Source organism: Nocardia sp. NPDC057440, from assembly GCF_042802915.1.
In the GTDB taxonomy this organism is placed as follows: Bacteria; Actinomycetota; Actinomycetes; order Mycobacteriales; family Mycobacteriaceae; genus Nocardia.
This window is the reverse complement of the sequence record NZ_JBHVDF010000017.1, coordinates 55998-162211: the sequence shown is the minus strand read 5'-3', so window position 1 is coordinate 162211 and position 106214 is coordinate 55998. Positions and strand designations below refer to the sequence as shown.

General features: G+C 67.2%; 101 protein-coding genes, 1 tRNA gene and 2 riboswitches. Of the genes, 65 read left to right on the top strand and 37 right to left on the bottom strand.

Annotation, left to right across the window (positions count from 1 at the left end; translation table 11 throughout):
• Positions 1 to 115 precede the first annotated feature (115 nt).
• The 3 genes from ACFU4Z_RS29565 to ACFU4Z_RS29555 are packed head-to-tail and all read left to right on the top strand — an operon-like array spanning position 116 to position 3688.
• The gene (locus ACFU4Z_RS29565; protein WP_379069340.1) at positions 116 to 1042 is read left to right on the top strand and encodes an ABC transporter permease; all 927 of its coding nucleotides are present in this window, start codon (positions 116 to 118) and stop codon (positions 1040 to 1042) included.
• Positions 1035 to 1988 carry an ABC transporter permease gene (locus tag ACFU4Z_RS29560; protein WP_379069275.1) on the top strand — a complete coding sequence of 318 codons (954 nt, stop codon included), beginning with the start codon at positions 1035 to 1037 and terminating at the stop codon, positions 1986 to 1988. Before ACFU4Z_RS29565 ends, ACFU4Z_RS29560 begins: the two co-directional genes overlap by 8 nt.
• Before the next feature lie 8 nt (positions 1989 to 1996).
• Positions 1997 to 3688, top strand: a complete 1692-nt coding sequence (locus ACFU4Z_RS29555) for a dipeptide ABC transporter ATP-binding protein (protein ID WP_379069272.1) — start codon at positions 1997 to 1999, stop codon at positions 3686 to 3688.
• A gap of 66 nt (positions 3689 to 3754) precedes the next feature.
• Here ACFU4Z_RS29555 and ACFU4Z_RS29550 read toward each other — a convergent pair whose 3' ends face one another.
• Entirely contained in the window at positions 3755 to 4621 is an 867-nt protein-coding gene (locus ACFU4Z_RS29550; RefSeq protein WP_379069269.1) for an alpha/beta fold hydrolase, read from the bottom strand.
• An 87-nt stretch (positions 4622 to 4708) separates the two neighbouring features.
• Between ACFU4Z_RS29550 and ACFU4Z_RS29545 the strand changes: the two genes are divergently transcribed.
• Together ACFU4Z_RS29545 and ACFU4Z_RS29540 are read left to right on the top strand one after the other, a co-directional pair.
• Positions 4709 to 5185: a MarR family winged helix-turn-helix transcriptional regulator gene (locus ACFU4Z_RS29545; RefSeq protein ID WP_379069266.1), complete on the top strand. Its 477-nt coding sequence runs from the start codon at positions 4709 to 4711 to the stop codon at positions 5183 to 5185.
• A gap of 15 nt (positions 5186 to 5200) precedes the next feature.
• Positions 5201 to 5947, top strand: a complete 747-nt coding sequence (locus ACFU4Z_RS29540) for an oxidoreductase (protein ID WP_379069263.1) — start codon at positions 5201 to 5203, stop codon at positions 5945 to 5947.
• Between the two features lie 677 nt (positions 5948 to 6624).
• On the opposite strand, the gene ACFU4Z_RS29535 is transcribed toward ACFU4Z_RS29540, so the two are convergent.
• Entirely contained in the window at positions 6625 to 7464 is an 840-nt protein-coding gene (locus ACFU4Z_RS29535) for an HAD-IB family hydrolase (RefSeq protein ID WP_379069259.1), read from the bottom strand.
• Between the two features lie 601 nt (positions 7465 to 8065).
• Between ACFU4Z_RS29535 and ssd the strand changes: the two genes are divergently transcribed.
• The 7 genes from ssd to ACFU4Z_RS29500 all read left to right on the top strand — a co-directional run bounded on the left by ssd (position 8066) and on the right by ACFU4Z_RS29500 (position 13114).
• Entirely contained in the window at positions 8066 to 9175 is a 1110-nt protein-coding gene (gene ssd / locus ACFU4Z_RS29530; protein WP_379069256.1) for a septum site-determining protein Ssd, read from the top strand.
• Positions 9172 to 10359, top strand: coding sequence for a TadA family conjugal transfer-associated ATPase (locus ACFU4Z_RS29525; protein ID WP_379069254.1), 1188 nt, complete (start codon positions 9172 to 9174; stop codon positions 10357 to 10359). The genes ssd and ACFU4Z_RS29525 overlap by 4 nt, the downstream gene beginning before the upstream one ends.
• Complete coding sequence (locus ACFU4Z_RS29520; RefSeq protein ID WP_379069250.1) at positions 10356 to 11147, top strand: type II secretion system F family protein; 792 nt, start codon at positions 10356 to 10358, stop codon at positions 11145 to 11147. The genes ACFU4Z_RS29525 and ACFU4Z_RS29520 overlap by 4 nt, the downstream gene beginning before the upstream one ends.
• A gap of 142 nt (positions 11148 to 11289) precedes the next feature.
• A complete protein-coding gene (locus tag ACFU4Z_RS29515; RefSeq protein ID WP_379069247.1) occupies positions 11290 to 11901 on the top strand; it encodes a type II secretion system F family protein in 612 nt (203 codons plus the stop codon).
• 195 nt (positions 11902 to 12096) lie between these two features.
• On the top strand, positions 12097 to 12282 hold the full coding sequence (locus tag ACFU4Z_RS29510; protein ID WP_379069337.1) for a DUF4244 domain-containing protein: 186 nt from the start codon (positions 12097 to 12099) through the stop codon (positions 12280 to 12282).
• A 53-nt stretch (positions 12283 to 12335) separates the two neighbouring features.
• On the top strand, positions 12336 to 12650 hold the full coding sequence (locus ACFU4Z_RS29505; RefSeq protein ID WP_379069244.1) for a TadE family type IV pilus minor pilin: 315 nt from the start codon (positions 12336 to 12338) through the stop codon (positions 12648 to 12650).
• On the top strand, positions 12647 to 13114 hold the full coding sequence (locus ACFU4Z_RS29500) for an Rv3654c family TadE-like protein (RefSeq protein WP_379069241.1): 468 nt from the start codon (positions 12647 to 12649) through the stop codon (positions 13112 to 13114). Before ACFU4Z_RS29505 ends, ACFU4Z_RS29500 begins: the two co-directional genes overlap by 4 nt.
• Positions 13115 to 13404: 290 nt before the next feature.
• On the opposite strand, the gene ACFU4Z_RS29495 is transcribed toward ACFU4Z_RS29500, so the two are convergent.
• Positions 13405 to 15819, bottom strand: a complete 2415-nt coding sequence (locus tag ACFU4Z_RS29495) for a DEAD/DEAH box helicase (RefSeq protein WP_379069238.1) — start codon at positions 15817 to 15819, stop codon at positions 13405 to 13407.
• Between the two features lie 436 nt (positions 15820 to 16255).
• On the opposite strand from ACFU4Z_RS29495, the gene ACFU4Z_RS29490 reads away from it, so the two are divergent.
• The 7 genes from ACFU4Z_RS29490 (at position 16256) to ACFU4Z_RS29460 (ending at position 22975) form a co-directional block, all read left to right on the top strand.
• Entirely contained in the window at positions 16256 to 16462 is a 207-nt protein-coding gene (locus ACFU4Z_RS29490; protein WP_011206895.1) for a cold-shock protein, read from the top strand.
• Positions 16463 to 16908: 446 nt separating this feature from the next.
• Positions 16909 to 19725, top strand: coding sequence for a type I DNA topoisomerase (gene topA, locus ACFU4Z_RS29485; protein ID WP_379069334.1), 2817 nt, complete (start codon positions 16909 to 16911; stop codon positions 19723 to 19725).
• A gap of 82 nt (positions 19726 to 19807) precedes the next feature.
• Complete coding sequence (locus tag ACFU4Z_RS29480) at positions 19808 to 20311, top strand: DUF664 domain-containing protein (protein WP_379069234.1); 504 nt, start codon at positions 19808 to 19810, stop codon at positions 20309 to 20311.
• Between the two features lie 405 nt (positions 20312 to 20716).
• Positions 20717 to 21922 carry a DNA polymerase III subunit delta' gene (locus tag ACFU4Z_RS29475; RefSeq protein WP_379069330.1) on the top strand — a complete coding sequence of 402 codons (1206 nt, stop codon included), beginning with the start codon at positions 20717 to 20719 and terminating at the stop codon, positions 21920 to 21922.
• 82 nt (positions 21923 to 22004) lie between these two features.
• A tRNA-Thr gene (locus tag ACFU4Z_RS29470) sits at positions 22005 to 22080 on the top strand.
• Between the two features lie 54 nt (positions 22081 to 22134).
• On the top strand, positions 22135 to 22383 hold the full coding sequence (locus ACFU4Z_RS29465; RefSeq protein ID WP_379069231.1) for a hypothetical protein: 249 nt from the start codon (positions 22135 to 22137) through the stop codon (positions 22381 to 22383).
• A 100-nt stretch (positions 22384 to 22483) separates the two neighbouring features.
• Positions 22484 to 22975, top strand: coding sequence for a hypothetical protein (locus ACFU4Z_RS29460; protein ID WP_379069228.1), 492 nt, complete (start codon positions 22484 to 22486; stop codon positions 22973 to 22975).
• Positions 22976 to 23080: 105 nt separating this feature from the next.
• Here the strand turns inward: ACFU4Z_RS29460 and ACFU4Z_RS29455 are convergent, their stop codons facing one another.
• The 4 genes from ACFU4Z_RS29455 to ACFU4Z_RS29440 all read right to left on the bottom strand — a co-directional run bounded on the left by ACFU4Z_RS29455 (position 23081) and on the right by ACFU4Z_RS29440 (position 26183).
• On the bottom strand, positions 23081 to 24130 hold the full coding sequence (locus ACFU4Z_RS29455; protein ID WP_379069226.1) for an alpha/beta fold hydrolase: 1050 nt from the start codon (positions 24128 to 24130) through the stop codon (positions 23081 to 23083).
• A 511-nt stretch (positions 24131 to 24641) separates the two neighbouring features.
• Positions 24642 to 24872, bottom strand: a complete 231-nt coding sequence (locus tag ACFU4Z_RS29450) for a hypothetical protein (protein WP_379069223.1) — start codon at positions 24870 to 24872, stop codon at positions 24642 to 24644.
• A gap of 41 nt (positions 24873 to 24913) precedes the next feature.
• A complete protein-coding gene (locus ACFU4Z_RS29445; RefSeq protein ID WP_379069220.1) occupies positions 24914 to 25690 on the bottom strand; it encodes a hypothetical protein in 777 nt (258 codons plus the stop codon).
• 226 nt (positions 25691 to 25916) lie between these two features.
• Positions 25917 to 26183, bottom strand: coding sequence for a hypothetical protein (locus ACFU4Z_RS29440; protein WP_379069218.1), 267 nt, complete (start codon positions 26181 to 26183; stop codon positions 25917 to 25919).
• A 100-nt stretch (positions 26184 to 26283) separates the two neighbouring features.
• On the opposite strand from ACFU4Z_RS29440, the gene ACFU4Z_RS29435 reads away from it, so the two are divergent.
• The 3 genes from ACFU4Z_RS29435 to ACFU4Z_RS29425 all read left to right on the top strand — a co-directional run bounded on the left by ACFU4Z_RS29435 (position 26284) and on the right by ACFU4Z_RS29425 (position 27437).
• Positions 26284 to 26661: a glyoxalase superfamily protein gene (locus tag ACFU4Z_RS29435; protein ID WP_379069215.1), complete on the top strand. Its 378-nt coding sequence runs from the start codon at positions 26284 to 26286 to the stop codon at positions 26659 to 26661.
• Between the two features lie 65 nt (positions 26662 to 26726).
• A complete protein-coding gene (locus ACFU4Z_RS29430) occupies positions 26727 to 27191 on the top strand; it encodes a DUF2752 domain-containing protein (RefSeq protein ID WP_379069212.1) in 465 nt (154 codons plus the stop codon).
• A 57-nt stretch (positions 27192 to 27248) separates the two neighbouring features.
• Positions 27249 to 27437, top strand: coding sequence for a hypothetical protein (locus ACFU4Z_RS29425; RefSeq protein WP_379069209.1), 189 nt, complete (start codon positions 27249 to 27251; stop codon positions 27435 to 27437).
• Between the two features lie 19 nt (positions 27438 to 27456).
• On the opposite strand, the gene ACFU4Z_RS29420 is transcribed toward ACFU4Z_RS29425, so the two are convergent.
• The 3 genes from ACFU4Z_RS29420 to ACFU4Z_RS29410 all read right to left on the bottom strand — a co-directional run bounded on the left by ACFU4Z_RS29420 (position 27457) and on the right by ACFU4Z_RS29410 (position 33351).
• Positions 27457 to 28806 (bottom strand): M1 family metallopeptidase, encoded by a 1350-nt coding sequence (locus ACFU4Z_RS29420; RefSeq protein WP_379069328.1) that lies wholly within the window; start codon positions 28804 to 28806, stop codon positions 27457 to 27459.
• Complete coding sequence (locus tag ACFU4Z_RS29415; RefSeq protein ID WP_379069325.1) at positions 28806 to 32774, bottom strand: Pls/PosA family non-ribosomal peptide synthetase; 3969 nt, start codon at positions 32772 to 32774, stop codon at positions 28806 to 28808. The genes ACFU4Z_RS29420 and ACFU4Z_RS29415 overlap by 1 nt, the downstream gene beginning before the upstream one ends.
• 154 nt (positions 32775 to 32928) lie before the next feature.
• A complete protein-coding gene (locus tag ACFU4Z_RS29410) occupies positions 32929 to 33351 on the bottom strand; it encodes a MarR family winged helix-turn-helix transcriptional regulator (protein WP_379069206.1) in 423 nt (140 codons plus the stop codon).
• Between the two features lie 81 nt (positions 33352 to 33432).
• Here ACFU4Z_RS29410 and ACFU4Z_RS29405 point away from each other — a divergent pair, with 81 nt between their 5' ends.
• Positions 33433 to 34851, top strand: a complete 1419-nt coding sequence (locus ACFU4Z_RS29405; RefSeq protein WP_379069203.1) for a DHA2 family efflux MFS transporter permease subunit — start codon at positions 33433 to 33435, stop codon at positions 34849 to 34851.
• A gap of 1 nt (position 34852) precedes the next feature.
• On the opposite strand, the gene ACFU4Z_RS29400 is transcribed toward ACFU4Z_RS29405, so the two are convergent.
• Positions 34853 to 35497, bottom strand: coding sequence for a LysE family translocator (locus tag ACFU4Z_RS29400; RefSeq protein ID WP_379069199.1), 645 nt, complete (start codon positions 35495 to 35497; stop codon positions 34853 to 34855).
• A 139-nt stretch (positions 35498 to 35636) separates the two neighbouring features.
• Positions 35637 to 35750: riboswitch (SAM riboswitch) on the top strand.
• 45 nt (positions 35751 to 35795) lie between these two features.
• On the opposite strand from ACFU4Z_RS29400, the gene ACFU4Z_RS29395 reads away from it, so the two are divergent.
• Positions 35796 to 37118: an aminotransferase class V-fold PLP-dependent enzyme gene (locus ACFU4Z_RS29395; protein ID WP_379069197.1), complete on the top strand. Its 1323-nt coding sequence runs from the start codon at positions 35796 to 35798 to the stop codon at positions 37116 to 37118.
• A gap of 57 nt (positions 37119 to 37175) precedes the next feature.
• Here the strand turns inward: ACFU4Z_RS29395 and ACFU4Z_RS29390 are convergent, their stop codons facing one another.
• The 3 genes from ACFU4Z_RS29390 to ACFU4Z_RS29380 all read right to left on the bottom strand — a co-directional run bounded on the left by ACFU4Z_RS29390 (position 37176) and on the right by ACFU4Z_RS29380 (position 38916).
• Positions 37176 to 37727 carry a flavin reductase family protein gene (locus ACFU4Z_RS29390; RefSeq protein WP_379069194.1) on the bottom strand — a complete coding sequence of 184 codons (552 nt, stop codon included), beginning with the start codon at positions 37725 to 37727 and terminating at the stop codon, positions 37176 to 37178.
• A 111-nt stretch (positions 37728 to 37838) separates the two neighbouring features.
• Positions 37839 to 38312: a YbaK/EbsC family protein gene (locus ACFU4Z_RS29385; protein WP_379069192.1), complete on the bottom strand. Its 474-nt coding sequence runs from the start codon at positions 38310 to 38312 to the stop codon at positions 37839 to 37841.
• A 49-nt stretch (positions 38313 to 38361) separates the two neighbouring features.
• The gene (locus ACFU4Z_RS29380; protein ID WP_379069189.1) at positions 38362 to 38916 is read right to left on the bottom strand and encodes a 2-oxo-4-hydroxy-4-carboxy-5-ureidoimidazoline decarboxylase; all 555 of its coding nucleotides are present in this window, start codon (positions 38914 to 38916) and stop codon (positions 38362 to 38364) included.
• Between ACFU4Z_RS29380 and ACFU4Z_RS29375 the strand changes: the two genes are divergently transcribed.
• The 5 genes from ACFU4Z_RS29375 to ACFU4Z_RS29355 all read left to right on the top strand — a co-directional run bounded on the left by ACFU4Z_RS29375 (position 38875) and on the right by ACFU4Z_RS29355 (position 44184).
• The gene (locus ACFU4Z_RS29375) at positions 38875 to 39696 is read left to right on the top strand and encodes a crotonase/enoyl-CoA hydratase family protein (RefSeq protein WP_379069186.1); all 822 of its coding nucleotides are present in this window, start codon (positions 38875 to 38877) and stop codon (positions 39694 to 39696) included. The genes ACFU4Z_RS29380 and ACFU4Z_RS29375 overlap by 42 nt on opposite strands.
• A 90-nt stretch (positions 39697 to 39786) precedes the next feature.
• Positions 39787 to 40293 (top strand): MarR family winged helix-turn-helix transcriptional regulator, encoded by a 507-nt coding sequence (locus tag ACFU4Z_RS29370; RefSeq protein ID WP_379069182.1) that lies wholly within the window; start codon positions 39787 to 39789, stop codon positions 40291 to 40293.
• Positions 40290 to 42122, top strand: coding sequence for an MDR family MFS transporter (locus ACFU4Z_RS29365; protein WP_379069179.1), 1833 nt, complete (start codon positions 40290 to 40292; stop codon positions 42120 to 42122). Before ACFU4Z_RS29370 ends, ACFU4Z_RS29365 begins: the two co-directional genes overlap by 4 nt.
• Before the next feature lie 107 nt (positions 42123 to 42229).
• Positions 42230 to 43552, top strand: a complete 1323-nt coding sequence (locus ACFU4Z_RS29360; protein WP_379069176.1) for a sensor histidine kinase — start codon at positions 42230 to 42232, stop codon at positions 43550 to 43552.
• Positions 43540 to 44184: a response regulator gene (locus tag ACFU4Z_RS29355; RefSeq protein ID WP_379069173.1), complete on the top strand. Its 645-nt coding sequence runs from the start codon at positions 43540 to 43542 to the stop codon at positions 44182 to 44184. Before ACFU4Z_RS29360 ends, ACFU4Z_RS29355 begins: the two co-directional genes overlap by 13 nt.
• A 138-nt stretch (positions 44185 to 44322) precedes the next feature.
• Here the strand turns inward: ACFU4Z_RS29355 and ACFU4Z_RS29350 are convergent, their stop codons facing one another.
• Both ACFU4Z_RS29350 and ACFU4Z_RS29345 read right to left on the bottom strand, forming a co-directional pair.
• The gene (locus ACFU4Z_RS29350; protein ID WP_379069170.1) at positions 44323 to 45831 is read right to left on the bottom strand and encodes an alpha/beta fold hydrolase; all 1509 of its coding nucleotides are present in this window, start codon (positions 45829 to 45831) and stop codon (positions 44323 to 44325) included.
• Positions 45832 to 45887: 56 nt separating this feature from the next.
• Positions 45888 to 47069 (bottom strand): serine hydrolase domain-containing protein, encoded by a 1182-nt coding sequence (locus ACFU4Z_RS29345; protein WP_379069167.1) that lies wholly within the window; start codon positions 47067 to 47069, stop codon positions 45888 to 45890.
• 294 nt (positions 47070 to 47363) lie between these two features.
• Here ACFU4Z_RS29345 and ACFU4Z_RS29340 point away from each other — a divergent pair, with 294 nt between their 5' ends.
• Both ACFU4Z_RS29340 and ACFU4Z_RS29335 read left to right on the top strand, forming a co-directional pair.
• Positions 47364 to 47603: a hypothetical protein gene (locus ACFU4Z_RS29340; RefSeq protein ID WP_379069164.1), complete on the top strand. Its 240-nt coding sequence runs from the start codon at positions 47364 to 47366 to the stop codon at positions 47601 to 47603.
• A gap of 157 nt (positions 47604 to 47760) precedes the next feature.
• On the top strand, positions 47761 to 50799 hold the full coding sequence (locus tag ACFU4Z_RS29335; protein WP_379069161.1) for a BTAD domain-containing putative transcriptional regulator: 3039 nt from the start codon (positions 47761 to 47763) through the stop codon (positions 50797 to 50799).
• A 76-nt stretch (positions 50800 to 50875) separates the two neighbouring features.
• Here the strand turns inward: ACFU4Z_RS29335 and ACFU4Z_RS29330 are convergent, their stop codons facing one another.
• A complete protein-coding gene (locus ACFU4Z_RS29330; protein ID WP_328408466.1) occupies positions 50876 to 51367 on the bottom strand; it encodes an inorganic diphosphatase in 492 nt (163 codons plus the stop codon).
• Between the two features lie 209 nt (positions 51368 to 51576).
• Here ACFU4Z_RS29330 and dacB point away from each other — a divergent pair, with 209 nt between their 5' ends.
• From dacB to hpt, 4 genes are all read left to right on the top strand, one after another.
• Entirely contained in the window at positions 51577 to 52983 is a 1407-nt protein-coding gene (gene dacB, locus ACFU4Z_RS29325; protein ID WP_379069322.1) for a D-alanyl-D-alanine carboxypeptidase/D-alanyl-D-alanine-endopeptidase, read from the top strand.
• Positions 52984 to 52996: 13 nt separating this feature from the next.
• Positions 52997 to 54112 carry a zinc-dependent metalloprotease gene (locus ACFU4Z_RS29320; protein ID WP_379069320.1) on the top strand — a complete coding sequence of 372 codons (1116 nt, stop codon included), beginning with the start codon at positions 52997 to 52999 and terminating at the stop codon, positions 54110 to 54112.
• Between the two features lie 57 nt (positions 54113 to 54169).
• The gene (tilS, locus tag ACFU4Z_RS29315; protein ID WP_379069157.1) at positions 54170 to 55243 is read left to right on the top strand and encodes a tRNA lysidine(34) synthetase TilS; all 1074 of its coding nucleotides are present in this window, start codon (positions 54170 to 54172) and stop codon (positions 55241 to 55243) included.
• A gap of 75 nt (positions 55244 to 55318) precedes the next feature.
• Positions 55319 to 55876, top strand: coding sequence for a hypoxanthine phosphoribosyltransferase (hpt, locus tag ACFU4Z_RS29310; RefSeq protein ID WP_379069154.1), 558 nt, complete (start codon positions 55319 to 55321; stop codon positions 55874 to 55876).
• Between the two features lie 12 nt (positions 55877 to 55888).
• Here hpt and ACFU4Z_RS29305 read toward each other — a convergent pair whose 3' ends face one another.
• Genes ACFU4Z_RS29305 through ACFU4Z_RS29295 form a run of 3 tightly spaced genes read right to left on the bottom strand, consistent with a single transcriptional unit; the run spans position 55889 to position 61397 of the window.
• A complete protein-coding gene (locus ACFU4Z_RS29305) occupies positions 55889 to 56647 on the bottom strand; it encodes a cyclase family protein (protein WP_379069151.1) in 759 nt (252 codons plus the stop codon).
• Positions 56648 to 56667: 20 nt separating this feature from the next.
• Positions 56668 to 58893 (bottom strand): serine/threonine-protein kinase, encoded by a 2226-nt coding sequence (locus ACFU4Z_RS29300; protein ID WP_379069148.1) that lies wholly within the window; start codon positions 58891 to 58893, stop codon positions 56668 to 56670.
• On the bottom strand, positions 58890 to 61397 hold the full coding sequence (locus tag ACFU4Z_RS29295; RefSeq protein WP_379069145.1) for a serine/threonine-protein kinase: 2508 nt from the start codon (positions 61395 to 61397) through the stop codon (positions 58890 to 58892). Before ACFU4Z_RS29295 ends, ACFU4Z_RS29300 begins: the two co-directional genes overlap by 4 nt.
• Before the next feature lie 180 nt (positions 61398 to 61577).
• Between ACFU4Z_RS29295 and ACFU4Z_RS29290 the strand changes: the two genes are divergently transcribed.
• Positions 61578 to 63047, top strand: coding sequence for an amidase (locus ACFU4Z_RS29290; protein WP_379069143.1), 1470 nt, complete (start codon positions 61578 to 61580; stop codon positions 63045 to 63047).
• Between the two features lie 69 nt (positions 63048 to 63116).
• On the opposite strand, the gene ACFU4Z_RS29285 is transcribed toward ACFU4Z_RS29290, so the two are convergent.
• The 3 genes from ACFU4Z_RS29285 to ACFU4Z_RS29275 form a co-directional block, all read right to left on the bottom strand.
• Positions 63117 to 64019, bottom strand: a complete 903-nt coding sequence (locus ACFU4Z_RS29285; RefSeq protein ID WP_379069140.1) for a LysR family transcriptional regulator — start codon at positions 64017 to 64019, stop codon at positions 63117 to 63119.
• A 447-nt stretch (positions 64020 to 64466) separates the two neighbouring features.
• Complete coding sequence (locus tag ACFU4Z_RS29280) at positions 64467 to 65282, bottom strand: SDR family oxidoreductase (RefSeq protein ID WP_379069318.1); 816 nt, start codon at positions 65280 to 65282, stop codon at positions 64467 to 64469.
• 86 nt (positions 65283 to 65368) lie between these two features.
• Positions 65369 to 66985, bottom strand: a complete 1617-nt coding sequence (locus tag ACFU4Z_RS29275) for an aldehyde dehydrogenase family protein (protein ID WP_379069137.1) — start codon at positions 66983 to 66985, stop codon at positions 65369 to 65371.
• A 161-nt stretch (positions 66986 to 67146) separates the two neighbouring features.
• Between ACFU4Z_RS29275 and ACFU4Z_RS29270 the strand changes: the two genes are divergently transcribed.
• Entirely contained in the window at positions 67147 to 68445 is a 1299-nt protein-coding gene (locus ACFU4Z_RS29270; RefSeq protein WP_379069133.1) for a PucR family transcriptional regulator, read from the top strand.
• A 23-nt stretch (positions 68446 to 68468) separates the two neighbouring features.
• On the opposite strand, the gene ACFU4Z_RS29265 is transcribed toward ACFU4Z_RS29270, so the two are convergent.
• Positions 68469 to 68693, bottom strand: a complete 225-nt coding sequence (locus ACFU4Z_RS29265) for a DUF2277 domain-containing protein (RefSeq protein ID WP_379069130.1) — start codon at positions 68691 to 68693, stop codon at positions 68469 to 68471.
• A gap of 233 nt (positions 68694 to 68926) precedes the next feature.
• Here ACFU4Z_RS29265 and ACFU4Z_RS29260 point away from each other — a divergent pair, with 233 nt between their 5' ends.
• Entirely contained in the window at positions 68927 to 69760 is an 834-nt protein-coding gene (locus ACFU4Z_RS29260; RefSeq protein ID WP_379069127.1) for a DUF1266 domain-containing protein, read from the top strand.
• Here ACFU4Z_RS29260 and ACFU4Z_RS29255 read toward each other — a convergent pair.
• Positions 69740 to 70687, bottom strand: coding sequence for a hypothetical protein (locus ACFU4Z_RS29255; protein WP_379069124.1), 948 nt, complete (start codon positions 70685 to 70687; stop codon positions 69740 to 69742). The two genes, ACFU4Z_RS29260 and ACFU4Z_RS29255, sit on opposite strands and share 21 nt — an antisense overlap.
• Positions 70688 to 70995: 308 nt before the next feature.
• On the opposite strand from ACFU4Z_RS29255, the gene ftsH reads away from it, so the two are divergent.
• The 19 genes from ftsH (at position 70996) to ACFU4Z_RS29160 (ending at position 90041) form a co-directional block, all read left to right on the top strand.
• Positions 70996 to 73395: an ATP-dependent zinc metalloprotease FtsH gene (ftsH, locus tag ACFU4Z_RS29250; RefSeq protein WP_379069121.1), complete on the top strand. Its 2400-nt coding sequence runs from the start codon at positions 70996 to 70998 to the stop codon at positions 73393 to 73395.
• A gap of 266 nt (positions 73396 to 73661) precedes the next feature.
• On the top strand, positions 73662 to 74249 hold the full coding sequence (gene folE / locus ACFU4Z_RS29245; protein ID WP_379069315.1) for a GTP cyclohydrolase I FolE: 588 nt from the start codon (positions 73662 to 73664) through the stop codon (positions 74247 to 74249).
• Positions 74250 to 74311: 62 nt separating this feature from the next.
• Complete coding sequence (gene folP, locus ACFU4Z_RS29240; RefSeq protein ID WP_379069312.1) at positions 74312 to 75139, top strand: dihydropteroate synthase; 828 nt, start codon at positions 74312 to 74314, stop codon at positions 75137 to 75139.
• Positions 75136 to 75507: a dihydroneopterin aldolase gene (gene folB, locus ACFU4Z_RS29235; protein WP_379069118.1), complete on the top strand. Its 372-nt coding sequence runs from the start codon at positions 75136 to 75138 to the stop codon at positions 75505 to 75507. Before folP ends, folB begins: the two co-directional genes overlap by 4 nt.
• 99 nt (positions 75508 to 75606) lie before the next feature.
• Positions 75607 to 76152: a 2-amino-4-hydroxy-6-hydroxymethyldihydropteridine diphosphokinase gene (gene folK, locus ACFU4Z_RS29230; RefSeq protein ID WP_379069115.1), complete on the top strand. Its 546-nt coding sequence runs from the start codon at positions 75607 to 75609 to the stop codon at positions 76150 to 76152.
• Positions 76149 to 76625: a DUF3180 domain-containing protein gene (locus ACFU4Z_RS29225; protein WP_379069112.1), complete on the top strand. Its 477-nt coding sequence runs from the start codon at positions 76149 to 76151 to the stop codon at positions 76623 to 76625. Before folK ends, ACFU4Z_RS29225 begins: the two co-directional genes overlap by 4 nt.
• Positions 76626 to 76694: 69 nt before the next feature.
• On the top strand, positions 76695 to 77663 hold the full coding sequence (locus ACFU4Z_RS29220; RefSeq protein WP_379069109.1) for a DUF6779 domain-containing protein: 969 nt from the start codon (positions 76695 to 76697) through the stop codon (positions 77661 to 77663).
• A 185-nt stretch (positions 77664 to 77848) separates the two neighbouring features.
• Positions 77849 to 78781 carry a Rossmann-like and DUF2520 domain-containing protein gene (locus ACFU4Z_RS29215; RefSeq protein ID WP_379069309.1) on the top strand — a complete coding sequence of 311 codons (933 nt, stop codon included), beginning with the start codon at positions 77849 to 77851 and terminating at the stop codon, positions 78779 to 78781.
• Entirely contained in the window at positions 78782 to 79735 is a 954-nt protein-coding gene (gene panC / locus ACFU4Z_RS29210) for a pantoate--beta-alanine ligase (protein WP_379069105.1), read from the top strand.
• A gap of 15 nt (positions 79736 to 79750) precedes the next feature.
• Positions 79751 to 80242, top strand: coding sequence for an aspartate 1-decarboxylase (gene panD, locus ACFU4Z_RS29205; RefSeq protein ID WP_379069102.1), 492 nt, complete (start codon positions 79751 to 79753; stop codon positions 80240 to 80242).
• Between the two features lie 5 nt (positions 80243 to 80247).
• A complete protein-coding gene (locus ACFU4Z_RS29200; protein WP_379069099.1) occupies positions 80248 to 81045 on the top strand; it encodes a type III pantothenate kinase in 798 nt (265 codons plus the stop codon).
• Between the two features lie 183 nt (positions 81046 to 81228).
• Entirely contained in the window at positions 81229 to 81849 is a 621-nt protein-coding gene (locus tag ACFU4Z_RS29195) for a cysteine dioxygenase (RefSeq protein ID WP_379069097.1), read from the top strand.
• Between the two features lie 8 nt (positions 81850 to 81857).
• A complete protein-coding gene (locus ACFU4Z_RS29190; protein WP_379069305.1) occupies positions 81858 to 82280 on the top strand; it encodes a rhodanese-like domain-containing protein in 423 nt (140 codons plus the stop codon).
• 297 nt (positions 82281 to 82577) lie between these two features.
• The gene (gene lysS, locus ACFU4Z_RS29185) at positions 82578 to 84044 is read left to right on the top strand and encodes a lysine--tRNA ligase (RefSeq protein WP_379069302.1); all 1467 of its coding nucleotides are present in this window, start codon (positions 82578 to 82580) and stop codon (positions 84042 to 84044) included.
• 116 nt (positions 84045 to 84160) lie between these two features.
• Complete coding sequence (locus ACFU4Z_RS29180) at positions 84161 to 84520, top strand: Lsr2 family protein (RefSeq protein ID WP_328408507.1); 360 nt, start codon at positions 84161 to 84163, stop codon at positions 84518 to 84520.
• Between the two features lie 215 nt (positions 84521 to 84735).
• The gene (locus ACFU4Z_RS29175) at positions 84736 to 85359 is read left to right on the top strand and encodes an FHA domain-containing protein (RefSeq protein WP_379069093.1); all 624 of its coding nucleotides are present in this window, start codon (positions 84736 to 84738) and stop codon (positions 85357 to 85359) included.
• 160 nt (positions 85360 to 85519) lie between these two features.
• Positions 85520 to 86191, top strand: coding sequence for a DUF1772 domain-containing protein (locus ACFU4Z_RS29170; RefSeq protein ID WP_379069090.1), 672 nt, complete (start codon positions 85520 to 85522; stop codon positions 86189 to 86191).
• A 75-nt stretch (positions 86192 to 86266) separates the two neighbouring features.
• A complete protein-coding gene (locus ACFU4Z_RS29165; protein ID WP_379069086.1) occupies positions 86267 to 87208 on the top strand; it encodes an esterase/lipase family protein in 942 nt (313 codons plus the stop codon).
• 268 nt (positions 87209 to 87476) lie between these two features.
• Positions 87477 to 90041, top strand: a complete 2565-nt coding sequence (locus ACFU4Z_RS29160; protein WP_379069083.1) for an ATP-dependent Clp protease ATP-binding subunit — start codon at positions 87477 to 87479, stop codon at positions 90039 to 90041.
• A gap of 65 nt (positions 90042 to 90106) precedes the next feature.
• Here the strand turns inward: ACFU4Z_RS29160 and ACFU4Z_RS29155 are convergent, their stop codons facing one another.
• The 4 genes from ACFU4Z_RS29155 to ACFU4Z_RS29140 form a co-directional block, all read right to left on the bottom strand.
• The gene (locus ACFU4Z_RS29155) at positions 90107 to 90904 is read right to left on the bottom strand and encodes an LLM class flavin-dependent oxidoreductase (RefSeq protein ID WP_379069080.1); all 798 of its coding nucleotides are present in this window, start codon (positions 90902 to 90904) and stop codon (positions 90107 to 90109) included.
• A gap of 28 nt (positions 90905 to 90932) precedes the next feature.
• Entirely contained in the window at positions 90933 to 91202 is a 270-nt protein-coding gene (locus ACFU4Z_RS29150) for a hypothetical protein (protein WP_379069077.1), read from the bottom strand.
• Between the two features lie 170 nt (positions 91203 to 91372).
• Complete coding sequence (locus tag ACFU4Z_RS29145; protein WP_379069074.1) at positions 91373 to 92059, bottom strand: response regulator; 687 nt, start codon at positions 92057 to 92059, stop codon at positions 91373 to 91375.
• Positions 92059 to 93420 (bottom strand): sensor histidine kinase, encoded by a 1362-nt coding sequence (locus ACFU4Z_RS29140; RefSeq protein WP_379069071.1) that lies wholly within the window; start codon positions 93418 to 93420, stop codon positions 92059 to 92061. The genes ACFU4Z_RS29145 and ACFU4Z_RS29140 overlap by 1 nt, the downstream gene beginning before the upstream one ends.
• A 146-nt stretch (positions 93421 to 93566) precedes the next feature.
• Here ACFU4Z_RS29140 and ACFU4Z_RS29135 point away from each other — a divergent pair, with 146 nt between their 5' ends.
• A complete protein-coding gene (locus ACFU4Z_RS29135) occupies positions 93567 to 94469 on the top strand; it encodes an ABC transporter ATP-binding protein (protein ID WP_379069068.1) in 903 nt (300 codons plus the stop codon).
• Complete coding sequence (locus tag ACFU4Z_RS29130; protein WP_379069065.1) at positions 94466 to 95329, top strand: ABC transporter permease; 864 nt, start codon at positions 94466 to 94468, stop codon at positions 95327 to 95329. The genes ACFU4Z_RS29135 and ACFU4Z_RS29130 overlap by 4 nt, the downstream gene beginning before the upstream one ends.
• Positions 95330 to 95431: 102 nt before the next feature.
• On the opposite strand, the gene ACFU4Z_RS29125 is transcribed toward ACFU4Z_RS29130, so the two are convergent.
• On the bottom strand, positions 95432 to 96067 hold the full coding sequence (locus ACFU4Z_RS29125; RefSeq protein ID WP_379069062.1) for a TetR/AcrR family transcriptional regulator: 636 nt from the start codon (positions 96065 to 96067) through the stop codon (positions 95432 to 95434).
• 109 nt (positions 96068 to 96176) lie between these two features.
• On the opposite strand from ACFU4Z_RS29125, the gene ACFU4Z_RS29120 reads away from it, so the two are divergent.
• The 3 genes from ACFU4Z_RS29120 (at position 96177) to ACFU4Z_RS29110 (ending at position 97803) form a co-directional block, all read left to right on the top strand.
• Positions 96177 to 96824 carry an FMN-dependent NADH-azoreductase gene (locus ACFU4Z_RS29120; RefSeq protein ID WP_379069059.1) on the top strand — a complete coding sequence of 216 codons (648 nt, stop codon included), beginning with the start codon at positions 96177 to 96179 and terminating at the stop codon, positions 96822 to 96824.
• Entirely contained in the window at positions 96824 to 97144 is a 321-nt protein-coding gene (locus ACFU4Z_RS29115) for a DMT family transporter (RefSeq protein WP_379069056.1), read from the top strand. Before ACFU4Z_RS29120 ends, ACFU4Z_RS29115 begins: the two co-directional genes overlap by 1 nt.
• Positions 97145 to 97362: 218 nt before the next feature.
• Positions 97363 to 97803 carry an OsmC family peroxiredoxin gene (locus ACFU4Z_RS29110; protein WP_379069053.1) on the top strand — a complete coding sequence of 147 codons (441 nt, stop codon included), beginning with the start codon at positions 97363 to 97365 and terminating at the stop codon, positions 97801 to 97803.
• A gap of 65 nt (positions 97804 to 97868) precedes the next feature.
• Here the strand turns inward: ACFU4Z_RS29110 and ACFU4Z_RS29105 are convergent, their stop codons facing one another.
• The 4 genes from ACFU4Z_RS29105 to mhuD form a co-directional block, all read right to left on the bottom strand.
• Positions 97869 to 98372 (bottom strand): hypothetical protein, encoded by a 504-nt coding sequence (locus ACFU4Z_RS29105; RefSeq protein WP_379069050.1) that lies wholly within the window; start codon positions 98370 to 98372, stop codon positions 97869 to 97871.
• A 36-nt stretch (positions 98373 to 98408) separates the two neighbouring features.
• The gene (locus ACFU4Z_RS29100) at positions 98409 to 99233 is read right to left on the bottom strand and encodes a CbtA family protein (protein WP_379069047.1); all 825 of its coding nucleotides are present in this window, start codon (positions 99231 to 99233) and stop codon (positions 98409 to 98411) included.
• Positions 99224 to 99418, bottom strand: coding sequence for a CbtB-domain containing protein (locus tag ACFU4Z_RS29095; RefSeq protein WP_328408545.1), 195 nt, complete (start codon positions 99416 to 99418; stop codon positions 99224 to 99226). The genes ACFU4Z_RS29100 and ACFU4Z_RS29095 overlap by 10 nt, the downstream gene beginning before the upstream one ends.
• Before the next feature lie 30 nt (positions 99419 to 99448).
• Positions 99449 to 99617, bottom strand: a riboswitch (cobalamin riboswitch).
• 67 nt (positions 99618 to 99684) lie between these two features.
• On the bottom strand, positions 99685 to 99999 hold the full coding sequence (gene mhuD / locus ACFU4Z_RS29090; protein ID WP_379069044.1) for a mycobilin-forming heme oxygenase MhuD: 315 nt from the start codon (positions 99997 to 99999) through the stop codon (positions 99685 to 99687).
• 97 nt (positions 100000 to 100096) lie between these two features.
• Here mhuD and ACFU4Z_RS29085 point away from each other — a divergent pair, with 97 nt between their 5' ends.
• A complete protein-coding gene (locus ACFU4Z_RS29085; RefSeq protein WP_379069041.1) occupies positions 100097 to 100840 on the top strand; it encodes an alpha/beta fold hydrolase in 744 nt (247 codons plus the stop codon).
• Positions 100841 to 100843: 3 nt separating this feature from the next.
• On the opposite strand, the gene ACFU4Z_RS29080 is transcribed toward ACFU4Z_RS29085, so the two are convergent.
• Positions 100844 to 101734 (bottom strand): A/G-specific adenine glycosylase, encoded by an 891-nt coding sequence (locus ACFU4Z_RS29080; protein WP_379069299.1) that lies wholly within the window; start codon positions 101732 to 101734, stop codon positions 100844 to 100846.
• 156 nt (positions 101735 to 101890) lie between these two features.
• Between ACFU4Z_RS29080 and ACFU4Z_RS29075 the strand changes: the two genes are divergently transcribed.
• Positions 101891 to 102514: a carbonic anhydrase gene (locus ACFU4Z_RS29075; protein WP_379069038.1), complete on the top strand. Its 624-nt coding sequence runs from the start codon at positions 101891 to 101893 to the stop codon at positions 102512 to 102514.
• 122 nt (positions 102515 to 102636) lie between these two features.
• Positions 102637 to 103314, top strand: a complete 678-nt coding sequence (locus ACFU4Z_RS29070; protein WP_379069035.1) for a hypothetical protein — start codon at positions 102637 to 102639, stop codon at positions 103312 to 103314.
• A gap of 456 nt (positions 103315 to 103770) precedes the next feature.
• Here ACFU4Z_RS29070 and radA read toward each other — a convergent pair whose 3' ends face one another.
• Both radA and ACFU4Z_RS29060 read right to left on the bottom strand, forming a co-directional pair.
• Positions 103771 to 105177, bottom strand: coding sequence for a DNA repair protein RadA (gene radA, locus ACFU4Z_RS29065; protein WP_379069032.1), 1407 nt, complete (start codon positions 105175 to 105177; stop codon positions 103771 to 103773).
• Positions 105178 to 105289: 112 nt separating this feature from the next.
• Positions 105290 to 105958, bottom strand: a complete 669-nt coding sequence (locus ACFU4Z_RS29060; RefSeq protein WP_379069029.1) for a hypothetical protein — start codon at positions 105956 to 105958, stop codon at positions 105290 to 105292.
• Positions 105959 to 106214 lie beyond the last annotated feature (256 nt).

Below are 106214 nucleotides of genomic sequence, written 5' to 3'. Positions count from 1 at the left end.
CGCCGAACGGCGGCGCCCCGGTCTGTTCGACGTCGTCAACAACGCCACGGCCCGGCGGGCCGCGCGCGCCCCCCCACCCCCCCCCCCCCCCCCCGCCGCTCACCCAGGAGACGAAATGGCCTGGTATGTCGTGCGGCGTCTGCTTCAAATGATCCCCGTGTTCCTCGGGGCGACGCTGCTCATCTACGCACTGGTCTTCCTAGTTCCGGGCGATCCGATCCACGCGCTGGCAGGCGATAAGCCGATGACGCCTGCGGTGGAAGCCCAACTTCGCGCCCGCTATCATCTCGACCGCCCGTTTTTCGTGCAGTACCTGCTGTATCTGAAGGGCATCTTCACGCTCGACTTCGGCACAGCCTTCTCCGGCAGGCCGGTACGCGACGAGCTCGCGCGGGCCTTCCCGATCACGATCAAGCTGTCGCTCATGGCGGTCCTCATCGAGGGCGTCTTCGGCGTCATCTTCGGACTGATCGCGGGTCTGCGCAAAGGCAGGCTCTTCGACTCGACCCTGCTGGTGGTCAGCCTGGTCATCATCGCGGTGCCGATCTTCGTGATCGGCTTCCTCGCCCAGTTCCTGCTCGGTGTGAAATGGGGCATCGCGCCGGTGACCGTCACCGGCAAGGCGAGCATCGGCGAACTGCTCGTCCCGGCGATCGTGCTCGGCTCGCTGTCGTTCGCCTATGTGCTCCGGCTGACCCGGAACTCGGTGGCGGAGAACATGTCCGCCGACTATGTGCGGACCGCGACCGCCAAGGGGCTGAGCAGACCCCGTGTCGTCACCGTGCATATTCTGCGCAACTCGATGATCCCGGTCATCACCTTCCTCGGCGCCGACCTCGGCGCCCTGATCGGCGGCGCTGTCGTCACCGAGGGCATCTTCAATATTCCGGGCGTGGGAGGCACGCTCTACCAGGCGATTACGCGTGGAGAACCACCGACGGTGGTCTCCTTCGTGACGGTCCTCATCGTGATCTTCCTGATCTCGAATCTGCTCATCGACCTGCTCTACGCCACGCTCGACCCGAGGATTCGATATGCCTGACCTCGATAAACACGTTCCGGACAGGCAGCAGCACTTCGTCGCGCCGCCCGACGAGGTGGAGGTTCTCGCCACCGACCAGGTCGACGAATCCGGTTCGCCGACCAGCATCTGGCAAGACGCATGGCGGCAGCTGCGCCGAAATCCGATCTTCATCGTCGCCGCGCTGCTGATCGTCTTCATCGCGGTTGTCGTGCTGTGGCCGGGACTGTTCAGCGATCAGGACCCGCGCTACTGCAACGGCGATTTCAGCATGGACCCGGGTGGGCCGGGCCATCCGTTCGGCTTCGACAAACAGGGCTGTGACGTCTACACCCGAACCGTCTACGGCGCACGGGCTTCGGTGATGGCCGGTCTGGGTGCGACAACGCTGTTCCTGTTCCTCGGCGGCACGCTCGGGGCGCTCTCCGGCTTCTACGGCGGGTTGCTCGATTCGGTGGTGTCACGGATCGCGGAGATCTTCTACGCGATTCCGCTGATGCTCGCAGCGATCGTCGTCATGCAGCTGCTGGATTCACGGACGATCTGGACCGTCATCCTGATTCTGTCCGCGTTCACCTGGCCGCAGGCGGCGCGCATCGCGCGTAGTGCGGTGATCGAGGCCAAGAACAGCGAGTACGTCACGGCGGCAAAAGCATTGGGCGTCTCCCGAATACGGACCCTGCTGCGTCATGTGCTGCCGAATGCGGCGGGACCGCTGATCGTGGTCACCACCATCTGGCTCGGCGCGTTCATCGTCACCGAGGCGACCCTGTCCTACCTCGGTGTCGGTCTGCCGCGCACGATCGTGTCCTGGGGTTCCGATATCAACACCAATCAGCACGAGCTGCGCGGTGGTTCGCCGATCCTGTTCTATCCCGCAGCAGCGTTGGCGCTCACCGTGCTGAGTTTCATCCTGCTCGGCGACGCGGTGCGGGACGCGCTCGATCCGAAGGCCAGGAAGAGGTGACCGCGGCGATGTCCGATAAACCACTGCTCGAGATCGAAGATCTCAACGTCTGCTTCAGTTCCGAGGGCAAGCGGATTCCGGCGGTCCGCGACGTCAGTCTGTCGGTGTATCCGGGTCAGACCGTGGCGATCGTCGGTGAATCCGGATCCGGGAAAACCACCACCGCGCACAGCATCATCGATCTGCTGCCCGGCACCGGACAGGTCACCTCCGGCTCGATCCTCTTCGACGGAAGAGACCTCGCCAAGGCGTCGAAGAAGGATGTCGTCGCTGTGCGCGGCAGCGGCATCGGTCTGGTCCCGCAGGACCCGATGTCGAACCTCAACCCGGTGTGGAAGGTCGGGTTCCAGATCCGGGAAACATTGGTGGCCAACGGGATAGCCAAGGGCAAGGCCGCCAAGAAGCGGGCGATCGAACTGCTGGAGGAAGCGGGGATGTCGGACGCGCAACGCCGGGTCAACCAGTATCCGCACGAATTCTCCGGCGGCATGCGCCAGCGTGCGCTCATCGCGATCGGGCTGGCGTGCCGGCCAAAACTGCTGATCGCCGACGAGCCGACGTCGGCGCTCGACGTCACTGTGCAGCGGCAGATCCTCGACCATCTCGACGGGCTCACCAGCGAACTCGGCACGGCGGTTCTGCTGATCACCCACGATCTCGGTCTGGCCGCCGAGCGTGCCGAGCACCTGGTGGTGATGTATCGCGGTCGGGTGGTGGAATCCGGCCCCGCGCTACAGATTCTGCGTGAACCACAGCATTTGTACACCAAGCGGCTGGTGAACTCGGCGCCCTCGCTGGCCTCGCAGCGGCTGTCCTCGGTGCGTGAGCGCATCGAGATACGCAAACAGGCCGTTCAGGTCGCGGAGGAGGCGGCCGCGGCCGACACGGAGTCGGCGGCGGTCTCCGATGATGTGGTGGTCGCGGAGAATCTGACCAAGGCGTTCAAGATTCGCGGTAGCGCGCCGTGGAAGTCGTCGGACTTCATCGCGGTCGACGAGGTGTCGTTCCGGCTGAAGCGCGGTACCACCACGGCCATCGTCGGTGAGTCCGGATCCGGCAAATCCACTGTCGCGCAGATGGTTCTCGGCTTGCTGGAGCCGACGTCCGGGAAAGTGACGTTCGACGGCAAGGAGGTCGCGAAGCTGGACCGTAAGGGCGCCTTTGCGTTCCGCCGCCGGGTGCAGCCGATCTTCCAGGATCCCTACGGCTCGCTGGATCCGATGTACTCGATCTACCGCACCATCGAGGAGCCGTTGCGCACGCACCGGATCGGCACGTCCAAGCAACGCGAAGCGACGGTACGGGAACTGCTGGACAAGGTTTCGCTACCGTCGACGGTGATGCGCCGCTATCCGAACGAGCTGTCCGGTGGTCAGCGTCAGCGCGTGGCCGTGGCCCGTGCGCTGGCACTCTCCCCGGAGGTGGTGGTCTGCGATGAAGCGGTCTCCGCGCTGGATGTGCTGGTGCAGGCCCAGATTCTGAAGCTGCTCAACGATCTGCAAGCGGAGCTCGGGCTGTCCTACCTGTTCATCACCCACGACCTGGCCGTGGTCCGGCAGATCGCCGACGATGTGCTCGTGATGCAGAACGGCAAGGTCGTCGAGGCCGCCACCACCAACGAGGTCTTCGACAATCCACGAGAGGAGTACACCCGGCGGCTGCTGGACGCGATTCCGGGTCGCGACCTGCTGGCGGGGTGAGCGCCGCCGTCACCCGCGGAGTCGGCCACCGCGCCGATCAGCGCGGCCAACTCCGCGGGTGACGGATCAGGACGTGTGCGCGAGGATGGCGGCGACAACCGAATCCCATTGTGCCCGTGGCGCGATTTCGTGGCCGGTGTGCTCCAGCGCGAGGAAACGGGCGCCGGGAATCTCCGTGGCGAGGGCTCTACCGTGCCCGATCGGGAAGAGCGGATCCTCGGTGCCGTGCAGCACCAGGGTCGGCGCGGCGATCTTTCCGAGCCGATCGCGCCACGGCGCACCGGGGTCGATCATGAACGGGTTGGTCAGTTGGGCCGCAATGTCGTTCGCGCGGTCGATGATTCGCTCAGCCTTGGGCCGCCGGGCCGCGGTGTCGAACGGCAGGCTTGCCGCGGTGAAGGGTCGGTCTGCCTCGACGAGGTACTCGACGACGGCGGCCCGGTTCGACCAGTCCGGTTCGGCGGCCTCGCCCGCGAAGAAGGCTTGGAGTTCGGGGGACATCTCCGGGAGGTCGGGGTAGTGGTGGCCGGGATCGCCGGGTGTCGACGAGGCGAGCGTCAGCGTGGCGACCCGATCGGGGTGATCGAGCGCGACGAGTTGCGCGACCGCCGCACCCTGCGACATACCGATCAGGTGCGCCTGCTCGAGGCCGAGGGCGTCGAGCAGGCCGACGGCGTCGGCGACCAGATCCCGCAGGCCATAGGGCGGCGCGCCCACCGGGTAGGTGGCGGAACGGCCCGCGTCCCTGCTGTCGTAGCGGATCACGCTGCGGCCGCCTGCCACCAGGCGCTCGATGAATTCTTCCTCCCATGCCAGGAGCGATTCGCCTGCGCCGTGGATGAGCAGGATGGCGGGCTGCCGCTGCGGGTCACCGAAACTCTCTGTGCACAACTGGGTTTCGTTGACATCGCGGAGCTGCTGATTGCCGGTCACTCGCACTGCCCTTCAATTGTGTTACATGTAACAAAAACCATATCGGCAACTTCGTTACATGTAAACAAGAGCCGGTAGACTGGCTCTATGCCCAAGACATCGAACCGTCGCGCGGCCGGTGATGCGCGGACCGCCTGGGCGGCCTACCGGCGGCTGCCGCTGCTCGTGGACACCGAGATCGCCCGCGATCTGGAATCCGGCACCGGGCTGTCGATGCCGGACTATGACGTGCTCACCGCTGTGACGGAGATGGCGGCCGAGGAGGAATGCGTGCGGGTGAGCGGCCTTGCGGCGCGGATGCACTGGCCGCACAGCCGCCTGTCCCGCCAGCTCGGGCGGATGGAGCGGCGCGGCCTGATCGCGCGCGAGCCGTGTGAACGTGATGGCCGCGGCGACGACGTCGTGCTCGCGGAGCCGGGACGGCAGGCGCTGGCAGCGGCGGGACCGGTCCATCTCGCCTCCGTGCATCGGCGCTTCCTCGACCTGCTGACTCCTGAGCAGCTCGCGGCGCTGACCGGGATCGAGGAGACCATCGCCCGGCACCGAGCCGCGCTGAGCGGCTGAACTAGCCTCGTATCCGTGACCGATCCGCTACAGCCTCTCGTCGATCTGCCCGGTGTGCGCGAAAGCGCCGATCGGGCCCGCGACGCGCTCGCAGGTGTGCATCGGCACAAGGCGAACCGGCGCGGCTGGCCGACCACCGCCGCCGAGGCCGCGGTGCGCGCGGCCCGGTCGTCCGCCGCGATCGATGGCGGTTCGACCGAACTGCCCGCCGACGGCCGGGTCGGCGATCCGATCCTGGCCGGGTCGCTGCGGGTGGGGCAGGCGTTGGACGGCGATGCCCTACGCACTCTCGCCGGCACCTGGCGGCGGGCCCCCTTGCAGGCGCTGGCTCGGCTGCACCTGCTGGCAGCCGCCGACCTGGTGACCGACGAGGCGTTGCTCGGTCGGCCCCGTTCCGACACGGGCGTCGCCGAACGGCTCGACCTACTGGTGCAGACGGTGCTCGGGTCGACCGCGCCCGCCCCGGTTGTCGCCGCGGTGGTGCACGGCGAGCTATTGGCGTTGCGGCCCTTCGGCACGGCCGACGGCATCGTCGCGCGGGCGGCATCCCGGCTTGTCGCGGTGTCCAGTGGGCTCGACCCGCACAGCCTCGGCGTGCCGGAGGTGTTCTGGCTGCGTCGGCGGCAGGCGTATCTGGATGCCGCGGCCGGGTTCGGCACGGGAGAGGCGAATGCCGTCGGCAGCTGGGTGATCCTGTGCTGCGGTGCTTTCGAGGACGGCGCGCGCGAGGCCACGTCGATCGCCGACTCGGCGTCGGGATAGGCGGATGCCTCGCCTGCGCTCGGCCCAGCGCGCGGATGCCTCGCCTGCGCTCGGCCCAGCGCGCGGATGCCTCGCCTGCGCTCGGCCCAGCGCGCGGATGCCTCGCCTGTGTTCGGCCAGCGCGCGATTGCCTCGCCTGTTCGGCCCGGCGGGCGGATGCCTCAGGGACAGCATGCCCCTACACGTCAAAGCGGGCGGCGTTGTCGTTGAACGACCTCACCGCCCGCGAGCACGGAAACCCGGTTACCAAGCGTGCTAGGTGGGTTGTGGTCTTTCGGCCTCGGCGATAATTCGAACTCCGCCGGTTCATCCCCGCAACCTGTGCGAGGCCCTCGCCGTCGACAATTCGAATTTCGCAGGCCCACAACGCTTCTGCCCTTGTCGCGGCGCGCTCCGCGTGGGTACCTGGCATCCGTGCTAGGAAGAGTGGACGGGAGACTGAACCTTCTCTTCCGGCTCCGCCTTGGCCTTCCGACCTTCCGTAGTTACCTTTTTACACTGTGACAGCCCTCACATCAAGGCTTGGGAAAACATTCAATAATCGGTGTGTTCATCGGCGTTTCGTGGTTAAATCCCTGGTCGCGGCATCGTGAACGCCGTGCCGGCAAACGCTCCGGCAAGTACCCCGCTGGCTCTCTAGCAGCCAATGCGGCAGGCAAGCGTGTATCAGTTAAACCTCAGCGGCGGCGGCGCAGTAACCGGTAGCTGAGTGCGCCCGCCACCACCGCGCTCAATCCGACGACCGCGGTCGCGGCAAGGGTGGTCGACGACGGGGTCTGGAAGCGCGACCACAGCGAAACCGGGTTGGAGAACGTCAGAGTCGGCCAGCCCCTGGCCAGCGCATCGCGCCGTAGGTTGCGATCGGGGTTCACCGCCGTCGGATGGCCGACCGCGCCGAGCATCGGCAGATCGGTCACCGAATCGGAGTAGGCATAGCACCGCGAAAGGTCGTAACCCTCACTGGCGGCCAGCTTTTCGATCGCGGCGACCTTGCCTTCGCCGTAGCAGTAGAACTCGACCTCGCCGGTGTATCGACCATCCGCGACGACCATTCGCGTTGCGGCGGTGTGCGATGCGCCGAGCGCCTCGGCGATCGGGCCGACGATCTCCTCGCCGGACGCGGACACGATCACCACGTCATGGCCGCGGATCTTGTGATCGGCGATGAGATCGGCCGCTTCGGCGTAGATCAGCGGGTCGACCAGCTCGTGCAACGTCTCGGCCACAATGGATTTCACCTGTTCGACGTCCCAGCCCGCGCACATGCTCGTCAGGTGGGCGCGCATCCGCTCCATCTGATCGTGGTCCGCGCCCGACAGCAGGAACAGAAAATGCGCGTAGCTGCTCTCGAGTACCGCGCGGCGGTTCAACAGACCCTGCGCATAGAACGGCTTGCTGAACACGAACGTGCTCGATTTCGCGATCACTGTCTTGTCGAGATCGAAGAAGGCAGCGACACGTCCGCCGCCGGTGGTTTGTTGGTCCGGAAGCCCGGTTCGGTCACCCTCGGCAGTCACCCGTTCAGAATAGGCGGTTACTCCGCATACGCTCCGTCAAGCGCGGGTGACGGACGGACTTCGTCCGGTAGCGCCTGTTCGGCGGTTACTCCGCATACGCTCCGTCGAGCGCGGGTGACGGACGGACTTCGTCCGGTATCGGGCGCTTCGGGCGGTGGTTGCGTACTCGCTTCGTCGAGCACCGGAAAGGGGTGGACTTCGTCGGCCGGTGCTCGTCGGCGGTGGGGCGCACAACTGGTCTGTCGAGCACGTGTCGGAGGCGAATTCTGAGCGGGTAGCGGGACGTGTTCCGGGGCCTCGCGGCGGGTTTGCCCCGGAGACGCCGGGCCGGTGACAGCCACAAAGTTCTCCGACGTCAGACTTGCGTTGTGGCCGGGGCTTGGGTGTAGTATTGCTGGCACCTGGACATGGTCCAGGCGCGTTCAGCCCGACCCCCCGGGGCTGAACCCGACGGCCCCAGCCTCCTCCCCCCCCGGCTGGGGCCGTCCTCTATTCAGGGGACGTTTCTCTCCCACTCCGGATCTATCCACATCTCCGGAGTTATCCACATTCGGCATATTGCCACTGTTGCACTGCTTCGGCTTCGACCACGCTGACCTGCATGGATTTCGAAGCTGCACCGCCGGTCACGACGCCGCCGGCACTCGTGCTCATCAGCGATACCCGCCTTCGGGATGAAGTGCGCCGCGTCGCGGCGGCAGCGGAGCGCGGCCTCGACGAAAACGAGCTGCCGATGGGCAGACACTCCTGGACCGGCGCCCCGCTGGTGATCCTCGACACAGCGATGGCGGAGGAGTGCGCGGCGGCCGGATACCTGCGGCGTGTCGGGGTCGTTCTGGTGACCGACGGCGAGCCGGATCTGTGCGATTGGCAGGCCGCCGCAGCGGTCGGAGCCGAGCGCGTGATCGCGCTCCCCGGCGCCGCGGTCGGGCTTATCGAGAAGTTTGCTGAGTACGGTGAAAACCGAGTGGGGGACGGTGTGGTCGTCGCGTTTGCCGGGGCGGGCGGCGGTGCGGGCGCATCCGTTCTCGCCGCGGCCACCGCTCTGCGCGCCGCTGCCGAACGCTTCCGGCGAGACACCGTGCTCGTCGACGGCGCACCGCTCGGCGGCGGCCTCGACCTGCTGCTCGGCATCGAGATGACCGCAGGCCTGCGCTGGCCCGATCTGGTGATCGAGGATGGCCGCGTGTCAGCGGCGGCACTGCACAGCGCGCTGCCCGCGGCGGCCCCCGGTCTCGCCGTGTTGTCCTGCGGACGCGGTGGTGCCGGACGCTTGCCGAGCGAGATCGGCCCCACCGCGGTGCACGCTGTCGTCGAAGCAGGCCGTGCCGCAGGCAATTTGGTGGTCTGCGACGTATCCGGCGAGCGCGGTCCGCACGCCGACCGAATGCTCGACTCGGCGGACCTCGTGGTGCTGGTAGTTCCGGCTCGGCTGCGCGCGATGGCCGCGGCGGAATCGGTTGCCGCCTACATCGGTAGGCGAAACCCCAACCAGGGCTTGGTAGTACGCGGCCCAGCACCCGGCGGGCTACGCGGAAACGAGGTTGCCGAGGTGCTCGACCTGCCGCTGCTCGCCGCTGTCCGAGCCCAAGCCGGCCTCGCCGCCCGCCTCGAACGCGGCGGCCTGACCGTCCGCCGCGGCCCGCTCCGCGACGCGGCAGACGCCGTGCTCGCGGTGCTGAGCGCCCCCGCTGGGCGGGGCCTGCGATGAGCGCCTTGGTGAGTTCCGAGCTGCTGGATCGGGTGCGGGAGCGTCTTGCGGGTGGCGCGGGGGATCCTGATCCGGCGCAGGTGGCAGCGGCTATTCGGGCCGAGGCAGGCGGGGTCCTCGGTGACACGGATCTGCTGCGCGCACTCCGGTTGTTGCAGACGGAGATGACCGGCGCCGGGGTGCTGGAGCCGCTGTTGCAAGATCCGCAGGTCGCCGATGTTCTGGTCACCGCGCCGGATGCAGTCTGGATCGATCGGGGCAACGGGTTGCGAAAGACATCGGTCACCTTTCCGGATGAGGCCGCGGTGCGCAGGCTGGCGCAGCGGCTTGCCCTTTCGGCAGGGCGACGGCTCGACGATGCGCAGCCGTGGGTCGACGGCAGACTCTCAGGAAGGGAAGGAGCGCTGGGGGATTCCTTCGGTGTCCGGCTCCATGCGGTCTTGGCGCCGGTGGCGCACGGCGGTACCTGTGTTTCGCTGCGCGTGCTGCGTCCCGCGACGCAGGGGCTGGAAGCGCTCGCGGCCTCCGGTGCGGTGGCGCCGGAGGCGAAACTGCTGCTGAAGAGGATCATTCGAGCCCGGCTCGCCTTCCTCATCGTCGGCGGCACCGGCGCGGGGAAGACCACCTTGCTGTCCGGCCTGCTGGCCGAGGTCGGACCCGACGAGCGAATCATCTGCGTGGAGGACGCGGCGGAGCTCGCGCCCCCGCATCCCCATGTCGTACGGCTGGTCGCGCGCACGGCGAATGTCGAAGGCGTCGGTGAGGTGACGGTGCGCGATCTGGTGCGCCAGGCACTGCGGATGCGACCGGACCGGATCGTGGTCGGCGAGGTGCGCGGCGCGGAGGTGGTCGACCTGCTCACCGCGCTCAACACGGGACACGACGGGGGAGCGGGCACCGTGCATGCGAACTCGCCCCAGGAAGTGCCCGCGCGCCTGGAAGCCCTTGCGGCGCTGGGAGGTATGGACCGGGCCGCATTGCACAGCCAGCTCGCCGCCGCGGTGCAGGTGGTGATGCATGTGCATCGAAGGGCGGATGGTTCTCGCGGACTGCGTGAAATCGGCGTCGTCCGACGCGACGACTCTGGACGTGTCCGCATCGCGGCGGCCTGGCGAGCCGACCACGGCCCCGCCGCGGCCGCTACCGAACTGGCCGACCTCCTCGACGAACGGCTCGACCGATGATCGTGGCACTGACCTGTCTGGCGCTCGCGCTGTTGAGCGCTCCGGCGCCCAGGGCGCGCCGCCGTATCGTCAACCTGTTCGTTCCTTCCTGCGGCATTCGGAAACCACAGCGCAGCAGCCTGTTTCGCGTCGGCATCGGGATCGGCGTCGCCGCGACAGCGGTCGCCGGGATCGGTCCGCTGATCGCTGCGGCGCTGGTGACGGGCACGGTCGGGATCCGGCTTCGTCGTGCTCGGCACGACCGCTTACGCAATGCCGAATGCGCGTACTTGCTCGACGCGGTCGAAGCCGTCATCGGGGAGTTGCGGGTAGGTGCGCACCCGAGCGCCGCCACCGCGGTCGCGGCACACGAATCTCGCGGCGAGGCGGCGCGCGCATTCGCCGTCAGCGCGGCCCGCAGCCGGCTGGGCGGTTCCGGCGCTGAGGGTCTGCGTCACCCGGACTCCGTGGTGGCCCCCGAGCTGGCCGGAATAGCAGACGCCTGGCGGGTCGCCGAACACCACGGCCTCGCCCTCGCCGAACTCCTGTCCGCGGCCCGTGCAGATCTCCAGGGTCGCATCCGTTTTCGTGGCAGAACCGCCGCCGCACTGGCAGGCGCCCGCGCTACCGCCGCTGTCCTGGCCGGCCTTCCCCTGCTCGGCCTCGCCCTCGGCCAACTGATGGGCGCCGCGCCGCTGCGTGTTCTGCTCACCTCCGCCGCAGGTGCCGTCCTGCTCCCGCTCGGCACCGGCCTCGCGTGCGCGGGCTTGCTGTGGACGGATGCGATCACCCGAAAGGTGCTGGCATGAAACGACTTGTGGGTGAGCTGGCGGTGGCGCGTCAGCCGAGCCATCTCCACGCGGGCCGCCGCCGGGGCCGCGCGATCGTGCGAAGGATGGGGCACAGCTCGATTGCCGGGCGCGGCGGCAGTCGTATGAAGGGAGGGCAGTGATGGTGGTTACCGGTGGGGTGGTGTTGCTGCTGGCGCTGGCGCTCGTGCTGTTGCCCGGGCGGGTGGCGGTGACCCGGCGACTACGGGGGCTGCGCGGTGGCGGTTCGGAACCGGTCATGACGCCGGGGCGCCGGGGTGACGATGATCCGCTTGCGGTTGCTTCGGTGTTCGATCTGCTCGCCGCATGCCTACGGGCGGGGCTGCCGATGGCGGGCGCGGCGCGAGCGGTGGCGCCGGGCGCGCCGGTGGTGCTCGGCGCCGCGCTGTTCCGAGCCGCCGATCTGCTGGCGCTCGGTGCGGACGGGGCGACAGCATGGGAGCGAGCGGCCGCAGACGCTGTCGGCAGGCCGGGGGCGGCAGAGGTCGAGTCGCTCGCACGGATGGCGCGGCGGTCGGCACGGTCGGGAGCATCGCTGGCGGTGGCCATCGGCGAGCTGGCCGAACAGCATCGTGGCGCGGTCGAGGACATGGCGGCGGCACGTGCCGAGCGCGCCGGAGTGATGATCAGCGGCCCGCTCGGACTGTGTTTTCTGCCCGCGTTCATCTGCCTTGGCATCGTGCCGGTGGTGATCGGTCTCGCGGGCCGAGTCCTCGATGGAGGGCTGGTGTGAACGAGCGAACCACGAAACCCGGACACCGGACCGATGTCGCGACACGTCGGCGAGGCGCGATCGTGGCCGAGTGTATTGCGACGGCGGGGAGGGATTGCCCGCGCGGATCGGCCGCGCGGGCTGGAGGGAGAGGGGAAGACGGTGCGAATCGAGCAGAGGACGGACCGGGCGCTGCATCGACTGGACGTCATATATATGGAGCTGAGAGCACGACTGGTGCACGTGATCGTCGCGGACGAGGGCATGAGTACCGCGGAGTATGCGATCGGGACGATCGCGGCGGCCGCCTTCGGTGCCGTCCTGTACGGGGTGGTGACCGGCGACAGCATCGTGAACGCGTTGACGAAGATCATCGATCGGGCGCTCAGCACCGCGGTGTAGCGGGTCCGGTAACGGACTGCGGTGCAACGGTTCTCGGTGACGAGCGGGGCTCGGTGACGGTCGAGGCCGCCATTGCGTTGGCCGCGGTCGTCGTCGCCGTGGTGCTGTGCCTCGGTGCGCTTCTCGCGGCATCGGCACAGGTGCGCTGTGTCGATGCCGCTCGCGAGGCAGCGCGGCTGGCGGCCAGGGGTGACCAGTCGAACGCGGTGTCGGCGGCCGCCCGGGTTGCTCCGCCCACCGCCGACATCACGGTGCGCAGCGAGGGCGACCGCGTCATCGCGGTCGTGTCCGCCCGTTCCCCGCTGTTGCCGCTGTTGGTGCTGCGTGCGGACGCCGTCGCGGTGCGTGAGCCGGGAGTCGTGCGGTGATCGAACAGCCTGCCCTCGGCGCAGCAGTGTGTCCGGCCGCACACCGTCTGCGTGCCGCGCGGTACAGGACGGCGAACGGTGTGCTCTCGGATGGTCGAGTGCTGAGCAGGCGGCGGGCGGAGCAAGGCGGCGCGACAGTGTTGGCCTGCCTCGCGCTGGTAGGGCTGATCGGGGCGACGCTGCTGGTCGGTCAGGTCGGTGTCGTGGTTGTGAGTCGGCATCGCGCGCAGGCCGCCGCGGATCTCGCGGCATTGGCCGCGGCCGGTGCCTTGGCGCAAGGGGCGGAGGCGGGATGTGCACAGGCATTGGAGATCGCGCGGCGCATGCGAGTGGGGATTCAGGAGTGTGAAGTCACGCAGTGGGATGTGACTGTCACTGTCGTGCGGAATGTACCAATAGGTCTGTATGGAAAGTGGACTGTTCGGGCAGTCGCTCGTGCGGGTCCTGTTGAAGATGGAGCGTGACCCGTGTGTACCGACACTCGTCAGTGGTACTCCGAGGCCGTTGTAATTCGGTAATTGAAATGATCGGATAATTGCGTTTTCACATCAATTCCCGCGAGTAGCCGGACAAAAGCAATGAATGAATGCGCATGTCGAGACGGAAAGCCTGTGGCAATACCCCAGTTAACATGAATCTATTCCTTTTTATTCAACCGCATGCCGTGCCCGACGCGATCGTGCCAGCCTGCCGGGTTGCTGCTGGTGATCCTTCGGCCATATCGACGTCAGGTCACGCAGCGGGGTCGGCACCGTCACGGATCGAGTTCGGCGGCTCGACCTGGGGCGGGACGGTCAGGGGCAGCGTTCAGTTCGGTAAGGACGGCTGCCAGCAGGCGCCCTGCGCCGGCCTTGTCCAGCGGGTGGTTGCCGTTGCCGCACTTGGGCGACTGCACGCAGGACGGGCAGCCCGCCGCGCACACACAGGATTCGATCACCGCGAGAGTCGCCGACAACCAGCGCCGCAACTGTGCGAAGCCGCGCTCGGCGAAGCCCGCACCACCGGGCTGTCCGTCGTAGACGAACACGGTCGGCAGACCCGTATCCGGGTGTTCGGCGGTGGAAACGCCGCCGATATCCCAGCGGTCACAGGTCGCCACCAGCGGTAATAGGCCGATTGCCGCGTGCTCGGCGGCATGCAGCGCGCCGGGCGCCCGCTGCGGATCGATGCCGGCAAGGGCAAGCAGCTCGGGCGTCACGGTGTAGAGCACCGCGCGAGTGGACAGTGTCTGGGCGGGCAGATCCAGCTCGACCAGGTCGAGTACTTCACCGCTGAGCAGCGTGCGCAGATAGCCGATGACCTGGCTGGTCACCCGCACCTGCGCCAATGCTGTGGTCACCCGGCCGTGGCGATGCTGCGCCGTCGTCGCGTCGACCACGATGGAGGTGACCGACCTGGCGCTGGTGGTCCAGCCGGGATCGGCGGCGTGCACGAAGGCGACACCCTCGTCCAAGTCCAGCTCGTCGACGACGTAGGTATCGCCCTGATGCAGGTGAACCGCGCCTTCGTGCAGCGTGGCACTGGCGCGTCCGGCATCGGCCGTACCGAGCAGCCTGCCGGTCTCGCCGTCGACGATGGCGACCGGCGTGCCGATGCCACCGCGCACGTCGACGGCATCGTGCGGCTGGGTTTCCGCGGTGACATACCAGCGTGCGCCCCCCTTCGCCCCGGCGATCACCCGGCGACGAATCAGACTCTGACCTGCGAGATCGGTGAGCAATTCGCGGGCGTCGAGTGCGTCGACCTCGGCATCGGTGAGCGGAAGCTCCAGTGCCGCGCACAGCAGTTGCGGGCCGAGCACGTAGGGATTGTGCGGGTCGGTGATGGTGGCCTCGACCGGCTTGTCCAGCAGGGCCTCCGGGTGGTGCACGAGGAAGGTATCGAGCGGATCGTCCCTGGCCACGAGCAGGACCAGGGAGCCCTGGGTGCGGCGTCCCGCACGTCCGGCCTGCTGCCAGAACGAGGCGACGGTGCCGGGGAACCCGGAGATCACCACCGCGTCGAGCCCTGCGATGTCGACGCCGAGCTCGAGCGCGTTAGTGGTGGCCGCGCCGAGTAACGCCCCGGTGGACAGCGCGTTCTCGAGGTCGCGCCGGTCCTCCGCCAAATAGCCCGCGCGATAGGCGGCCACCCGCTCGGCGAGGCTCGGATCAGTCTCGGCCAGCAGTCTGCGTGTCTCCATGGCGGTCAGTTCGGCCGCCCGGCGGGACCGGACGAAGGTCAGCGTTCGAGCGCCTTCGACCACCAGATCCGCCATGATCCTGGCCGCCTCCGAGGTGGCCGAACGGCGAACGGGAGCGCCATTTTCACCGGTCACCGCGGTGAGCAGGGGTGGCTCCCACAGTGCGACGGTGCGCGGTCCCTGCGGCGAGCCGTCTTCGGTGACCGCGACGCAGGGCGCACCGATCAATCGGGATGCGGCGGCCGCGGGTTCTGCCGTCGTGGCCGAGCACAGTACGAATATCGGATCCGCGCCGTAGTGCGCGGCGATCCGCCGCAACCTGCGCAGCACCAGCGCGATGTGCGAGCCGAAGACGCCTCGATAGGCGTGGCATTCGTCCACCACTACATAGCGCAGCCTGCGCAGCACTCTGGCCCAGCGCTGGTGCGAGCGCAGGATGCCGATGTGCAGCATGTCGGGGTTGGTGAAAATCCAGCGGCCGTTCGCCCGCACCCACTGCCGGATCTCGGCCGGGGTATCGCCGTCGTAGCCGGCCGGATGAATATCCCGGAGCGCGCCCCGGTGCGTCAGGTCGTTCACCGCACGCAGTTGATCGGCGCCCAATGCCTTGGTCGGAGCGAGATAAAGGGCGGTGGCCCGCGGGTCCTCGCGCAGCGCCGTCAGCACGGGCAGCTGGTATCCCAGCGACTTACCGGATGCCGTACCGGTGCTGACCACGACGTGCTCGCCGCCCGCCGCCAGGTCGGCGGTCCTGGTCTGGTGCGTCCACGGCGTCGCGATGCCGGTGGCGCGGAACGCCTCGACCACCTCGGGCGCCGCCCAATCGGGCCAGGTCGTGGTGGCCGCCGCCCGGGCGGGCAGCTCGACGACGTGGGTCAGCCGTGGGTCTCCGTCGGGGAGTCCACTCAGGACACGATTCAGCAACGATCCCCCATAGCCGAGCTGGTTGCTGGCGCGCGGCCGGGTGGTCGGTTCGGTCGGATTCATGACTCGGGCATCGCGACACGCACAGAAAGTGTGAAACGTGTGCGCTTTGGAAGCTTCACCTGCCATTTCGATACCCAATAGCGACCTGGGTCACAGCCGGATTGCCAGACGCTCACTCGGTTATCAGGAAGCAAACGAACCTCAAGTCTGGATTCCGGCATTGTGTCCCTCACCTGCGCATTCGCAAGATCAACTTTTTTGCAAATTGTCGGTAACTCGACTGTTGAATTGCTCGGAGACATGGTTCACTGGTTCCTGGTCGCAAGCTTCTGTGTTCGAGGGACGGATCCAAAGTCCAAACCGTCAGCAGGATCGATGTTGCGAACGCTGTGCTTGGTGCTTTCCTGCAGGGGGAACCAACAGTACAACGATCGGAACGGACCCGGTGGGCGAACCTACTTGTCCACCGTTCCGGTAAGAAAAGAGAAGGAACAGAATGGCACAGGGAACTGTGAAGTGGTTCAACGCGGAGAAGGGGTTCGGCTTCATCGCGCCCGAGGACGGCTCCGCTGACGTCTTCGTCCACTACTCGGAGATCCAGGGGTCCGGCTTCCGTACCCTCGAGGAAAACCAGAAGGTCGAGTTCGAGGTTGGCCAGGGTACCAAGGGCCCGCAGGCCACCGGAGTTCGCGCGCTCAGCTGAGCACGCAACAATCCACAGCGCGTCCCTCACCACCGGCAACGGAGGTGGGGGACGAGCTATATCTGGGGCAGATACAACGGCCACGCGCACAACCCAAGCGCGCCAATATCATTCGGTCTGTCGACCCGATCGACGCACGTCGGAGCCCTGGCGGCGACAGCCGAAACGCCAGGCCGCGAACACGCCGTGCGGTAGGTGCCGCTGGAAAACAGGGCATACTGGTCGGCAATGACGCGCGTACGCTCTGTGGTTCGGGTCGCAAGCACCCGGCCACACACAGCGTCAAGGTATAAACGTGTCTGGTGGCGCTAGAAGGCTGTCGCCGCCGCTTGCCCCAGCCGCGCAGTGCATGAACAGCGTCGCGCGGGTCGACAGGAAAGGTGTATTCGCCGGTGGCAACACGAGACCGCGGTGCAGCCGACCAGGGCCGTCCCCTGCGTCGTCTCGTGATCGTCGAGTCCCCGACCAAGGCCCGCAAGATTGCGCCCTATCTGGGCCGCAATTACACGGTCGAGGCCTCGGTCGGTCATATCCGAGATCTTCCACGCGGTGCGGCAGACGTCCCTGCCAAGTACAAGGGACAGTCCTGGGCCCGTCTCGGCGTCGACGTCGACAACGACTTCGAGCCGATCTACGTGGTGAGCCCGGATAAGAAGGCCAAGGTATCCGAGCTCAAGAGCCTGCTGCAGGATGCCGACGAGCTCTACCTGGCCACCGACCCCGACCGCGAGGGCGAGGCCATCGCCTGGCATCTGCTGGAGACCCTCAAGCCGAAGGTCCCGGTTCGGCGCATGGTGTTCCATGAGATCACCGAGCCCGCCATTCTCGCCGCCGCGGCCGACACCAGAGACCTCGACATCGACCTCGTCGACGCGCAGGAGACCCGGCGCATCCTCGACCGTTTGTACGGCTATGAGGTCAGCCCGGTGCTGTGGAAGAAGGTCATGCCGCGATTGTCGGCAGGCCGGGTGCAGTCGGTCGCGACCAGAGTGATCGTGCAGCGCGAGCGCGAACGGATGGCATTCCGCTCCGCCGAGTACTGGGACATCGCGGCGAAGCTCGACGCAGGCGGGGAAAACGGCGATGCCACCAACCCGAGGACCTTCGGGGCGCGGCTGGTCAATGTCGCGGGAGCCCGAGTGGCCAGCGGCCGGGATTTCGGTCCGGACGGTCAGCTCAAGGGCAGCGGCGTCGTCGTACTGGACGAGGCGCACGCGCGGCGGCTCGCCGCGGCCCTCGACGGCGCCGACATGGTGGTGTCTTCCGCGGAGGCCAAGCCTTACACCCGTAAGCCGTATCCGCCGTTCATGACCTCGACATTGCAGCAGGAGGCGGGCCGCAAGCTGCGGTTCACCTCCGATCGGACCATGCGGGTCGCACAGCGGTTGTACGAAAACGGCTACATCACCTACATGCGTACCGACTCGACCACCCTGTCGGAGTCGGCGATCGCCGCGGCCAGGTCGCAGGCGACCCAGCTCTACGGCGCGGAGTACGTGCACCCGACACCGCGTCAGTACACCCGCAAGGTGAAGAACGCGCAGGAAGCGCACGAGGCGATCCGCCCGTCCGGCGACACCTTCGCCACCCCCGGCCAGCTGCACGCCCGGCTGGACAACGACGAGTTCCGGCTCTACGAGCTGATCTGGCAGCGCACCGTCGCCTCGCAGATGGCCGACGCCAGGGGTACCACGCTCACGCTGCGGATCACCGGCGTCGCGAGCACCGGCGAGGAATGCGTGTTCTCGGCCTCGGGCCGCACGATCACCTTCCCCGGCTTCCTGAAGGCCTACGTCGAGAGCGTCGACGAAGAGGCGGGCGGTCAGTCCGATGACGCCGAGTCCAGGCTGCCCGCGCTCGACGAGGGCCAGAGCGTCACCGCGGTGGAGCTGAATCCTGATGGGCACAGCACCAATCCGCCCGCGAGATACACCGAAGCATCGCTGATCAAGACGCTCGAAGAGCTCGGCATCGGACGTCCGTCGACGTATTCGTCGATCATCAAGACGATTCTGGACCGCGGCTATGTCTACAAGCGCGGTAGCGCGCTGGTGCCGTCGTGGGTGGCGTTCGCGGTGATCGGCCTGCTGGAGTCGTATTTCGGCAGACTGGTCGACTTCGACTTCACCGCAGGCATGGAGGACGACCTCGATGCCATCGCCGGTGGGCGCGAGCAGCGCGGAAACTGGTTGTCCGGCTTCTACTTCGGCGGAGATCATGGCGTCGAGGGTTCGGTCGCGCGTTCCGGTGGACTGAAGAAGATGGTCGGTGAGCGGCTCGACGAGATCGACGCCCGCGAGGTCAACTCGATCAAGCTCTTCGTCGACGAGGACGGTCGTGATGTCGTCGTCCGGGTCGGCCGGTTCGGGCCGTATCTGGAGCGGATGGTCACCAATCCCGATGACCCCGAGGGTGATTCGATTTCGCAGCGGGCCAACCTGCCCGACGATCTGCCGCCGGACGAGCTGAGCCCCGAGGTCGCCGAGAAGCTGTTCTCCACCCCGCAGGAGGGGCGTTCGCTCGGCACCGATCCGGTGAGCGGACACGAAATCGTTGCCAAGGAAGGCCGTTTCGGTCCGTACGTCACGGAGGTGCTGCCGGAGCCGCCCGCCGAAGAGACGCCCGCGCCCGCGAAGAAAACCGCGAAGAAGGCGGCGGCGCCGAAGCCTCGAACCGGATCGTTGTTCAAGACAATGGATCTGGCCACGATCACCCTCGACGACGCGCTGAAGCTGTTGTCGCTGCCGCGCGTTGTCGGTGTCGACCCCGCCAACAATGAGGAAATCACCGCGCAGAATGGGCGCTACGGCCCATATCTGAAGAAGGGCACCGATTCTCGTTCGCTCGAGAACGAGGATCAGCTGTTCACGGTGTCGCTCGAGGATGCGTTGCGGATCTACGCCGAGCCCAAGCGACGCGGCAGGCAGGCCGCGAGTGCGGCGTCGCTGCGCGAGCTCGGCAATGACGCGGCCACCGGTAAGCCGATGGTGATCAAGGATGGGCGGTTCGGCCCGTATGTCACCGACGGCGAGACCAACGCCAGCCTGCGCAAGGGCGACGAGGTCGAGTCGATCACCGACGAGCGGGCCTCGGAACTGCTCGCGGATCGGCGGGCCCGCGGACCGGTGAAAAAGAAGGCCGTGGCGAAGAAGGCGCCTGCCAAGAAGACCGCGGCCAAGAAGACCACCGCGGCCAAGAAGGCCACCGCCACCAAGACCGTCGCGAAGAAGGCCGCTGCGAAAACCACCGCCAAGAAGTCCTGAGCACACGTCGGCGCCCGATCATTCGGGCGCCGACGGCTCGGAGGTGTCGTGGCGTGCGTATCGCTGAGGTGAAAGGACCCCGATGGCAGCCGAACAGGAACGTGAGGATCTCATCGCCGCGCTGGCCGCTCAGCGCGAGCTGTTCCGGATCACGCTGCGGGGCATCGACGACGACCAGGCCAGGCAGTGCACCACGGCCAGCGAGCTGACCCTCGGTGGGTTGCTGCACCATCTGGTCAGCTGCGAGCGGCACTGGGCGACGGTCATCGAGGAACGCGACGAGACCGCGGAACTCGACGTCTCGAAGTTCGACGGCGAATATGCGATGGGTCCAGAGGAAACGGTGGCGGGTTTGCTCGCCGAATGGGATGCGGTGGCAGCGGGAACCGCGAACCTGATCCGCGCCGAAGCGAGCCTGGACACCTCCATCCCCACCCCGACCACCCCGTGGACGCCCGACCGGGTGTGGTGGACGGTGCGTTTCACTGTGCTGCACATCCTGCGCGAGATCACCCACCACAGCGGGCATGCCGACATCATCCGCGAGGCGCTCGACGGCGCGAACACCACCTATCAGCGGGTCTGAATCCGCACGGGTGGTGCATCGTGAATGTCGTGAACACCGGAATCCCTCAATGGATCATCATCGAGGGGCTACGAGAATCTTCTTGGCCGCCCGCATCCGAGGGCGGCCATCCACGCTTGACAGCGTGAGCGAGGCATCGACCGGATGTCCTTCTCCGACAACGAAATCTGCTTCGACCCGGACGGTGGAACGGGCGGGGAAGGCCGTTGGCGCGGTTCGGTCGTGATCCACGTCTCCGGGGCGGCGTTGTGGCGGCTCGGACTACATCCCGACCGGTCGACGGCGCGGGCGACCGGACCAGGCGTACTGCCTGGCGGCATGCCGCGGGCGCAACGCTGGGTGGTGAATAGGTCGCCGTGGGCGGCCCGGATCACGGTGTCGGTGCGGGCGGCTAGGGTGTACGGCGTGGCGGGTGTCTTCGATCGGCTGGTCGGCCAGGATGTGGTCGAGTCCGAGCTGACGGCTGCCGCCATCGATGCGCGCGGGGGCAGTATTTCCGGCGCGATGACGCATTCCTGGCTGTTCACCGGGCCGCCTGGATCAGGCAGATCCGTTGCGGCGCTGTGCTTTGCGGCCTCGTTGCAGTGCACCGACGAGGGCACGCCAGGGTGCGGTCGCTGCCACGCCTGTACGACGACGATGGCGGGGACGCACGGTGATGTCCGTCGGGTGATTCCTGAGGGGCTGAGTATCAGCACCAAGGAAATGCGCGAGATCGTGCAGATCGCGTCGCGGCGGCCGAGTACCGGCCGCTGGCAGGTGGTGCTCATCGAAGATGCGGACCGGCTGACCGAGGCGGCGGGCAATGTGCTGCTGAAGGTTGTCGAAGAGCCGCCGGACCGCACGGTCTTCCTGCTCTGCGCACCGTCGGTGGATCCGGAGGACATCTCGGTGACGCTGCGCTCCCGGTGCAGGCATGTGCATCTGGTGACGCCGTCGGTGCCCGCCATCGCGCAGGTCTTGCAGGACCGCGACAAGCTCGATGCGAAAACGGCCACCTGGGCGGCCTCGATCAGCGGCGGACACGTCGGTCGGGCGCGGCGTCTTGCCACCGACGAGGAGGCGCGCGGGCGTCGTCAGCGCGCGTTGGCCTTGGTGTCCGCGGTGGCCCGGCCCGGCGCGGCGTACGCGGCGGCCGATGAGTTGGTCAAGTCTGCCGACGACGAGGCCAAGCAGATGAGCGCGGCCCGCGACGAACGCGAACGGGATGAACTCGCGACCGCGCTCGGTGCGGGTGGCACCGGCAAGGGAGCGGCAGGCGCGACCCGCGGCTCGGCCGGAGTGTTGAAGGATCTCGAGCGCAGGCAGAAATCCCGCGCCACCCGAACCGGCCGCGACGCACTCGACCGCGCACTGATCGACGTCGCGGGCGTCTATCGCGACGCGCTCGCGGTCGGCTTCGGCGCCGCGCGCAACGGTTCCGGTGTCGCACTCACCCACCCGGACATCTCCGACCAGATCCACGACCTCGCCGACCGCGTTCGCCCCGAGGGCCTGCTCCGCTCGATCGAGGCTGTCCTCGCCTGCCGCGAAGCCCTCGACCTCAACGTCAAGCCCCGCTTCGCCCTGGCCGCGATGGTTGCCACCCTCATATCCGCCCAGTCCGGCTGAGCGCCGCCCGCCCACATCGCCATGACCACCCGTTTTCGCGATCCGGCCACCAAGGCGATAGACTCGCGACGCCGAAAGGCACGCCGCCTTAGCTCAGTCGGTAGAGCGCTTCACTCGTAATGAAAAGGTCGCGAGTTCGATTCTCGCAGGCGGCTCCAGCTACGTAGCCCCCTGACCAGTGTGAACAGGTCAGGGGGCTTCTTTATGAGCGAATGAACCGTGCGATCGGATCGAAGGGGCTCGCACGGCGCATCAAACGTTCGTTCTATGGCCTCGATCTTTCGTCGGGCCTGAGGCTCGACGTGATCGGGTCGGATCGGGTTTGCGACCGGTGCATAACCGACGAGAACTACTACGGGCAAAACGCAAACCCTGCCTACTTGCCCCATCAGCAGCTGTACGAGCGCGACGGTGAGTTGAAGTGGCGTGAAGGCTATAGCGTCGACCCGACGCGGACCTGAGCTACGCGCCCTTGCCGCCGCGTGAAGACAAGTAGCAGCTCGTCATGCCTTGTCTTCCGACTGCCCACCATTCGACCGAGCAGCGGGCGATACTCATTCCATGACCGCCGAACGTGAGATGGCCGAGGACCCTTCGGCTGTTCCTGTGCAAGGTGATTCAGCCTCGATCATCTATGACGAGATGCTCGACTCTCGAGTCGAGATCCAAGACATCGTCAGTTCTTCACGACTGATGGGCCTCGAATCCATGTCATTCGATCAGTTGATGACCTACATTACGGCGAAGCGTGAGTACCAAGCATCGGCGTATTCCGATACAGAGGCTGTCGACCGCGCTCGGCGCGACCATGAGTTACAGGCGGAGTCGAGGCGTACCGAGCTCGTGAAGGAAGAGGCAGAAGCAAGGAACAAGATCCTGGAAGCCCGCTTCCGTGCAGGACTCGCCGCCACGCTCGTGGCCGGCACGGTCGCCGGGGTTATTTTCGGCATTTTCAAGGGTCTTCCAGCACCGGAGTTGACGCAATACCTCGCGCCGGTGTCGGGCCTGGCCGGAATTGTCGTGGGTTATTTCTTCGGGCGTGAAGCGAGATGAGATGAGAGATCACCGCCTCGCACGCACGAGCGAGTATTGAGACGCGGGAGCGTGGGTGTTGCTCCTGGGCCGGGCGACGTTGGCCGGCCCAGGAGAACGGCGGGGTCAGCCTGCGACAGCGGTAGGGTTCGCGCGCTGGATGACGTGTTCGAGTTCGGTGTTGAAAAGATCGGTGGCTTCGATGTTCCCGAGGTGGCCGGTCGGCCACACCTGGTAGTCGGCGAGATAGCCAGTGCGGGAGAGTGTTTCGACGATCGGGCGGGACATGCTCTCGGGGAGCAGATGGTCGTCGCTGCCCGCGATGACGGTGGTCGGGACGGTCAGATACTGTGCGGCGTCACCGAGTTGGACATCGGCCAGTGCCGCCGCGTGGCGGCCGCGGGTCAGTGGGCGGCAGGAGCGAACGACGCCGAAGGCGAAGTCCACTTGGTCGTCGGTGGCGTCCTTCGTCATCACGCGCGCCTTGAAGATCGCGCTCGCCGGCCAGCCGCCGGGTAGCGGAACCGGCGTGGTCAGCACTGTTTCGGCAACGAAGTCGGGCAGGCGCACGGTGGAGCCGAACAGGGTGACGGGTTTGTTCGCGATCGTCAGCGGCCTGTTGAGTAGCGGAAGCACCTGGCTGTCGGCTCGGACATTGCCCGAGGTGGTATTCAGCAGTACGACGGCGGACGCGCGGCGCTGCACCTGCTCCGGGTAGCGAGCTGCCCACGCCTGCAACGTCATTCCGCCCATGCTGTGCCCGACGAGCACGGCGCGCTGACCGCGGCGCAGGGTGGCGTCGAGGACAGTGGACAAGTCGTCGGCCAGTGATTCCGCGCCGATGTCGACGGTGCCGAGCTGGCTCTCGCCGTGGCCGCGCTGGTCGTAGCAGACCACGCGGTACCGGTCGGCGAAGGCGTTGATCTGGGGATTCCAGTACTCGATGCTGCAGCTCCAGCCGTGGATCAGCACGATCACCTCGCCGTCGGCGGGGCCGTAGGCCTGCACCCGAAGGCGGGCGCCATCCACGGTGGTGACGGGGATGACCTCGTGCGCAACGGTGGGCGCGTTCAACGATCCGGTCCGGTAGGTACGCGATCGCAGTCCGGCACGGTAGGCGGCAGTGAGGGCGCCATTGCGCGCCTCCGCCAGCGTCCTCATCGACTTCACCAGCATTAGAGCACTCCTTTGTGTCTGCCGACACAGTACCGTGCAAGCAAGGTGCTTGCTAGTGCAAGCGCTCGCTTCCGGAAAACCTGGGCCATTCCCATGGATACCCGATAGTCGGACGGGCGAACGGTTCTTCCGGAAGAAACATCGGGCACGAGTGAGTTCTTTCGGGTACGCGCGAACGAACCAGGTCCTCACTTAGGAGTAATCGGGAGCGTGGGAAGCTCCGTTATCTGACAGGGCTGTGTGGTGACCGCTGTCCTTCTTCGGGCCTCCGGGTGTGGCCCTTCGCCGTCACTGTGTCGAAGCTCCGGGGCCGCCGAGCGTGGCGGTTGAGTCCGCGACGGAGTCTGCTGCGGACCGCAGGCGCGGACACGGCTGATCCACCGCGGCGGCGACCGACTCGCGCCCGGCTGGTGGAGAAGGGGATGGCCATGTCCGCCCTCACGACCGGGCGGACCTGATCATCGGGATGGAAATCGACGGTGATGTCGGTCGGCTGTCCGGACTGGCGATACTACAAATTCTGCTCATTCATCAGCGATACGACTCTGGTCAAGAATTTTCGTACCGCTTCATTGCTGTGCGGCTGCGGAATGCTGCCTTCGGTCAATGATAGATCGGATTCGAGCGCCGCAGTGAGGTCGGCGATGTCATCGTCTATCGTTGATCCGGCGACCGGGCGTTCGGCGAGATCCTTGGCAAGCCAATCGGCCACCTCATCGTCGAGGGTTCGCTCGAACTGCACCTTGTATAAGACGCTGTTCACAGTTCCTCGCCAACTCTCCATTATGGTGCGGTTCCCTTCGAATAGTTGAATATCGGCTCGAGATCCTTTGCCTCTAGCTCGAGCCTCGAGAAGTCTGCGCGTGAGTCATCAAGTCTTTCAATGACTTTCACCATCATGTCGAAAGTTGGCTTGTAGTGACCGCTCTTGTCCGACAGGTGCGTGATAACGCCGTTCTCCACTCGGATCTCACCTGCGCCGGCGACCGACTCTCCGGCGACAAGGCTGGAGTGATGGAATCGTCCCAGTTCATGGTAGTTCGACGCGTATATAGATCCGTTTTCGTCCATCACGAATATGGCGCATCGCTTCCTGTTTCCTGATGGCTTCGAACCTTTTCTTGTGTCGAACAAATTTCCTTCAGCGTCGTACAGCTTGCCATCTTCTCGTACGGTGATCAGATATGCCGCACGTTGCTCATTGTTAAGATATGTTATTGGACTGACCTTGTGTTTGGTCCACCATATATTGGACCCGGGCAGGCCGGCCGGTATTTCTTCGCCTTCGTAATAGCTTTCCAGATCTTTGGTTGGGTAACGTGTTCGAGTGGATGGACTCGTTGTGGTTGAAGTCTCCACACCCGGGGCTTGGCTCGGCTCGACGCTCCCGGTGATCGACGTGGCGCCGCGGTGGTCGGCCGCCACTTTTTCGCGCGCAGACGCCCCAAGGGCGTTCCTGGTCTCCGAGTAGTGCCCAGCAAGCGCTTCGGCTTGCATGCGCAGGCCGGCGGCCAGCCTCTCGAGCGCATTGATAATCGGCTTGCCAGCGTTGTTGTACAACCCACTCCTACTTGCACGGACGGTCTGCTGGCAGTCCGCTACCTTTTGCGGCTCCTTCTGAACGTCGAATCGACCGCTTCGGCATCGTCGACGGCCTTCCTGCGGTGTTGCCGCGACGTAGCGGCACCACAATATAGCGGTACATCGCCCGCGATGGAGTACAGGCGGAACTCGAAGTGGTGTACTCGAAGTGGTGTAACGGAACGCGGCCGCCCGAAGACCCGCGTCAATGGGCGAGTAGGCCGTCGATGTCCTCTGGGATGACCAAACAGACCTGGTCGTCGGGGTGGAAGTCGCCTGGAATATCGCGGCGGTTGGGGGCACGAACGAAGACCACGAGGGACGAGCCGTCGCCGGGATCTATTTCCACGGCGACCGAGCCTGGGTGATCACTGTCCGGAGCTACCTGCCAGTGACCCACATGCCCGAATTCGAGCTTGCGAGCCGCACTGACCCCGAATCCGTCGAGCCGGGTAACACCAGCGGCATCCACGTCGAGAAATTGTACTCTACCTGCGGAAACGTCGGAGTTTTTTGATCATGATCGGACCGGCACTTCGAATATGGCGGATCGCGGTGCCATGATCGCGGGCATGGCTTCCGATGCGATCGGCCTTGCGGCGCCGATTCCGGTACTTCGCATGTTCGATACCGCCAAGGCGTACGAGTTCTATTGCGATTACCTGGGATTCGCGGTCGACTGGGAACACCGGTTCGGCGCTGACTTCCCGCTCTACGCGCAACTCTCGCGATCCACGGCCAAGATCCACCTCAGCGAGCATCACGGCGACGGCACCCCGGGATCGGTCGTGTGGATAGCGGTGGACGACATCAACGCGCTGTATACGGAGTTGGCCGCGAAGAACTACCGCTATGCCCAGCCGGGCTGCCCGCAGGACGGGCCAGGTGGGCCCGGCTTCGAACTGGTCGACCCGTCGGGCAACACCGTGCGCTTCGCCCAACCCGACTAGCGCCTGGCCGAGCGGGATTTCAGCGGGTGGCGGCGGCGGGTCCGGCACGGTTACCGTTGATGCTTGTGGAGACCACGCACGTAGCATCCGACCCGGCAGCGCACCCGGAGCCGGAGGGTGCGAATCGCTCGGGGTGGCGCGCACTCGGGGTGCCGCTGCTGGTCGCGGGCGTCGGTATCGGAGCCGCGGTGCTCCTGCACTTCCGAGATCCGCACAGCGAAGGCTCCTACGGGATCTGCCCGGTCTACGGGCTGACGGGGTATTACTGCCCGGGCTGCGGCGGGCTGCGCGCCATGCACAACCTCACCGACGGCCACCTCATCGATTCCCTGCACAGCAATGTGCTCGCCGTGCCGCTGGTCCTCGCTTTCGTCCTGTTGGTGAGTGATTGGTCGGTGCGCGCCTGGCGCGGTCAGCGCATGCGCTTGCCGCGGATCGGCCGCAGCACGATGTGGGTGATATTCGGCCTGTTCGCGGTGTACTCGGTACTGCGCAACACTCCATGGGGAAGTTGGCTGACGCCGGTATGAGCGGCGCGCGACGTGGCATCCGCGAATCTTTCCGCGCGAACCGGGCGGGCTTCGGGCATGCGTGACTCGTTGAAGGACCGCGTCCGCGCGAAGCTACTGCGCCAGCTGGCCGAAGACGGCACTCCGGACGCGGAGCAGGACGATCCGCGCCAGATCGCGGTGGTGGCGGATCTCGGTGCGTTGAACGGCGTCGCCGAGGACGACCCGTTGATCGAAGAGCTGGCCACCCGCTATCTCGTCTTCTGAGACCGTTGCCGAGCCGGAGTCAGGCTCCGGTCGATACACCGCCGTAGGGCGGCAGTTGCGGTAGCGGCTTGCTGAGCAGCCAGGCATCCCAGAGCGGGCGCAGTGGGACGAGGCTGTAATGGCCTGCCAGGTCGGTGAATTCCTCGGTGGTGACCGAGGCGTGCCGGTAGCGGACGGTCCATTCCCGGAGCAGATCGAAGAACGACAGGTCGCCGAGTTCCAGCCGCAATGCGTGCAGGGCGAGCGCACCTCGCTTGTAGACCCGATCGTCGAACATGCGCTGTGGGCTGGGGTCGCCGACGGTGATGTCCTGCGGCAGCCGCGCCAGGTTGTGCCTGGCGGTCCGGGCCAGCTGGTCGGCGGTGGGTCCGCCCGCGGCCTCTGACCAGATCCATTCGGCGTAACAGGCGAAGCCCTCGTGCAGCCAGATGTCGCGCCACTGCCGGATGGTGAGGCTGTTGCCGAACCACTGGTGCGCCAGTTCGTGCGCGACGAGCCGTTCGGCGCCGCGACGGCCGTCGCAGTGGTTGGCGCCGAAGATCGAAATGCCCTGGGCCTCGATGGGGATTTCCAGCTCGTCATCGGTGACGACCACCGTGTATCCCTCGAAGGGGTACGGGCCGAAGCGCTCGGTGAACAGGTCCATCATCTGTGACTGGCGGCCGAAATCGTGGTCGAAGTCGGCGCGCAGCCGGGCGGGCACGATGGCCTGCATCGGCACCGAGCTGTGCGTGGAATCGATCCGATGTTTCTGGTACGGGCCGATCTGGATGGTGGCCAGGTAGCTCGACATCGGTTCCGGCTGTTCGTACACCCAGGTGGTCTGACTCGCCTTGGTCTGTTTGCGCATCAGGGTGCCGTTGGCCAGCGCGTAGTAGGGGGTGTCGGTGGTGATCGAAATCCGGTAGCTGGCTTTGGAACTCGGGTGGTCGTCGCAGGGGAACCAGGACGCGGCGCCGTTGGGCTGGCTGGCCACCAGCGCACCCTCGGTCAGTTCTTCCCAGCCCACCTCGCCCCATGGCCCGCGCACCGGTCGCGGAATCCCGCCGTATTGGACGACCAGCGACAGCACCCCGCCCGCCGGGATGCCGTGCTGCGGTGTGACGACCAGCTTGCCGTGCTGGTGCACATATTTCGCGGGCTTCGCGCCGTTCACGAACACCTTGGAGACGGTGAGTGATTGGGAAAGATCCAGCGCGAATCGAGGCCGGATGGCGGTGGTCACCGCGGTGATCTCGGCGCGGCCTGCCAGCCGGTTGCTGGCCACCCGGTAGACGAGGTCGAGCTCGTACCGTGATACCCGATAGCCGCGATTTCCGTTCTGCGGCAGGTAGTCGTCGATGGGCTCTTCGTAGAACTTGCCCGGCATCAGCGCGCTGCCCTGGCCTCGCTCGGCCTCGGCGCCGGACTCGACCACGGTGCGATCGGATTGCCCCACCATCGCGTGGACGGCGGCACCGTGTCACCACGCATGACCAGCGAGGCAGGGCCGATGGTCGCGCCGTCGCCGATGGTCGCGGCGGGCAATGCGACGCAATGCGGGCCGAGGGTGGCGCCCGCGCCGAGGGTGACGGTGTCCATGGCCATGATTCGATCGTGGAAGAGGTGGGTCTGCACCACGCAGCCGCGCTCCACGGTTGCGCCATCGCCGAGAGTCACCAGGTCCGCCTCCGGTAGCCAGTAGGACTCGCACCATACCCCGCGGCCGATGCGCGCGCCGAGTCCTCGCAGCCAGAGATTGAGCACCGGCGTGCCGGTTGCGGCGCGCGCGAACCACGGTGCGGCAACGGTTTCGACGAAGGTGTCGGCAACCTCGTTGCGCCACACGAACGAACTCCACAGCGGGTGTTCCTCGGCCCGAATGCGGCCGACCAGCAACCACTTTGCGGTGATCGCACTCGCGCAGGCCACCGCGCCCGCGGCCATCAGCACCAGGCCGCTCAGTACTGCGGCGGCCAGATAACCGACCGATTGCGCGGTCCATGCCAGGGTGAACAGCACGCCGAGTCCGATGGCGAAGGTCACCAGCACCGGGAATAGCCTGCACGTTTCGACGAGCGCGCGGGCCAGTTTGAGGCGCAGCGGCGGATGGAAGGTGCGCTCGGCATCGCCGGTCTCGGAGGCGCGGCGCAGTCGGACGGGTGGGCTGCCGAGCCAGGAGGAGCCTGCCTTGGACTTGGATGGTGCTGCGGAAAGCACCGCGACCAGGCCATTTTTCGGCACTCGCCGTCCGGGCGCCGTCATCCCGGAGTTGCCGAGGAACGCGCGTTTGCCGATCTTCGCGTCGCCGATGCGCAGCCAGCCGCCGCCGAGTTCGTAGCTGGCGATCATGGTGTCGTCAGCGAGGAAAGCACCGTCGGCGACGGTGGTGAATTTCGGCAGTAGCAGTACCGTCGACGCCTCGACGCTCTTGCCGACCTTCGCGCCGAGCAGGCGCAGCCACACCGGGGTGAGCAGGCTGGCGTACAGCGGGAACAGGAAGTTGCGCGCCGAATCCAGCAATCGCTCGGTGGCCCAGGCCTGCCAGCCGACGCGGCTGCGCACGGGGTGATGGCCTTCGACGAGCCCGATGCTGAGCAGCCGCACCGCGACCAGCGTTGTCACCGCGTACACGCTGAGACTCAGCAGCGTGCCGACGGGCAGGATGGCGAAGCCGCGGCCGAGCGCGCCTGCCAGGGTGCGGGCATCGCGGATGAACCAGGCGATGAACGCGCCGCCCGCGGCAAGTCCGAGAATCGGCATGGCGGCCAGCGCCATCGAGGTCACGCCGAAGATCGCGATCCAGTGCGCGGCCCGTGCGGGGGTGTGGTCGGGCCAGCGGTGCTGGGCCTTGCCGACCTTCGTCGCGGGCGAGCCCGCCCACTCTTGTTCCGCCTTGACCTTGCCCGATACCGCGGAGCCCGGTGCGATCTCCGCGTTCTTGCCGATTTTGCTGCCGGGCAGCAGGATCGACCGCGCACCGATCACCGCGCCCGGACCGATGACGATGGGTCCGATGCGCACCACATCGCCGTCGATCCAGTATCCGGACAGGTCGACCTCGGGTTCCACGCTGCAGCCGTCGCCGAGTGCGAGCATTCCGGTCACAGGGGGCAGGGTGTGCAGGTCGACGCCTTTGCCGATCTTCGCGCCGAGTGCGCGCGCGAAGGGCACCATCCACGGTGCGCCGGACAGGCTTTCGGCCCCGCTGGCCTCCGACAGCCGGACCGCTGCCCACAGGCGCAGGTGCACCGATCCGCCGCGCGGGTAGTTGCCGGGCGATACTCCGCGCAGCAGCATGCGGGCCCCGGTCGCGCACATGACCATGCGGCCGGGCGGGGAGATGAAGAGCAGGAACGCGGCAAGGGTCCACCACCAGGACAGGTGGGGCAGCCACGGCAGTGAGCCGGACCAGCCCGCGATGTTCCCGACGATCGCCAGCCAGGTGAGCCACTGCATGCCCGTCAGGGTCGACAGCGGAACGGTCGCGAGCACCTGGATCCCTTGGGCGCGCAGCGGAGTCGGACGCACGACACGCTTTTCGGTGGCGGCCGTCGGCGCGGTCTCGTCCAGCAATTCGGCGAGCGCGCCGAGGCGGGGATGGTCGTAGAGATCGGCGACCGCGATGCGCGGGTAGCGTTCGCGCAGCGCGGTGACCAGTTGCGCGGCAGCGAGTGAGCCGCCGCCGACGTCGAAGAAATCGGTATCGGGGCTGGTGACCGCGGCGCCGAGGATCGCATCCCACAAGCCGGCGACCCATTGCTCGGTGGCGGTGAGATCGTGGCTCGGGGTGTCGGTGTCGTTCGGCAGCGGCCATGGCAGTGCGTCGCGGTCGACCTTGCCCGAGGTGCGGGTGGGCAGTTCGGAGACCACGGCGAGGCGTGGCACCAGTGGCGCCGGGAGTTGTTCTGCGAGTACAGCTCTGGCGGCGGAGAGGTCGAAGTCGGCCACGGTGCCGGTTAGATAGCCGACCAGGATCTTGTTGCCCGCCTTGGTGGTTCGGATCGCCGCGGCGGCTCCGGTCACGCCGGGCAGGTGCTGCAGCGCGTTGTCGATCTCACCGAGCTCGATGCGGCGGCCGCCCAGTTTGATCTGGTCGTCGGCGCGGCCGAGGAAGACCAAGCCCGCGCGGTCGTTGCGGACCAGGTCACCGCTGCGGTAGGCGCGGCCCCAGCCCACCGACGGCAGCGGGGCGTATTTCTCGGCGTCCTTCACCGGATCGAGGTAGCGGGCCAAACCGACCCCGCCGATCACCAGTTCGCCGGATTCGCCCTCGTCCACCGGATTTCCGTCTCCGTCGACGACGGTGAGATCCCAGCCGTCCAGCGGGAGCCCGATCCGCACCGGGAAACTTCCGTCCAGCAGTGCCGCGCAGGCGACGACCGTTGCTTCGGTGGGGCCGTAGGTATTCCACACCTCGCGGTCGGAATCTTCGCTTCCGGCAAGGCGTTCAGCGAGTTCCGGCGGCACCGCTTCGCCGCCGAAGATCAGCAGCCGGACCGGGTCGAGCGCCTCGGCGGGCCAGGTCGCCGCCAGGGTGGGCACCGTGGAGACGATGCTGATTTCCCGGCGCACCAGCCAGGGGCCGAGGTCGGCGCCGGTGCGAACCAGGGCGCGTGGCGCAGGTACGAGGCAGGCGCCGTTGCGCCAGGCCAGCCACATTTCCTCGCAGGAGGCGTCGAACGCGACCGAGAGCCCGGCGAGCACCCGGTCACCCGGTCCGATCGGGGTGTCCTGCAGGAACAGTCGCGCCTCGGCGTCGACGAATGCGGCGGCGTTGCGGTGGGTTACCGCGACACCTTTCGGGGTGCCGGTGGAACCGGAGGTGAAGATGATCCAGGCGTCGTCGGCGGGGGTGGGGCGCAGGAGCGAGTCATCGGCAGTGTCGGCGGCGGTCGAGTCGGCTCCCGCCGCGATCCGTTCGGCTCCTTCCTTGGTTGTCTTGATGCCCGCCCCGGTCACGATCGCGGTGACCTTCGCTTCGCCGAAGACCAACCTGGCGCGTTCGTCGGGGTCGTCGGCATCGACCGGAACGTAGGCGGCGCCCGCGTGCAGGATGGCCAGGATAGTGACGTAAAGCTCATGTGTGCCCGATGACATCCGCACGCCGACTCGGTCGCCCGGCCGCACGCCGGCCGCGATCAGCCGGGCGACTCCGGTCTCGATCTCGGCGCGTAGCTCGGTGTAGCTGAGGACCACGGCGCCGTCGTCGATGGCGGCGGCGTTGGGGTGGGCGGCGGTGGTGCTGGTCAAGATGTCGACAAGGGTCCTGACCTGCGGAGCGAGTCCGGCGCGCAGGAGCGGATCCGATGCGATCGGGTCCTCGCCCGCAACGGCGTCGACCTGCGGCTGCAGCATCACGTCCTGCCCCACCTCTCATAGACCTGCCTAGCGCTTCACGAGTGTTGTTTCACAAGAGGGTTACCAATCGGCAAACGCCATGGTGACCAACAGTCCACGGTACCTGCGGTACTGGATTTACGTCGTTCAACGAACCGGGTGGTTGGTCTGCTCAGTCGTCGTATCCGAGGGCTTTCAACGCCAGGCGATGCAGGGTGTTGCGCTCCTCGTCGTCGAGGCGGCGCAGGACCGTGGCGGTGGCCTGCTCGATCAGCTCGTCGGTGCGGCGGCGCTCGGCTCGTCCGGCCTGGGTGATGGATAGGCGGTATTTGCGGCGGTCGTCCGGATCGCGCGTGCGGATCACGAACCCCGCCTGCTCCAATCCGTCGATCATCCGGACGACCTCGCTGCGATCGATGTGCAGCGCGTCCGATACCTGCTGCTGGCTGAGTTCGTCGTTGTCTTCCAGATGGACAAGTACCCACTGATCGCGCAGTGACGAGCCGATCTCGGTCTTGAGCGCCCGATTCAGCTTGCCGAACACATACGTCGGGAAACGCAGCAGGCCGGGCGGGCGCGCGGAGTCGGCGGACATCCCGGAATTCTACCCATTGTTGACTGACTAGATTGTTGATAATCTCCGCAATCTACAAACTCAACAGATTTGGGGAGGGCTATGACGGACACTCGGAACGCGGTCACCGCGGGTCGAACCGCACTGGAACCGATCACCGCACAGGTGTGGCGGGTGGCCGGTGTCGTCGTCTTCGGCGCGGTGATGAGCATGCTGGACACCTCGCTGGTGAATATCGGGCTCAACGTGATCGCGCGCGATCTCGGCGCTTCGCTGGACAGCGCGCAGTGGATCGCCAGCGCCTACCTGCTCGCGCTCGCGGTCACGTTGCCGCTGTGCGGGTGGCTCGGTCGGCGAGTGGGGACCGACCGGGTGTGGCTCGGCGCTTTGGTCGCCTTCACGGTCGTCTCCGGTCTCTGCGCGCTTGCTCCGAGTATCGGCTGGCTTATCGCGCTGCGCGTCACGCAGGGTTTGGCCGCCGGGCTGCTGGTGCCCGCCGGGCAGACGTTGATCGGCCGCGCCGCGGGCCCACAGCGGCTGGGGCGGGTGATGAGCGTGGTCGGGATCGCCGTGGTCGCCGCACCCGCGATCGGGCCGACCATCGGTGGCGTGCTGCTTGCTCAGCTGTCGTGGGAATGGCTGTTCCTGATCAATATTCCGTTCGGCGCGGTGGCATTCGTCCTCGCACGGCGCGTGCTGCCGCGCGAGGACGTGCGCGGCCGCGGCGAGCCATTCGATGTCGCGGGGTTCGTGCTGATCGGGACCGGGCTGTCGCTACTGGTCTACGGGCTCGGCGAATTCGGCAGCCGAGGCCGGCTTTCGGCGGTGTCGGTGTGGGTTCCCGTGCTGGCCGGTGCGGTGGCGCTCGGTGGCTTCGTGCTGCGCTCGGTACGCGGCCGCGGGCCGAAGGTCCTCGATATCGGCTTGTTCCGCACTACGATCTTCGCTACCGCGAACGTGGCCAACTTCTTCGCCGGCGTGGCGATGTTCGGGACGATGCTGTTGCTGCCCTTGTACTTCCAGTTACTGCATGGCAAAGGGTTGATCGCGACGGGGCTGTCGCTGCTCACGTTCGGTCTCGGCGGCATCGTCGCGCTGCCTGTCGCGGGACGGCTGACCGACCGCTACGGCGGTGGTGTCGTGGCGGTGGCGGGCAATGCGCTGATCATCGCGACCACAGTGCCGTTCGCACTGTCGGACGCCTCGTTGAATTCCGTGCTGGTGCAGGCGTTATTGCTGGTCAGGGGTATGGCGGCGGGGCTGACCGGAGTGCCCGTCGTGGCGGCGGCCTATGCGGCGGTGGGTCGCGAGCAGCTCCCGGATGCCGCGTCGTTCGTGAATATCTTGCAGCGGGTGGGCGGCGCTGTCGGTGCGGCGTTGATGGCGGTCGTCCTCTACCGCACGGCCGCGGCGGGTGCGTCCGTCGATGTGAGTTTCCAGCGGTCGTTCTGGTGGCTCACCGGGGTGGGAGCTGTCGCGCTCGTTGCCTCGATCCTGCTGTGGCGCAAGGAAAAAGGGTGACCTAGGCGGCGGAGGCCGCGGTGCCGATGCCGAGGGCCGCGAGGACGGCCGCGCTCGCCTGCTCCAGGCGATCGCGGACCTTCGGCTTGCGCAGTATCGCCACGGCGCGCGAGGCGGCGATCGCGAGCAGCACCATCTCCACCGCGGCGATGCTCGATTCGACCGCGCCGAGGGCGAGGGTGTTGGCGAAGGTGACATCGGTGAGGAACTGGGGCAGCACGGCCAGGTAGAACAGGCCGACCTTCGGGTTGAACATGCACGACACCAGCCCTGCGGCGAATGCCGAGCGAATCGATGCGGGGGAACCGGAATTCGCCTGCGCGGTAACCGCTTCGGTCGGGTCGAGGGCGGCACGCCGCTGTCGCCGGTGATCGATCAGCGCACGAACTCCCAAGTACACCAAGTAGATTCCGCCGACGATCTTGAGCGCGCGATAGGCCGTCGCCGACTGCTCCAGCAGGGCGGCGACGCCCGCCGCGACCACAACGGCCCACACGATGCCGCCGAGCGCCGACCCGAGCGCCGCCGCGATCCCGGGTCGCGCGTCCACCATCGAGAAGCGCAGCACCAGGAACGAATCGGGGCCGGGCGTGATCGACAGCAGTACGCACAGGCCGACGAAACTGAGCAGCAGGGAAAGCGTCACCCACCGATGGGACCGCACATCACGACATCGCGCAACCGGTTTCGACCGGCCGAGACCATGCTCGCCGGGCCTTGGCCGCGGGCGTCGTGTTTTCGATTCCGGTTGACAGCGGCCGGTGCGGTCTGCCAATCTCGGTGCAGGTCATGAGTACCAGCATCAAGCCCTGGCTAGCTGGTCGGCAACCCTCCTCCGCGGTGGGGTGCTCCAGGTGACGACCTGGCCGCCGCCCGACCGGGCGCGGCAAGCGCGGACTCGTACACCCCTTGGTTCCGGGTCCCATGACCGACGGGATTTCGTGATGACTGTTGTTGTGGATCAGACCTGTGCCGCCCTCGCCCGGGTTTCCGGCGGCGACCTCCTTGTGCCGCTCGTCCAGGGCGGAACGACCACCTACGCGAACTTCGACTACGCCGCGAGCGCACCGGCATTGGCGCAGGTCACCGACCGGGTGCAGCAGCTGTTGCCGTTCTACGCGAGCGTGCACCGCGGTGCGGGCTACGCCTCGCGGATCTCCACCGAGTGCTACGAGGCGGCTCGCGGTTCGGTGTCCAGGTTCCTCGATGCCGACGACGACCAAGTGGTGGTGTTCACTCGCAATACCACCGACGCGCTGAACCTGCTCGCCGCGTGCGTGCCCGGCGACACCGTGGTGCTGGATATCGAGCACCACGCCAACTTCCTGGCGTGGACGCGCAATGGCCGCCGCGTAGTTCGGGCCGCGGACACTGTGGCCGAGACTATCCGGCTGCTGATCGCCGAACTGTGCAGCAAGCCCGCCGCGCTGCTCGCGGTCACCGGGGCTTCCAACGTCACCGGCGAGGTGCTGCCGTTGGAGCGGCTGGCCACCATCGCACACCAGTGCGGCGCGCGCATCCTGGTCGACGCCGCGCAGCTGGCTCCGCATCGCCGAATCAGCCTGCGCGACAGCGGCATCGACTACCTCGCCTGCTCCGGGCACAAGCTGTACGCGCCGTACGGCGCGGGTGTGCTGGTCGGGCGCCGCGATTGGCTGGATGCCGCCGATCCGTACCTGGCAGGCGGTGGCGCGGTGCGCGAGGTCACCACCACGGGCGCCGACTGGGCCCCCGCGCCGCAGCGGCACGAAGCAGGCTCCCCGAACGTCCTCGGTGCGGCCGCGCTCGCCGCCGCCTGTGAGGCGCTCTGTGCGATCGATCCCGAAACCCTCGCCACCCACGAACGTCTGCTCGCCGACCGACTCCGCGTCGGCCTTTCCGCCATCCCCGGCGTCGACCTGCTGCGCATCTGGGACGACAGCCCCGACACCGTCGGCATCGTCGCCTTCACCCTGGACGGCTTCGCCCCCGGCCACGTCGCCGCCTATCTCTCCGCCGAACACGGCATCGGCATCCGCGACGGCCGCTTCTGCGCTCACCCGCTACTGGCCCGCCTCGGTCTCGACGGCGCACTGCGCGCCAGCATCGGCCTCGGCACCAGCTCCGCCGACGTCGACCGCCTCGTCGACGCCGTCGCCACCCTCGTCGAATCCGGCGCCACCTGGAACTACGCCGCCACCGATGGCCTCTGGAACCCCACCCCCGAAACCCGCCCTTTCACCAGCCTCGATACCACCGGCGGCGCCGCACCCTGCAGCATCGGCTGACCGGTCTTTGTGTGGTTGTCCGCGACCCTCAGCGCGCGGGAGGCCGGGTAACCGGGCTCATTCGCCGAGGGCGCTCGGGCGGTGGTAGCGGCCGTTGTAATAGAGCAGCGGCGCGGCGGCCGGTTTTTCATCGGTGTTGTCGTGGACGCGGGTGACCAGGCCGACGGCGAGGGTGTGGTCGCCGATGGGGATGAGCTGTTGGATGACGGCGCGGACCCAGATGGGGGTGCCGTGCAGGACCGGCTCGCCGGTGTCGAGGGTGGTCCACAGCGAGCGGTCGGTGAAACGTTCCTCCGCGGCGCGCGCGAAGCGCTGGGCCAGGTGGTGCTGGTGTTCACCGAGGAAGTGGATGACCACCGAATCGGCCTTCAGCAGGGCGGCGATGCTCGAGGAAGTGTGTGCGATGTTGAAGGAGACCAGCGGGGGTTTCAGCGACAAAGACGCGAAGGATGTCGCGGTGAAGCCGACCGGGCCGTTCTCGGAGCAGAGCGTGACGACCGTGACGCCCGCGGGATAGTGGCGCATAGAGGCGCGGTATTGCTCGGCGGTGATGCCGCTCAGATCGTCGGGAATCCGGAAATTCGTGGCGGGCCGTTGTGCTTCGGTCACATGACGAAGCTACGCCCGGTTCGAGGGTGGTGGGCGCCGACGTCGTTGTTCGATTGATGTTCGCACCGGCTGCCGCTCTGCTCGCGTGGGGTGATCGCCGCTGGTCGAGATTCAGTCCACGTCGATCGGAAGTCCGGCGGTGATCCGCACCAGTTCGCGAAAAGACGTGCGGAATACGGTGTCCGGATGACCGCCCGCGGCCCACAGCTCGCGATGCTCGGAGAGTGCGGTATCGACCCAGGTCGGCAGGTTGGTGGGGTGGCCGACCGGAGCGATGCCGCCGATCGGCTGGCCGGTGACCTCCCGCACCATCGCGGCGGGGGCGCGGGTCAGGGTGCCCTCGAGCCGCTCGCCGGTGTTGCGCAGATCGACCTGATGCGCGCCGGAAACCAGCAGCAGCACCGGGTCTTCGTCGAGTAGGAACACGAGTGATTTCGTGATGGCCCCCACGTCGACGCCCAGTGCCCGCGCGGCATCGGCGGGGGTGGGTGTCGGTGCGGGCTGCGTGACGATCACACCGTGATGGCCGCGCGCGATCAATGTGTCCGCGACCCGGCATGCGACCGGTGGTAGGGACCTGCGCATGAAACAAGGGTAGAGCGATTGCGGGCGGTACGCCGGGCGAGTGAATCAGTCAGTAGTCCGGGTATCCGTCGGAGGGCCCGAGCATGGTGTCGATGTGCGCCCGGGTGATCCGTGCGAGCTCGGTGACGACGCGCTGCGAGAACTGTTCGTGGACAACCGCGTCGAAGGCGCGATCAAGATCGGGCTGGGAGAGCGCCAGCAGCTCGACATCCACCTTGGCCAGCAGTGCGTCCCGATCCGGGAACGGACGAGCGTCGGCGATCGTGGCTGCCCATGTGACATTGCAGCAGCATTCGAACAGGGCATGAACGGCGCGGCCGCGACTGATCGTATTGAAGCGGTCGAGACCGATTCCTTGATGCATCAGCACGATGACCTCCGAGCCCGGTGAGCAAGTTTGCTGATCGGTGTCAATCATGGAGCCGGCGTCGGGCGATAACCAGCGCGGCGCACCGTTCTTTGCACAGCATTTACATGCGATGTTCGCTATGCGCCGCGGCCTGGCGCCGGCATTTCCGGGATCCGGAGTCTTGGTCTGCGTCCGGCTCGATACGCTGTACAAATGACTGATTGGCAGGCTTTCACCGTCGAAACCAAGGACCACGTCGCGCAGGTGACGCTGACCGGTCCTGGCAAGGGCAATGCGATGGGCCCGGATTTCTGGCGTGAGCTGCCGGAGGTCTTCCGTGGCCTGGACGAAGACCCTGAGGTGCGCGCGATCGTGCTCACCGGTTCCGGCAAGCACTTCTCCTACGGTCTGGACCTGGCCGCGATGGCGGGGACGTTCGGTTCGGTGTTGGCGGATAAGGCCTTCGCCGCGCCGCGGACCGATTTCCTCTACGAGGTGCGCCGGATGCAAGCCGCGGTGACCGCGGTGGCGGACTGCCGCAAGCCGGTCATCGCCGCGGTGTCGGGTTGGTGCATCGGCGGCGGGCTCGACCTGATCGCCGCCGTCGATATCCGCTACGCGAGCGCGGAGGCGAAGTTCAGCCTGCGCGAGGCGAAGGTGGCGATCGTCGCCGATATCGGATCGCTGCACCGGCTGCCCGGCATCATCGGTGAGGGGCACCTGCGCGAGCTCGCTTTCACCGGCAAGGACATCGACGCCGCGCGTGCCGAGAAGATCGGCCTCGTCAACGACGTGTTCGCCGATCAGGACGCGGTGCTCGACGCGGCGCACGCCACGGCACGCGAGATCGCGGCGAACCCGCCGCTGGTGGTGCAGGGCGCGAAGGACGTGCTCGAGCAGCGGACCAAGGATCAGGTGGCCGCCGGGCTGCGCTATGTGTCCGCGTGGAACTCCGCATTCCTGCCCTCGGAGGACCTCACCGAGGCCATTCAGGCGGTGTTCGAGAAGCGGGCACCGGAGTTCAAGGGCCGGTAAAGGCCGGTAAAACGCTTGCCATGGCCGCGGGCTCGTCTACATACTTGCATCACGCAACTAATTGATTTACGCAAGTAAAGGTAGGCCGGAGTGGACGCTGACGATCAGTCGGTCGAAACGATCGCGATCCAGCTCACCCGGCTGCAGCGGCACCGCGACCGGGTCGCGGCGCAGTTGCGCACCAGGGACGGCGTGGATCCCGCGGCATTCGCGATCCTGTTCCGGCTGCTCTGCGACGGACCGATGCGCTCGGGCGCGCTCGCCGAGGCGGTGCATTCGGACGCCTCGACGGTCAGTCGGCAGGTCGCGCAGCTGGTGGAGCGGACGCTGGTCGAGCGGCAAGCCGATCGGTCCGACGGCCGTGCCACCGTGCTGGTCGTCACCGAGCACGGCCGCGCCGTCGCGGAGCAGATCCGCAGGCGCAGGCACGAAAACCTGACCAGGGTGATGGCGGCTTGGACGCCGCAGGACCGGGCCGTTTTCGCCGGTCTGCTCCGGCAGTTCGTCGACGATTTCGAGCAGGCCAAGCCCGCCATGCTCGCGGCCATCCGCGGCAACCAGGATTTGTACAACAGTGAGACGGAGAACGATTCGTGACCGCACCGGCAACCGTGGAGGAATCCACCGGTTTCACCCACCGGCAGATCTTGACCATTCTCAGTGGCCTGATGCTCGGCATGCTGCTCGCGGCGCTGGACCAGACCATTGTGTCCACCGCGATCCGCACCATTGCCGATGATCTCGACGGCTACTCGATGCAGGCCTGGGCGACCACGGCCTACCTGATCACCGCGACCCTGGCGACGCCGTTGTACGGCAAGTTGTCCGACATGTTCGGCCGCAAGCCGTTCTTCATGGCCGCGATCACCATCTTCGTAGTCGGCTCGTTGCTGTGCACACTGGCGCAGTCGATGTACCAGCTCGCGGCGTTCCGCGCGTTCCAGGGACTCGGCGCGGGCGGCTTGATGTCGCTGGCGCTGACCATCCTCGGCGACATCGTCGGTCCGCGTGAACGCGCCAAGTACCAGGGGTACTTCCTCGCGGTGTTCGGCACCTCCAGCGTGGTCGGCCCCGTGCTCGGCGGCGTGCTCGCAGGTCAGGACACCATTCTCGGGGTCAGCGGCTGGCGCTGGGTCTTCCTCGTCAACGTGCCGGTCGGGCTGATCGCGCTCGGCGTCGTATCCAAGGTGCTCAAGCTGCCCAAGCGCCCGAACTCGACGGACCGGGTCGACTGGTGGGGTGCGTTCGTGCTCGCGGTCGGGCTGGTGCCGCTGCTCATCGTCGCCGAGCAGGGCCGCGAATGGGGTTGGGGCAGTGGGCGTTCGGTGCTCTGCTACGTGATCGGCGTGCTCGGCATCATCGGGTTCGTGCTGGTCGAGAAGGCGTTGAAGGACAAGGCGCTGATCCCGCTGCGGATGTTCTCCAACCGCACCTTCGCGCTCGGCGTTGTCATTTCCTTTGTTGTCGGCGCCGGGATGTTCGGCGGTATTTCGCTGCTGCCGCAGTACCTGCAGGTGGTGCGTGGTGCGAGCCCGACGTTGGCGGGTCTGCAGATGTTGCCGATGGTGCTCGGGCTGATGACGGGTTCGGTCGTGTCCGGACAGCTGATTTCGCGTACCGGCCGCTACCGGGCCTTCCCGTTGATCGGCGCGTCGATGCTGACGCTCGGTCTGTTCCTGCTGCACTTCCTCGACGCCGACAGCCCGCTGTGGCTGGTCATGATCTTCATGGCCTGCACCGGTTTCGGCCTGGGCAACCTGATGCAGCCGCTGACCCTCGCGGTGCAGAATGCGCTGCCGCCCAAGGACATGGGCGTGTCCACCGCCGCGGCGACCTTCTTCCGGCAGATCGGCGGCACGCTGGGTGTCGCGGTGTTCCTCTCGATTCTGTTCGCGCAGCTGACCCCGAACATCTCCACCGAGATGAAGTCCGCGGCCACCGATCCGGCCTTCCAGCACGCGGTCGTCCAGGGTGCGCAGAGCAGCAACCCCGCCGATGCCGCACTCGCGAAGGGCCTGCTCGCACAGGACACGTCGGCGGCGAGTGATGTGCTGAAGGACAGTTCGATCATCCAGCAGCTGAACCCCGATCTGGCGCGGCCGTTCAAGGTCGGGTTCGCCGAATCGATGTCGACGGTGTTCCTGACGGCGACCGCGGTGGCGCTGCTCGCGCTGATCCTGGTGCTGTTCTGGAAGGAAGTGCCGCTGCGGATGATGAGCGGGATCCAGGCGGCCAAGGGCGACGCGGCGGAATCGGCGAACGGCGCGGGACCGGATGTCGTGGAGCGCACAGGACTGCCGCTCGCGGGTGGCGAGGTCTTGAATCCGTCGGAAGATGCGGTCGAGGCCGTGGCGACGTCGGCCAACGGCACCGCGAGTTCGAACGGTGCCGGAGCGAAATCGGTAGGTAGCGTCGATTCGGTGTGAATCGACCGGACCTGGCCGCTGCCTGGTTCCGACGGTCTCGTCGGTGCCAGGCCGCGGCGTTTTCCGGTCCGGCGGGAGCATGCGCAGCCTGACGCGAGGGCCGTCCGGTGCCGGTTCCCCGCACTGCCCTCGGGCATCGGCGCGAGCAGCGTGGGCTACGGTCGCGTCGTGACGATGTCATGGGTGCGCTGACCATGCACTACCTCCGGGACCGGCTGCGGCGGCTGCCGTCGGCGATCGGTTACCTGGTCATCGGTGGCGTCACCTCGGTCTTGTCCCTTTTTGCCGTGATCGGGCTATTGCTGGTGGTCGCGCTGAGCCTGGTCGGTGTCGGGATTCCCGCGATACCCGAGGCGCTGCGGGTGCTGCGACCCCTGATCGGAGTCGAACGCCGCAGGGCGGCTCGGCGGCTCGGCGAGCCCATCGAAGCGGTCTATCGGCCGATGGAAGGCGATCTGCGCAGGCAGCTCGCCACAGCATTCACCGATCCGGCCAATCGCCGCGATATCGGGTGGCTGCTGCTGCACGCGGTGACCGGAATCTATGTCGGGGTGCTGGCCGTCGCGCTGCCGCTGAGCGCGCTCAACCAGCTGGTGATTCCGGCGTATTGGCGGTTGGTTCCCGCCGGTGCCGTCGACAACTTCGGAATGGCGGTCGACTCATGGTCGACGGCATTGCTGAGCATGCTGATCGCGGTGCCGGTCGGAGCCGTGGCCTTGCAACTGCCCGTGATCGCGGGATGGCAGGCAACCGCGGCCAGAATACTGCTCTCGCCACCGGAGGATGTCCTGCTGGCCGATCGGGTGGCGGCGCTGACCGCGACACGGGCGGCCGCGCTGGATGCGCACGGCGCGGAGTTGCGCCGGATCGAACGCGATCTGCACGACGGTGCGCAGGCCAGGATCGCCGCGGTGATCATGCAGCTCGGCCTGGCCGACCAACTGCGCGAACAGGATCCGGCGGCGGCACAGGGATTGGTGCGCAAAGCGCAGGACACCGCGACGGCGGCGTTGGCGGAGCTGCGCGATGTGGTGCGCAGCGTGTATCCGCCGGTGCTGTCGGATCGCGGTCTGGCGAGTGCGATCTCGGCGCTCGCCGCCCGCAGCCCCATCCCGGTCGTGCTCGACCTGAGCCAGGTCGGCAGGCGGCCCGCCGCAGTCGAGGCCGCCGCCTATTTCGTTATTGCCGAGGCGCTCACGAATGCCACCAAACACTCTGGCGCAGAATCCATTTCGATCGTGCTCGGCGGTGCGCCGGAGGTGCTGGCGATCGAGATCTCCGATGACGGGGTCGGCGGCGCCGGGGAGGCCTACGGCGGCGGGCTCGCAGGCATCCGGCGGCGAGCCGAGGCGCTCGACGGCCGGATGGAGCTGACCAGTCCGGACGGTGGCCCTACTGTGTTGCGGGTGGAGCTGCCGTGCGGGTTGTGATTGCCGAGGACGATGCCCTGCTGCGCGAGGGCCTCGTGCTCCTGCTGAGCACCGCGGGCATCGAGGTGGTCGCGGCGGTCGACAATGCCGACGACTTCCTTGCCGTGGTGACCGCCGATCGACCGGACGCCGTCGTGGTCGATGTCCGGCTCCCCCCGACCTTCACCGATGACGGGCTGCGTGCGGCGGTGCGCGCCCGCGCCGTGCACCCGGGCCTGCCGGTGCTGGTGCTGTCGTCGTATGTGGAGGACAGCTACGCCGCGGAACTGCTCGGCGACGGTGCGGGCGGCGTCGGCTACCTGCTCAAGGAGCGAGTCGGCAAGGTCGACCGCTTCCTGGATTCGCTGCGCCGGGTCGCCGACGGCGGCACCGCGATGGACCCCGAGGTGATCTCGCAATTGCTGGTGCGCCGCACAGCCGATGACCCGCTCGGCGCGCTCACCGCTCGGGAGCGGGAGGTGCTCGCGCTGATGGCGGAGGGGCACAACAACACGACGATCGCCGCGCGGCTCGTGGTCAGCGAAGGTGCTGTGCACAAGCACATTCGCAGTATTTTCGCGAAGCTCGGGCTGTCGGCCGATGAGGTGGGCCACCGGCGGGTGCTCGCCGTGCTCGCGTATCTGAACGCGTGATCGCGACCGGCTCTGGCACGCCGAATCGCCTGAACCTCGGTGCGGCTCAGGCGATTACCTATCCGCCGTCCCGGCAGACGGCGAAATCATGGCACCTCCGGGTTCGAGATCTGGCGGGACGATGGTGGTGCGGTGCTGTCAGTCGGCTCGGCAGGTGACGTCGGCGGCGGGCAGCGTGCCGTCGCGCAGATAGGTGTTCACCACGTCGTAGGTGCAGGTGTTCGGGTAGTTCCCGAAGATCCAGTGGATCGGGACGTCCTGCAAGGTGACCATGCGCGACGCCGACAGGTCGCGGCGCATGGCGACCGCCCCCTGGTGGGTGGTGCGGGTGTCTCCGGTGGACTGGACGATCAGGGCGGGGACCGCATTGCGTACCTGGGTCGGCGCTTCGGCGGGCGGCGCCCAGAAGGCGCACGGGGTGATGTTGTTGGCGAACGCGCCGAAGACCGGTTGGGCCGCCCGGGCGGCTTCGATATTGCGCCAGTACAGGGCGGGGTCACGAGGCGTTGCGACGTCACCGCACATGATGGCCATCTGGGCCGAACTGTCGCGCGGCTTCGCGTCGAGCATGAACGAGAGCATGGTGTCGAGTTCTGGTGCGATCTCGACCGGTTTGCCCTCGGCGGCGTCGGCGACCTGACGGATCTGCCCGGCCAGCTTTTCGTAGTTGCGCGGGTCGTCCAGTCCGACGAACAGCATCATCGGCAGTGTGTGTTCGTCGACGGCGTACTCGCCCAGGCGGATCGGGTCCGCGGCCGCGCGCCGGATCAGGTCGAGCATCGTGCCGCGGACCTGGTCGCGGGTTGCGCCGAAGTGGTACTCGCCGTCGTCGGCCGCCACGAAGTCCGCCCACAGGTCAAGCGCGGCCTCGTTGATGGGTCCCATGTCCTGCATCATGCCGACCGCGCCGTACCGGTCCGGATCCACGCTGCTGTCCAGCACGATCCGGTCGCTGCGCTCCGGAAACATCTGGGTGAACACCGCGCCGAGGTAGGTGCCGTAGGAGGTGCCGAAGTAGCTGGCTTTCTCCGCGCCGAGCGCGGCGCGGATCACATCCATGTCCCGCGCGGTGTTGCGGGTGGTGAAGTACCGCAGGCGCTCGCCTTCGGCGGCGGCGCAGCGGGCAGCCAGATCGCCTTGCGTGGCAACGGATTCGGCGAAGCCGACCGCGTCGATCCCGGCGGATTGCAAGCCGAAGCCGCGCGGCCAATGGCAGTCGAGCGGAGACGACCGCCCGACACCGCGCGGATCCATGCCGATCAGGTCGTAGCGGGCCCGCACGTCGGGGGCCATGGCCGCACTGACGTCGACCATGAAATCGAGTCCGGGGCCGCCGGGTCCGCCGGAATTGGACAGCATCACGCCGCGGCGCTGCGCCGGATCGGTGGCGGCCATCCGCGAAATAGCCACCGTGATCGTTTCGCCCTGTGGTTCGGAGTAATTCAGCGGCACCGTGATATCGGCGCATTGCGCGCCCGCCGGGTCGAGGCGTGAGTCGTCGCACGATTTCCATTGCAGCGGTTGGCTGTAGAAGCGATCCAGGGTCGGACCGTCGGCGTCGGCGGGGGCGGCACAGGCCAGACCCGTGCCCGCGAGGAGGGCGGCGAAGGTGACCTGGACGGCCATCGTCGCCTTGTGGCGTTTCACTGTCGAATCTCCGATGCTCGATCGAATGTGGTGGTAGGGGAGTGTGTTTCGGATGGTCATCCGCCACAGATGGCGACCTTGAAGACGTTCTCGACCGCGTCGAACTCCGCCTGGCTGGTCGGCAGTTGATTCGTGGACACCACGACCGCGGTGCCGTCGGCGGCGACGCCGGTGCGGACCTCGAAGCCGGGGATGCTGCCGCCGTGTCCCCAGACCTCTGTGCCGCAGGGCACGGGGCGATGGATCAGCCCGAGCCCGTAGCCGGCTCCCGGCTCGCGGTCGAACGGCACGGTCCGCCGCATCTGCGCCAATTGCGCCGCGGGCAAGAGCTTTCCGCCCAGTAGCGCGCTGAAGAACCGATTCACCTCCGCGCCGGTCGAGATCATCGCGCCCGCCGCGCCCGCCCAGGAAGTTTCGGTATTCGTGAAATCGACGCGCTTCCCCTCGGTCGAGTGGTAGCCGGACGGATGCGGATCGCGGATTCCGGTCTCGCCCGGCGCCGGGAAGTAGGTGGCCCGCAGGCCGAGCGGTTCGATGATCCGGCGGGTGATCTCGGCGGCGGGCGAGCGGCCTGTCACCTTCTCGATCAGCATGCCGAGGACGATGTAGTTGGTGTTGGTGTACTCGGCGCGCGCGCCGGGTTCGTAATTCGGCGGCATCGCCATCGCCCTGCGGACCAGGTCCGCGGGCTCGAAGCGCTGCCACCTAATGGCCTCAGAGGTGGGGTCGAGCTGAGTACCCTCGCCGGCCATGCCGCCATCGGCCGTGCCGTGACCGAGGTAGTCAGGGATGCCGCTGGTGTGCTGCATCAACTGCCGCACCGTGATTCGGTTGCCGTCGTTCCCCGTGCCCTGCACCACGCCGGGCAGGTACCGCTCGATGGGGGCGTCGAGCTGCACTTCGCCTTCGGCCACCAACTGCAGGAGCACCGTTGTCACGAAGGTCTTGGTATTGCTGCCGATCCGGACCTGCGCGTCCGCGGCGAACGGAGTGCCGGTCTGTAGATCGCCGACCCCAGCGGTCAGGACTCGATGCCCACGGGGGCCATCGATAACCACCTGAACGCCGGGGAAGCCGCTCTCGACGACCTGGTCCAAGGCCTGGACGAGCGCCGGAGACGGCGTCGCCGGGGTGGCGGGCGTCGAATTGTCACCGCTACATCCGGTCGCGGCGAAGATCGCCCCGACCGCGATTCCGGACAGCGCGACTCTGGTGGAGCTTCGCCGAATGATGTTCATGAGCAGTGATTTCCTCCAGTTCGAGCCGGGGAGTCGTCCTTGCTCCCTTTCGGATTCGAGCCTAGGAATTCCGTCGTCCACCGCCCATGCCGTGGGTACCCGAATTCGGGGTACCGGCCGCGGGGGGCGGCGCGGTAGTGCCAGCACTACCACCACGGGTTTCGGCATCGGGTGGCGAAGGTGAAACCTCCCGAGGGCTTGGCGGATCGAACCCTAGGGGTGGCTGTTCACGGCACCCGAACTCCATAACGTGAGTGAGGTCAGAATCAACCTCGCTTGTCAGGAGCAGTGAAAGTGCGTATCAAATCCTTCCTTGCCGCGGGCCTGCTGGCCACCGCTGCCGTCGCCGGGGTGTCGACTGCAGCGAGTGCCTCGGCCGCACCGGAGTACCGCGCGACCGCGACCGGCTACTACTACGGCACGTACGCGACCTATGGCGGCTGCCGGGCCGACGGCGAATCGCCCGTGACCGGCGGTTGGTATTGGGAATGCGTGGAAACCTGGAGCGGCTGGGATCTGTACATCTATTACTGATCGAATCCGCGGACCAGAGAGGGACATTCGGCTATGCCGGGTGTCCCTTTCGCCGTCATGAAAAGCTCATGAATGCTCGGGTTGAGTGTCATTTCGATGGTGCAGGGTCGTCGATGCTCATCGGTGTTGTCACGGAGTGGTCGGAGATGGGGAATACATGTTGACGTTCGCTGTGCTCGGTGAGGTTCGTGCTTGGCGCGGCGAGACGGAAATCAACCTCGGATCCAAGCAGCGCCGGGCGCTGCTCGCCGCGCTGCTGCTGCGCCATGGGCGCGCGGCGACCGTCCACGAATTGGTGGAGAGCGTGTGGGGCGAGCATCCGACCCCGAGCGCGGTCGGTGCGGTGCGCAACCACATCCTGCACCTGCGCCGGGTCCTGGAACCCGATCGCCGGGCAGGCGCGCCACCTACCGTTCTCGTCGGTTTCGGCGGCGGTTACGCGCTGCGGCTCGAACCTGGCGCGGTCGATGTCGAGCTCGTGGAGGATTGCCTCGCGCGGCACAGCGGGGCAGGCACTCTCGACGGAGTGGAATCGGCAAGGCAGCGACTGGATTCCGCGCTGCGCTTGTGGTCGGGCACGCCGCTGGCCGGTCTGCCCGGCCCCTACGCCGACCAGCAGCGCACCCACCTGATCGAACGCCGCGCCGCCCTGCTCGAACAACGCATCGAACTCGATCTGCGGCTCGGCCGCTACACCGAATCGATCGCGGAACTGACGCCCCTCAGCGTCGAATATCCGATGCGTGAACAGACCCGCGCGCTACTGATGACCGCGCTGTATCACGCGGGCCGCCGAGCCGAAGCGCTCACCGTCTACGCCGACACTCGGCGCCTGCTCATCGAGCGGCTCGGCATCGAACCGGGCAAACGGCTCGCCGATCTGCACCAGCGCATCCTGTGTGCCGAGCTGCCTGCGCCGAAACTCGCCGAGCAGACGCCGACGCCGCTGCCCGTCGCCCATCGCCCACTGGTGCGGGTCGCCCAGCTGCCCGCCGATATCGCCGATTTCACCGGCCGGGACGACACGATCCGGCGCATCACCGACCGGCTCACCCGCACCGATCGCAGCGCCGTCCCCGTCTGCGCGATCGGCGGCATGGGCGGGATCGGCAAGAGCGCGCTCGCTGTGCATGTCGCCCACGGCATTCGGGACCGGTTCCCCGACGGGCAATTGCATGTGGATCTGCACGGATTCGCGCACCCGCCGCGCCAGCACGGGACCGCGCGTTCCGGTACACCTGCCATCGACACCCTCGGTGATTTCCTGCGCGCCCTCGGAGTTCCCGAGGGCGAGATCGCCCCGACCCTTGCGGAGCGCTCGGCCCAATATCGCAGCTGTCTGGACGGCAGGCGCGTGCTCGTCGTGCTGGACAACGCGCGCGATGCCGAGCAGGTCGCCCCGCTGATTCCCGGCACGCCCGGTTCGGCGGTGCTGATCACCAGCAGATCGGCGCTGGCCGAGCTGCCCGGTGCGCTCGACGTCCGCCTCGGTCTGCTCGGCCGGGACGAAGCGCGCGACCTGCTGGCCACCCTCGTCGGCGTCGGTCGGGTTGCCGCCGAGCCCGCCGCTGTCGAGGATGTGATCACCGCGTGCGGCGGGCTGCCGCTCGCGGTGCGGATCATCGGGGCGCGGCTGGCAGCACGGCCGAGCTGGACCGTCGGCTCGCTGGCCGAACGGCTCATCGACGAGCAGCAGCGTCTCGGGCTGTTGCGCACCGGCGATCTGGCCGTGGAAGCGGCGTTCCAATTGAGCTACGACCAGCTGCACGCGGAGCAGGCCACGGCATTCCGGATGCTGGCCGTGCCCGGCGTAGCGGAGATTTCGCTCGACGGCGCGGCCGCGATCCTGGGTGCCGACCGTGTGCTGATCGAGCAGGTGTGTGAATCCCTTGTCGATCTCAACCTGATGGAGTCCACCGCACCCGGCCGGTACGGCTATCACGATCTGTCGCGATTGTTCGCGCGTGACCTGCCGCCCTGCCCCCCAGCCGATCCCGCGTCCGGTCCGCTGTTACGGCTGCTGGATCACTATCTCGCCACCGTGAAAAACGTGGTGGCGGTGTGCAATCCGGGTACCCGATTGCCGGAGCATCTGCGCAGCACCGGCTCGAAGGGGATGTCCTTCGCCGACAGCACGGCCGCTGCGGCGTGGCTGAGCGCGGAACGCCCGAATCTGGTCTCGCTGTATGAACAAGCAGCGCAGGTGGGTGGGGACGCGCTGCCGGTGGCCGCCGACATCGCATGGGGCACCGCGGAATTGATCGACGGCGGGCCCAACTGCCAGGAGTTGGCGCTGGCCCTGGAACTGCTACTCGACGCGGCGCTGCTGGCGGGTGACCGCGCGGTCGAATGCCGGGTCAGGGTCGCCCTCGGTGCGATCTTCACCTACGCGCTCGGTGCGATGCGCTCGGGTCGCGATCATCAGCGGATCGCGCTGTCCTTGGGCGGCGACTCGAGCACCGATGCCAGGCTGACGGCCTTCGCGGCGCAACTGCTCGCCTCGTCCACTCGAATGGGCGTCGAGGACGCCGCGTCGCTCGCACATGTCGAGCGCGCGATCCGATTGGCGCGTCGCGTCGGCGATCCGGCGATCGAATGCACCTGCCTGGTGCACGCGAGCAAGACATTGTCCGACGCAGGTCGATTCGCCGAGGCCGAGGAGCACGCCCGCAGCGCCATTGCGCTGGCCGCCGCGATCGGCAATACGGCACTGGAGGCGCTGGCCACGCATGAGCTGGGGGTGAGCCGCAGTTATCAGGGCGATCATCGCGCCGCGGTGGCGCTGTGCGGCGACGCGGTTCGGCTGGCCAGGGTCAGTGGCGTGCTGCTGCGGGAGGGTTGGGCGCTGGCCCGTCTCGCGCATGTCTACCTGATGGCGGGGAGGTTGACCGAGGCCGAGCCAGTCGTCGACGGGGCGGTGCGGGTGCTGACGCGGGCGGCCGGTCCGCTGCACCGCGCACGCGTGCTGGTGCTGCACGGTGTGATCCTGCAAGGGCTGCGGCGGGCGGAGGACTCCGCTCGAGTGTTCCGAGCCGCCGCCGAGATCTTCGCACCGATGGAGGATCCGCATCTCACCCACGAGCGGTTCGACCGCGAGGTGGAAGCGCCGATCGTGCTGCTGCTGCGCGAACATGTGGATCAGGTCATCGCCGAGCGTCGTCGATCCCGTCACTTGCGCGTCATCGAGAGCCCGTGACCTGGTGCGCGAAGGGCTGGAACGACAAAAGCGGGAAGCCCGTTCGCGCCGGACTTCCCGCTCTCGTACGCGGGAATCAGTGGCCGCCGTTGTCCTGCAGCCGCTTGAAGGAGGCCTCCACCTCGGCCTCGGCCTCGGCGCGGCCTACCCACTCCGAGCCCTTGACGAACTTGCCCGGCTCGAGATCCTTGTAGCGCTCGAAGAAGTGCTTGATCGCGGCCAGCTCGAACTCCGGCACATCGGCCAGGTCCTGGATGTGGTCCCAGCGCGGGTCGCCCGCGGGAACACACAGCACCTTGTCGTCGCCGCCCGCTTCGTCGGTCATCTTGTACATCGCGACCGGGCGCACCTCGATCAGCACGCCGGGGAACACCGAATCGGGGAGCAGGACCAGCGCGTCCAGCGGGTCGCCGTCCTCACCGAGGGTGTTCTCGATGTAGCCGTAGTCGGCCGGGTAGACCATGGACGTGTAGAGGAACCGGTCGAGCCGGACCCGGCCGGTCTCGTGATCGACCTCGTACTTGTTACGGGAACCCTTGGGGATCTCGATGGTGACGTCGAACTCCACGCCATCTCCTTCTTCCGGTGCGTCTATGAGCCGAGCGGGCACGAACTGCCGACTCGTCAGGTTGTTCGGGGGAACGGTTGCGCAACGAGGATAGTGTGGTCGGCGAGCACATGGGTGCGGCAGGCGGCCGCGTTGAGGAGAGACGGCGGGACGTGGTTGGTCGGAGCAGTAAAAATATCGGTGGTCTGGCCGCTCGGCGGCGCCGCAACATGTGGGTCGGATTCTCGATTGCCCTGGTCCTGCTGCTGGTGGCGAGCGGAGCAGTGCTGCTCGCTCTGAAGCCGTGGACGGATGAATTCCGGCACGGCGGGCTGACGTTCGCGGCCCCGCCCGCACCGGTACGGCCGTTCCCGCAGGTCGCGCCCACGCCGTCGAATGCGCCCGCGCCGACCCCCGCCGGTATCGCCGCCGCGCTCGCCGCCGTCGTCGGCAATCCGGATCTCGGCGCGTTCGCCGGATCGGTCAGCGACGCCGCCAGTGCGACCGTGCTGTGGAGCGGTGACGCGAACAAGCCGATGATCCCGTCTTCCACCGCGAAGATCCTGACCACGGCCACCGCGCTGCTCACGGTGCCGCAGGACCATCGGGTGACCACCCGCGTGGTGGCGGGCCCCACGCCGAATGAGCTGGTGCTGGTCGGCGGCGGCGATCCGACGCTGACCGCGCAGCCGGACGGCAAGGGCTACTACCCGAACGGGCCGCGCCTGTCTGATCTGGTGGCTCAGATCCACGCGGCGGGCCCCGCGGTGGACACCATCGTGGTGGACATATCCGCATTCGCCGGGCCGACCATGGCGCCGGGCTGGGAACCGGTCGACATCCCCGAGGGTTCGATCGCGCCGATCGAACCGGTGATGATCGACGGCGGCAGGCTCGATCCCCTCGTCGAATACTCACCGCGCACCGCGACCCCTGCGCTGGACGCCGGACGGCGACTCGCCACCGACCTCGGCCTCGACCCGGGCCGGGTCCGCATCGGCACGGCAATGCCGGGTGCGCGGCAGATCGCGAGCGTGCAGTCCGCACCGCTGCGGGACCGCCTGCGCGACATGATGGTCCATTCCGACAATGTGCTCGCCGAGGCGATCGGCCGCGAGATCGCGGCCGCGACCGGAGCCGAGCCGTCGTTCACCGGGGCGGTCGCCGCGGTGACCGACGCGCTGAGCCGGGCCGGATTCGATCTCAGCGGAATGTCCATGCAGGACAACAGCGGACTCTCGACGGAGGATCGGGTGCCACCGCGGCTGCTCGACAAGATCCTGGCGACCGCCGCGAAGCCGAGCGGATCCGGCGCCGTGCGGCCGAGCAACACCATGGCCAGGCCCGAAACCGATCGCCTCGCGGTCACTTTGGCGCCACTGCTGGATGACCTGCCGGTGGCCGGTGCGACCGGCTCGCTGGCAGGCCGCTACGTCAATCGGGACCGGGTGGGCGCGGGCTGGGTGCGCGCCAAGACCGGAACTCTGTCGGTGGCCAGCACGTTGGTGGGTTATGTACTCGACCGCGATGGACGGGTGTTGACGTTCGCGTTGATGTCCAACGATCGGCCGCCGGAGGCCAGCAGGCCCGCGTTGGACGCGATAGCAGGCACGCTGCGTAATTGTGGATGCTCATGACGGGTGGATGACGATGTTCGAAGGCGCTGACAAAACAGCCGATGCCCGCTCGGGGCCAGACAGCGGCTCCGCCGAGCGGCGTCGTTCCGGGTTGTCCGGCGCTGTCGACTGGCGGTTGGCGGCGCGCACCGGTGCGGCACTCGTTCCCGCTGGGCCGCGGGCTTCGCGATATTCCGCCGAGCAGGTCGTCGCCGAACTGGCCGACGCGTCGATACGGGCCGAAGGGCCGGTTCGCGAGGTGAGCGGCTTGCTCGACGACCAGCCGGTCCCCGCGGCGCGGATCGTCGACCGGCCGGGCTGGATCGCGGCGGCCGCCGACTCCATGGGCCAGCTCACCGGCACCGGACTCGACTCCGACACCCAGCGTGGCGTGCTCGCGGGCAAGCCCGCGGGCGTGCAGGCCGGGGCGATGCTGGCCTTCCTGTCCACCGCGATTCTCGGGCAGTACGACCCGTTCACCGGTCCCGACGGCACGCTGTTGCTCGTCGCGCCCAACATCATGGCGGTGGAACGCGCACTCGGTGTTTCGCCGACCGACTTCCGCTTCTGGGTCTGCCTGCACGAGGTGACCCACCGGGTGCAGTTCTCCTCGGCGCCGTGGCTGGCGGAATACATGCGCGCCAATGTCGACACCCTCGGCGCGGTCGGCGACGAGCCGCTGGCGGACATGCTGTCGCGGCTGCTCGCCGAGGTGCGTGACCGCCGCAGTGGCGCCACTACCGACGATCCGAGCGCGCGCGGCGTCGTCGGCCTGCTGCGCGCCACCCAGGCGCCGCCGCAACGCGCGGCGCTGGATCGGCTGTTGATGCTGGGCACCCTGCTCGAGGGCCACGCCGACCACGTGATGGACGCGGTCGGCCCGGCCGTGGTCCCGTCGGTCGAGCAGATCCGCGCCGCATTCGACAAGCGCCGCAAGCGCCCGACCAATCCGCTACAGCGCCTGCTGCGGGCCCTGCTCGGCGTCGATGCCAAGGTGGCCCAGTACGTGCGCGGCAAGGCCTTCGTCGACCATGTCGTCGAGCGGGTCGGCATGGCGGAGTTCAACACTGTGTGGACGGACGCGGATACGCTGCCGCGGCTGGACGAAATCGACGACCCGCAGCGGTGGATCACCCGGGTACTGGGTTAGGCCGTTTCCCTACCCTCGGGGACGGGGTGCGCTGGTGGGCGTCGGTAGGCTCCTGGTATGAGCGGTGCGGGACGAGCGACGTCACGGAACCCGCAGGTGGGGGCCGGGAAAACGGTGCCGCGTCTTCCCGAGACCGAGGCGGTGCTCGAAGTACGCAGGGCAGTGCGGGGCTGGCTGGCCGAGTACGCGCCGGAGGCTTCGTCGGGCGTTGCGGTCGCCTTGTCGGGCGGGGCTGACTCGCTCGCACTCGCTGCGGCAGCGGTGGTGGAGGCGGGGCGCGTCGACGCACTGGTCGTCGATCATCGGTTGCAGCCGGGCTCGGGGCAGGTCGCGGCCGTCGCCGCGGCGGCCGCGCTGAAACTCGGTTGCCGGTCGGCGCGGGTGCTCGCGGTGGAGGTGGGCAGCGCGGGCGGGCTGGAGGCGGCGGCGCGGCAGGCTCGCTACGCGGCACTGGACGCGGCCCGGGCCGGCTTGCCGGTCTTGCTCGGACACACCCTCGATGACCAGGCCGAAACGGTCTTGCTCGGCCTGGCGCGCGGGTCGGGCGGACGTTCGATCCAGGGGATGGCGGCATTCGCCGATCCATGGGGCAGGCCGCTGCTCGGAGTTCGACGGGCGGCCACCAGGCAGCTATGCGCGGATCTCGGGTTGACGCCACACGAGGATCCGCACAACTCGGCGCCGGAGTTCACCAGGGTGCGGTTGCGCACCGAGGTGTTGCCGCTGCTGGAGGACGTCCTCGGCGGCGGCGTGGCGGCCGCGCTCGCACGCACCGCCGAGCAGTTGCGCGCCGACGGTGCGGTGCTGGATGCGCTGGCGGGCGAACTGCTGCGTGCCGCGAGCGCCGACTCCGACAGCGAGCGCTCCGCCGATGACGGCTCCGGCAGTGATGGGGTGAGCCTGTCGATCGAGACCCTCGCCACTGCCCCTGCCGCGCTGCGCCGCCGGGCGATCCGGGCCTGGCTGCTCGCGGGCGGTGCGAAAGCCCTGACCGGCAAGCATTTACACGCCGTCGACGAATTGATCACCGCCTGGCGCGGTCAGGGCGGCGTCGCTGTCGGCGGCGGCGGGCCGGGCAGCAGGTTGGTCGCGGCGCGCGAACGTGGCAGGCTGACTATGCGTCTGCGCTGATGACACATAAAGCGCAGGCCGATGACACAATGGATCGGTCGCTCGGGATCAACACCACGGAAGGACACAACTGACGTGTACGGGGATGACATCGCGTCGGTGCTGATCACCGAGGAACAGATCGCCGCCAAGACTCAGGAACTGGCCGAGCTGATCGCCAAGCGCTATCCCGCCGACGCCCCCGAAGGCGATCTGCTGCTGGTCGGCGTGCTCAAGGGCGCGATCTTCTTCATGACCGACCTGGCCAAGGCGCTGTCGATTCCGACCCAGATGGAATTCATGGCGGTGTCCTCCTACGGATCGTCCACCTCGTCGTCCGGCGTCGTGCGCATCATGAAGGATCTGGACAAAGACATCGCGGGCCGCAATGTGCTGATCGTCGAGGACATCATCGACTCCGGTCTCACGCTGTCGTGGCTCAAGCGCAATCTCTCCACCCGCAACCCGGCCTCGCTCGAGGTTGTCACCTTGCTACGCAAGCCCGACGCGCTGCGCACCCACGTGGACGTCGCACACGTCGGGTTCGACATTCCGAACGAATTCGTCGTCGGTTACGGCCTCGACTACGCCGAGCGCTACCGCGACCTGCCCTACATCGGCACCCTCGACCCGAGGGTCTACGGGGGCAAGTAAGAACGCCGCCGCTTATTCCACCGCCCGCCGGAACGCACCCGGTATCGACGGTGCCACCGATCTATCGGTGATGAGAGCGAATATCGTTGCGGGCGAACCCGATCCGCCTCGATACAGCGCACCGCCGACGAGCACCCAGGCGCCGGTGACGGGCAGCGCGGCGAGATTGGCGAGGCATTCCAAGCTGATTCGGTGCTCCCGGTACAGCAATTTCGACACCGCATAGGTGTCGTCGCTGCCGAGATCCGGTCCGAAGGTGTCGATGCCGAGCGCGCCGCGGTGGCCGAGACGCCCGGTGCGCAACAGCCATTCCATGGTCTCGACCGCGAAACCCGGTTGCTGGTCCCCGGTTTCGGCGGTGCCGAGGAACTCCGGAGTGCCCCATTTCGCATCCCAGCCGGTCCAGGCGATCACCGCGGACCCGTCGGCGATGCGACCGTGCCTGCTTTCCCATTCCTTGATGTCGGCAACGGTGATCGCGTAGCCGCGGTCGCGTGCGCAGTGGTCGCGCACATCGATCTTCACCGCGGGCAGCAGCAGGTCCTCGAGGTCGAGCTCGTCGGCGGCCAGGCCGTCGGCGTGGAAATGAATCGGCGCGCCCCAATGGGTTCCGGTGTGCTCGCCCTGCTGGATGTAGCGCAGGTAGTAGCCGTCGTTCGCCACCGTCGCCGCGATGTCCGTGCGAAATTCCGGGTCGCCGGGGAACAGCGGTGTCGTCGCCGGATCGTGCACATGCGACAGACTGACCAGGCGTCCGAACGGAGCATTCATCGCCGCTGATTCTCCATCGCTCATGGCGCGGACGCGGCGTCCGCGTTCGTGTGCAGATGTGGCGCGGTCACTCGTTCCAGCGCGCGCAGATCGTTCTCCAGTGCCCGGAACAGGATATACACCGCGACAAAGGCGACTATGCTGCCGATGCACAGCACCCGCACGTTGACGATGATCTTCTCGAGATCCGACGGCGCGAGCAGTGTCGCGCCCGCGACGGCGAGCAGCGGAATCGACGCCGCGAGGCTCAGATAGAACCCGGATCGGCGTCGCAGCCCGTGCAACCGCGCCGCGTCCCGCTCCCGGATCTCGCCGTGACTCAGGAACATCGGGTAAATGCACCGGATGACGTAGAAGTTCACCAGAAAGAAGGGATACGTCAGTGCGATGGCGCCGCTCACCACGTGTAAAGCCACGAAATGGGCGTAGTCGGCCGCTGCGACGCCGTCGGAGGTCTCGTGCAGGGCGACCGGGAACGAGATCCCCGACAGCAGCCACATCGAGATGATGACCAGGACCGCGCGGTCGCCGAGCAGCACCGCATCCGTGCGGGCCCGGTGCAATACCTCCGGGCTGTAGCGGAGCCCGGCGCGCAATCCGTGCGGCACCGAAATCAGGTATCTGCACAGGTAGACGAGCACTGCGGTGCCGAGGGAGAAGGACACCACATTCACCACGGCGGTGAAGATCTCGAACTGGTGCTGGGCCTCCTCGGTTTGGCGATAGTGCATCGTCTTGGCGTTGTGCTCGACGTTGTACACCGAGGCGAGGGCATTCGGCACCGCGATCGCGAGCGAGACCAGCAGAATCCGCCACGGCCGCAGTCGCCGCCGCCAGCTGCGTTCCGGTGGGTCGACGAGGTCGCGCGCGCGTGCGTCGAGGCACAGATCCAGTTGTTGCGCCAGCGTCGCGCCGTTCGACCAGCGCTGTTCGGGTTCCGGTTCCAGGCAGGTAAGCAGAACCCGGCGCAAGGCGGCCGGGCAGTCCGCCGGAATACGCTCCAGCGCAGCGCTTCGCACGCCGTGTCTGCGATCGTCGAGTGAGTCGTGTGGCCCGGTTGCCGCAGTGTCGTCGTCGAACGGCAGACTGCCGGTGAGCATTTCCCACAGCAGCACCCCGAGGGAAAAGATGTCGCTGCGCGTATCCGGTTCGGGCGCGGCGGGATCGAGGGCCGCTGTCAGCTCCTCGGGCGAGCGGTAGGGCGACGAATCGGTTTGCGCTGTCGGCCTGGTCGTGTCGTGCAATGCGAAATCGGCGAGCTTCGGGATGCCCTCGGCCGTGAACAGCACATTCGACGGTTTGATCGCGCGGTGTGCCACCCCGTTGCGATCGGCGTAATCGAGCGCGTCCGCCAGTCGCCGACCGATCCATGCGATCGTCTCCGGCCAGCTGAGCTCGGCGATCTCGGCGCGCACTCTCGAATCCGTCTGCCGGATCTCGCCTTTCGCCTCCATCGCGGTGTCCACCGCCCGTAGCAGCAGCGCACCGCCCGCCGGCTCCGGGACGCGCCGCCGCTCGGCGAGCAGGTCGAGCGCGGTGCCACCGGGCAGATACTGCATGTACACCAGTCGCAGCGCCGCCGAGTCGACAGGCATGCGCTGATCGAAGACCCGAACGATGTGCGGATGGTCCAGCTGCGCCATGGTGCGCGGCGCGGCGCTCAGACCCGCGGAGAAACGCACGGCGACCAGGCGCTGCATGGAACGCTGCGTGGCGAGGAAGACGCGGCCGAGTGCGCCTGTCCCGAGATCGGTGCGCAGATCGAAGTCGTCGACGCGCTGTCCCGGCGCCAGCTCGGCGACGAGCGCGGCGGCTTGCGCGCTGTCGAGTTCGGCGGGTGCACTCTGGATTTCGGCGTCGTCACCGACCGTGTCGGCCCCGACCGCGGCGAGACGCTCGCGCACCTCGGTGGCCAGATCCGGATATTCGGCGAGGAAAGTCGCCGCCTCGACCGGGGCGTGCCTGCGCCGAATCAGGAACTCCTCGTACACCAGATCGGCCAATACCGGACTGTGCTCGATCTCGGGAAATTCCTTGCGGTACTCCGTGATCCGCTTGCCCAAACCGGGCCGGATCCAGCGCTGTCGTAGATCGATGCGCACCAGGTCGGTGAGCACCGCCAGCCGCGCCTGCGCGCCATCGGGCACATAATCCGCGAGCAACGGCGGGTCGGGCCTGCCATCGCGCACGCGGCGTTGCCACTCGGCGGCGAACCTGGCGACGTGATCGAGGCCGGGTCCGATCACGCCTTGATCTCCGCTCCGGCGGGAGCGGCGGGCTCCCGTCCGATCGCATCACTCGGCGCGACCACCCGCTCCAGCGCGCTCAAGTCGGCCTCCAAAGCGCGGAAAAGCAGGTAGGAGCCGATGAACGCGACGATGCCGCCCGCACACAACACTCGGACCGCGAAGATCACCTGCGGAATATCGGTAGGCGGCAGGAACGTCACGCCCGCCACCGCGAGCAGCGGCACCGACGCGGCGACCGCGAGATAGCCATTGGCGCGGCGATCGAGACCGCGCAGCCACACCGCGTCGTCGGTGCTGATTTCGCCGTGTCGCAGAAACACCGGATAAATGCAGCGGACCATGTAGAAGGCCACCAGGAAGAACGGATAGGCCACGGCGATCGCACCGCACACCACGATCGAGGTGAGGAAATGCACGACCGCGCTCACCGCGATCTCGCCGGTGGACAATTTCAACGCGATCGGGAAGGTGATGCCCGCGAACACCCACAGTGAGAACACGATGACCACAGCGCGATCGGCGAACAGCAATGAATCGGCTCTAGCTCGCCGGAGTGTGTCCGCGTCGAATCGTCGGCCTCTGCGCAGCCCGTACGGCACCGTCATCACCAGGCGTGACATATAAAGAATCAACGCCGCGCCGAGTGGGAACAGCACCGCATTCACCACACCGGTGATGACCAGGAAGGTTTGCTGGGCGTCCTCACTCATTCTGCTGACGATCAAATGCTGGTTGTGGAGGATGTTGTAGATCGAGGCGAGCACATTCGGCACCCCGATGGCCAACGTGACGATCAGCAATCGCCAGGAGCGCAGCTTCAGCCGCCAGCTGCCGGGCGGCGGGTCGACCAGGTCCCGCGCGCGTGCGTCCATGCACACGTCCAGCTGCTTGGCCAGCACCGCGCCACCCGACCAGCGCCGGGAGCGGTCGGGTTCCAGACAGGTCAGCAGCACCCGGCGCAGTGCTGCCGGACAGTTGGCGGGCAGCCGGTCCAGCGCGACCGTATCCACACCCGAAGTGCGCCGTTCCAGCATCGCCTCGAGTGTGGTGTCGTCGCCGTATTCATTCGCGCCCGCGGTGGTGTCATCGAAAGGTTTTGCGCCGGTCAGTAGTTCCCACAGCACCACGCCGAGCGAATAGATATCGGAGCGGGTGTCCAGATCGGCTGCCGTGCGTTCGCGGCCGGGGTGGCACGCTTCCAGCTGCTCCGGTGACATGTAGGCCAGTGATCCACCGAAGTAGGCGACCGGGCTGGTGTCGGCCACGTTGCGGCTGAAGCTGATGTTGAAGTCGGCCAGCTTCGGTACCGCCTCCGCGGTGAGCAGCACATTGGCCGGCTTCACATCGCGGTGCAGGACGCCGTGCGAGGAGGCGTATTCGAGTGCCTCAGCCAGTCTGCGTCCCAGCCACGCCACGGTCTCCGGCCAACTGAGCGAGGCGATTTCCGCGCGCACACTGGAATCGGTCGGACGGATCTCGCCCTTCTCCTCCATGGCCCCGTCGACCGCGTCCAGCAGCAGCCGTCCGCTGCGTTCGGCGGGCGGTGTGGCGCGGACCCAGCGCAGCACGCTGAGCAGCGTGCCGCCGGGCAGGAACTGCATATAGAGCAAACGGAGCCGTCGGCCGCCGCTGTCGCGCATGTCCTCGGAGCCCAGCAGGCGTTGATCGAAGACACGCACGATGTAGTCGTGGTCGAGCTGGGCAAGCGTCTGCGGCTCGGTGCCGTGGTCGGCGGAGATCTTCACCGCGACCAGCCGCTGCAATGAGCGCTGCCGAGCCAGGAAGACCCGTGCGAACGCACCGCTGCCCAGACCGGTCAGCAGATCGAAATCATCGATCCGCTGGCCGATTTCGATCCGGTCGAGCGCGTCATAGTGCCCGGGACCGGTCCCGACCGTGGTCGGGGTCGAGGTCGCCGTCCCGGTCAGGTCGGAGGTGGCGCGGGTCACCTCCGTATTACGAGTGGACTGGGTGGTTTGGTTCAGATCCGCTGCCTGCGCGGTTGCGGTCTCGGCAAGCGCGGTCACCGTCGGGTCTTCCACCGCCGCCCGTCGGGTGCTCTGATCTATCTCGTCGGCATTGAGCAATGCCCGCAGCTCGGCCGCCTGGGCCGGGAATTCACGCAGGCATTCCCGCGGATCCACGCGCTCGCCGCTGTGCCTGCGGATGACGAACTCCTCATACACCAGGTTGGCTGGGATGTCGTCGGGTTCGAGCTCGGGAAAATCCGCACAGTATTCGGCCAAGCGTTTGCGCGGTGCGGTGGACTCGGCCCACCGCACCCACCGGTGGCGCAGGTCGATGCGGATCAATTCGATCAGCGCTTCCCGCCGCAGCGTGTGCGCGTCGGGTAGGTAGTCGGCGATCTCAGGCGGTCGCTGCGGCGATTGCCCGGCAGCCGATTTCCATGCGGTGGCGAAGGCCTCCACCGCACTCCCGTGACTCACTCCGGTCGTGGAACCCGAAGTGGATTCGTAACTTCTCTCGGAATTCGCACTCATTCTCGGACCTACTGGTTCCGCGGATACCGAAGAATCCGCACTGGTCGGTCTGTTCGTGTAGCGGATAAATTCCGCCACACCCGACGACATCGTCCCCCTCGCAGTACCCGGAATGATAACTTGCGCCTCAACAGCGGATCACCCGATTTCGACAACGATGCGACGGGGGCGAACCAGCATATGCACAATGAGGCCACAGCGGTGGCGGACGGTACGGCCGTAGCGCAAGCAGCTCCGCAGACAGTAGCCGCCCAGCGGATCCCCGCGGACGCGAACCAGGCAGCAGGTCCGAATTCTCCGATTGATCCCGGCGCGCCGCGCGGACCCGCCGTGGCGATCGCCGCCGGCGTACGAGACGGTTCGACCAGCCCGACCGAGGTGCTCGACGCGGTGCTGGAGCGCATCGTCGCCGACACCCGGAAGCTGAACGCGTTCACCGTCGTTCGCTCGGCCAAGGCGAAGGCCGAGGCGCTCGCGCTGGAACAGCGCTCGGATCTGGATGTGCTCCCACTCGCCGGCGTGCCGATCGCGATCAAACACAACCTCGAGGTCGAGGGTGAGACGAACCTGTGCGGTTCGGCCGCCACCGATACGCATCCGGCGGCCGCCGACCATCCGGTGGTGCGCAGGCTGCGCGCCGCGGGTGCGGTGATCGTCGGATTGACGGCGGTTCCCGAGCTGGATCTGTGGGCGATGACCGACAGCGCGGGTCGTACCACCCGCAACCCGTGGAACACCGCACGCAGCGCGGGCGGCTCGTCCGGCGGCTCGGCGGCGGCGGTCGCGGCCGGGCTGGTTCCGGTGGCGCACGGCAACGACGGACTCGGTTCGGTGCGCATCCCCGCGGCGTGCTGCGGGGTGTTCGGGATCAAGCCGGGCCGCCACACCGTGCCCGCGGAGGTCGGTGTCGACTCGTGGGCGGGCATGGTCGAAAACGGTGTGCTCGCAACAACCGTCGGGGATGCGGCGCTCGCCCTATCGGTGCTCGCGGCCCGGCCGGACCTAGCCGAGGTCGAGCCGCCCGGCCGACTACGCATCGGGCTAGCCGTCGCGCCACCGTCCCGCTTCTTCCGGGTCGATCGGCATTGGACCGCGGCAGCCCGCGCCGCAGGATCGGCCGCCGCCGCGGCAGGACACCAGGTGGAGCCGACGACGCTGCCCTATGGCGAAACGATCAGCTCGGTCTTGCTGCGCTGGCTCGTCGTCGGCACTCGGGACGCCGCGACGCTGGCCCGCCCGGACCGGCTGCAACCGCGCACCCGCCGCCACCTCGCGCTAGGCAGGCTGGTGCAGCGACTGGGTCTGGTCCGCCCCGGTCAGGTCGACCGCGTAGAGGCGCGACTGCTGGAATTCTTCGAGCGCTACGACGTCGTGATCACACCGACGCTCGCCGCCGCGCCACCCAAGGCGCGAGCCTGGCACACCAGGGGCTGGCTGGCCAATGTTGTTGCCAGCTCCCGTTTCTCACCATTCACCGCACTGTGGAACATGGTCGGCTGGCCTGCCGCGTCGGTGCCGATGGGGATGCATCCCCGCTCGGGCACGCCGGTGGCCGCGCAGCTTGCGGGACCGCCCGGCAGTGAATCGACCCTGCTGCGGTTGTCCGCACAACTGGAAGCGCTGCACCCCTGGGAGCGCACCGCGCCGTGACAACGGCGTGTTCGACGTCGTGACGGTGGCGCGCCGGAGGGTCGTGACCGCGGCGCGCCCCGTGCTCTGTCAGGCGACCGACGACTGAGGCGTCTGCGTCTGTGTCTGTGCCGAGAAGCCGCCGTCGGCGGCACGGCCCGCGAACTCGAGGATGGTGGGGCGATTGTCGTCGGCCCGCCACGCCACGGCCAGTTCGCACGGCGCGAGCCCGGTCACCGGGCGCGCGGTCAGACCGGGCCACCGGTACATCGGGACATTGTTCTCGGCGAGCAGGCAGACGCCGAGGCCGAGGCTCACGGCCTCCAGCTTGTCCTCGGCCGTCGCGGCTTCCGCGCCGATCTTCGGCTGACGTCCGTTGCGGGCGTCGTTGCCGAGCCAGAAGTCGCGCACCGCGCCGGCCTCGGTGGGCAGCGCGATGAACGGCTCGTCGAGCAGATCGGCGAACTCGATGCTCTCCTGATCGGCGAGTGGATGGTTCTCCGGCAGGAGTACCCAGCGCGGCTCGGTACGCAGCACCTGCCAGCGGTAGCGGTTCGGGTCGGGCAGGGGAAGCCAGACCAGCGAAAGGTCGGCCTGGCGTCCGGCCAGGCCGCTGGACGGGTCGGTCCAGGACGCCGCGTGCAGGGCTAGCCGATGACCGCTCGCGCTTTCCAGATCGTTGATCAGACCGCGGCCGAGCGCGGATTGGATGCCGACGCGCAGCACCTCGCCCGCTTCCTGGAGCGAGACGTTGGTGACCTCCCAGAGCTCCAGGATCTTGCGGGCACCTTCGAGCAGTTCCTTGCCCGCGACGGTCAGCGCGACACTGCGCTGGTTGCGGTCGAACAGGACCACGTCGAGCTGACGTTCCAGCTGACGAATCTGACGCGACAGGGTGGGTTGAGCGATGTGCAGCCGCTGCGCGGCGTTGGTGAAATGCAGTTCTTCAGCGACAGCGACGAAATACCGCAGGTCGCGCAAATGCGGGTCCATAGCCCCTTGCTATCAGAATCGGTCCTGAATTTCCAGCCTTATTAGGCCGGAAAGTTCGGATAGTGGTGCAGAAACAGTCGATGGGTTTGTTAAACACAGCATATTGCCTGTCGTGGTCATTTGCACCATCGAGCCCGCGAACTTCTCGCATCCGCCGTGGGTATGGCTGCTACCGATGATCATGGACGGTTGACCAGCGGCTATGGGATGTGAAGCGTCCCCAATCGGGTCGATAGGGACCGCTGGGGGATTGCCCGGTCAACGCCGGGGAATCGACGTCGAGGCCCGTAGTGGCTACCGTCCGCCTTGGTAGTGATATTCGTCACAAATAAGTTTGCCGTGTGGATCGGCTGCTCACGGCCGGCCGTGGCGTGACGCCGCCCTGGACAGCCGAAAGGCGCCGCGGTCGTGCATCCACGACCGCAGCGCCTCGACGCGTGCCCGGGGTCAGACGCTGCGCGCCCGGTCCTCGTAAGCCTTGCGCTGCTCGGCATCCACGGCTCCGAGAAACGCATCGCCGGAACCCAGCGCCCGCGCCAGACCATCGGCGACGGATTCGGGAAGCAAATTCACCACCTGCGAGATGAACCCGGCCAGCGCCGTCACTCTGACCTTCGACTTCGGCGCGGCGATCAATCCGACGATGGCATCGGCGATCTCCTCGGGCTCCGCCGAACGCAGCAGTTTCGGGCCGCTCACACCGGAACCGAGTTCGGTATTGGTCAGCGTCGGCAGCACCGAGGAGAACTCGACGCCCGACCCCCGATACTCCTCGCGCAGTGTGTCGGTGAACCCGAGCACCGCGTGCTTGCTGGCGTTGTAGGTGGCCAGACCGGGGATGTGGGTCTCGCCCGCCAGCGACGCGATATTGATGACGTGCCCGCGGTTGCGCGGCAGCATCCGCGCGAGGCCGAGTTTGGAGCCGAGAATGACGCCGTAGACATTGATATCGAGGATGCGCCGGGTGATCTGATCCGGCTCGTCGACCAGCTTGCCGGTCGGCATGATGCCCGCATTGTTGATCAGCACGTCGACCGGGCCGACGGTGCGTTCCACCTCGTCGAGGAAGCTCTCGAACGAGGTGGAGTCGGTGACGTCGAGCTTGCCGTAGAACTCGAAGTCGCGTGCGGCCCCCGACTCCTTGACGGTGGTCTCGTCGATATCGCCGATCGCGATCTTCGCGCCGAGCGTCCGCAGCGCGGTCGCGGTGGCAAGTCCGATGCCGCGCGCGCCGCCGGTGATGACCACGACCTTCCCCCGGATCTTCGCGGCCGAGGTGTTGGATCGGCGGGGCTCCCGGTGCCCTCCGTGATTCGGCTGGCCCGCCGCCTCTGTCGCTCGCGCCGCGGTCACTTGTTGTCTCCGAGCTTCAGCAGGGCCGGAAGGTCGACGCGGCGCAGGCCGCGGGCGCCCGCGGCGCGCATCGCGCCGAGCGCGAACAGCAGCTTGGGCATCTGGTAGGGGAACCAGAGCAGCTCCTTCTGCTGGGTCGGCAGGATCGGCTTGGTGATGGCCTTCTGGCGGCAGTACTTGCGGACGCCGTACGCACCGCCCCAGCGCGCCCCGACACCGGACTGCCCCCAGCCACCCATCGGCAGTGCGAAGTTGAACAGGTTGGAGAAGACGTCGTTGATATTGACCGCACCCGCATTCAGCTGGCGCGCAACGCGTTCGCCGCGATCCTTGTCCCCGGTCCACACCGAAGCGGATAAGCCGTAGATCGAGTCGTTGGCGAGCCGAACCGCTTCGGCCTCGTCGGCGACCTTCACCACCGGCAGCGTGGGGCCGAAGGTCTCCTCGTTGATGCACGACATGGTGTGGTCGACATCGACGAGAACGGTCGGCTCGAAGAAGGTTCCGACGCCGGTGCGCTTGCCGCCGGTCAGCACCTTGGCGCCGGCCGCGACGGCCTCGTCGACGTGCCGCTGCACGATCCGCACCTGGTTCTCGTTGGCGAGCGCGCCGACATCATGCTTGGACTCGCGGCCGTCGAGGCCCTGGCGCAGGCCCCGCACCGCGGCGGTCAGCTTGGCGACGAAGGTGTCGTAGACCGGCGCTTCCACGTACACCCGCTCCACCGAGATGCATACCTGGCCGGCATTGAACATGCCGCCGAAGGCGATACCGTGCGCGGCCCGATCCAGGTCGGCGTCGGCAAGTACGATGGCCGGATCCTTGCCGCCCAGTTCCAGGCTGTAGGGGATCAGCCGCTCGACGCAGGCAGCGGCGATCCTGCGGCCGGTGGCGGTCGAGCCGGTGAACTGGATGTAGTCGGCGTTATCGACCACCGCGGCACCGGTCGCACCGGCCCCGGTGACCACGGCGAATACCGGCGGCGCACCGATCTCGGCCCAGCCGCGAGCCAGTTCGAGTGCGGAAAGCGGGGTCACCTCCGACGGCTTGAGGAGCACGGCGGCACCGGCGGCCAGCGCCGGAATCACGTCGATCACCGGCATGGCCAGCGGGAAGTTCCACGGCGTTATGACGCCGACGACCGGGTAGGGCTTGTACACCGTGGTGAGCTTCTTGACCCGGCCGAGCGGGCTGTGCGGCGAGGGGTGCTCGTCGGCGAGGAACTTCGCGGCACGGCGCGCGTAGTAGCCGGTCAGATCGACCGAGAACGCGGGATCGATGAGGGCGTCCACGCGCGGCTTGCTCGTCTCCGACTGCAGCACATCGGCGAGGTGTTCGGTGTTGTCGAGCAGCCAGTCCTGCAGCTTCAGCAGCCATTCTTTGCGGCCGTCGGGGCCGATGGCCTCCCATTCCGGCTGGTAGAGCCGAAGTTCGCGCACCTTGGCCGCGACCGCGTCCGCGCTCTGGTTGGGCACGGTGCCGACAACCTCGCCGGTACCGGGATTGCGCACCTCGATGACGGCCGGATCGACCGCAGGCTCGACCTGCTTCGCGGGCGTCTTGCGTGCCGGGGCCTTCTTGGCCGCGCCGGTCGCGGATTCGGTGTTGGTCACTGCTGTTCTCCCACTGACGTTGTGCTGTGCACCGCTGGCGAACGAATACTGTGAATCAGTTCACTGACCTATGATCGTGGCACAAGTATGCGGGACTTTCTTGGACTGATTTGTCAACGAACGCGGCCGAATTTGTTCTCGAGGCACAAATCGGAGGAATCATGACGCACCGCGCGCGAGCCGGAGCCGGCGCGGCCGGGCCCAGCAACGAGGTCGTGCGGGACTGGCTCGCCGAGTACGTGTACGAAACGATGCGCAGCGAGGCGCTCGAACAAGTCGTCGACCGACTCGACGGCGCGATCGTCGCGCGCATCCCGGAACTGGCCGATCGCGATATCCGCCGCGACCTCGCGGCGAGCACCCGCGCACACGCCAGGGTGGTGCTGAGCGGACTCACCAGCGACACGTTCGAATTCACCTTGCCCGAGGAGGCGCACGCGTTCGCGCGCACGCTGGCCCGGCGCGGCTATGACCTGCGGCTGCTGCTGCGGACCTATCACGTGGGGCAGGAGGCGGTGCTCGAATACATGACCGAGGCCATCGACGAGCGGACGCCCCCACCGGAGATCGAGCGCGCGGTGCTGCTGCGCCTGTTCGAGCGGTCGACCAGATGGGTGAGCACCTCGGTGGAGATGCTCACCGACACCTACATGGAGGAGCGGGAGCGGGTACTGCGCGCCGCCCTCAATCGGCGCACCGAAACCGTGCGCGCCCTGCTGGCTGGTGACGAACCGGACGTCGAGCAGGCCTCGCTGCGCCTGGGCTACCGGCTCGCCCAGCAGCACCTTGCCTTCGTGCTGTGGACCGACGAGCCCGCGGGCGGTGACGGCGAGATGAGTGGTCTGCTGGACCGGGTCGCCGCGCGGCTGGCGGTGGCTCTCGGCAGCGGCCGGGTGCTCAGCATGCCGTCGGGTGCCAGCGGCATGTGGGCGTGGGTCGGCCTCGACGATGAGCAGCACGCCGCCGAACTGGCCGCCCCGGGCCGATTGGCGCGCGTGACCGCGGGACTGGTGGAGCCGCCGGTGCGGGTCGCTTTCGGGGTGCCCGCCGCGCAGGTCGCGGGTTTTCGGCAGAGTCATCGTGAAGCGGTCGCGGCCAGGCAGCTCGCCGAGCGCGGGCCGGTGGCCGCCGATCGGGTCACGAGCTATCGCGAGGTGGAGATCGCCCACCTCGTAGGTGTCGACGACGCGGCGATGCACGCGCTCATCGGCAGGGAGTTACGCGTGCTTGCCGGTCGTGACGTCAATGCCGCACGGCTGCGCGAGACGCTGCACGCTTACTTGAAGAGCCATCGCAGCCCGGAGGCCGCGGCGAAACTGCTTGGGGTGCACAAGAACACGATTCGCTACCGGATCCAGCGCATCGAGGAACTGCTCGGTCATCCGATCGAAGAGCGCAGTCTGCCGCTGGAACTCGCGCTGACCTGCGTCGTTGCCTATGGTGTCGACGCGCTGCCGTGATCGGGCCGTCGACGCTGTGGCCCTTACTCTTCGCGGGGCGGCTCGACTCTGCCGTCTGGTAGATCGGCCAGCAGCTGGGTCGTTGCTGCGGCGATGGCCGAGACCGCCTTGTCGACAGCGGCTTTCGTGGTGGTGCTCAGGCCGGAAACGCCACCGACCGTGCGCACATACTGCAGTGCGGCAGCATAGATTTCCTGCTCGGTAGGGGCAGGATCCAGGCCACGCAGGAGGGTGATGTTTCCACTCATGGGTGCACATTAGCCCTCTGTACCGTCTGCGGCAGGGCAAGAATCCCAGGACAGGGAAAAAAACAGGAAAAGATCAGGTTTAATTGCCGCGACGGCGAACGGCGCTTGTCAGACGCGCACTGTCGTGGTTGCTCGGGTCGCAACCGGCGGATCGAACCCGCCTACCTGTCACCCGTCGATTCCCTTGGCGATTACTCAGGTTGTTTCAAGATCGATGGGGAACAATCGGGGGCATGCCTGCCCGCGGTGTGCCCACTCTGACCACGTTCCCCTACGAAGAGCTGGACAAGCGGGAGGAGGACCATTGGTCCGGCGCCGCGGTCTCCGAGGACGAACTGCGGTCGTTGGCGCTGGGCGCCTTCTATTCGGCTCGATGGGACGCCTTCCACGACGCGCTGCTGCTCGGCCCCGAACGCGAACATCCGCTCGGTGACCGCCGCGAACTCGCCATCGACACGCTGACCGGCGCTTGGGGCATCACCGACAGCACCGAGGCGCAGGCTTCGATGGAACAGCTGCTAGAAGGCATGCACGCGCCGCTGTATGCCATGGTGCATCCGCTGGTGATGGCCTCGATCAACGCGAGCGAGCGGGATCGGTTCGGCGAGCGGGCCGATCGGCACCGCGCCTTTCTCCGGCAGGTCGGCTCGTTCCGTGGCATGGACAATCCCGAGGCGCTCGTGCGCGATTACGACATCTGGTCACAGGCGATCAAGATCGGTTTCACCGATCACCTCGCCCGGCCGCTGCCGAGTGATATCCACGCCTGGGACCTGGCCCGGGTTGTCGCGGTGGCTCGAATGGCGTTCACCGCAGGCTATCTCGAAGCCGACGTCGCATGGGGCTACCTGGCGCGCGCCTTGCCGCTGGCACAGCGCAAATATAAGAACTGGCGCCAGTTCGGCGACGCCTACCTCACCGGCTGGACCTACTGGCAGGCCTGCGAGGACCTGGCCGAACTCAAGAACGGCGGCGTGGACCGGCGCATGGAACTACTGCGTCTGTGGACTCGCCCGACCAGCCCGTGGCGGCGGATCGGTTTGCAGTCAGTTCCCGTCGGGGAGTGACCGCAGGATCCCGCGCCCGTAGCGCTGGAACTGCGTGTCGTCGACCATGCCGAGCGAATGCCGCTCGACCAGCAGCTCCCACTCGGAATACAGCTGCGAGACGCCGGGATCGGCCGGGCCTGCCGCGCCGTCCGCGGAGTCGCGCCGGACGGCGAAGTTCACCGCGCAGGTGACCCGCTCGGTGTCGGCCCGGTCGGCGCCGGTGAAATGCAGCGTCATATTGCCGTCGTGCACGTCGATGCCCGTCTCGCCGCGGATCGAGCCGATCTCACCCGGTGCCGATGCCGCGCCCTCGGTGGTGCGGGCCCACAGCACGGCGGGGATAGGTAGCTCGTGCGCGTAGCGCGAATCGGTGCCGATGGAGATGAACAGCAGCCGCCCGGTGGTCGCGGCGAGCAGTCCCGGTCCGCTGCCCGCGGGCGGGTGCGCCACCGCGATCGCGGTCTCCAGCACGTATTCGTCCACCGTGACATAGCGATGCAATGCGGCTATCGCCGACTTCGCGTCGCGTCTGGGCGCCATCCTGCGCACGGCCCGATCCACGTCCGCGCGAGTCGGTCCGGCCTTGCCCCACGCAGGGGCGGGCGGGTTCAGATCGGGGGCGGCCACATCGATGCGCTGCGAGGTGAGGATCTGATCGTTGATCCGATCGACGATCTCGGTCGCTGCGGGGACATCGTGTTCTGCTATCAATACCGGTAGAGGGGTGCGGTCCGCCGGCACGCCCGTGAGCACCGGAGTGGGGTAACGAAGGTAGATCTCGATTACGACGGCGTCATCGGCGCGCCGGTTCAGCCGGACCTTCAGCAGGTCCGTGACCGGCACATCCAGTACGCGCTCGCCATCGGTGCCCGGTCGCAGGACGATCAGTCGCCCGCGCCCGTGCCGCACTATCGCTGTGGGTGTCCGTAGCTCGACTATGTCCATACCCCCTGCGCTCTTGTTGTGTCGTCGCTCACGATATGCCGAACATGCCATGATTGTGACCACTTGGAGTAACCCGACCGGAGACCTCGGGAACCACCGTCGTTCCCCGGCCGTTTACCTGTCGAACTGCACCAACTGCCGAACTGCGCGATGTATCGAGTAGACCGTACGCGGTAACGTGGCATGTCCGCATCCGAACCCACCCGGAATCCGGCTGGGAGCAGGGTGAGAACTGGCACCGCCGACCCCGACGCTTCGCAGGCATGCACCGGAGAACCGGAAAGGACTGGCCGCCCGGCCTACGCTCTATGAACCGCAAGACTGTGTTTCGCACCCTGGCCATAGTCTCGGGCATCTTGCTCGTGATCTATGCGTTCAGCTATTTCGGCAATGACACGCGCGGCTGGAAGAGCGTCGACACCTCGGTGGCGTTGACTCAGCTGAACGACAAGAGCAACGTCAAGAACGTCCAGATCGACGACCGCGAGCAGCAGCTGCGCATCGAGCTGAACAATGGCAACGACGCAACCAGCGGCTCCAACAAGATCATCGCCAAGTATCCGAGCGGTGGCGAGGCGTCCGCGCAGATATTCGACGCACTGCAGAAATCCGGCGCGCCGTTCAACACGGTGGTCAAACAGGAGAGCTGGTTCACCCAGATCCTGTTGTTCGTGCTGCCGATGGTGATTCTGCTCGGCCTGTTCATCTTCGTGATGTCCCGAATGCAGGGCGGTGGTCGCGGCGGCATGATGGGCTTCGGAAAATCGAAGGCCAAACAGCTGTCCAAGGACATGCCCAAGACCACATTCGCGGATGTGGCAGGCGCCGACGAGGCCGTCGAAGAGCTGTACGAAATCAAGGACTTCCTGCAGAACCCGGTGCGCTACCAGGCGCTCGGCGCGAAGATTCCGAAGGGCGTGCTGCTCTACGGTCCGCCGGGAACCGGTAAGACGCTGCTGGCTCGCGCCGTCGCAGGCGAGGCGGGCGTGCCGTTCTTCACCATCTCCGGTTCGGACTTCGTCGAGATGTTCGTCGGTGTCGGCGCCTCCCGGGTGCGCGACCTGTTCGAGCAGGCCAAGCAGAACAGCCCGTGCATCATTTTCGTCGACGAGATCGACGCGGTCGGCCGCCAGCGCGGCGCCGGCCTCGGCGGTGGTCACGACGAGCGCGAGCAGACCCTCAACCAGTTGCTCGTCGAGATGGACGGCTTCGGCGACCGCACCGGCGTGATCCTGATCGCGGCCACCAACCGCCCCGACATCCTCGACCCGGCGCTGCTGCGTCCCGGCCGCTTCGACCGGCAGATCCCGGTCAGCAATCCCGACCTCGCCGGTCGTCGCGCCATCCTGCGGGTGCACTCGCAGGGCAAGCCGATCGCGCCCGAGGCCGACCTCGACGGTCTGGCCAAGCGCACCGTCGGCATGTCCGGCGCGGACCTCGCGAACGTGATCAACGAGGCCGCCCTGCTCACCGCGCGTGAGAACGGCGCGGTGATCACCAGCGAGCAGCTGGAGGAGTCGGTGGACCGCGTTGTCGGCGGGCCGCGCCGCAAGAGCCGGATCATCAGCGAGCACGAGAAGAAGATCACCGCATACCACGAGGGCGGTCACACCCTCGCCGCGTGGGCGATGCCGGATATCGAGCCGGTCTACAAGGTCACCATCCTGGCCCGCGGCCGCACCGGCGGCCACGCCATGACGGTGCCCGAGGACGACAAGGGCCTGATGACCCGTTCGGAGATGATCGCCCGCCTGGTGATGGCGATGGGCGGCCGTGCGGCCGAGGAACTGGTGTTCCACGAGCCGACCACCGGCGCGTCCTCGGATATCGACCAGGCGACCAAGATCGCGCGCGCGATGGTCACCGAATACGGCATGAGCGCGCGCCTCGGTGCGGTGCGCTACGGCCAGGAGCAGGGTGACCCGTTCCTCGGTCGTTCGATGGGCATGGGTTCGGACTACTCGCACGAGGTCGCGGGCGCCATCGACGAGGAGGTGCGCAACCTGATCGAGGCCGCGCACACCGAGGCGTGGGCGATTCTCAACGAGTACCGCGACGTGCTCGATGTCCTCGCCACCGCGCTGCTGGAGCGAGAGACGTTGCACCGCAAGGATCTCGAGGAGCTGCTCGCCACGGTGGAGAAGCGGCCGCGGATTACCGCGTTCAACGACTTCGGTGATCGGCTGCCCTCGGACAAGCCGCCGGTGAAGACACCGGGCGAGCTGGCCGCCGAGCGCGGCGAGCCGTGGCCGCCGCCGGAGTCGCCGGTGCAGCCGGTGCCCGCGGGCACCGCTGCCAACGGCTACCTGGAGTCGGGCTACCAGAACCCGCCGCAGTACGGCTACCCGACGCCGCCCGCTGCCGGTTATCCGCCGCCGCAGGCTCCGACGGCCGCCTACCCGCGCCAGGGTGGCGCGACGCACGGCTCGCGACCGGACTACGGCGCTCCGGCCGGTTGGTCGGCTCCGGGCTGGCCGCCTCGGGACGAGCAGCAGCAGCAGCCCGGGCAACCGGGCTACGGCGGCCGGCCGGGTCAGGGCGATCCGCAGTCACGGCACGGCTATCAGCAGCAGCCGTGGCATCAGCCACCGGGTGGCCAGCCGGGTCCCGGCCGCGGCGACCAGGGCGGCTACGACGAGCAGGGCCGGGCCAACCCGGCCGACGAAGGCGATAGTCGCGATTGGGATGGACCGAACGGTCGGCACTGAAACGGTGGCGGCAGTCTCGGGGCCCGAGTGGTCACCCGAGCTGCCGCCTTCGGGCCCGTCGTTCGTGCTACGGCCAGCGACGATTAGGCTCGACCATCGGGGTGCCGAGTAATTGCCGGCACCCGAGATTTTGGAGGTGTCCTCGATTGTCGGCCAAGAATCACGTCGGCGGCCACGCGCTAGCGGAGTCGGGCGGTGGCAAGTCGGAGAACGGCCAGTCGGACAACCGTGAGCACAACGGTGCAGCTGTTGCCAAGCCGGAACTCATCGCCCTGGAGACCGGTAGGCCGTTCGACCAGGACCGCGCCGAAGCCGCAATCCGCGAGTTGTTGCTCGCGGTCGGTGAGAACCCGGACCGTCCCGGCCTGCTCGATACCCCCTCCCGCGTTGCCCGCGCCTACCGAGAGATGTTCGCCGGCCTCTACATCGAGCCGGATTCGGTGCTGAACACCACCTTCGACGAGGGCCATCAGGAACTCGTGCTGGTCCGCGACATCCCGATGTACTCGACCTGTGAGCACCACCTGGTCTCCTTTCACGGTGTCGCGCACGTCGGGTACATCCCCGGACCGCACGGCCGGGTGACCGGACTGTCGAAGCTGGCGCGGCTGGTCGATCTCTATGCCAAGCGCCCCCAGGTGCAGGAACGCCTGACCAGCCAGATCGCCGATGCCGTCATGCGCAAGCTGGACCCGCGCGGCGCGATCGTGGTGGTGGAGGCCGAGCATCTGTGCATGGCCATGCGCGGCATCCGCAAGCCGGGCGCGAGCACCACCACTTCCGCGGTGCGCGGCCTGCTGCAATCCAATGCCGCCTCGCGCGCGGAGGCCCTCGATCTCATTCTGCGGAAGTGAGTGAGTTCGCGGTGTCCGGTCCCAGGAATGTCACTCCACGCGAAGGACGCTCCTGCGTGGTGATGGGTGTCGTCAATGTCACCAGCGACTCCTTCTCCGACGGCGGCAAGTACCTCGACCCAGGTCTTGCCATCGCGCACGGCGTCGAGTTGTTCGAGGCCGGCGCGGACATCGTCGATGTGGGGGGTGAATCGACCCGCCCGGGCGCCATCCGGATCGATCCGGAGACCGAGGCGGCTCGGGTCGTTCCCGTTATTCGCGGCCTGGTTGCCGCGGGGGTGCCGACCAGCGTCGACACCATGCGCGCGAGTGTTGCCGATGCGGCGCTCGCGGCCGGAGTCAGCGTGGTGAACGACGTCTCGGGTGGTCGCTCCGACCCCGATATGGTGAAAGTCGTCGCCGCGGCCGATGCTCCATGGATTCTCATGCATTGGCGCGCGGGAGCCGACTATCGGCACACCGGACCCGCCGACCATTACGACGATGTCGTCGGTGAGGTGCTCGCCGAGCTGTCCGCACAGGTGGAGCTGGCCGTCGCGGCCGGTGTCGATCCGGCCAGGCTGATCCTGGATCCCGGCCTCGGTTTCGCCAAGAACGCCGAACACAATTGGGCACTGCTCGGTGCGCTCCCCGAATTGGTCGGCAACGGACTGCCGATTCTTATCGGGGCATCGCGCAAACGTTTCCTCGGCGCGCTGCTCGCCGATGCTGCGGGCCCCCGCCCACCGGATGGCCGCGAGACCGCCACCGCGACCATTTCGGCGCTCGCGGCCCAGCACGGCGCCTGGGGCGTGCGCGTGCACGATGTCCGCGCCTCCCTGGATGCCATTGCCGTCACCGACGCCTGGCAACGCGCCGCCGGGCTGAATTCGCGAGGAGCCCACCGATGAGCGATCGAATCGAGCTACGCGGCCTGCGCGCCTTCGGCCATCACGGAGTATTCGAGCACGAACGCCGGGACGGGCAGGAGTTCATCGTCGACCTCACGGTCTCGGTCGATTTCGCCGCCGCCGCCGCGTCCGACGATCTCGCGGCCACTATCGATTACGGCAGGCTCGCCGAGCGGGCCGTGCGCATCATCCAGGGCCCGCCGCGCAATCTCATCGAGACGGTGGTCTCCGAGATCGCCGACGATGTGATGACCGACCCGCGCATCCAGTCGGTCGAGGTGGTGGTACACAAACCGTCCGCGCCGATTCCGCACACCTTCGCGGATGTGCGCGTCGTCACCGCGCGGCACCGGGAGCGCGCCGCGTGAGATTCCACGACGATGCGCCGATGACCGGCGAGGTGTGTTCGTGAGCGAGCGAACCATGTCACCGCGCACGACGGAGCCGAGCGTCAGCGAGGCGCAGTCGTGAGCAGGGCCGTGCTCTCGATCGGGTCGAACCTGGGGGACCGGCTCGCCCATCTGCGCAGTGTGATCGATGGCTTCCGGCCGCGGGTCGTCGCGGTGTCGCCGGTGTATTCGACCGCGCCGTGGGGCGGGGTCGAACAGGAGGACTATCTGAATGCCGTTGTGCTGGTGGATGATCCGGAGTTCGACTGCCGAGACTGGTTGCTCGGCGGCAGGCGGCTGGAGCAGGCTGCCGATAGGGTTCGCGAGGTGCGCTGGGGCGCAAGGACTCTCGACGTCGATGTGATCTGGTGTGCCGAAGCGGACGGTACCGCCTGCCGCAGTACGGATCCGGAACTGACGCTGCCGCATCCGCAGGCGCACAATCGGGCCTTCGTCCTCATCCCTTGGCTGGACGTCGAACCGGACGCGGTGCTCGAGGTCGACGGCGCCCCCTCGCGGGTGCGCGATCTGCTCGATGGACTCGATGCCACCGAACGCGCCGGCGTGCGAGCGACCGAGTTTTCGTTGGCGCCGGCCGAGCCTGCGGAGGGGTCGTTGTCGTGAAGCTCAAACCGACCCGAATCTGGGATCTGCTGGCGAATGTCGTCATCGCGGCCGTCATCGCGTGGGTCGCCACTCGCCTGACCTACAGCAATTTTCCGCCGATCTCGATCTTTGCGGGCGCGTCGCTATATCCGGTGGCCGCGATCGAGGTGGCCCTCGCCTTCGTGATCCGCAGCCGGGTCAACGACCACGAGATCGGTAACGGCACCCACCAGCTGCATCCGATCACCGCCGCCCGCGCGGTCGCGCTGGCGAAGGCGTCCGCCCAGGTAGGGTCGCTCGCGGCCGGAGTCTGGCTGGGTTTCCTGTGCTGGGTGCTGCCGCAGCGTGGCACGTTGCGTGCGGCCGCGGCGGATAGTCCCAGTGCGGTCGTCGGCATGCTCGCGGGGGTGACGTTGGTTGCTGCGGCGCTGTGGCTCGAGTATTGCTGTCGTGCGCCGGATGATCCTTCGGACGATCCGGCAACTACATAGCAAATATTCTTGGCGGAATCACCACGGCTGATATGGGCGCGGCACGCCATCCGCGCTACCCTGGCGTCCATGGTTTCACCCTCCCGTAGCAGCAGTTCCCGTCGGCGGCGGGACGATGCGGGAAAATTGTTCATCGGTGTCTTGATTCTGCTCGGTCTGGTTGCCAGCGTTTTCCTCGTTTTCAGCGACAGTCTGCAATTCGTCCGAATCGGTCTCGTTGCGGCCCTGTGGGCGGCCGTTGTCGGCGCCTTGGCCGCGACGCGGTACCGCAAAGAGGCCACGATCGATAAGGCGAAAGTCCGCGACCTGCAAACGGTCTACGAGCTCCAGTTGGAGCGCGAGATCACCGCCCGCCGCGAATACGAGCTCGGCATCGAGTCCCGCGTGCGCGCGGAGGTCGGGGCGGACGCTACCGAGATCGCCGCGCTCCGGGCCGAGCTCACTGTGCTCAGGCAGAGCCTGCAGCGTCTCTTCGATGGCGATCTGCCGATGGAACGGCCCGCGCTGCGCGCGGACGCGACCCGGATTCATGAGCTCCCCAGCGCGCTCGCGGATCCGGTGAACGATAGCTCCGGGAATGCCGACGGCCACGGTTACCTGGGCCCTCAGCAACCACGCAGCAGCGTAACTCCGGTGTTCGTCGCGGATCATCCCGAGCCGCCGATGTTCGCAAGCCCCTTCGACGAACCGGTTACCGCCGAGACCGCCGTGGTGCCGCTCGAGTCCGACGACGAGCTGAGCGCCGCCGAGATCACCGATGTCGGCATCGAGCCGCTGCAGTCGACGCACGGCTGGGCCGATGCCTTCACCGAAGAGCCGCCGACCCCGATCCAGCCGCAGCCTGCGCCACAGCCACAGCCACAGGCCCGACCGGCTTCGCAAGCTCGCCCCACCACCTCCGCGCCACCGGTCGGCACTCCGACCTCTCGTCGACGCCGCCGCGTCGACCCCGACGCGGACTCCGGCAATTCCTCGCGGCGTCTCTCGGTGGCCGAGATCATGGCCAACCTGCAGTCGGAGGAAAACGGCCGCGGCTAGCGCCACTGCGGTGTAAATCACGCCGGTGCCGCATGGCATCGGCAAACCCGAGGCCGATATCCTCGTCACGTAACGTCCGGTACCCGCATGGCGGGACTGGAACGGATCAAGCGCTGGGACGGACGAGTGTCCGGCCATCGCACTTCGAGAGGACAACGTTGACCTCGAGTTCTGGCAACGAGCCGGTGCGGGCCGGCGCCGAGCCTGCCGGCTTCGACCCCGCGCCCGCCCGACTGACGGTGGGAATCGTCTCGGCGGGACGCGTCGGCTCGGCACTCGGCGCCGCACTCGAGCGCGCCGGGCACGTGGTGTTCGGCGTCGCCGCGATTTCCGATGCTTCCGTGCAGCGGGCGCGTACCAGGCTGCCCGATTCCGAGATCCTGCCCGCCGAACAGGTGGCGGCCCGCAGTGAGTTGCTGCTGCTCGCGGTGCCCGACGCCGAATTGGCGGGGCTGGTTCGTGGTCTCGCCTCCGCGGGTGTGGTGCGGCCGGGCACGATCGTGGCGCACACCTCGGGCGCCAATGGCGTGGCGGTGCTCGCTCCGCTCGCCGCGTTGGGCGCGCTGCCGCTGGCCATCCATCCCGCGATGACCTTCACCGGGCACGACGAGGATCTGGCCCGACTCGGCAACGCCTGCTTCGGGGTCACCGCGGCCGACGAGGTCGGCTTCGCCATCGCGCAGGCCCTCGTGATCGAAATGGGCGGCGAACCGGTTCGCGTCCAGGAGGAGAACCGCCAGCTCTATCACGCGGCTCTGGCCCACGGCAGCAATCATCTCGTGACGGTGATCGTCGACGCGGTCGCCGCACTGCGCACCGCGCTGTCCGGTCCCGGCCTGCTCGGCCAGCAGGTCGTCGACGATCAGCCGAACGGTTTGGCGGAGCGGCTGCTTGCCCCGCTGGCCTCCGCCGCGCTCGACAATGCCCTGCGCCGAGGCCAATCCGCGCTCACCGGCCCGGTGGCGCGCGGTGACGCGGACGCCGTCGTGGCGCATCTCGCCGCGCTGGAAGCCGTCGATGCCCGGCTGGCCGCGGGGTATCGCGCGCTGTCGCTGCGCACGGCCGAGCGCGCCAAGACCAATCCCGCCCTGATCGAACTGCTGGAAGGACGCCGATAAATGGATCCGAAACTGCGCGGTACCTTCCGCCCTGGCGAGCTGACCGTGCACCACGATCCCGCGGTGATCCAGGCGGTCTCGAAGGCGCTGCGCGGCGTCGGCCGCACCGTGGGCCTGGTGCCGACGATGGGTGCGCTGCACGAGGGGCACCTGGAGATCGTGCGCCGGGCCAAGCGGACCAACCAGGTCGTGATCGTCTCGATCTTCGTCAATCCCTTGCAGTTCGGTGCGGGCGAGGACCTGGACAAATACCCGCGCACCCTGGACGCCGATGTCGAGCTGCTCCGCAAGGAGGGCGTGGAATTGGTATTCGCACCCAGCGCGGCCGATATGTACCCGGACGGCATGCGGACCACGGCGCACCCTGGTCCGGTCGGCGCGGAGCTGGAGGGCGCGAGCCGCCCGACGCACTTCGCGGGTGTGCTGACCGTGGTCGCCAAGCTGTTGCAGATCGCGAAGCCGACCGAGGCATTCTTCGGTGAGAAGGACTACCAGCAGCTCACCCTGATCCGGCAGCTGGTCCGCGACCTGAACTTCGACGTGAAGATCGTCGCGCTGCCCACCGTCCGCGAGCCCGACGGGCTTGCGCTGTCTTCCCGCAATCGGTACCTCGATGGGGCGCAACGGGAATCGGCGCTCGCCTTGTCGGCGGCGCTGGCCGCGGGCAAGCACGCGGGCGGCCTCGGCGCGGACGCCGTGCTCGCCGCGGCGCGCGGTGTCCTCGATGCCGCGGCGGGCGTCGAGCTCGACTATCTCGAATTGCGGTCATCGACCCTCGGTCCCGCGCCCGCCAACGGAAATGCCCGGCTGCTCGTCGCGGCCAAGGTCGGCGCCACCCGGCTGATCGACAACACGGCCGTGGCGCTCGGTGCGCCGGTCGACGGCGGCCATCCCACACTTCCCGATTCGCGCGCCGCCGCGGACGACTCCCAGCCTGCCCAGGCCAACATTTAGGAAAGGGCGACGACGATGTTGCGCACCATGATGAAGTCGAAGATTCACCGTGCCACGGTGACCCATGCCGACCTGCACTATGTCGGCTCGGTGACCGTCGACCAGGATCTGCTCGACGCCGCCGATCTGCTCGAGGGCGAGCAGGTCTGCATCGTCGATATCGACAACGGCGCCCGCCTGGAGACCTATGTGATCGCGGGCGAGCGCGGTTCGGGCGTGATCGGCATCAATGGCGCCGCAGCCCATCTCGTCCACCCCGGTGACCTGGTCATTTTGATCGCCTACGGGATGATGGACGAGGCCGAGATCCGCGAGTACGCCCCGAAGGTGGTATTCGTCGACGACGCCAACCGTCCGACCGACCTCGGCTCGGATCCGGCGCACGCACCCGAGGGCTCCGGCCTGGTCACCCCGCGCACACTGAGCGCCGCGGTGTCCGAGGCGACGTTCGCGGGGTCCGCCGTGGTTTCGCGGGCCGCCGCCTCCGTGCCCGTCGCGCACGTCTGACGGCCATGCTGCTGGCCATCGATGTCCGCAACACCAGTATCGAGCTGGGCCTGTTCTCCGGTAGCGGCACCCACGCGAAGCTCGCCAGGCATTGGCGGATGCACACCAATCCACTGCTGACCGCGGACGAGTTCGCCATGCAGGTGCGCGGCCTCGTCGGCGCGCAGGTGGAGGAAATCGTCGGGGTCGCGGCGCTGTCGACGGTCCCGCCGGTGCTGCGCGAGATCCGGACGATGCTGCATCGCTATTGGGAGAATCTGCCGCACGTGGTGGTGGAACCCGGTGTGCGCACCGGAATTCCGCTGCTCGTCGACAACCCCAAGGAAATCGGCGCCGACCGCATCGTGAACACCCTTGCCGCGCACCATCTTTACGGTACCGCCGCGATCGTGGTCGATTTCGGCACGGCGACCACCGTCGATCTGGTTTCGGCGAAGGGCGAATTCCTCGGCGGGGTGCTCGCGCCCGGTGTGGAGATTTCCAGCGAGGCGCTGATCGAGCGCGCCGCGCTGCGCCGGGTGGAGTTGGCGCGCCCGCGCTCGGTGGTCGGCAAGAACACCGTGGAGGCTATTCAGTCCGGCGCGATTTTCGGGTTCGCGGGCTTGGTCGACGGCCTGATCGATCGGATACGCGACGAATTCGACGCCTTTGCCGGTGATGATGTGACGATCGTCGCAACCGGTGCGAGCGCGCCGCTGATCGTGCCGGAGTCCGAAACAATCGACCACCACCAGCCGCATCTGACCCTGACCGGCCTGCGTCTGGTCTATGAACGTAACCAGCGCAGGAAGGGAACTGCTTGATGTCCCCGCTTTCCACTGTTGGGAAGCTGAGAGGAATTCGAGTGGGTGGTTCGCGCTCTGCTACACTCGCAACCGTGTATTTCCGTGTGAGCACCCAGGAGTGTTGTCGAGGCTGATCCAGCCTCGACCGTTCGAGGCTGACCAAGTCCCTCGACCGTCGACACATTTCCTGGAGATTCGCTCATGCGTTCTTCTGTTCTTTCCCTTTCTTCTGCGCGGGACGCCTTTTCGGCTACCCCGCCGCTGGATCGTGCTGTCGCACCCGCGCTACCGACTCGCCTGCGTCCCGCCGATCTGCTCCGGCTGACCGACGAGGGCGCCGAGGACGTGCTCAGCGGCCGTTACGACCATCTGCTCCCGGCCGAGGGGGTGTGGCCTGCCGACGAACGCTGGGCGACCAGGCTGCTCGCCGACGACGAGGTCGATGTCTGGCTGATCAGCTGGACCCCCGGCAAGTCCACCGAATTGCACGATCACGCCGGATCGCTCGGCGCCTTGACTGTGCTGAGTGGCGCTCTCTCCGAATACCGTTGGAATGGAATGGAATTGCGGCACCGCACGCTCACGGCGGGTGATCAGGCCGCATTCCCGATCGGATGGGTGCACGACGTGATGCGTGCGCCTGCCGGCCCACGTCCGGTTACCGACAACACCGCCGAGTCCGTCGGCCCTCTCGATCCGACGCTCAGCGTGCATGCCTATTCGCCGCCGCTCGCCGCCATGTCCTATTACGAGGTCACCGGCCACGGCACCCTGCGGCGCACCCGAACCGTCCTCACCGACCAGCCCGAAGGCGATATGTAATGACCCGTTTGACCATCGATCAGATGCTCGACAACGCGCGGGCCCAGCTGAACCGGATCTATGCGTTCGAATTGCCGGGGGCGCTGGCACGGGGCGCGATTCTGGTGGACATCCGTCCCCAGGCCCAGCGCGGCCGTGAAGGCTCGCTCCCCGGCGCTCTTGTGATCGAGCGCAACGTCCTGGAATGGCGATTGGACCCCACCAGTTCCGCGCGGTTGGCGCTGGCCGCCGATCACGATGTGGAATGGATCGTCGTCTGCTCGGAGGGCTATACCTCCAGTCTCGCCGCCGCCGCGTTGCAGCAACTCGGACTGCATCGGGCGACCGATGTGATCGGCGGCTACCAGGCGATGAAGGCGGCGAGCCTGCTCACCATCGGAATCCGGGCGCCGCACTTCGCGCGTGAGGTGGACGCGCTCGCCTCGCTGTAATTGCAGGCGATTTAGTTCTATCTTGAAATAGTCCGTGGCACAGTGGGTTTCGTCTAGGACCTGGTCTCGCGGGCCATCTCGGCCTGCGAAAAACCGGTCGCGGTCGCGCCCGGGAAGCGATGACGGCTCGTTACTCTGGAGTAGTGCACGGGCGGCTCGCAAAACGATTTCCGGTGCCCGCTAGTGTTGTTGGATGTGAGCACCCCGAACACGCCCTCGTCCGGTCGCTCTGCGGGTTCGGTTCCTGCGGAGCAATCAAGCCCAGCCGCGTCCGAAGTAGATGACGCACCGGAGCAGATACGGATTCGCAGGGAGAAGCGCGAGCGCCTGCTCGCTCACGGTGGTGAGGCATATCCGGTCGTCGTGCCGCGCACGCATACCCTCGCCGAAATTCGGTCGGCCTATCCGGATCTGGAGGCGGACACGCAGACCGGCCTGCAGGCCGGTGTCGCGGGCCGCGTCATATTCATGCGTAATACCGGCAAGCTATGTTTCGCGACACTGCAGGAGGGGGACGGCGCCAAGCTGCAGGCGATGATCAGCCTGAACGGTGTCGGCGCCGATGCCCTCGCGGCGTGGAAGTCCGATGTGGACCTCGGTGACTTCGTTTTCGTGCACGGTGAGGTCATCTCGTCGCGGACCGGCGAATTGAGCGTTATGGCCGATTCCTGGTCCATGGCCGCCAAGTCGCTGCGGCCGCTGCCGGTCGCGCACAAGGAGATGAACGAGGAGTCCCGGGTTCGGCAGCGTTATGTCGACCTGATCGTGCGTCCCGAGGCCAGGGAAATGGCCAGGACCAGGGTCGCGGTCGTGCGTGCGATGCGCAATGCCTTGGAGCGCCGCGGCTTCCTCGAGGTCGAGACCCCGATGCTGCAGACACTGCACGGTGGTGCGGCGGCCAGGCCGTTCGTCACTCATTCGAATGCCCTCGATATGGACCTCTACCTGCGAATTGCGCCGGAACTGTTCCTCAAGAGGTGTGTGGTCGGCGGCCTGGAGCACGTCTTCGAGATCAACAGGAACTTCCGCAACGAGGGCTCGGACTCTACGCATTCGCCGGAGTTCGCGATGCTGGAAACATACCAGGCATACGGCACTTACGACGATGCACAGCGCATGACCCGAGAATTGGTGCAGGAAGTTGCGCAGGAGGTGTTCGGCACGCAGGTGGTGACTCTCGCGGACGGCACCGAATATGATCTGCGCGGCGAGTGGACAACAGTCGAGATGTACCCCTCGCTGTCTGATGCACTGGGTGTCTCTGTCACTCCGGAAACGTCGGTTTCGGAATTGCGCGCACTTGCCGATCGGGTCGGTATGGAAATTCCGGAGGGCAAGGGCTATGGCCACGGCAAACTTGTAGAAGAACTATGGGAGCACCAGTACGGCGACAAGTTGTACGCCCCCACATTCGTGCGCGACTTCCCAGTGGAGACCTCGCCGCTCACCAGACAGCATCGCAGCAAGCCTGGAGTTACCGAGAAGTGGGACCTCTATGTGCGCGGCTTCGAGTTGGCAACGGGCTATTCGGAGTTGGTCGATCCGGTGATCCAGCGCGAGCGGTTCGTCGACCAAGCGCGGTTGGCCGCGCAGGGTGACGACGAGGCCATGGTCCTCGACGAGGACTTCCTTGCCGCGATGGAGCACGGCATGCCTCCGACAACGGGTACAGGTATGGGAATCGATCGGTTGTTGATGGCACTCACTGGATTGGGAATCCGCGAAACGATACTGTTCCCAATTGTGCGTCCAGTCACTCGCTGACCGTCGGATTCCATACCGCAGCTCCCCGTCTTGGAATTTTCGGAATTCGGGGTATTCTTGCCTCGGGTAATCGGCCTAGTATGCGGGTCGCACGATTTCGAGAGGACGTTCATCTCATGGCAAAGAAGGTCACCGTTAGCCTGATCGACGATGTCGACGGTGAGTCCATCGCGGACGAGACCATCGAGTTTGCGATCGACGGTGTTTCGTACGAGATCGACCTGTCGTCGGCAAATGCGTCGAAGCTGCGCGACGGGCTGGAAGAGTGGGTTTCGAGTGCTCGACGCGTGAGCGGCCGGCGTCGCGTCAAGGCTGCGGTCGCGGCAGCGGGTAGCCCGAAGAGCCGGGTCTCGATCGATCGTGAACAAAGTGCTGCAATTCGCGAGTGGGCGCGCCGTAATGGCCACAAGGTGTCCGCGCGGGGGCGAATCTCCGCTGACATCACCGATGCGTACAACAAGGCCGCGAAGGCCTGAGTTTCTCTATTTTCGGGCTGCCGCCCGGGCAAATCGTGCGACGCCCGGGCGGCAGCTTCTTTTTTTGATAGGTCTTCGATATGGCAAGAAGGCCCGAACGCGGTGACGCCGCCGCGACAGGCCGACGCGATCTTGCTCGCCGAACCGGGACGCGGCACCATGGAAACTGTGCAGACGATGTCACTGACGGTATGGAGAGATGGGGTATCGGGACAGTGACTGCATTCGTCGGATCATTGTTGCGGTTCACTGATGACGAGGGACGTCAGCAGGAGCTGATGCTCACCGCCGACCAGCAGCGCATCACCATCGGCCGTTCCCCCCAGGCCGATTTGGCGTTGCCGTGGGACGCCGAGGTCTCCCGGCTGCACGCAGCTGTCGAGTATCTCGGTGCGCATTGGACCATCGTCGACGACGGCCTGTCCCGCAACGGCACCTTCATCAACGGCGAGCGGTTGGTCGGCAGGCGCAGGCTGATGGCGGGCGATCGAATTCGGGTCGGCACCTCGCTGGTGTCATTCCATGATTTCGGTGGCGTGGCCGATGAGGCCACCCGGACCTCCACCGGCTCGATACCGACATTGCGCTCGCTCACCGAGACACAGCGCGCGGTGCTGATCGCGCTGTGCCGTCCGTACAAGAACGGGGCGGGTTTCGCCACCCCCGCCTCCAATCAGCAGATCGCCGATGAACTGTTCCTCAGCGTCGATGCGATCAAGACGCATTTGCGTGCGCTGTTCGCCAAGTTCGGCGTGGAAAGTCTCCCGCAGAACCTCAAAAGGGTTCGCCTCGCGGGCCTCGCAATGCAGAGCGGTCTCATTTCCGACCGGGATCTGTGAGCTGTCCTTCCCTCAGTTGGTGCGCGCTGCGACGGGTGTAGACGATCGCGTAGCCGGCCGAGCGTCTCAGCCATGGAGGGTCGTGCCCGGAGGCTGTTGACTAAGAGTCGTGACACGGAGTGACGAGGACTCCGGCAGTTTTCTACGGTAGGAGAAACCCATGACCGCCTTTCGGATCGCCGCGCTGGTGGCGGCCACGCTCACCACCGGCCTGATCGCAGGCCTGTTCTACGCCTACGCGAACTCGGTGATGCCCGCGCTCGGTCGCACCGATGACCGCGCCATGATCGACGTGATGCAGAAGATCAATGTGGTGATCATCAATCCGGTGTTCATGATCGGGTTCATGGGCACCGTCGCCTTCTCTGTCCTGGCGGCGGCACTGCACTTGGGCAAGGAGCATCGCACCACGCTGATCTGGATCGCAGTGGCCTTGGTGCTCAACATCATCGCCTTCGCGGTGACCTCCGGATCGAACGTCCCGCTCAACGATCAGCTCGCCGCCGCGGGCGACCCCGCATCGATCGTCGATCTGGCGCAGGTTCGCGCCGATTTCGAATCCGCATGGGTCCGTTGGAATATCGTGCGCGCCGTATTCCACACTTTGGCCTTCCTCGCGCTGATCGGCGCGCTGTTCGTCGCGGGTATGCAGCACGCTCGCATCACCGCCGCTGCGGCCGGTTCGCCGGTGGCTTCGGAGCCGGGCCGATTCGTCGCCCAGCAGGCGCCGCAGCAGGGAACGCAGCCGCAGGTGCCTGGTCAGTTCTCCGCGCCGCAGGCGTACAACCAGTACTCCGCGCAATTCGGCGCACCGGGTTACCACCGGGCCTGATAGTCCGCGGTTTCGCCCCTGCCGGGGCCGAGTGCGCGGTAGCTTCCTAGAACACGTTCCAATCTGGGAGGCTTCATGCGACGGGCTCCAGGCGCCGCATTCATCGCGATCGTGCTCGCCGCGCTGTGGATCAGCGCGGCGAGTTCCGCGCATGCGGAGCGTTTTGCGGTCGACTACAACTTCTTCTCCGGCATACCCGCCGAGTTGATCGACCACGGCGGCTCGCTGCCGGGCTCCAACGACTGGTCGTGCCGCCCGAGCGCCGAGCATCCGAATCCGGTCGTGCTCGCCCACGGCACCGGTGGTGGCGCACAGACGAATTGGGGCGTGTATGCGCCGCTGCTGGCCAATGAGGGCTACTGCGTCTACTCATTGACCTATGGCGCGTACGGGCTGCCCTGGCCCCCCTCAGCCGTTGGCGGGATGCTTCCGATGGAGCAGGGTGCGGCACAGTTCGCGGCGTTCGTCGATCGTGTCCTCGCGGCCACCGGCGCGAGCAAAGTCGATGTGGTCGGGCATTCCCAGGGCACGGTGGTGCCGAACTACTACGCGAAGCGACTCGGCGGCGCCGACAAGATCGACAAGTACGTGTCGATCGCACCGGCATGGCGCGGTACCAACGCGGGCGGCGCCGGCGAGATCGCCGCGTACGCCGATCGGCTCGGGCTCGGCCCCGCATTCGAGGCGACGGTGGGTTCGCTGTGTCGGGCCTGTGTGCAACTTCTCCAGGGTTCGCCCTTCCTGACTCAGCTCAACAGCGATGGCGTCTACGCGCCGACCATCACCTACACCAATATCGTCACCGCATACGACGAGATCGTCGTCCCGTACACCTCGGGGTTCGTCCCGGGGCCGAACGCAACTAACATTGTTGTTCAGGACGGGTGCGCGCTGGACTACTCCGACCATCTGGCGATCGCCGGCAGCCCACGTGCGGCACGTTACGTGCTCAACGCGCTCGACCCTTCCCACCCGCGGGACGTCGGGTGCGAGTTTGTTCCCCCGTTCACGGGGTAGCGCTCACGCGGCGAGCAGGAGGCCCGATCGGGTCCTTGTTCGCTGAGGGCAAAACCTCGGTGGAAACGAATCCCGCAACGTTCACGTTATGAGTGAATGACCGTGCCGCCGCTGGTCCGCAATAGGGTGGACTGGAGGCGGCGGGGACCCCTGCCAACTAGAGTAGAGGCGGGGGCCGCAACCCCCGGGCTTCATGGCAGGCTGGCGCCACAGTCGAACACTGAAGCGTCGGACGCCATAGACGTCGAAGCAGGAGAGTGAGGGAGCGATGTTCGAGAGGTTCACCGACCGCGCGAGGCGTGTCGTTGTCCTGGCCCAAGAAGAGGCCCGGATGCTCAACCACAACTACATCGGCACCGAGCACATCCTGCTTGGGTTGATCCACGAGGGCGAGGGTGTCGCAGCGAAGTCGCTGGAGTCTCTCGGTATTTCGCTGGAGGGTGTGCGCAGCCAGGTGGAGGAGATCATCGGTCAGGGCCAGCAGGCTCCGTCCGGTCACATCCCGTTCACCCCGCGTGCGAAGAAGGTGCTGGAGCTGAGTCTGCGCGAGGCGCTGCAGCTCGGCCACAACTACATCGGCACCGAGCACATTCTGCTCGGCCTGATCCGTGAGGGTGAGGGCGTCGCGGCGCAGGTGCTGGTCAAGCTGGGCGCGGATCTCAACCGCGTGCGCCAGCAGGTCATCCAGCTGCTGTCCGGCTACCAGGGCAAGGAGCCGGTCGAGGGATCCGGGTCGCGTGGTGAGGCGGGCACCCCGTCCACTTCGCTGGTGCTCGACCAGTTCGGTCGCAACCTGACCCAGGCCGCCCTCGAAGGCAAGCTCGACCCGGTCATCGGCCGCTCGAAGGAAATCGAGCGCGTGATGCAGGTGCTGAGCCGCCGCACCAAGAACAACCCCGTGCTGATCGGCGAGCCCGGTGTCGGTAAGACGGCTGTCGTCGAGGGCCTCGCGCAGGCCATCGTCAACGGCGAGGTCCCCGAGACCCTCAAGGACAAGCAGCTCTACACCCTCGACCTGGGTTCCCTGGTCGCGGGCAGCCGCTACCGCGGTGATTTCGAAGAGCGCCTGAAGAAGGTGCTCAAGGAGATCAACACCCGTGGCGACATCATCCTGTTCATCGACGAGCTGCACACGCTCGTCGGTGCGGGCGCCGCCGAGGGCGCGATCGACGCGGCCTCGATCCTGAAGCCGAAGCTGGCCCGTGGCGAGCTGCAGACCATCGGTGCGACCACCCTCGACGAGTACCGCAAGTACATCGAGAAGGACGCCGCACTCGAGCGCCGGTTCCAGCCGGTGCAGGTCGGCGAGCCGACGGTCGAGCACACCATCAACATCCTCAAGGGTCTGCGCGACCGCTACGAGGCCCATCACCGGGTGTCCATCACCGACGGTGCTCTCGTCGCCGCCGCAACGCTGGCCGACCGCTACATCAACGACCGGTTCCTGCCGGACAAGGCGATCGACCTGATCGACGAGGCCGGTGCGCGCATGCGCATCCGTCGCATGACCGCTCCGCCGGACCTGCGTGAATTCGACGACAAGATCGCCGATGCGCGCCGGGAGAAGGAAAGCGCCATCGACGCGCAGGACTTCGAGAAGGCGGCGCGCCTGCGCGACAAGGAAAAGCAGCTGGTCGCCAAGCGCGCCGAGCGCGAAAAGCAGTGGCGCTCCGGTGATCTCGACGTGGTTGCCGAGGTCGACGACGAGCAGATCGCGGAGGTGCTCGCCAACTGGACCGGCATCCCCGTCTTCAAGCTCACCGAGGAGGAGACCACCCGTCTGCTCCGCATGGAGGACGAGCTGCACAAGCGGATCATCGGCCAGGAGGATGCCGTCAAGGCCGTCTCCAAGGCGATCCGCCGCACTCGCGCCGGCCTGAAGGACCCGAAGCGTCCGTCCGGCTCGTTCATCTTCGCCGGCCCGTCCGGTGTCGGTAAGACCGAGTTGGCCAAGTCGCTGGCGAACTTCCTGTTCGGCGACGACGACGCGCTCATCCAGATCGACATGGGCGAGTTCCACGACCGCTTCACCGCGTCCCGGCTCTTCGGCGCCCCTCCTGGGTACGTCGGCTACGAAGAGGGCGGCCAGCTCACCGAGAAGGTGCGCCGCAAGCCGTTCTCCGTGGTGCTGTTCGACGAGATCGAAAAGGCACACCAGGAGATCTACAACACCCTGTTGCAGGTCCTCGAGGACGGTCGTCTCACCGACGGCCAGGGTCGCACGGTCGACTTCAAGAACACCGTGCTGATCTTCACCTCGAACCTCGGTACCTCGGACATCTCCAAGGCCGTTGGCCTGGGCTTCACCCAGAGCAACGCCGAGGGTTCGAACTACGAGCGGATGAAGCTCAAGGTCAACGACGAGCTGAAGAAGCACTTCCGCCCCGAGTTCCTCAACCGCATCGACGACGTCATCGTCTTCCACCAGCTCACGACCGAACAGATCGTGCAGATGGTGGACCTGATGATCGGCCGCGTCGCCGTGCAGCTGAAGAACAAGGACATGGCGATCGAGCTGGCTCCGCAGGGCAAGGCGCTGCTGGCCAAGCGTGGCTTCGATCCCGTGCTCGGCGCCCGGCCGCTGCGCAGGACCATCCAGCGCGAGATCGAGGATCAGCTCTCGGAGAAGATCCTCTTCGGCGAGATCGGCCCAGGACAGACCATTGTGGTCGACGTCGAGGGCTGGGACGGCGAAGGCTCGGGCGAGGACGCCAAGTTCACCTTCACCGCCAAGGCGAAGCTGACCAAGGAGCCCGCGACCGAAGAGAAGCCGGAAGTCGTGCTGACCGCCGCAGGCGAAGGCACCCCCGAGGCAGCTGCTTCGGGCGAATAAGCTCCAGTCGCATCGAAAAGGCCTTCCCCCACTGGTTCTTCCAGTGGGGGAAGGCCTTTTTCGTACTACCGCGCGAAGCTGGTCAGCATCGGTGCGAAGTCGCGGGAAAGGTCGCCGGGGACGACCAGTTCGTCGATTCCGTATTTCTCCCTTCGGGATTCGAGTACGTCGACGATCGCGGCCGGATCGGAATCCAGCACCCCCGCTGCCCCGTCCGCCCGCAGTCCGTCGGCGGTGAGGCCGAGGTGTGTGCCGAGCCGATACGGGAGCCGGTCGCCGATGCCGACCAACTGGTGGGTGAAGCGAATGTCGCGATCGGTGTTGTCGCGCACGACGCGCACCATCTCGGCAAGCTGTTCCTCGGTGGCCTGCGGGCTCGCTGCCAGCAGGATGCGGTCGGCGAATTCGGCCGCGGCGGCGAGCATTCGCGGGCCGCTGGCCGCGACGACGATCGGCGGGGCGGGGTCGACCTGTGCGCGCACCGCGGCGACCGCTGCGGCGAGGATGCCGCGCCGCTCGCTCGCTGAGCCCCATGGCATCCCGAGCCGGTCGGCCTCCGAGCGGGCATCCGGACGCCCCGACCCGATGCCGAGCTCGAACCGCCCGTCGGAAAGCAGTTGCAGCGCTGCGGTTTCCCGCACGGTGGTGGCAATGGTGCGCAGGGGTGCGGCAATCACATTGGGGCGCAGCCGCACCGTGGTGGTCACCGCGGCCGCGGCAGCGAGCGCCGGGAACGGCGACGGGGTGTTGAGGGTGTCCGGCATCAGGATCGTCCGATAGCCCTGTTGCTCAGCGCCCTGGACGGCGCGCACCCAATCGGTTCCCGAGCGCGGGCTGAGGGCAATTCCGAAGTTCATGCTCATGGTGGGTTCTCCGTGATTCGGTGCGGGATCAGCTCTTGGCAGGGCGCTTCGGCTCACGCAGCACGGCCAGTCTGCTGCGGTACTGGTCCTCGGTGATCTCGCCGCGCGCGAACGCGGTGCGCAATGCGCCGATCCCGCTCTGATGTCCGATGAACCGACGGCGGACGAAGAAGACGATGACCAGGAAGGTGACCCAGAACAGCAGCGGGAAGATCCAGAAGAACGGCCATGGATGCCAGCCGTTGTCGTAATGATCGGCCAGGAAGGTCAGGGTTTCGGGTTGGGTGAAGATTTTCATACCGAAAGCCTGCGCCGCGCACCCCTGGCCGGGCATCGGCCGCGCGGCGCTACCTGCCCTACGTCTGGACGCGTACGAAAGCGCCCGTCCGGCAGCGCATCGGTCGCGGGATACTCGATGTGTGCCGCAGCGGAATGCGAGCCTGCGGGGCGGGGCCGCGGTGCTGCTCGCTACTGCCAGCCGGGGCGGACCAAACCGGATTCGTAGGCCATGACGACGAGCTGGGTGCGGTCGCGGGCGTCGAGCTTCATCAGGATTCGGCTGACGTGCGTGCGGGCCGTGGCCGGGCTCATGAAGAGGCGCTCGCCGATTTCGGCGTTGGTGAGACCCTCGGCAACCAGGATCATCACCTCGCGCTCGCGGTCGGTGAGTTCGGTGAAGGCCGCGGGCGGCGGTTGTTTGGCGTGCGCGGAGAACTCGGCGATCAGGCGGCGGGTGACGCCGGGGGACAGCAGTGCCTCACCCGCGGCGACCACCCGGATGGCGCGCACGAGGTCGGCCGGTTCGGTGTGTTTGACCAGGAAGCCCGTCGCACCCGCGCGCACGGCCTCGAAGACGTATTCGTCGAGCTCGAAGGTGGTCAGCACGACCACCTTCACCTCGGCGAGCTTCGGGTCCGCCGCGATCATTCTGGTGGCGGCCAATCCGTCGAGGATCGGCATCCTGATGTCCATCAGCACCACATCGGGGGCGAGGCCGCGGGTCATCCGCACGGCTTGTTCGCCGTTGTCGGCCTCACCGATCACCTCCATGCCGTCCTGGGCATCGAGCAGCGCGACGAAACCGCCGCGCACCAGCGCCTGATCGTCGGCGACCAACACCCGTATCGGCGCCTCGGCTGCGCGATGGTCTGTCATCACACCTCCTGAGTGGTGGATCCGCTGGGGTTGTCCGCGTCCTCGGTCGGCACCCTGACCGGTAGCCGGGCCGCGACCCGGAATCCGCCGCTGGGCCGTGGGCCCGCGGTGAGTGCGCCGCCGAGCGCGTGCGCCCGCTCCCGCATGCCGATGACGCCGTTGCCACCGCTGGATCCGGACCTCGATGGGGTGCCGGTGGGTCGGGTGTTGTCGACGGTGATGTCGACTGTGTCCGCGGTGTAGCGCACGGTCACCGTCGCCGCAGCGCCTGGCGCGTGCCGTGCCACATTGGTGAGCGATTCCTGGATGATCCTGGCCGCCGCCACGTCGATGACGCTCGGCAGTCGGTGCGCGGTGCCGATTATCCGGGTGTCCACGGTCAGTCCGGCGGTGCGGGCCCGCTGCAGGAGGGTGTCGAGATCCTCGATGCTCGGTGCGGGGGTCCGTGGCGCCGCGGCGGGGCGAAGCGGCGGCGGCGATTCGGGCTGCCCGCTGTCCGTGTTGTTCGAATGACGTTGCGCGCGCGTGGAATCGCGGCCTGCGGCGAAGCCGTTGGTCCGCTCGTGCGAGGGCTCGGCCTGCGCTTCCTGTGCCTCGGCGGCCGTCGCGCCGGTGCGAATCGCGTGCAACAACGTGTGCACCTCGGCCAAGGCGTCCTTGCTCGCGGTCTTGATCGCGGCCAGCGCCGACTCCGCCTGCTGCGGTTTCTTGTCGATCAGTTCCAGCGCCACCGATGACTGCACATTGATCAGCGAAAGGCTGTGGGCCAGCACATCGTGCAGCTCGCGTGCGATGGCGAGGCGCTCCTCGCTGGCCCGCCGCTGCCGCTGCGCCTGCTCGTCACGGCGGGCTGCTTCGGCCCGCTGCCTGCGCGCCACCAGCACCGCCTGCCGCTGCCTGATGCCCTCGGCGATCGAAATCAGCACGCCGAGCCAGGCGATCATGCCGAAAGCCAGCCACGGGTCGGCCGGGTGCCCGATCAGCGCGGGCAATGGCCAGACCAGTGCGAGATAGCCGATCGGCACGAGCGGATAAGTCCACCACCGCGATCCGATGACCGCCGCGGAAATGAAGGCGATAACCAGTGAAATGAAGATCGGGCCGTAGCCGTAGCCGCGCAGCAGATACACCGCGCAGGACGCGATCGTCACAAGTAGCACTGGCAGCGGCTGTGATCGGCGCAGGAGGAGGGCGAAGGGGCCGACGAGCAACAGCGCGTACCCGAGCACGTCCAGCGAGTGCACGCCGGTTTGGCGCATGTTCGCATTGCGCCCACCGGCAAGCTGGATCACCCCGACGACGAACGCGAGGCCCCAGTCCCGAACGACCGGGCCACGTTTCGATTCCCCTGGCGCTGTCACCCCTGCAGCCTATTAGGCCGCCGCGCGCTGAGCGTCCGCCGCGCTGCGTATTCGCCGGGTACGTCGCGAGCGTAGGCCTGGTTACGTACGTCGGCCCGCGCCGCGCGGCGGATGCGGCGGACCTGGTCGGGGCGGATTCTCGGTGCATGACAGATTCCATCGTGGTCACCGCAGGGCTGACCAAACGCTATGGCGCCCACACCGCCGTCGACCGCGTGAGCATGAGTGTCGGGGCCGGTGAGATCTACGGATTCCTCGGCCCGAACGGCGCGGGCAAGACGACCACCTTGCGCATGCTGGTCGGCCTGATCCGCCCGAGCGGCGGCACCGCGACCGTGCTCGGCCGTACGCCGGGTGACCCGGCGGTGGTCCGCCGCATCGGCGTCCTCATCGAGGGCCCCGGCTTCTATCCCTACCTGTCCGGCCGCGACAACCTGCGGGTGCTCGCGAAATACCGGGGCCTCGACCGTGCCGCTGTCGAGGAGGCGCTCGACCGGGTCGGACTCGCAGGCCGCGCCGCCGATAAGTTCCGCACCTATTCCCTCGGTATGAAGCAGCGCCTCGGCGTCGGCGCGGCCCTGCTCGGCCGTCCCGATCTGCTGATCCTCGACGAGCCGACGAACGGGCTCGACCCGCAGGGCATGGCCGAAATGCGGGAGCTGATCACCACTCTCGCCGGTGACGGGCACACGGTGCTGCTATCGAGTCACATGCTCAGTGAGGTGCAGGAGATCTGCGACCGCGTCGGCGTCATCTCCGGCGGCACCTTGCTCGTGGAATCGACGGTGGCCGAATTGCGTGGCGCCTCTTCACTATTGGTGCGCGCCGAGCCGCTCGAGCTGGCCTTCCCCGCGGTGCGGCAGGTGGTCGGTGATCGCTCGGCGCTGTTGACGGCGGGCGGTATTCGGATCGAAACCGGTGCCGAAACTGCCCCCGCCGTCGCCCGCGCGGTGATCGAGGCAGGCGCGGATCTGCTGGAACTGCGAATCGACGAACGATCCCTCGAAGAAGTCTTCTTCGAAATGACCCAGCTGGAGGCGGCGAAATGAATGGGCAGGCAAGGAAAGATCTGCTGGCGAGCACCAGCGCGGAGCTGCTCCGGCTGCGGAAGTGGCCCGCGTTCTGGATCATTCTCGGCACTTGGATTCTGTTGAATCTCACGTTTTCGTACGTGTTCAACTACCTCGCCTACGGCTCGGGTGAATCGTCGCGTATGTCGACTGGGCAGCCCAAAGAGATACTGCTGCAGCAAATGCTGCCCGCCGCCGTCCCGGAAGTCTTCACGCAGGGCATGGCCATGTTCGGCGGCGCGTTGATGCTCATCCTCGGCGCCTTGACCATCGGCAGCGGATATGGCTGGGGCACCTGGAAGACAGTGTTCACCCAGGGGCCGTCGCGGATCACCTCGCTCGGCGGTGCGGTGGTGAGCCTGGCGTTCGTGGTTGTGGCGCTGGTCTGCGTCGCTTTCGCGGCGGATATCGGTGTCGCGTCGGTCATCGCGCTCTCGCAGTCACAGTCGCTCGCGCTGCCAGGTTTCGGTCAGGCTGTGAACGGAATCATCACCGGGGCAGCGATTCTCGGAATGTGGACGCTGGCAGGCGCGCTGATCGGCGCAATCGCCCGTGGTCCTGCGCTCGCCGTAGGTCTCGGTCTGGTCTGGGTGCTGGTTGTGGAGAATTTGCTGCGCGGTGTCGCCGGAATATTCGAGCCGATCACGGCGATCACCGATCATCTGCCCGGCACGGCGGCAGGATCGATGGCCGGTGCGATGCGCACGGTGCATGGCCCGGCGACGCCGGGTGTGCTCGATATTCTGTCGCGAACCGAGTCGTTGATCGCGCTCGTCGGCTATATGGTCGTGTTCATCGCGAGCACATTGTTGTTGGTGCACCGGCGCGACATGGTCTGATTGTCGGAGGAATTCCGAATACCTCGAAACCGTTGGCGGACAACAGTTCGTCAGCGGTTTCGGCATGTTCGCGCTTGCCGGGCAGAGGGGGCGAAATTCCGATCAACTCGTGGCCGAGCCGATGACGAGATGAGCGAGCTTGCTCAGCGCCTGGGCAATGTGTGCCGCGCTCGAGCCGCGTTCACGTTGATGCTGAAAAACCTCGGCGGCCAATGGCGCGAGCAGCGGATCAACAAGTGCGTCGGGATCTGCGACGCCCCCGGCGACAAGCAGCGACCGCACATGCAGATACCAGAACCCGTATGCGCCGGTGCGGAACCGCGCCCCGCCGCTCTCGGCGCCGAGCACCAAATGCGCATGTGCTTCGAGCAATTCGACCATGGCCGTGTAGAAAGCCGCGAGCCGCTCGTCCGGCGGTGCGCCCGGCCCGAGCGGCGGATCGCCGCGCAGCAACTTCTCCTGCAGCGCGCGCTCGTGCTCGTCCAATAGCGCGACGGCGATCGAATTCTTGTCCGGATATCGGCGGTAGAGCGTGCCGCGGCCGACGCCTGCCGTCTTGGCGATGTCGTCCATCGTCACGGTGCGCGGATCGCGGGTGGCGAACAGTTCGGCGGCGGCGGCGAGGACCTTGGCGCGATTGCGTGCCGCGTCGGTGCGCTCGGCGGGCGCGGGCGCGATCGCTTCCGGTGGCGTCGCACTCGACGAAACGCCGGTGAGCAGGTCGGATCGGGGGTCCATGTCTCCGACTGTAGTCGACTCGGGAACAAGTGGACAAGATGTCCACTTAGCGCTAATGTCCTTCTCGACATAAAGCGGACATAATGTCCAGTTAATTGGAGGCCTGACAATGAGCACACTGCTGCACCTCGACGCGAGTGCCCGCCGTACATCGATCAGCCGCGAGGTGAGCGCCGCCTTCGCCGATGCCTGGCGCGCCGAAAACCCCGAAGGTGGCTACCTCTACCGGGATCTGGCGGCGAATCCGGTGCCGTTCATCGGTGAGGCCTGGACCGAGTTGTGCGACGCGGTGCTCGCCCTCGACAGCACCGACCTGGATCGGCTCCCGGAACTGGTCCGCACCCCGGCCCAGGTCGAAGCCTGGGCGATCGTGGCCCCGTTGCTGGCAGAGCTATTGGCCGCCGATGTGATTCTGATCGGCACCCCGATGTACAACTACTCGATCCCCGCCTCGCTCAAGGCGTGGCTCGATCAGATCACCTTTCCGCGAATGTCGTTGGGACACAGGCGATTCGTCGTAACTACCGCCCGCGGCGGCGCCTACTCGCCGGGCGCTCCCAAGGCCGCTTTCGACTACCAGGAGCGCTTTCTGCGCGACTTCTTCGCAGGCCACTTTGCGGTGCACGACAACGTCTTCGTCAACGTCGAACTGGCCAACTCCCGTCAGGACCCACTGATGGCGACACGGCGCGGCGAGCACGACGCGTCCTACGCCGCCGCCATCGACACCGCCCGCAACCTCGCGAAGGAGTACTGATGAACTGGCTCGTTCTCGGCGTGGCCGGCGTGGTGGAGATCATCTGGTCGCAGAGCATCAAACCCACCGAGAACTTCACCCGCCTCGTCCCCACGGTCATCTGCTTCATCCTGGGATCCGTGGCGGTCTACCTGCTGTCCCGAGCCATGCAGACCCTCCCCGTCGGCACCGCCTACGCGATCTTCACCGGCATCGGCGCCGTCGGCGCGATCGGCCTCGGCATCATCGTCAACAAGGACCCGCTCAGCGCGGGCAGACTCCTCTCCCTATCCCTGATCCTCGGCGGCATCGTCCTCGCCCGCGTCACCAACCCGGACTAGTTCCTTCACCCCAGGTGACAACTGATTTCGCGAGCACATGAGTAATTCACCGGGCACGGGCCAACGGAGCAACTCACTCACCGCCGGGCGCCAACGCCATCCTCGCGGCACCTGAGTTCGGCCTGGATTCGCGGGGAGGCGGATGAGCCCTGAATACGCGGAGAGGCGGACCAGCGTAGGTTCGGTGTGTTTCACGTAACAACATCGAAAGGACCGTGATGCCCACACGTACCGCGCGCACCGCTTGGACCGGCTCTCTGCAGGAGGGTTCGGGACAGGTCGAGCTGGCCAGCTCCGGCGTTGGCAAGTACGACGTGTCGTTTCCCAAGCGTGCCGCCGACGATGCCGACGGCACCACCAGCCCGGAGGAACTGATCGCGGCGGCGCACTCCTCATGCTTCGCGATGGCCCTCTCGGCGCAGATCGCCAATGCGGGCGGCACGCCGGAGAGCTTGGATGTCACCGCCGACGTCACCCTCGGCCCTGACCCGGACGGCGGATTCCGCATCAGCGGCATCAAGCTGACCGTCCGCGGCAGGGTCGCCGGGCTCGACGCCGATGGTTTCGCCGCCGCGGCTGCCGCCGCGAAGGCGGGCTGCCCGGTCAGCAAGGCACTGGCAGGCGTCGACAACATCACGCTGGACGCCGCGCTCGCGTAAGCAAGGTGATTTCCCGGTTCCTCGCGCCTACCGGCCGATCGGCCGAGGTGCGAGGAACCGAGTGTTCACCAGGACGGCCGGGCCGCGCGAAAGTAGCGACGGGCGGTGGGGTGGTACATCGCGGGGATCGCGACCAGGACGGCGAGAATGTGTCCGGTCCGGAAGATCCCGGTGAACACCGCCGCCGGGCCGAGATCGTCGAAGAGATCGCCGATTTCTTTTGCGGACAACGTGGCGGCAGCGGGCTCGATGATCAGCGAGGCGAGCCCGACTATCCCGATGCCGATGGTCAGGACGGCACGGGCCCAGCGGGCGCCGTGCGCCATCCGGATGGCGACGGCGAGAACCATCAGGTAGATGACGCCCCGCACAGCTAGGCCGGTGGTGAGGGAACCCACATCGGCGTTCGGGCTGTCGACCCGCACCGCGACATAGGTGATGGCCTCGCCGACGCCGCAGAGCAGTGCGGCGACGAGGCCGGTGAATGCCACCGAAACAGCGCGCGGTGGGCGCGCGGGATGCTCGGCGCGCAAGGGTGCTGGCCAAACGGAAAAGGCAGTGCCGGTCATAAGACCAACACTGCCTTCGACATTCCGAAGCGCGGATCAGCCCGCGGTAGCGACCTGCTCTCGTACCGGAGTGCTAGGACGCGTGGCGAATTCGGTGAGTGCCGCGAAGCCCAAGCCGAGGCACGCCCACAACGTGGCCGATTCGGCCAGCGAGGCCGCCCGGAACTGCCACAGCAGGGTCGCGGGGAAATCGGCCTTCACTTCGTTCACGCCGGGCAGCAGGATGTAGCCGACCGCCGCGATCAGCACGAAGGCCCCGACACCGGCGATCAGCCGGAACGTCTCGAGCTGTGCCGCAAGGGCTTTGTAGACGAACACGCCGATGCCGACCGCCGCGAGGCCGAGCAGCACCGCCGCCACCCACAGCCAGGTGCGGTCGTTGATCGTTTCCGGATCACCCACCGCGGGTGGGTTCGCGGGGTATTTGAAGAACGGCACGGCCACGATCGCCGCCCAGCCGCCGACAGCGAGGCCGATCGCGAGCTTGGGGCCCGACAGTGTGGTGTACCGACGTGCGAAATGCGCGGCCGCGGCGAAGATGGCGCCGAACGCCATTCCGGCGAGCCCGAGCGCGAGGAATTGACCCGCTTTCTGCCCGGTCCGGCTCACCAGCGGTTCTTCCTCGTCGCCGTGCGAATGTCCTGCGGTCGACTCGGCATGCGCCGCTTCCGCAGCGGAATTGGCCTCTTCGATGGCAATGGCGGCGTCCACCTTGGGCTCGCCGACGAAGTAGCCCACCGTACCGGCCAGCAGGCCGGCGATGAGGCCGGCCAGAAGGCCACGTATCAGTAGGGTTTTCAGCGAGCCGAGCAGGGGGACGGCAGCCGACAGAGTCGGCGAAGCAGGTGAATTCAGTGGCATGGGACACCGAGTAGGTGACGTCCGTCGTGCATCAGCTCGTGCATGAACATCCCGCTACGCGAGATGGCCCCCTGATCGAAGCCGACCAGGTACAGCGTGAGAAGTGCGAGAAGAACGACGCCCACTGCGATGAGCAGTGTTGCGAGTGAATCGGTTGCCCGGCTCGGTGAATGCGCGATGGCCATTCGAATCCTCCTAGGGATGCGCGTCCCGTCGAGTGGTCGGTGCGATGGTGCCGGCGTCTGGCTTTCCGGCACCAGGACTCGAAAACGACCCCTCGATGCATGGAACACAGTGGCGCGACCGCTCCGGATTCGCACCGGAATTACCGCATCACCATCGCGTTTATCTCCTCGAACTGTGACACCTGCGAGCACCCGGCGTCAATACGGTCGCCGGGTTACCGACGCAACGGTGGGCGATTCACCCGGCCGGGTGCGCCGGTCTCGCCTCAGGAGGCGGGTTTCGCGGCGACGTCGAGCACGACCTCGAATTCCAACAGCGACGCACCCGTGGAAACCGGCTTCTGCCGCTCGCCCGCGTGCGCTTCGCGCGCGGGCCCGTCCCGCCACGCCGCGAAGGATTCCTCCGAATCCCACTGGGTGACAACGAAGTAGCGATTCTCGCCGGCGACGGGGCGCAACAATTGGAAGCCGAGGAATCCCGGCGAGCCCTCGACCGCGTGCGCGCGGTGGGCGAACCGCTTTTCCAACTCGGGACCCGCGCCTGCAGGAACCTCGATTGCATTGATCTTCACAACTGGCATGGGTTCGACAATACGTTTGCCGATCGATCGGTCATCACGCGCAAGCCATCAGGGGGCCGTGGAGACACGAGGACACACGCGCTGCACAATCAGCAGAGTGTTGCATGACGAAGGTGGGGCACGGGTACCGATCCTGCTGTTGCACGGGTTGATGGGCAGTGCTCGCACCTGGGGAGATCAGCTGGATTGGCTGCGCGGGTTCGGGCATGTTTTTACCTTCGATGCTGCTGGGCACGGTCGACCAGCGCCCGTTGAACTCACTACTGAGGCGTTCATCGAAGATCTGGCGGCGGCTACGGCGCAGATCTCCGAGCCCATGGTTGTGATCGGGCATTCGATGGGCGGGCTGCACGGGTGGGTGTTTGCCGCGGACTATCCCGATCGGGTGCGTGCGCTGGTTGTCGAGGACATCGCACCGGATTTCACCGGACGGACGGCTCAGGATTGGGCGGCGATGATCGAGGCGTGGCCGCCGTTTCCGGATGAGGATGCGGTGCTGGACTTTTTCGGTCCGGTCGCTGGGCGGTATTTCCTGAATTCGTTCGAGCGCGGGGCGGACGGCTATCGGCTGCACGGTTCGGTCTCGACCTTCCGTGATATTTCCGAGGAGTGGGGTACCCGCGATTTCTGGGCGCAGTGGAAGGAAGTCACGGTGCCCGCGCTGCTGATCGAGGGTGAATTCACCATTACGCCGGAGGGGCAGATGCGGCAGATGGCCGTCGTACACCCCGACGCCGTGTATGTGAAGATCCCGAACTCCGGCCATCTCGTGCACGACGACCAGCCCGAGCGGTACCGCGCCGAGGTCGAGGTGTTCCTGCGCCGGGTCCTGGGCGAGTAGCCGTCAGCCGACCGGTTGGCCGCCCTCGCCCGCGAGCGCGAACAGGCCCTCGGCGGTCTGCTCGATCAGTCCGTCGATGAGCAGCGAATCCAAGGCGCGGTCGCGTTGGCCCGGATCGCGAGTCCAGGCCAGGTCGAGGCGCACCCGTTCCACCGGTCCGGTGGCATCGCGCAGCACATCGAGCAGCCTGCCCCGAGCCTGCCGGTCGGTGCCTTCGTACTTCTGGGTGCGCCGGACGACCTCCGACGCCGGCCTGCCCGCGGCCACCCACGCGCACCGCGGCAGCGGGCAGCGATCGCAGTCGGGGGTTCGCGCGGTGCACACCGTCGCACCGAGTTCCATCAGCGCCGCGGAAAATACCGCGGCCCGATCGATCTGCCGCGGTAGCAGCGCCTCGGTCTCGGGCAGATCGCGCGACGACGGGTTGCCCGCCTCCGCGCGGCCGTGCACCGCACGGGCCACGACCCGGCGAACGTTGGTGTCCACCACCGGAACTCGCTGACCGTAGGCGAAGCAGGCCACCGCGCGCGCGGTGTACGCGCCGATCCCGGGCAGCCCGAGCAGCAGGTCGACCTCGGCGGGCACCTCGTCGCCGTACTGCTCGGCGAGCACCCGCGCGCATTCGTGCAGCCGTAGCGCGCGGCGCGGATATCCGAGCTTGCCCCACGCGCGCAGCACCTCGGCCTGCGACGAGGCGGCCATCGCCGAGGGCACCGGCCAGCGGGCAACCCACTCACGCCAGATCGGCTCGACTCGTACCACCGGCGTCTGCTGCAGCATGATCTCGCTCATCAGAATCTGCCACGCCGTCACCTCGGCCCGCCGCCACGGCAGATCCCGCGCGGTGCGTTCATACCAATCCAGCAACACCCCAGCGTCGATGCTCTTGTGCACCGAGTTGGTCGTGCTCGATACGCCCGCACCCTTGTGCGCTGCGCCGCTCTTCGGCACCGCCCTCACCGTTCCTCGCGTGTTTCGGCCAGTCGATATTTGCCAACCTGTAACGAAACGAACTCGCTGGTAACCAATTTGATGTGCACAATGGTCGGTATGCCTGATTCCAACCCGGTCAGTGCCTGGAAATCCCTCCGCGAGGGCAACGAGCGCTTCGTCAACGGCAGTCTGCTGCATCCTAGCCAGGGTGCCGTGGACCGAGCCAAGCTCGTCAGTGGCCAGCACCCGTCCGCAATCCTGTTCGGTTGCGGAGACTCTCGCGTCGCGGCCGAGCTCATCTTCGACCAGGGCCTCGGCGACATGTTCGTGGTGCGCACCGCGGGCCATGTGGTCGACAGTTCGGTGCTCGGGTCGATCGAGTACGGCGTGCAGGTGCTGAACGTGCCGCTCATCGTGGTGCTCGGACACGACAGCTGCGGCGCGGTGAAGGCCACCATCGACGCGCTGGACGGCGGCGAGGTGCCGGGCGGTTTCATTCGCAGCGTGGTCGAGCGGGTCACGCCATCGATTCTGATCGGTCGCAGGGAGGGTCTGTCCACCGTCGACGAGATGGAGGCCAGGCACGTGGTGGAAACCAGCAGGCTCCTCATGCAGCGCTCGATGATCATTTCGCAGCGGGTGGCCACCGGCGAGTGCGCTATCGCCTGTGTCACCTACAAGCTGGCCGACGGCCGGGTCGAGCTGCAGCGTGTCGTCGGCAACATCGGCGAGCTCGCCTGAATCGATAACCGGAGCGTTTCCCCAGCGTGCGGGGCCGAATTCGGTCGCCACGTTCGCCTTTTCCGCCCCGACACGCCGGAGCCCTGAGTCGCTGGGCCCGATCGTGCCCTTACCGTTGAGGCGTGCTGGAACCGAATGGACCGCTGCCTCCGGAGATCTATTGGCGTCGCCGCGTTCTCGCCATCGGAGTCCTGGTCGTAGCGCTCGCGCTGGTGATCTGGCTGGTGGTGATGTTCGCGCGTGGCGGTGATTCCCCCGGCAGCGTCAAGGCCGCGGCGAGCTCGTCGTCGGTGACCAAAGCTGCCGAAGGCTCGTCGGCCAAGCCGTCGGCCGGCGCGGAATCGAGTGCGCCGAAGCCCTCCGTCAGTGCGCCCGCGACGCCGAGCGGCAACAACCCGGTGGCGCAGGGCCAGTGCCCGGATCAATCGCTCGCCGTGCGGGTGACGGTGGAGCAGCCCACCTACAAGATCGGTGAGACTCCGGTGTTCGGCATCGTGATCACCAATATCTCGACGGCGCCGTGCTCACGCGATGTCGGCTCGGGTCTCCAGCAGGTTTCCGTGCTCAGCCTCGACGGCCAGCGCAGGCTGTGGTCGAGCACCGACTGTTACCCGGATGGCCAGCCCGACCTGCGGACATTGAACCGCGGCGAACAGGCGGCCTTTACTGTCACCTGGTCGGGCTCGACGTCACAGCCCAACTGTGCGGGCGATCGCGTGCCGGTGCCCGCGGGCGCGTATGCGGTTGTCGCGCAACTTGGTTCGGTACGTAGCTCGGTAGAGCCTTTCAACATCGCTTGAGTTGTGTTTTTTGGCAGCGCCTGCGGCGCCGCGTGTTCGCGGCCCCCTTGGTCTCGCTTCCGAGCCGTCGAGACTTGCGCCTTCGGCGCGTGCGCTTCGACGGCTCGGAAGCGAGACGGGCCGCGAACTCTAGGGCTCGGTCTCGCTTCGCTCGGAAGGTGTCATCGTGCCGAGTGGGGGCGTTGGTGGCTGAGCTTGCGGCTTCGGTGGACGCGTCTCGGCTGTTGTGGAGGCGCGATGGGCCGTGAACGCTGGTGCTGGGTCTCGCTGCGCTCGGAAGACATCATCGTGCCGAGTGCGTGTCGGTGGCTGAGCTTGCGGCTTCGGCGGATGTGCTTTGGGTGCTCCGGCATGAGCCGGGCCGGGCACTTTGGGGCTCGAGTTCGTTCTGCTCGGTGTCGGCGTTGTAGCGAGTGGGCGTCGGTGGTGATGCCGCGAGTGTGTGGGATGCGCTTGCTAGAAGTCAGCTGCTTTCTCCGCGGGGGCCTTGCGGGGTTTGCGGAGGCTTGCGAGGCGGATGGCCGATTTCAGGTCGGTGACTTCGTGGACTTTCATACCGCTCTTGGACCGCTCCACTCCGGGTGGCACCAGAGCTGTGGTGAAGCCGAGGCGTTCGGCTTCGGCCAGTCTGCGCGCGATTCCGGTTACCTTGCGCACTTCGCCGGCCAGGCCGACCTCGCCGAGAATCACCCAGCCGGGCGGCAGTGCGATGTCGGATTCGGCGCTGGCGATGGCCAGCGCGATGGCCAGGTCCGCGGCGGGCTCCAGCAGTCGCATGCCGCCGACCGTCGCGGCGTAGACGTCGTGTTTGCCGAGGAAGACCCGGCCGCGGCTCTGCAGTACAGCAAGGACCATCGCTACCCGGTTGTAGTCGAGGCCGCTGACCGCCCGGCGTGGCTGGGGAATCTCGGTGTTCACCGTCAGCCCTTGGACCTCGGCGACCAGCGGTCGTTTGCCGTCCATGGCCACGGTGACCGCGGTGCCGGGGACCGAATCGGTGCGGTGGTGCAGAAATAGCCCGGACGGGTCGGTGACGCAGGCGATGCCGTCGTCGTGCAGTTCGAAGCAGCCGACCTCGTCGGCGCCGCCGAAGCGGTTCTTGATGCCGCGCACCATGCGCAGCGTGGAGTTCTTGTCGCCCTCGAACTGGAGGACGACATCCACCAGGTGTTCCAGGGTGCGCGGGCCCGCGATGTTGCCGTCCTTGGTGACATGCCCGACGAGTAGCACCGCGATCCCGCTCGCCTTGGCCAGCGAGGTCAGCGCCGCGGCCACCGCGCGCACCTGGGTGACGCCGCCGATGGTCCCGTCCACATCGGGAGCGAGCATGGTCTGCACCGAGTCGACGACGAGCAGCGAAGGACGCACCTGCTCGACATGCCCGAGCACCACCGAAAGATCCGACTCCGCCGCGAGGTACACCCGCTCGTGCACCGCGCCGGTGCGGTCGGCGCGCAGCCGGACCTGACCGGCCGACTCCTCCGCGGTGACATACAACGACTTCTCGTCGCGCTGATTCGCCCACCGATGGGCGACCTCGAGCAGCAGCGTGGACTTGCCGACTCCCGGCTCGCCGGACAGCAGCACGACCGATCCCGGGACGATGCCGCCGCCGAGCACCCGATCGAGCTCCGAGACGCCGGTCGGCCTGGCCTGTGTCACCTTCGAATCGATCTGCGAGATCGGCGCCGCCGCGGTGCTCGGCAGCATCGCCCGCCGCCCCGCGGGTGCGCCCGCACCGCCCGCCGACCCGGCTACCTCGTTCACCGTGCCCCACGCGCCGCATTCCGGGCACTTGCCCACCCACTTGGCGACCTCGTGCCTACAGGCCGAGCACTGGAAGATCGACTTGGTCTTTGCCACAGGCGCACCTTACGTACCGCGTCCGACAACCGGGCTGGACGGAAAAGAAAACGGCTGCCGCGCCATGCGCGACAGCCGTGTTCATCCCGCGCGAAGGCGGGTCACAACCAGCTCAGTGGCCGCCCTTGGCGGGCTCGGCCGCGCCGGACTTGTCGGACTCGTGCCGCTCGGTTCCGGCGCCGGCGTCGACGGGCACCTGGACCTGAATGGTGCCGCCCTGCTTGAAATTGAACTTGACGGCGTAGGTGAGGCCGGGGGTGATGTCCCTGGTCAGGCCGCTGATCTCGATGGTCGCGGGCTTGGCGGCCGGGTCCTGGGACGGCTTGTCGCCTGCGGCGGGCGCACCGTGCCCGGTCGTCGGCGTCGCGTCATGGGCATCGGGCTTGGCCGCGCCGTGCCCGGCGGATGCTCCCGCGACAACGGTCTGCTGTGGCGCGATCTCGAACTTCGCGTCACCCGCGGGCCCGGTGATCTTCACGGGGCCGAGGTCGGTGGTGATGCTGGTGAGCTCGTCCGGAACCGACTCGCTGTTGTTGATGATCGACAGCGCGATGAGCGCCTTGCCGCCCTGCGCATTGTTGTAGCCCTCGCCGGGGTAGACGATGTGCACGTTGCGCAGCGAGATCTTGTTGATGTCGGCGCTGTTGCCGTTCACGGCGGCGACCTGCGTCGCGGTCTGTGAGATCTGGCCTGCACCGCAGCCGGACAGTGCGAGCGCCGCTCCGGCGGCGAGTGCGGCAACCGTCACCATGCGACGTCGCGCCCCCTTCGAGGCGGTCACAGCTTTCAGGGCAGTCACGGGTTGTCCCTCCATGTCGACCGGGCACACTCCGCTAGGGAGAGTAGTAACTAGGGAGCGTAGTAGTTGGCTCAACCGAGCGGGCGCGGGGGCTCGCGACTCGCGGGTGGTTGGTAACAGTTCGGTCGAATGTCGCGGGGTTGCAGGGGTACTGCCGCTCGCGTCGATCGGCCGATGTGGTAATCGCGCCGGTCGTTAACTCGTTCTGGCACAACGTAATGCACACCAGGTGGGTTCT

Bases quoted from the DNA above. Each gene is read 5' to 3' on its own strand.
- ACFU4Z_RS29165 (WP_379069086.1), top strand. From the start codon at position 86,267: ATGCGACGGGCTCCAGGCGCCGCATTCATCGCGATCGTGCTCGCCGCG.
- ACFU4Z_RS29320 (WP_379069320.1), top strand. From the start codon at position 52,997: ATGTTCGAAGGCGCTGACAAAACAGCCGATGCCCGCTCGGGGCCAGAC.
- ACFU4Z_RS29345 (WP_379069167.1), bottom strand. From the start codon at position 47,069: ATGAACATCATTCGGCGAAGCTCCACCAGAGTCGCGCTGTCCGGAATC.
- ACFU4Z_RS29180 (WP_328408507.1), top strand. From the start codon at position 84,161: ATGGCAAAGAAGGTCACCGTTAGCCTGATCGACGATGTCGACGGTGAG.
- ACFU4Z_RS29335 (WP_379069161.1), top strand. From the start codon at position 47,761: ATGTTGACGTTCGCTGTGCTCGGTGAGGTTCGTGCTTGGCGCGGCGAG.
- ssd (WP_379069256.1), top strand. From the start codon at position 8,066: ATGGATTTCGAAGCTGCACCGCCGGTCACGACGCCGCCGGCACTCGTG.
- ACFU4Z_RS29560 (WP_379069275.1), top strand. From the start codon at position 1,035: ATGCCTGACCTCGATAAACACGTTCCGGACAGGCAGCAGCACTTCGTC.
- ACFU4Z_RS29120 (WP_379069059.1), top strand. From the start codon at position 96,177: ATGAGCACACTGCTGCACCTCGACGCGAGTGCCCGCCGTACATCGATC.
- ACFU4Z_RS29255 (WP_379069124.1), bottom strand. From the start codon at position 70,687: ATGGACATAGTCGAGCTACGGACACCCACAGCGATAGTGCGGCACGGG.
- ACFU4Z_RS29075 (WP_379069038.1), top strand. From the start codon at position 101,891: ATGCCTGATTCCAACCCGGTCAGTGCCTGGAAATCCCTCCGCGAGGGC.
- ACFU4Z_RS29435 (WP_379069215.1), top strand. From the start codon at position 26,284: ATGGCTTCCGATGCGATCGGCCTTGCGGCGCCGATTCCGGTACTTCGC.
- dacB (WP_379069322.1), top strand. From the start codon at position 51,577: ATGTGGGTCGGATTCTCGATTGCCCTGGTCCTGCTGCTGGTGGCGAGC.
- ACFU4Z_RS29405 (WP_379069203.1), top strand. From the start codon at position 33,433: ATGACGGACACTCGGAACGCGGTCACCGCGGGTCGAACCGCACTGGAA.
- ACFU4Z_RS29545 (WP_379069266.1), top strand. From the start codon at position 4,709: ATGCCCAAGACATCGAACCGTCGCGCGGCCGGTGATGCGCGGACCGCC.
- mhuD (WP_379069044.1), bottom strand. From the start codon at position 99,999: ATGCCAGTTGTGAAGATCAATGCAATCGAGGTTCCTGCAGGCGCGGGT.
- ACFU4Z_RS29460 (WP_379069228.1), top strand. From the start codon at position 22,484: ATGACCGCCGAACGTGAGATGGCCGAGGACCCTTCGGCTGTTCCTGTG.
- ACFU4Z_RS29520 (WP_379069250.1), top strand. From the start codon at position 10,356: ATGATCGTGGCACTGACCTGTCTGGCGCTCGCGCTGTTGAGCGCTCCG.
- ACFU4Z_RS29270 (WP_379069133.1), top strand. From the start codon at position 67,147: ATGACGCACCGCGCGCGAGCCGGAGCCGGCGCGGCCGGGCCCAGCAAC.
- ACFU4Z_RS29510 (WP_379069337.1), top strand. From the start codon at position 12,097: ATGGAGCTGAGAGCACGACTGGTGCACGTGATCGTCGCGGACGAGGGC.
- ACFU4Z_RS29095 (WP_328408545.1), bottom strand. From the start codon at position 99,418: ATGGCCATCGCGCATTCACCGAGCCGGGCAACCGATTCACTCGCAACA.
- ACFU4Z_RS29375 (WP_379069186.1), top strand. From the start codon at position 38,875: ATGACTGATTGGCAGGCTTTCACCGTCGAAACCAAGGACCACGTCGCG.
- ACFU4Z_RS29265 (WP_379069130.1), bottom strand. From the start codon at position 68,693: ATGAGTGGAAACATCACCCTCCTGCGTGGCCTGGATCCTGCCCCTACC.
- ACFU4Z_RS29415 (WP_379069325.1), bottom strand. From the start codon at position 32,774: ATGCTGCAGCCGCAGGTCGACGCCGTTGCGGGCGAGGACCCGATCGCA.
- ACFU4Z_RS29295 (WP_379069145.1), bottom strand. From the start codon at position 61,397: ATGAGTGCGAATTCCGAGAGAAGTTACGAATCCACTTCGGGTTCCACG.
- ACFU4Z_RS29515 (WP_379069247.1), top strand. From the start codon at position 11,290: ATGGTGGTTACCGGTGGGGTGGTGTTGCTGCTGGCGCTGGCGCTCGTG.
- ACFU4Z_RS29455 (WP_379069226.1), bottom strand. From the start codon at position 24,130: ATGCTGGTGAAGTCGATGAGGACGCTGGCGGAGGCGCGCAATGGCGCC.
- tilS (WP_379069157.1), top strand. From the start codon at position 54,170: ATGAGCGGTGCGGGACGAGCGACGTCACGGAACCCGCAGGTGGGGGCC.
- ACFU4Z_RS29420 (WP_379069328.1), bottom strand. From the start codon at position 28,806: ATGCCGGGCAAGTTCTACGAAGAGCCCATCGACGACTACCTGCCGCAG.
- ACFU4Z_RS29525 (WP_379069254.1), top strand. From the start codon at position 9,172: ATGAGCGCCTTGGTGAGTTCCGAGCTGCTGGATCGGGTGCGGGAGCGT.
- ACFU4Z_RS29490 (WP_011206895.1), top strand. From the start codon at position 16,256: ATGGCACAGGGAACTGTGAAGTGGTTCAACGCGGAGAAGGGGTTCGGC.
- ACFU4Z_RS29115 (WP_379069056.1), top strand. From the start codon at position 96,824: ATGAACTGGCTCGTTCTCGGCGTGGCCGGCGTGGTGGAGATCATCTGG.
- ACFU4Z_RS29155 (WP_379069080.1), bottom strand. From the start codon at position 90,904: ATGAGCATGAACTTCGGAATTGCCCTCAGCCCGCGCTCGGGAACCGAT.
- ACFU4Z_RS29305 (WP_379069151.1), bottom strand. From the start codon at position 56,647: ATGAATGCTCCGTTCGGACGCCTGGTCAGTCTGTCGCATGTGCACGAT.
- panD (WP_379069102.1), top strand. From the start codon at position 79,751: ATGTTGCGCACCATGATGAAGTCGAAGATTCACCGTGCCACGGTGACC.
- ACFU4Z_RS29200 (WP_379069099.1), top strand. From the start codon at position 80,248: ATGCTGCTGGCCATCGATGTCCGCAACACCAGTATCGAGCTGGGCCTG.
- ACFU4Z_RS29495 (WP_379069238.1), bottom strand. From the start codon at position 15,819: ATGAATCCGACCGAACCGACCACCCGGCCGCGCGCCAGCAACCAGCTC.
- ACFU4Z_RS29135 (WP_379069068.1), top strand. From the start codon at position 93,567: ATGACAGATTCCATCGTGGTCACCGCAGGGCTGACCAAACGCTATGGC.
- ACFU4Z_RS29220 (WP_379069109.1), top strand. From the start codon at position 76,695: ATGGTTTCACCCTCCCGTAGCAGCAGTTCCCGTCGGCGGCGGGACGAT.
- ACFU4Z_RS29130 (WP_379069065.1), top strand. From the start codon at position 94,466: ATGAATGGGCAGGCAAGGAAAGATCTGCTGGCGAGCACCAGCGCGGAG.
- ACFU4Z_RS29160 (WP_379069083.1), top strand. From the start codon at position 87,477: ATGTTCGAGAGGTTCACCGACCGCGCGAGGCGTGTCGTTGTCCTGGCC.
- ACFU4Z_RS29425 (WP_379069209.1), top strand. From the start codon at position 27,249: ATGCGTGACTCGTTGAAGGACCGCGTCCGCGCGAAGCTACTGCGCCAG.
- ACFU4Z_RS29465 (WP_379069231.1), top strand. From the start codon at position 22,135: ATGAACCGTGCGATCGGATCGAAGGGGCTCGCACGGCGCATCAAACGT.
- ftsH (WP_379069121.1), top strand. From the start codon at position 70,996: ATGAACCGCAAGACTGTGTTTCGCACCCTGGCCATAGTCTCGGGCATC.
- ACFU4Z_RS29170 (WP_379069090.1), top strand. From the start codon at position 85,520: ATGACCGCCTTTCGGATCGCCGCGCTGGTGGCGGCCACGCTCACCACC.
- ACFU4Z_RS29195 (WP_379069097.1), top strand. From the start codon at position 81,229: ATGCGTTCTTCTGTTCTTTCCCTTTCTTCTGCGCGGGACGCCTTTTCG.
- ACFU4Z_RS29260 (WP_379069127.1), top strand. From the start codon at position 68,927: ATGCCTGCCCGCGGTGTGCCCACTCTGACCACGTTCCCCTACGAAGAG.
- panC (WP_379069105.1), top strand. From the start codon at position 78,782: ATGGATCCGAAACTGCGCGGTACCTTCCGCCCTGGCGAGCTGACCGTG.
- ACFU4Z_RS29110 (WP_379069053.1), top strand. From the start codon at position 97,363: ATGCCCACACGTACCGCGCGCACCGCTTGGACCGGCTCTCTGCAGGAG.
- ACFU4Z_RS29145 (WP_379069074.1), bottom strand. From the start codon at position 92,059: ATGACAGACCATCGCGCAGCCGAGGCGCCGATACGGGTGTTGGTCGCC.
- ACFU4Z_RS29410 (WP_379069206.1), bottom strand. From the start codon at position 33,351: ATGTCCGCCGACTCCGCGCGCCCGCCCGGCCTGCTGCGTTTCCCGACG.
- ACFU4Z_RS29555 (WP_379069272.1), top strand. From the start codon at position 1,997: ATGTCCGATAAACCACTGCTCGAGATCGAAGATCTCAACGTCTGCTTC.
- ACFU4Z_RS29385 (WP_379069192.1), bottom strand. From the start codon at position 38,312: ATGCGCAGGTCCCTACCACCGGTCGCATGCCGGGTCGCGGACACATTG.
- ACFU4Z_RS29125 (WP_379069062.1), bottom strand. From the start codon at position 96,067: ATGGACCCCCGATCCGACCTGCTCACCGGCGTTTCGTCGAGTGCGACG.
- folB (WP_379069118.1), top strand. From the start codon at position 75,136: ATGAGCGATCGAATCGAGCTACGCGGCCTGCGCGCCTTCGGCCATCAC.
- ACFU4Z_RS29285 (WP_379069140.1), bottom strand. From the start codon at position 64,019: ATGGACCCGCATTTGCGCGACCTGCGGTATTTCGTCGCTGTCGCTGAA.
- ACFU4Z_RS29565 (WP_379069340.1), top strand. From the start codon at position 116: ATGGCCTGGTATGTCGTGCGGCGTCTGCTTCAAATGATCCCCGTGTTC.
- ACFU4Z_RS29100 (WP_379069047.1), bottom strand. From the start codon at position 99,233: ATGCCACTGAATTCACCTGCTTCGCCGACTCTGTCGGCTGCCGTCCCC.
- ACFU4Z_RS29105 (WP_379069050.1), bottom strand. From the start codon at position 98,372: ATGACCGGCACTGCCTTTTCCGTTTGGCCAGCACCCTTGCGCGCCGAG.
- ACFU4Z_RS29480 (WP_379069234.1), top strand. From the start codon at position 19,808: ATGGCAGCCGAACAGGAACGTGAGGATCTCATCGCCGCGCTGGCCGCT.
- ACFU4Z_RS29150 (WP_379069077.1), bottom strand. From the start codon at position 91,202: ATGAAAATCTTCACCCAACCCGAAACCCTGACCTTCCTGGCCGATCAT.
- ACFU4Z_RS29395 (WP_379069197.1), top strand. From the start codon at position 35,796: ATGACTGTTGTTGTGGATCAGACCTGTGCCGCCCTCGCCCGGGTTTCC.
- ACFU4Z_RS29290 (WP_379069143.1), top strand. From the start codon at position 61,578: ATGCACAATGAGGCCACAGCGGTGGCGGACGGTACGGCCGTAGCGCAA.
- folP (WP_379069312.1), top strand. From the start codon at position 74,312: ATGGGTGTCGTCAATGTCACCAGCGACTCCTTCTCCGACGGCGGCAAG.